Annotated in this window: 90 protein-coding genes (2 of these 90 cut by a window edge); 45 read left to right on the top strand and 45 right to left on the bottom strand. The window is 62.1% G+C overall.

The window, feature by feature from the left end:
• The 3 genes from H6678_11550 to H6678_11540 all read left to right on the top strand — a co-directional run.
• On the top strand, positions 1–28 hold the final stretch of the coding sequence (locus H6678_11550; protein ID MCB9474437.1) for a sodium:solute symporter family protein. The gene continues 1,355 nt to the left of window position 1, outside the view; 28 of the gene's 1,383 nt are visible here — the last part of the coding sequence; its start codon lies beyond the left edge, outside the window; the stop codon is at positions 26–28.
• Positions 29–658: 630 nt separating this feature from the next.
• Positions 659–838 (top strand): hypothetical protein, encoded by a 180-nt coding sequence (locus tag H6678_11545; protein MCB9474436.1) that lies wholly within the window; start codon positions 659–661, stop codon positions 836–838.
• Between the two features lie 279 nt (positions 839–1,117).
• Positions 1,118–2,362 carry a T9SS type A sorting domain-containing protein gene (locus H6678_11540; GenBank protein MCB9474435.1) on the top strand — a complete coding sequence of 415 codons (1,245 nt, stop codon included), beginning with the start codon at positions 1,118–1,120 and terminating at the stop codon, positions 2,360–2,362.
• Positions 2,363–2,616: 254 nt separating this feature from the next.
• On the opposite strand, the gene H6678_11535 is transcribed toward H6678_11540, so the two are convergent.
• Positions 2,617–7,116: a hypothetical protein gene (locus tag H6678_11535; protein MCB9474434.1), complete on the bottom strand. Its 4,500-nt coding sequence runs from the start codon at positions 7,114–7,116 to the stop codon at positions 2,617–2,619.
• 53 nt (positions 7,117–7,169) lie between these two features.
• Positions 7,170–11,807, bottom strand: coding sequence for a hypothetical protein (locus H6678_11530; GenBank protein ID MCB9474433.1), 4,638 nt, complete (start codon positions 11,805–11,807; stop codon positions 7,170–7,172).
• Positions 11,808–12,193: 386 nt separating this feature from the next.
• On the opposite strand from H6678_11530, the gene H6678_11525 reads away from it, so the two are divergent.
• Positions 12,194–13,267, top strand: coding sequence for a hypothetical protein (locus H6678_11525; protein ID MCB9474432.1), 1,074 nt, complete (start codon positions 12,194–12,196; stop codon positions 13,265–13,267).
• 6 nt (positions 13,268–13,273) lie between these two features.
• Positions 13,274–13,759, top strand: coding sequence for an 8-oxo-dGTP diphosphatase (locus H6678_11520; protein MCB9474431.1), 486 nt, complete (start codon positions 13,274–13,276; stop codon positions 13,757–13,759).
• 6 nt (positions 13,760–13,765) lie between these two features.
• Here the strand turns inward: H6678_11520 and H6678_11515 are convergent, their stop codons facing one another.
• From H6678_11515 to H6678_11505, 3 genes are all read right to left on the bottom strand, one after another.
• Entirely contained in the window at positions 13,766–14,356 is a 591-nt protein-coding gene (locus H6678_11515; protein ID MCB9474430.1) for a hypothetical protein, read from the bottom strand.
• On the bottom strand, positions 14,353–16,587 hold the full coding sequence (locus H6678_11510) for a TonB-dependent receptor (protein MCB9474429.1): 2,235 nt from the start codon (positions 16,585–16,587) through the stop codon (positions 14,353–14,355). The genes H6678_11515 and H6678_11510 overlap by 4 nt, the downstream gene beginning before the upstream one ends.
• A gap of 610 nt (positions 16,588–17,197) precedes the next feature.
• Positions 17,198–17,890, bottom strand: a complete 693-nt coding sequence (locus H6678_11505; GenBank protein ID MCB9474428.1) for a copper resistance protein NlpE N-terminal domain-containing protein — start codon at positions 17,888–17,890, stop codon at positions 17,198–17,200.
• Between the two features lie 233 nt (positions 17,891–18,123).
• Here H6678_11505 and H6678_11500 point away from each other — a divergent pair, with 233 nt between their 5' ends.
• The 5 genes from H6678_11500 to H6678_11480 all read left to right on the top strand — a co-directional run bounded on the left by H6678_11500 (position 18,124) and on the right by H6678_11480 (position 25,541).
• Positions 18,124–19,257, top strand: a complete 1,134-nt coding sequence (locus H6678_11500; GenBank protein MCB9474427.1) for a DNA polymerase III subunit delta' — start codon at positions 18,124–18,126, stop codon at positions 19,255–19,257.
• A gap of 74 nt (positions 19,258–19,331) precedes the next feature.
• Positions 19,332–20,504 carry a stage 0 sporulation protein gene (locus H6678_11495; GenBank protein MCB9474426.1) on the top strand — a complete coding sequence of 391 codons (1,173 nt, stop codon included), beginning with the start codon at positions 19,332–19,334 and terminating at the stop codon, positions 20,502–20,504.
• A 24-nt stretch (positions 20,505–20,528) separates the two neighbouring features.
• A complete protein-coding gene (gene metG / locus H6678_11490) occupies positions 20,529–22,460 on the top strand; it encodes a methionine--tRNA ligase (GenBank protein ID MCB9474425.1) in 1,932 nt (643 codons plus the stop codon).
• 34 nt (positions 22,461–22,494) lie between these two features.
• Entirely contained in the window at positions 22,495–25,209 is a 2,715-nt protein-coding gene (locus H6678_11485) for a response regulator (GenBank protein ID MCB9474424.1), read from the top strand.
• Between the two features lie 110 nt (positions 25,210–25,319).
• On the top strand, positions 25,320–25,541 hold the full coding sequence (locus H6678_11480) for a hypothetical protein (protein MCB9474423.1): 222 nt from the start codon (positions 25,320–25,322) through the stop codon (positions 25,539–25,541).
• Positions 25,542–25,599: 58 nt separating this feature from the next.
• Here H6678_11480 and lon read toward each other — a convergent pair whose 3' ends face one another.
• The 6 genes from lon to H6678_11450 all read right to left on the bottom strand — a co-directional run bounded on the left by lon (position 25,600) and on the right by H6678_11450 (position 32,615).
• On the bottom strand, positions 25,600–27,972 hold the full coding sequence (gene lon, locus H6678_11475; protein ID MCB9474422.1) for an endopeptidase La: 2,373 nt from the start codon (positions 27,970–27,972) through the stop codon (positions 25,600–25,602).
• Positions 27,969–28,415: an Hsp20/alpha crystallin family protein gene (locus H6678_11470; GenBank protein ID MCB9474421.1), complete on the bottom strand. Its 447-nt coding sequence runs from the start codon at positions 28,413–28,415 to the stop codon at positions 27,969–27,971. Before H6678_11470 ends, lon begins: the two co-directional genes overlap by 4 nt.
• 26 nt (positions 28,416–28,441) lie before the next feature.
• A complete protein-coding gene (locus tag H6678_11465) occupies positions 28,442–29,317 on the bottom strand; it encodes an HDOD domain-containing protein (protein MCB9474420.1) in 876 nt (291 codons plus the stop codon).
• Positions 29,318–29,335: 18 nt separating this feature from the next.
• Positions 29,336–29,788, bottom strand: a complete 453-nt coding sequence (locus H6678_11460) for a response regulator (GenBank protein ID MCB9474419.1) — start codon at positions 29,786–29,788, stop codon at positions 29,336–29,338.
• 11 nt (positions 29,789–29,799) lie between these two features.
• Positions 29,800–31,011: a response regulator gene (locus H6678_11455; GenBank protein MCB9474418.1), complete on the bottom strand. Its 1,212-nt coding sequence runs from the start codon at positions 31,009–31,011 to the stop codon at positions 29,800–29,802.
• Positions 31,012–31,217: 206 nt separating this feature from the next.
• A complete protein-coding gene (locus H6678_11450) occupies positions 31,218–32,615 on the bottom strand; it encodes a sigma-54-dependent Fis family transcriptional regulator (protein ID MCB9474417.1) in 1,398 nt (465 codons plus the stop codon).
• Between the two features lie 106 nt (positions 32,616–32,721).
• Here H6678_11450 and H6678_11445 point away from each other — a divergent pair, with 106 nt between their 5' ends.
• The gene (locus tag H6678_11445; protein ID MCB9474416.1) at positions 32,722–33,042 is read left to right on the top strand and encodes a hypothetical protein; all 321 of its coding nucleotides are present in this window, start codon (positions 32,722–32,724) and stop codon (positions 33,040–33,042) included.
• Between the two features lie 74 nt (positions 33,043–33,116).
• Here H6678_11445 and H6678_11440 read toward each other — a convergent pair whose 3' ends face one another.
• Positions 33,117–33,947, bottom strand: a complete 831-nt coding sequence (locus tag H6678_11440) for a J domain-containing protein (GenBank protein ID MCB9474415.1) — start codon at positions 33,945–33,947, stop codon at positions 33,117–33,119.
• A 324-nt stretch (positions 33,948–34,271) separates the two neighbouring features.
• Here H6678_11440 and H6678_11435 point away from each other — a divergent pair, with 324 nt between their 5' ends.
• Complete coding sequence (locus H6678_11435) at positions 34,272–34,565, top strand: hypothetical protein (protein MCB9474414.1); 294 nt, start codon at positions 34,272–34,274, stop codon at positions 34,563–34,565.
• 243 nt (positions 34,566–34,808) lie between these two features.
• Positions 34,809–36,245: a hypothetical protein gene (locus H6678_11430; protein MCB9474413.1), complete on the top strand. Its 1,437-nt coding sequence runs from the start codon at positions 34,809–34,811 to the stop codon at positions 36,243–36,245.
• Positions 36,246–36,530: 285 nt separating this feature from the next.
• Here H6678_11430 and H6678_11425 read toward each other — a convergent pair whose 3' ends face one another.
• The 10 genes from H6678_11425 to H6678_11380 all read right to left on the bottom strand — a co-directional run bounded on the left by H6678_11425 (position 36,531) and on the right by H6678_11380 (position 46,999).
• On the bottom strand, positions 36,531–38,006 hold the full coding sequence (locus H6678_11425) for an aminotransferase class III-fold pyridoxal phosphate-dependent enzyme (GenBank protein ID MCB9474412.1): 1,476 nt from the start codon (positions 38,004–38,006) through the stop codon (positions 36,531–36,533).
• A gap of 428 nt (positions 38,007–38,434) precedes the next feature.
• Positions 38,435–39,205: an NYN domain-containing protein gene (locus tag H6678_11420; protein ID MCB9474411.1), complete on the bottom strand. Its 771-nt coding sequence runs from the start codon at positions 39,203–39,205 to the stop codon at positions 38,435–38,437.
• Between the two features lie 43 nt (positions 39,206–39,248).
• Positions 39,249–40,409, bottom strand: a complete 1,161-nt coding sequence (locus tag H6678_11415) for an RluA family pseudouridine synthase (protein MCB9474410.1) — start codon at positions 40,407–40,409, stop codon at positions 39,249–39,251.
• Positions 40,390–40,917 (bottom strand): signal peptidase II, encoded by a 528-nt coding sequence (locus tag H6678_11410; GenBank protein ID MCB9474409.1) that lies wholly within the window; start codon positions 40,915–40,917, stop codon positions 40,390–40,392. Before H6678_11410 ends, H6678_11415 begins: the two co-directional genes overlap by 20 nt.
• Before the next feature lie 49 nt (positions 40,918–40,966).
• Entirely contained in the window at positions 40,967–41,335 is a 369-nt protein-coding gene (locus tag H6678_11405) for a TraR/DksA C4-type zinc finger protein (GenBank protein ID MCB9474408.1), read from the bottom strand.
• Entirely contained in the window at positions 41,335–44,481 is a 3,147-nt protein-coding gene (locus H6678_11400; GenBank protein MCB9474407.1) for an isoleucine--tRNA ligase, read from the bottom strand. The genes H6678_11405 and H6678_11400 overlap by 1 nt, the downstream gene beginning before the upstream one ends.
• A gap of 16 nt (positions 44,482–44,497) precedes the next feature.
• Positions 44,498–45,340 (bottom strand): purine-nucleoside phosphorylase, encoded by an 843-nt coding sequence (locus H6678_11395; protein ID MCB9474406.1) that lies wholly within the window; start codon positions 45,338–45,340, stop codon positions 44,498–44,500.
• Positions 45,327–45,944, bottom strand: a complete 618-nt coding sequence (locus H6678_11390; protein MCB9474405.1) for a DivIVA domain-containing protein — start codon at positions 45,942–45,944, stop codon at positions 45,327–45,329. Before H6678_11390 ends, H6678_11395 begins: the two co-directional genes overlap by 14 nt.
• Before the next feature lie 52 nt (positions 45,945–45,996).
• The gene (locus H6678_11385) at positions 45,997–46,266 is read right to left on the bottom strand and encodes a YggT family protein (protein ID MCB9474404.1); all 270 of its coding nucleotides are present in this window, start codon (positions 46,264–46,266) and stop codon (positions 45,997–45,999) included.
• Positions 46,267–46,300: 34 nt separating this feature from the next.
• Positions 46,301–46,999 (bottom strand): YggS family pyridoxal phosphate-dependent enzyme, encoded by a 699-nt coding sequence (locus H6678_11380; GenBank protein MCB9474403.1) that lies wholly within the window; start codon positions 46,997–46,999, stop codon positions 46,301–46,303.
• Positions 47,000–47,115: 116 nt separating this feature from the next.
• On the opposite strand from H6678_11380, the gene H6678_11375 reads away from it, so the two are divergent.
• Positions 47,116–47,802 (top strand): hypothetical protein, encoded by a 687-nt coding sequence (locus tag H6678_11375; protein MCB9474402.1) that lies wholly within the window; start codon positions 47,116–47,118, stop codon positions 47,800–47,802.
• 6 nt (positions 47,803–47,808) lie between these two features.
• Here the strand turns inward: H6678_11375 and H6678_11370 are convergent, their stop codons facing one another.
• Together H6678_11370 and H6678_11365 are read right to left on the bottom strand one after the other, a co-directional pair.
• A complete protein-coding gene (locus tag H6678_11370) occupies positions 47,809–49,245 on the bottom strand; it encodes an RsmB/NOP family class I SAM-dependent RNA methyltransferase (GenBank protein ID MCB9474401.1) in 1,437 nt (478 codons plus the stop codon).
• Complete coding sequence (locus tag H6678_11365; GenBank protein ID MCB9474400.1) at positions 49,242–50,021, bottom strand: SDR family NAD(P)-dependent oxidoreductase; 780 nt, start codon at positions 50,019–50,021, stop codon at positions 49,242–49,244. Before H6678_11365 ends, H6678_11370 begins: the two co-directional genes overlap by 4 nt.
• Before the next feature lie 395 nt (positions 50,022–50,416).
• Between H6678_11365 and H6678_11360 the strand changes: the two genes are divergently transcribed.
• From H6678_11360 to H6678_11340, 5 genes are all read left to right on the top strand, one after another.
• Positions 50,417–51,919 (top strand): carboxypeptidase M32, encoded by a 1,503-nt coding sequence (locus H6678_11360; GenBank protein ID MCB9474399.1) that lies wholly within the window; start codon positions 50,417–50,419, stop codon positions 51,917–51,919.
• A 147-nt stretch (positions 51,920–52,066) separates the two neighbouring features.
• Positions 52,067–53,134, top strand: a complete 1,068-nt coding sequence (locus H6678_11355; protein ID MCB9474398.1) for a branched-chain amino acid aminotransferase — start codon at positions 52,067–52,069, stop codon at positions 53,132–53,134.
• An 813-nt stretch (positions 53,135–53,947) separates the two neighbouring features.
• Positions 53,948–54,391 (top strand): hypothetical protein, encoded by a 444-nt coding sequence (locus tag H6678_11350; GenBank protein MCB9474397.1) that lies wholly within the window; start codon positions 53,948–53,950, stop codon positions 54,389–54,391.
• Positions 54,388–54,903, top strand: coding sequence for a hypothetical protein (locus H6678_11345; protein MCB9474396.1), 516 nt, complete (start codon positions 54,388–54,390; stop codon positions 54,901–54,903). The genes H6678_11350 and H6678_11345 overlap by 4 nt, the downstream gene beginning before the upstream one ends.
• The gene (locus H6678_11340; protein MCB9474395.1) at positions 54,900–59,000 is read left to right on the top strand and encodes a hypothetical protein; all 4,101 of its coding nucleotides are present in this window, start codon (positions 54,900–54,902) and stop codon (positions 58,998–59,000) included. Before H6678_11345 ends, H6678_11340 begins: the two co-directional genes overlap by 4 nt.
• Positions 59,001–59,451: 451 nt before the next feature.
• Here the strand turns inward: H6678_11340 and H6678_11335 are convergent, their stop codons facing one another.
• Positions 59,452–59,823, bottom strand: a complete 372-nt coding sequence (locus H6678_11335) for a helix-turn-helix transcriptional regulator (protein ID MCB9474394.1) — start codon at positions 59,821–59,823, stop codon at positions 59,452–59,454.
• A 248-nt stretch (positions 59,824–60,071) separates the two neighbouring features.
• On the opposite strand from H6678_11335, the gene H6678_11330 reads away from it, so the two are divergent.
• A complete protein-coding gene (locus H6678_11330) occupies positions 60,072–61,397 on the top strand; it encodes a phosphomannomutase/phosphoglucomutase (protein MCB9474393.1) in 1,326 nt (441 codons plus the stop codon).
• A gap of 354 nt (positions 61,398–61,751) precedes the next feature.
• On the opposite strand, the gene H6678_11325 is transcribed toward H6678_11330, so the two are convergent.
• The 8 genes from H6678_11325 to H6678_11290 form a co-directional block, all read right to left on the bottom strand.
• Positions 61,752–63,062 (bottom strand): hypothetical protein, encoded by a 1,311-nt coding sequence (locus H6678_11325; GenBank protein MCB9474392.1) that lies wholly within the window; start codon positions 63,060–63,062, stop codon positions 61,752–61,754.
• Between the two features lie 2 nt (positions 63,063–63,064).
• The gene (locus tag H6678_11320) at positions 63,065–64,297 is read right to left on the bottom strand and encodes a hypothetical protein (GenBank protein MCB9474391.1); all 1,233 of its coding nucleotides are present in this window, start codon (positions 64,295–64,297) and stop codon (positions 63,065–63,067) included.
• 75 nt (positions 64,298–64,372) lie between these two features.
• Positions 64,373–64,513: a hypothetical protein gene (locus H6678_11315; protein MCB9474390.1), complete on the bottom strand. Its 141-nt coding sequence runs from the start codon at positions 64,511–64,513 to the stop codon at positions 64,373–64,375.
• Between the two features lie 178 nt (positions 64,514–64,691).
• The gene (locus tag H6678_11310) at positions 64,692–66,107 is read right to left on the bottom strand and encodes a hypothetical protein (protein MCB9474389.1); all 1,416 of its coding nucleotides are present in this window, start codon (positions 66,105–66,107) and stop codon (positions 64,692–64,694) included.
• A 180-nt stretch (positions 66,108–66,287) separates the two neighbouring features.
• The gene (locus H6678_11305) at positions 66,288–66,938 is read right to left on the bottom strand and encodes a CoA pyrophosphatase (GenBank protein ID MCB9474388.1); all 651 of its coding nucleotides are present in this window, start codon (positions 66,936–66,938) and stop codon (positions 66,288–66,290) included.
• 2 nt (positions 66,939–66,940) lie between these two features.
• Complete coding sequence (locus H6678_11300; GenBank protein ID MCB9474387.1) at positions 66,941–69,148, bottom strand: bifunctional (p)ppGpp synthetase/guanosine-3',5'-bis(diphosphate) 3'-pyrophosphohydrolase; 2,208 nt, start codon at positions 69,146–69,148, stop codon at positions 66,941–66,943.
• Between the two features lie 2 nt (positions 69,149–69,150).
• Positions 69,151–70,629 (bottom strand): replicative DNA helicase, encoded by a 1,479-nt coding sequence (gene dnaB, locus H6678_11295; protein ID MCB9474386.1) that lies wholly within the window; start codon positions 70,627–70,629, stop codon positions 69,151–69,153.
• Between the two features lie 188 nt (positions 70,630–70,817).
• Positions 70,818–71,732, bottom strand: a complete 915-nt coding sequence (locus H6678_11290) for a uracil-DNA glycosylase (protein ID MCB9474385.1) — start codon at positions 71,730–71,732, stop codon at positions 70,818–70,820.
• A gap of 413 nt (positions 71,733–72,145) precedes the next feature.
• On the opposite strand from H6678_11290, the gene H6678_11285 reads away from it, so the two are divergent.
• The 12 genes from H6678_11285 to H6678_11230 all read left to right on the top strand — a co-directional run bounded on the left by H6678_11285 (position 72,146) and on the right by H6678_11230 (position 82,000).
• Positions 72,146–72,619: a hypothetical protein gene (locus H6678_11285; protein ID MCB9474384.1), complete on the top strand. Its 474-nt coding sequence runs from the start codon at positions 72,146–72,148 to the stop codon at positions 72,617–72,619.
• 36 nt (positions 72,620–72,655) lie between these two features.
• A complete protein-coding gene (locus H6678_11280; GenBank protein ID MCB9474383.1) occupies positions 72,656–73,357 on the top strand; it encodes an SDR family NAD(P)-dependent oxidoreductase in 702 nt (233 codons plus the stop codon).
• 118 nt (positions 73,358–73,475) lie between these two features.
• Positions 73,476–74,714 (top strand): DUF445 domain-containing protein, encoded by a 1,239-nt coding sequence (locus H6678_11275; protein ID MCB9474382.1) that lies wholly within the window; start codon positions 73,476–73,478, stop codon positions 74,712–74,714.
• Between the two features lie 37 nt (positions 74,715–74,751).
• Positions 74,752–75,345, top strand: a complete 594-nt coding sequence (locus tag H6678_11270) for a hypothetical protein (protein MCB9474381.1) — start codon at positions 74,752–74,754, stop codon at positions 75,343–75,345.
• A gap of 44 nt (positions 75,346–75,389) precedes the next feature.
• Positions 75,390–76,736: a DUF1446 domain-containing protein gene (locus H6678_11265; protein MCB9474380.1), complete on the top strand. Its 1,347-nt coding sequence runs from the start codon at positions 75,390–75,392 to the stop codon at positions 76,734–76,736.
• 3 nt (positions 76,737–76,739) lie between these two features.
• On the top strand, positions 76,740–77,081 hold the full coding sequence (locus H6678_11260; GenBank protein MCB9474379.1) for a hypothetical protein: 342 nt from the start codon (positions 76,740–76,742) through the stop codon (positions 77,079–77,081).
• 177 nt (positions 77,082–77,258) lie between these two features.
• Complete coding sequence (locus tag H6678_11255; protein MCB9474378.1) at positions 77,259–77,492, top strand: DUF4926 domain-containing protein; 234 nt, start codon at positions 77,259–77,261, stop codon at positions 77,490–77,492.
• A gap of 57 nt (positions 77,493–77,549) precedes the next feature.
• Positions 77,550–77,750, top strand: a complete 201-nt coding sequence (locus tag H6678_11250; GenBank protein ID MCB9474377.1) for a hypothetical protein — start codon at positions 77,550–77,552, stop codon at positions 77,748–77,750.
• A gap of 115 nt (positions 77,751–77,865) precedes the next feature.
• Positions 77,866–78,327: a VOC family protein gene (locus H6678_11245; GenBank protein ID MCB9474376.1), complete on the top strand. Its 462-nt coding sequence runs from the start codon at positions 77,866–77,868 to the stop codon at positions 78,325–78,327.
• 646 nt (positions 78,328–78,973) lie between these two features.
• Positions 78,974–80,704 carry a T9SS type A sorting domain-containing protein gene (locus tag H6678_11240; GenBank protein MCB9474375.1) on the top strand — a complete coding sequence of 577 codons (1,731 nt, stop codon included), beginning with the start codon at positions 78,974–78,976 and terminating at the stop codon, positions 80,702–80,704.
• Between the two features lie 294 nt (positions 80,705–80,998).
• Positions 80,999–81,529 carry a dihydrofolate reductase family protein gene (locus tag H6678_11235; protein MCB9474374.1) on the top strand — a complete coding sequence of 177 codons (531 nt, stop codon included), beginning with the start codon at positions 80,999–81,001 and terminating at the stop codon, positions 81,527–81,529.
• Positions 81,530–81,628: 99 nt separating this feature from the next.
• Positions 81,629–82,000 (top strand): hypothetical protein, encoded by a 372-nt coding sequence (locus tag H6678_11230; protein ID MCB9474373.1) that lies wholly within the window; start codon positions 81,629–81,631, stop codon positions 81,998–82,000.
• Positions 82,001–82,258: 258 nt separating this feature from the next.
• On the opposite strand, the gene H6678_11225 is transcribed toward H6678_11230, so the two are convergent.
• Both H6678_11225 and H6678_11220 read right to left on the bottom strand, forming a co-directional pair.
• On the bottom strand, positions 82,259–82,798 hold the full coding sequence (locus tag H6678_11225; protein MCB9474372.1) for a nucleotidyl transferase AbiEii/AbiGii toxin family protein: 540 nt from the start codon (positions 82,796–82,798) through the stop codon (positions 82,259–82,261).
• A 25-nt stretch (positions 82,799–82,823) separates the two neighbouring features.
• Positions 82,824–83,420, bottom strand: coding sequence for a type IV toxin-antitoxin system AbiEi family antitoxin domain-containing protein (locus H6678_11220; GenBank protein ID MCB9474371.1), 597 nt, complete (start codon positions 83,418–83,420; stop codon positions 82,824–82,826).
• A 229-nt stretch (positions 83,421–83,649) separates the two neighbouring features.
• Between H6678_11220 and H6678_11215 the strand changes: the two genes are divergently transcribed.
• The 3 genes from H6678_11215 (at position 83,650) to H6678_11205 (ending at position 86,913) form a co-directional block, all read left to right on the top strand.
• Positions 83,650–84,810 (top strand): ATP-binding protein, encoded by a 1,161-nt coding sequence (locus tag H6678_11215; protein ID MCB9474370.1) that lies wholly within the window; start codon positions 83,650–83,652, stop codon positions 84,808–84,810.
• Positions 84,811–85,867: 1,057 nt separating this feature from the next.
• Positions 85,868–86,440: a hypothetical protein gene (locus H6678_11210; GenBank protein ID MCB9474369.1), complete on the top strand. Its 573-nt coding sequence runs from the start codon at positions 85,868–85,870 to the stop codon at positions 86,438–86,440.
• Between the two features lie 275 nt (positions 86,441–86,715).
• Positions 86,716–86,913, top strand: coding sequence for a hypothetical protein (locus tag H6678_11205; protein ID MCB9474368.1), 198 nt, complete (start codon positions 86,716–86,718; stop codon positions 86,911–86,913).
• A 113-nt stretch (positions 86,914–87,026) separates the two neighbouring features.
• Here H6678_11205 and H6678_11200 read toward each other — a convergent pair whose 3' ends face one another.
• From H6678_11200 to H6678_11190, 3 genes are all read right to left on the bottom strand, one after another.
• Complete coding sequence (locus H6678_11200) at positions 87,027–90,146, bottom strand: DUF3427 domain-containing protein (protein ID MCB9474367.1); 3,120 nt, start codon at positions 90,144–90,146, stop codon at positions 87,027–87,029.
• Positions 90,147–90,254: 108 nt separating this feature from the next.
• Positions 90,255–90,653: a (deoxy)nucleoside triphosphate pyrophosphohydrolase gene (locus H6678_11195; GenBank protein ID MCB9474366.1), complete on the bottom strand. Its 399-nt coding sequence runs from the start codon at positions 90,651–90,653 to the stop codon at positions 90,255–90,257.
• A 262-nt stretch (positions 90,654–90,915) separates the two neighbouring features.
• The gene (locus H6678_11190) at positions 90,916–91,155 is read right to left on the bottom strand and encodes a hypothetical protein (GenBank protein ID MCB9474365.1); all 240 of its coding nucleotides are present in this window, start codon (positions 91,153–91,155) and stop codon (positions 90,916–90,918) included.
• A 117-nt stretch (positions 91,156–91,272) separates the two neighbouring features.
• Between H6678_11190 and H6678_11185 the strand changes: the two genes are divergently transcribed.
• Positions 91,273–92,460 (top strand): hypothetical protein, encoded by a 1,188-nt coding sequence (locus H6678_11185; protein ID MCB9474364.1) that lies wholly within the window; start codon positions 91,273–91,275, stop codon positions 92,458–92,460.
• Between the two features lie 182 nt (positions 92,461–92,642).
• Here the strand turns inward: H6678_11185 and H6678_11180 are convergent, their stop codons facing one another.
• The 4 genes from H6678_11180 to H6678_11165 all read right to left on the bottom strand — a co-directional run bounded on the left by H6678_11180 (position 92,643) and on the right by H6678_11165 (position 101,326).
• The gene (locus tag H6678_11180; protein ID MCB9474363.1) at positions 92,643–95,921 is read right to left on the bottom strand and encodes a hypothetical protein; all 3,279 of its coding nucleotides are present in this window, start codon (positions 95,919–95,921) and stop codon (positions 92,643–92,645) included.
• A 586-nt stretch (positions 95,922–96,507) separates the two neighbouring features.
• Entirely contained in the window at positions 96,508–99,801 is a 3,294-nt protein-coding gene (locus H6678_11175; GenBank protein MCB9474362.1) for a hypothetical protein, read from the bottom strand.
• Positions 99,798–100,286, bottom strand: coding sequence for a hypothetical protein (locus tag H6678_11170; protein ID MCB9474361.1), 489 nt, complete (start codon positions 100,284–100,286; stop codon positions 99,798–99,800). The genes H6678_11175 and H6678_11170 overlap by 4 nt, the downstream gene beginning before the upstream one ends.
• 416 nt (positions 100,287–100,702) lie before the next feature.
• Entirely contained in the window at positions 100,703–101,326 is a 624-nt protein-coding gene (locus H6678_11165; GenBank protein MCB9474360.1) for a hypothetical protein, read from the bottom strand.
• Positions 101,327–101,516: 190 nt separating this feature from the next.
• On the opposite strand from H6678_11165, the gene H6678_11160 reads away from it, so the two are divergent.
• From H6678_11160 to H6678_11145, 4 genes are read left to right on the top strand one after another with little or no spacing between them, the layout of a single operon-like run.
• Positions 101,517–102,116 (top strand): TetR/AcrR family transcriptional regulator, encoded by a 600-nt coding sequence (locus H6678_11160; GenBank protein MCB9474359.1) that lies wholly within the window; start codon positions 101,517–101,519, stop codon positions 102,114–102,116.
• The gene (locus tag H6678_11155; protein MCB9474358.1) at positions 102,113–103,477 is read left to right on the top strand and encodes a TolC family protein; all 1,365 of its coding nucleotides are present in this window, start codon (positions 102,113–102,115) and stop codon (positions 103,475–103,477) included. Before H6678_11160 ends, H6678_11155 begins: the two co-directional genes overlap by 4 nt.
• Positions 103,478–104,569: an efflux RND transporter periplasmic adaptor subunit gene (locus H6678_11150; protein MCB9474357.1), complete on the top strand. Its 1,092-nt coding sequence runs from the start codon at positions 103,478–103,480 to the stop codon at positions 104,567–104,569. It begins immediately after the preceding gene.
• Positions 104,566–107,730 carry an efflux RND transporter permease subunit gene (locus tag H6678_11145; protein ID MCB9474356.1) on the top strand — a complete coding sequence of 1,055 codons (3,165 nt, stop codon included), beginning with the start codon at positions 104,566–104,568 and terminating at the stop codon, positions 107,728–107,730. Before H6678_11150 ends, H6678_11145 begins: the two co-directional genes overlap by 4 nt.
• A gap of 89 nt (positions 107,731–107,819) precedes the next feature.
• Here H6678_11145 and H6678_11140 read toward each other — a convergent pair whose 3' ends face one another.
• Positions 107,820–108,317: a DinB family protein gene (locus tag H6678_11140; GenBank protein ID MCB9474355.1), complete on the bottom strand. Its 498-nt coding sequence runs from the start codon at positions 108,315–108,317 to the stop codon at positions 107,820–107,822.
• 19 nt (positions 108,318–108,336) lie between these two features.
• Entirely contained in the window at positions 108,337–109,242 is a 906-nt protein-coding gene (locus H6678_11135) for a T9SS type A sorting domain-containing protein (GenBank protein ID MCB9474354.1), read from the bottom strand.
• A 359-nt stretch (positions 109,243–109,601) separates the two neighbouring features.
• Here H6678_11135 and H6678_11130 point away from each other — a divergent pair, with 359 nt between their 5' ends.
• The 3 genes from H6678_11130 (at position 109,602) to H6678_11120 (ending at position 113,620) form a co-directional block, all read left to right on the top strand.
• The gene (locus H6678_11130; protein ID MCB9474353.1) at positions 109,602–111,050 is read left to right on the top strand and encodes a hypothetical protein; all 1,449 of its coding nucleotides are present in this window, start codon (positions 109,602–109,604) and stop codon (positions 111,048–111,050) included.
• On the top strand, positions 111,051–112,613 hold the full coding sequence (locus tag H6678_11125; GenBank protein MCB9474352.1) for a hypothetical protein: 1,563 nt from the start codon (positions 111,051–111,053) through the stop codon (positions 112,611–112,613).
• Positions 112,614–112,924: 311 nt separating this feature from the next.
• A complete protein-coding gene (locus H6678_11120; protein ID MCB9474351.1) occupies positions 112,925–113,620 on the top strand; it encodes a class I SAM-dependent methyltransferase in 696 nt (231 codons plus the stop codon).
• A gap of 27 nt (positions 113,621–113,647) precedes the next feature.
• Here the strand turns inward: H6678_11120 and H6678_11115 are convergent, their stop codons facing one another.
• The gene (locus H6678_11115) at positions 113,648–114,442 is read right to left on the bottom strand and encodes a TetR/AcrR family transcriptional regulator (GenBank protein MCB9474350.1); all 795 of its coding nucleotides are present in this window, start codon (positions 114,440–114,442) and stop codon (positions 113,648–113,650) included.
• A gap of 304 nt (positions 114,443–114,746) precedes the next feature.
• On the opposite strand from H6678_11115, the gene H6678_11110 reads away from it, so the two are divergent.
• Positions 114,747–115,046, top strand: a complete 300-nt coding sequence (locus H6678_11110) for a hypothetical protein (GenBank protein MCB9474349.1) — start codon at positions 114,747–114,749, stop codon at positions 115,044–115,046.
• Positions 115,047–115,149: 103 nt separating this feature from the next.
• Positions 115,150–115,343: the 5' end (the start) of a CCA tRNA nucleotidyltransferase gene (locus H6678_11105; GenBank protein MCB9474348.1), read on the top strand. Its footprint extends 1,189 nt past the window's final position; 194 of the gene's 1,383 nt are visible here — the first part of the coding sequence; the start codon lies at positions 115,150–115,152; its stop codon lies off the right edge, out of view.

Here is a 115,343-nt window from a genome sequence, read left to right as displayed (position 1 = left end):
CGGAGTGAACCGTCGTCGGACTGTCTGATCTGCAGGGAATGTGATGCACGCTGGATTCACGATGGACCTCCGGCTGTGGGATCCTGATCTCCCGGGGGACTTCGGAAGTGGGCGAAGTTGTTTTCCCTCCCACCACCCCCCACCCGCCCGGGGTGGACTCACGGGTTTGCTCCCGGTTCCCGTTTCCCACCTTGGACGCGCAATTGAACCGGGACGGTGTGTGATTCATCTGACACCATCTTGCTGGCCACCACTTCCCCTCCCACCACCCCCACCCACGCGGGGTGGACTCGCGGGTTCGCTCCCGGTTCCCGCTTTCCGCCATGGCCGACGAAGCCCATGGTCTCCTCGCAGGATGTGCCTGACAATAGGATCCGATTCATCCGAACCCCTCCCCCACCGGCGGGACAGGGGCCAATCCGTCAACTCCACGACTCAACCCGCAGATTGAGCCGATGATCTCGCAGCCGCGACTCCCGCATGGACCACCTGTCGGCTCCTCCACCGCTGGGGCGCCGGGAAGAAACTTCATGCCCTGTACTTCCTGCTTGCATACAGTAACGACAATTTCTTCTTTCATGCGGGTCCGCGACCGCGGCATCCTGTCACTTTTTCATCAAGCAAACCGCATGACATCCCACAATTCTGGAGACTGCCCATGAACCGATGGATCACGGTCGCACTGGCGACCATGGCAGTGGGAGCCCCCGTCTGGGCGACACACGCTGTGGGCACCACGCCCCCGGATTTCAACTGCGTCGATACGGACGGCAACGCGACCACCCTCTACGAACAGCGGGGCAAGGTCGTGCTGATCAACTTCGGCGCCACGTGGTGACCCTCCTGCAATACGGAGTTTCCGCATCTTCAAAACGATTTTCACGCCTTCTACGACCCCAACTCATTCGTCCTGCTTCACATTGACACAGACAATGAACCCGCCCAGGCCCTGATCGACCACTGGGGCCAGTATGGACCCGAATTTTCGATTCTGACCAATTGCGGCAGCCTCTTCGGCAGCTGGGGCGAAGGGTATATTCCCCATTCGATCATCCTCGATCCCACCGGTGTGGTGCAAGGCAACTGGGTGGGCTGGTCCGATGCTTTCGGAACCCAGATGCACTCGACCGTTGAAGCCTTCATGAACCCGGCAGGCATCTACTACGACTCCCACGAGCTCCTGAGTGACAGCGGGGGCGACGGCCTGCTCAACCCGGGCGAAAGCGCCACGCTGGACGTCACTCTGGTGAATCACGGACCGGCGGCCCTCAACAGCATCAGTGCCACTCTGAGTTCAACCAGCCCCTTCGTGGACATCACGGTTGCCGATTCCTCATTCCCCCCACTGGACCAGGAAGCGGTCGGCACGTCCCTGACTCCCTTCGCGATCAACCTGGATGCAGCGGCCCCCGCCGCGATGGATCTTGAGTTCCAGATCAACATCACGGCTGATGGCAACACGGTGTCCTTCCCATTCTCGCTCTCGGTGGGGTCCCGTACTGAGTATCTCAATGACTCATGTGAGGTCGAAGGCGAGTGGACCCACGCCCCCAGTACGGGCTGGGCCGACTCCTGGCATCTGAGCAGCGAGGATTCCCAGAGCGGCTCGCATGCCTGGAAAGCGGGTTCCACATCCACGGGAACCTATGCCAACCATGCCGACAGCCGTCTGGTGACACCACCGGTTGAGCTTGAGGACTGGAGCCGCCTGAGCTTCGTGCACCGGATGGATGCGGAAACCTCTTCCGCCTTCCCGGACAGTGCCTACGATGGTGGCATCGTTGAAATCAGTACCAACGGTGTAGACTGGACCCAGCTTGCGCCACTCTCGGGTGGATACAATGCCTGGTTCCGCGCCCAGTCTGGAGGCGGCGCACCAGCCTCGCACAATTTCCAGGGCGGAACACCTTGTTTCTCCGGTCTGTTCGGCTGGCAGCCCTGCGAAATCGATCTGAGCGACTGGAATGGCCAGACCGTGCAGTTCGGCTTCCGCTTCGGCAGTGACAACGGTGGAGCACGCGAAGGCTGGTACATCGACGACCTGGTTCTGCAAGGTGTGATCGAGGAAACGGGCATCCAGATTCCGCCGGCACGACCGGTGGCAATGGAGCTGTCCGCCGCCCCCAATCCCTTCAACCCGGGAACACGCATCCACTTCCGGCTGAGCGAAAGCGCCCGCACGCGGCTCTCCGTCTACAATCTGTCGGGCCGCCTGGTGGAGCGTCTGCTGAACGACCAGCCGCTCGCGGCCGGTGAGCACGATCTGGAATGGAACGCCGGCGCACTGGCGACGGGCGTTTACCTGCTGAGACTGGAAACACCCCAGGGTGCGCTCACCAGCAAGTTGTTCCTGCTGAAGTAAGCCGGATACCACCTACACGAGAAAGCCGGTGTGCCCTGCAGGGCATGCCGGCTTTTCCTTGGGCAGACCGAGCCCTGACTCCTGCTGGCCGCCGAATCCCGTGACCATCCGTGTGACAGGTGCCAGGGCACAGCCGCACGCCTGCAGGGAACCGACAAGGCTGCGGCCACAAGAACAATTGGAACCAGTCTGCCGGATACAACAAGGGGCCGCTGCGAACACAGCGGCCCCTTGGCATGTCAATGGATGATCGCTCAGCGAATCGCGGTCACCAGATAGAACTTGCGTGGCGTGCCGCCGACAGCGTCCACCCAGAATGGATCCACCACCTGGGCGACGAAGGGGCCAGTGATGGCCCAGGGATCGGTGCCGGAATAGATCCGGTAACCGATGGCATCGGGTACGGGACTCCAGGACAGCACGGCCGTATTCGCTCCGTACACGATGTGCAGATCGGTGACTCCGTCCAGAGTGGGAGGCAGCTGGCCGCTGAGGCGCACCTCGTCGACGTACCAACCTTCGCGGTTGGTTCCCGTGTCACTCACGAAACCGAAGCGCAACTGCACCTGGCCCACGCCATCCGGCACATCCAGCGCATACTGTGTCCAATCGGCTGAACCACTGATCATCAGTCTCGGGAAGTCCAGAGGCACCACGCTGCGTTCGCGCAAGGCGTGGGTATAGGCGGGGGTGAGCACGGCATCCTGCCAGAGGCCACCGTCAAGACTGAACTCCACCACACCGCCGTCGTAGCAGCTGTCAGGGTAGAGGCCCGACGTTTCGCCATCGATCCAGGACCAGAAACTGAGCTGCAGATTGCTGGCACCGGCAGGAATCGCGATCGGCGAGCTGGTCAACCATCCGGCACCGGATGCGGAGTAATCGGCCGTGCCTGCCCCGCCGAACTTCATGCTGCTGCTGCCGGCATGGCTGCGGGCCGATTCGAGATGCCACTCGTCACCACCACCACCGAAGGCCTCATGGCTGAAACTGGACGTGCCTTCGAAGGGCTCTTCGAAAATGATGTCGTACACATTCAGGGTCCAGGTGGGCGAGGTGGCCACGTTGGCATTGTCCGACACATCCGTGGCGGTCAGGTAATAATGAATGACCGACCCGCTGAGCTGTGCCGGAATGAATCCCGACCAGGTATCGCCCGAGAGGTTGCCCATGGACTCACCACTGAAACCATTGCCCGCATCCCAGTGGATGGTCGCGTTGGCCACGCCGTGATTGTCGGTGATGCTTGCGGAAATCGGAATCGGTTGACCGCTGTAGCTCACGGCGGGCGGCACATGGATGATCACCGGCGGCGCCAGATCCTCGTCGCTGTAGGACCCCAGATCCGTGGTGAACTTGAGCGCCTTGGCATCGTTGATGCCCGCGATGCTGGCGGGATGCAGGTTGAAATTGGACACGGTCAGACCATCGGTGCTGTTGCCGTTCTTGATGCCGATGGTGCAATAGGGGAAGTCGTAGCTGTGGCTCTGGGTATTGATGAAATCCAGGTACTGGTAGACGAATTCTCCATCACCGGTGGCCGTGGGATGAAAGGCCGGATCGAAGAGAATCAGCTGGAAGGTATTGCGGGCACCGTTGTCGTTGTTGAAACGCATGTTGTACCACTCCACCACATATTTGTGCTCGGCGGGGAAGTACTGGCTGTAGACCGTGGCACCGCTGCCCAGCAGCATGTCGTCCCACATCACGGCCAGCATGTTGTCCGGCCCCAGACCCGTGGGCAGGTAGTGGTTGCGGTAGTCGGTCTCCACGTGGGCGTTCTCGCCAAAGGCCGCGAAGCCATTGGAGCACACGGCCAGGTAGGTATGGTCCACTCCGTAGTAGCGGAAGCTGAAGGGCAGGGTCAGGCGCACCGCATCGTCCTGCTCGTCGCCGAAGTCATTGATCGCCAGGGCGGTCCCACTGCCACCCTCTTCGGGGGCCAGGGGAATCCAGTTGAAGATCGGAGACTCGGTGTTGGAATCGGTGTCCTCGTAGACCCGATAGCCGTAGGAATCCGGTCCGGTCGGTGACTCGGCGGTCGCCACACCCACGGGCACGGTCAGGGGAATCGAGCCCTGGATCACGCCGTTGGCCGTCCAGCCCAGACTCAACTGAGCCAGGTAGCCCCCGAAGGCGCCATTGTCGGCCTGGATCTCGAACTGCACGGTCTGGGTGCCGCCCACGGGCAGGCTGCCGCCCGTATCAGTCGCCTGCGTGACACTCACGAAGGGGTCGGCACTGCTCAGTGTGTAGGCCATGCCGCTGGCGGGCAGATTGCCCATGTTGCCCAGATCCACGGACATGCTGGCACTCTGGCCGGGGCCGATCTGACTGCCACCGGGAAGGAAGCTGAGTCCCGTATTCATCAGGAAGGGAGCACTGACGGGCACTTCCACCACATCGCTGAAAGAGCCCTGGCCGCTGCTGATCGTCAGCTGAAGCGGCACAATGGTGCCATCGGCCAGATCGGCATTCAGTTGCAGCACGCAACCACTGGAAGCGGCCGCGCTGGAGCCGGCATTCACCGAGGGCCAGCTGATGGTGTTGTCGCTCAGGGTACCGTATGCCCCATCGACGCTCACGACGGCACTCAGTCCGGTGAGGGTCGTGGCATTGCCCGTGTTCTGCAGCACGGGCAGCAGATTCAGGGATTCCCCGGGGGTGGCAAGCCCATCGCCAGGGATGCCCGGATCGGACACCTCGGCCCAGGCCGCGGAGGTGCCCACGCTCAGATCGCTCTGATAGACCAGATGGTTGGCCTTGCTCACGGTCAGACGGGGTGTTCCGGCACCCATGCCCGCCAGCGGCACAAGCGCCTGCCCATTGCTGTCGGTGAGCACGCGGGACTGGAAGGAGCCGTTGGGAAGAGTCACGCAGACCACCGCGTCCGCGAGCACATGCCCCTCGGACAGGACCGTTACGGGCAGATGGCTCTGTCCGCTGGCCAGCACGCTGCTGTGAGTCACCGTCAAGGGGTCGGGCTGGCCCAGCCAGAGGTAGAGGCCCGGATCGCCCATCAGGTTGGCCCAGTTGGCGAAGTTCTCGGGATTGCTGTCGCCGGGAGGCATGGTCAGGTAGAGGGTGACCTTGCCCATGAACAGCGATACACCCACTTCGGGGAACGCATACTCCAGAGCACCGTTCCAGAACCCGCCCACGATGGCGTTGTTGTAGGCGGTATGAGTGTTGGCCGTGGAAAAGCCCAGCGCGCAGACACCGCCCTTGGGGCTGGGCACACTGCCATTGCGCAGGAAGGCTTCCGTGGTGGCATAGCCATTGTTGAAGTCACCGGTGGCGCAGGTGAAGATCACCGACACGGTCGGGTGTCCCACGTTGCTGAAATGGCTGTCGACCCAGGTGGCACTCACGCCGTTCATTCCAATCCAGCCACGGTAGTTGTAGAAGTTGATTCCCGAATTGTAGACCTGCTCGACCCAGGTGGAATTGGTGCTGGGATACCAGGAACTGTCGATGCTGGTGAAACCCTGGGCAATCTGGGCCTGGGCAATGCTGCGGCTGAGCTGGATCATGCTGTTGGCATCATAACCGGTGGCCAGGGCCGAACGGGACAACCATTCCGTGTTGTTGGCCTGCCCGCCGGGATTGCGCTCGTAGAGCAGCACCTTGTTCATCACGTTGGCCAGCTGTGTGCTGTTGCTCACGGAAATGCGCCCCACGGCGATGTCGCCCAGGATGTCATTTCCTTCGAGCTTGGCGTAGTAGTGATCCTGTTCACCACTGTAGGTATCGCCCGCGCCTCCGGGCAACTGGTAGGCATCCGCGGTTCCCGTGTCGCCGATCAGCAGGAGGTAATCGGGAGTATCGGCCCAGTTCTGATAGGCGTTCTGGGTATAGGCCAGAATGTCGCTGTTGCTCCAGCCACCGATTTCCGACTCACCGGCGATGTATACCTTGTGACCCTTCTCGCGCTTCCAGTTCACGAATTGGATGAAATAGGGATCGTTGGTGATCGTCGTATTGCGGGCGATGATCAGATAGGTCCCGGGCTCGGGGGTCTGGTCAAAGATCTCGCGCTGATTCTGATTGCTGTTCGAGGACGCGTTGACCATCAGATTCTCGATCGTGCGACTGAAAGGCGAGTCCGCGCGGGCGATCCGGTAGTCGCGCGTGTTCACAGGGTTGCTGCCCTCGAAGACGGGCCGCACGCTCATGCTTCGCACGATCCGAAGCCGCTGCCCGCCATCGACGACCCGAACCGGGAACACGGTCAGCTTGACCACGCGATGATTGCGTACCAGCGCTGGCTCACCGTGCACGAATCCTTCAGCAGGGAAGCTGGGCTGCGCCTGCCAGGAATCATCCTGCAGGAAGGGCATCGGCAGTTCGCGCGAGGTGTCCACCACCCGGTCCTGCTGAGGGTAAAGCGGCTGATCCAGTTCCAGGTATTCCACATCCTCTTCGATCAGCTCGAAGCGCACGTCGCTGCGATCGGGAATCTCGACCAAACGGCTCCAGCTGGGCAGCTCGGGGAGTCCGGGACGGTCCACCAGACCGCAGCCGTCCATGGTCGCATGCAGGAAGCTCTGCCCGTTCTCGCGCAGAGGCTGCAGCGAGAGCGCGGGAAACTCGATGCGGATCTCGCCGCCCAGCACGCCATCCTGCTGGGGGCTGGAATTCACCAGACGAGCGCTGGGACCCGTCGTCATGTGAGTGACCGAGGAAGCCTGTGCTCCCCCCGCCATCAGGCCGCCCACCAGGGCTGTGCCCAGAATCGTCTGCCAAAGTCTCATCGGGGGATCTCCGGAAAGAGGTGAGCCGGCCACACGACCGGCTCACCCGTGATTCACTTGCTGGTTGATTCGGTTCGAAGCACGCGAATGGGGGCATGCTCGGGCATGACCTGGCGCGCGGGGTCGTTGATCACGGTGGTGACGCGGAAGTACTTGTGCAATCCGATCAGCACCTGAATGCTCGTCTGGGTGGTTGTGCCCACCGCATCGCTGAAGGTGCCGTAGGGATTGTCATCCTGGAACACCGCGTAGCTGTCGCCGTTGGTGGCGGTCCAGCTCAGGGTCAGCCAGGGCAGCGAGTACTGGATGTGCAGGTCCGTCACGGGCTCCGGAACCGGAGGCGGCACGAAGGCGGTGCCCGTGGTCACCCAGAGCGACTGGCCATTGACCAGGACTTCGGCGTTGGTCTCGTAACCACCATTGTACAGGTACTGGATGCCATCGTTGCGGCCCGAGTTCTGCATGCCCACCGTGCAGCCGGACGGAGTATCCACCACCTGATACTGCAGGTGGAAGGGAGTGTCTCCGGTGACCGTGGGATAGCTCTCATGATTGTAGAACACGATCTGGAAGCTCTCCGGACCACCACCGCTGAAGTGCGGCACGCCGATCCAGGACACCACCAGGCGGTCATTCTCCACGTCATCGTAATAGCGCACATTGCCGCCGTTGTTCGGGTTCAGGTCGTCCCAGAAGGCGCAGATCATGTCGCTGGTTCCGCCGTTGCTGGCAAGTCCCGTGTTGCTGTATGCCGTGTAGGTGGACCCACCCAGATTCACGAAGCCATTGCTGCAGATGCTCATCTGGGTGAAGGAGTTTCCATAGTACACGATCGGGAAGGGCAGGGTGATCACACTGGCGGCATCGTCGCCCAGAGTCAGCAGCGTCCCGATTCCACTGATGTCGACCCAGGCAAAATCGTGAGACTCACCCGCGTCGTCAATGTCGTAGATCCGGTAACCGTAGGCGTCCGGACCACTTGGCGGATTGCCTTCGACCACGGTATAGCTGTACGTGGAACTGGTGGTGGAATTGCCGTTGTCGGAGCTGTCCACCGCGTAGACATAATACCAGACCATGGTCCCGAGCGAGTATGCGGGAATCGCGGCATCCCACAGGTTTCCATTCGGGTTCATCGCCACCGGAGTGAAGTTGACGCCGTTGGTGCTGTAGTACAGGGTCGCGGAGAGCACGCCGGACTGGTCGGTGATGGTTGCATGGATCACGGGCGACACCCCGGGCTCGACCACGGCCGGACTGGAAACCAGCAGCACGGGTGCCTGGGTGTCGGAATCATCGAAGGCCCCCACTTCCGTGGTGAAGAGGATCGCGCGACCGGCTTCGAAACTTTCGATGGTGGCGGCTTCGATGTTGAAGTTGGTCAGGTTCAGACCCACACTCGATGTCTGGTCCTTGATGCCCACGGAGCAGTAGTCAAAGTCCGAGTTGCCGGACTGGATGTTGTTCCAGACGGCGTACTGCATCTTGAAAGGCGCGTCACCCGTGGGAGTGGCATGGAACGCCGGGTCATACATCACCAACTGGAAGGTGTTGGTTCCTCCGCTGGGATTGTGCGTCATCTGGTACCATTCCACCACGTAGGCGTGTTGCGCGGGGATGTACTGGACATACACGCCATTCGTGCCGCTGCTCTTGTGGTCGTCCCAGTTGACACCGATCATCGCGTCGGGCCCCAGTCCACTGGGGAAGAAGTGATTGCGGAAGTCGGTCTGGTTCTCGCCATTCTCATCAAAAGTCACGAAGCCATTGGAGCACACGGCCATCTGGGTATAGCTCTGTCCGTAGTAAGTGAAAGCAAAGGGCAGGGTCACCAGCTGGGCGGCATCAAGTTCGTTGCCCGTATCGCCCAGATTGATGAACGTGCCGTTTCCACCTGCCGGAGTCGCGATCTCGATCCACTGATACTCAGGGGCGAGGCTGTGGAAGTCCGTATTCTCGATGGCACGATAACCCCAGGCATCGGGGCCTGTGGGGCTGGCGCTGCCCGACGATCCCACGGTGACACTGACCATGGTCTGCCCGCTCAGCCCGCCTCCGCTCCACGTCAGTGGCAGCGAGGCCTGATGACCACGCAGACTGTGCAGGTCTGCCGACAGCTGGAAGGTGGCCACGCCGGAACCTCCCGCGTTGGCACTGAATCCATTGAAGACACCGGACGTCACGCTCACGAAGGGATCCCCGGCGGACGCAAGACTCAGGTTCAGGGAACTGGCATCCAGAGTGCCCAGATTGCCAAGTGTCAGACTCAGCGAGGCCGTGGTGCCCGGCTGCAGCAGTGTACCGCCCGGGCTGAAGGTCAGCGAGGAGGCCTCCAGGCGCGGGGCATTCACGGTCAGGAATTCGGTTTCGGTCCAACTGGTCAGAGTCGTGGAGTTGAACTGGAAGGTCAGCGGCACCTGTGTGCCGTCGGCCAGATCACCGGCCAGGGTGACCTGCAGGGCATTGCTAGCGCCGGCGGTTCCACCCGCGGCGATCGTGGGCCAGGCAGAAGAATTGTCGTTCACCGTGCCGTAGGCGGGATCCATGCTCAGGGTGCAGCTCAGGCCCGCAATGGCCGTGGCTCCGGGATTGCTCACCGTGGGCAGAAAGCTCACGCTTTCGCCGGGGGCAGCCAGGCCATCACCCGTGACTCCCAAGGTCGTCACACCGGCGAAGTTGTTCTGGCTGACCACAGTCAGAGTCTGGCGGTCGGGCAGGTGACGGCTGCGGCTCGCGGTCAGTTTCAGGGCCCCGGCGCTGGCACCCGAAGCATCCAGCAGCACATGGCCGCTGGCATCGGTCGTTCCACGCTGGAATACATTGCCGGACTGGTACAGACACACGGCGATGCCCTCGGCGGGAGTTCCGTTCGACAGAACCAGGAAGTCCTGGACGCCGGAACCCAGCGGAATCGTCGTACCGCCTGCGGCCAGCTGGACACTAAGGATCTCGGGGATTCCCACCCAGATGTCCATGCCGGGGTCACCCATCAGGTTGGCACGGCGCGAGAAGGCATCGGCGCTGGCGTCGCCGTTGGGCATGTTCATCACCAGAGTCTGCTTGCCGAAGAACATCGCGGGGCCGATCTGGTCCAGCCCGTGATCCAGCACGGCGCTCCAGAATCCGCCGACCAGCACATTGTTGTATGCGGTGTGGGTCAGGCTGGTGGCCAGTCCCATTGACGCCACGGCTCCCCGGGGTTCGGCCACGCTGCCCTTGACCAGCAGCGCTTCCGTCGTGGAGTAGCCCCCATTGAAGTCGCCCGTGGAACAGGTGAACACGGCCGCGACCGGCGTGCGATAGGCATTGAGGAAATTGGAATTGTTGTCCACGAACGAGGCACTCACCCCGTTCATTCCGATCCATCCTCTGTAATTGTACAGGCCGATACCCGAGCCGAACTGGCCACTGACCCAGCTCCCCTGGGAATCGGAGGTGCCCCCGTAGCGGGTCGCGATGCCCGCGGGGTCCATTCCATCGGAAATCATGTCGTCAATGATCGACTGCGACAGCTGGCGCATGCTCAGGGCATCGTAGCCCACAGCAAGGGCCGCCCGGTCCAACCATTCCATGCCGGCGTCCGCGGTCTGCGGTGCGGTCTCGTAGACCAGCACCTTGTTGGCCACGGCCTGCAGCTGGGAGACGTTGTTCACCGAGAAACGGCCCACGGCCACATCACCCAGGTTGTCGTTGCCCTCGATCATGGCGTAGTAATGATCCTGGGTACCGTCGGAGCTTGTATCACCGCAGGGCAGATAATAGTCACTGCTGCTGGTCGCACTGGGATCGCCGATCAGGAGCACGTAGTCCGGGGGTGTGCTGCTGTTGAAGTAGGCGTTGCTGATGTCGTTGCGGATGGTGCTGGAATTCCAGGAACCGCCCATGTCCGCGGCCGTGACCACATTCACCACATGCCCTTTTTCGCGCTTCCAGTTCAGCAGGTTCTGCAGAACGGCATTGTTCGCGACGGCATTGGTGCGCGCGTAGACGCGATAGGTCCCCGGCAGAGTGCGGATGTCGAAGATGTCGCGCAGACTCTCTTCGCCGGGGCGGGCAATGACCGTGCTCGCCAGAACCTGATTGAGCACCGAGGTGTCCACGGGCAACTGGACCAGGCGCGGATTGCGCGGATCCAGATCGGTGAATGTGACACGCACGGTCAATTCATCCAGCACACGAGTCCGGTTGAGCACCGGGTCGGTCTGCACGGGATGCACGGTCAGCTGGGCCAGCCGGTTGTTGCGCAGCAGGACGGGCGCGCCAAGCTCCACGATGTGTTCCGGATACCAGCCGGGTGTGGCATAGCACTGCGTGTCCTGACTCCAGGCCAGCGGCAGATCGCCCGGGCCGAACTCACGCTCCTGCTCGGGAACCACGGTTCCCTCCAGTTCGCTCCAGCTCTGCGAGACGATGTCCGCCTGCAAGCCGCCCAGATCCGTGAGCCGGATCCACTCGTGCCAGGCGGGCACGGATGGAGCACCCTCGATGCCGATCGGGTTGACCTGCGAACCTGCGTTGACCTGCAACCACTCCTGACCATGAAGAGTCAGCGGGGTGATTTCCATTCCGGAGACAGTCCAGCTCAGCAGCAGGTCACCAGCTTCCACGCGCATGTCCGGGGCTCCACTGGCACCGGCCGAAATGGCCAAAGCAAGCAAAGCGCCCAGGACAGAAGTCTTGGACACAGTCATGGGTAAGATCTTTCCTTAAGAGGTGGTTGGGGGCCAGTGCTCAGAGAGGAGGCGGCAGGCTTCCACTCCCCGCGCGTCCGATTGAGGCGACTTCCGGACCTCGCCGCCCTTGTCAGACTCTGGAGTTGGGCGTGAAGCTAGCCAAGGGAATACTGACAAACCAGTCAAAATGCACCCCAACACATTTTTTTTGTTTCACCCACAGTACGCATCTGATTGTTTTCACAGGCTTTGCAAAACAAGATCCTCCTGGCGACCGGGGTTTCGCCATGCTGATCGGCAAGCGTGGGTGCAAGCCGCCGATAAAGGGGGAGGCCCCCAAGGCGCCGGGGTACGCTGAAAACGCTACCTTGGCGCCCAATTCATCAGGGAGGAATGCAGGGCGGATGGCACTCAATTTTCATGCAACCGGACAGGAACTGACCCTCGAGGAAACTGCCCAGCGCCGATTTCTGGTGGGCGGATTGCCCGAAAACGAGGAAGCCCGTGCCGGCGATATGGAACTGAGCCCCTGGCGTCCCAGTGGCACTCCCGCGCGCCTCAAGGCCGGCACCTGCACCGAGATCGCGCTCAACCTGATCCTCTTCGACGGTCCTCCGGCCGTGGGCGCCGTCCAGGCTCGCAGGCTGGATGTGGACAGCGTGCTGGCGGCCTTCGCCCTGCTGCATCCGGCGATCGCCAGCAAGTACCGCGAACGCATGATCGAAGTGGCCGAAATGGGGCTCTTCCAGTCCTGGGGCGGCGACGGCGCCAGCACCGTCTACCAGCGCCTGCAGGAAATCTTTCGCAACGCACGCAACTGCGGCGAAGACGAAGCCCACACCTTCGAGAGCTGTTTCCGCCACCTGCCCGCGATTCTGGAAAGCGAGCCCTTCAGCGCGGACCTGCGCCCGGACACACATTCGCTGGGACTGTTGCAGTCGGGTCAGATCGAACGTCAGTTGATCCACCGGCGTTTCGTCAGTTATCTGCTGCCGCGCCGTCTGCACAAGGGCGTGTACTACAAGGCTCTGCGCATTTCACCACCGGACGCCTGCCTGGACGATCCGGCCCTGCTCTCCTGCCGGGCCCGCAATCGACTGGATGGAGAACGCGTGCAATTGATCAGTGTGGAAGCCCGCGAGGGCTGGTACCACGACCTGCTCTACCCTGCCTACATGTGGTCCGATCCTGTGGGACGCTGGCGCGCTCCGGGCTTTCGCCCCTCGGCACGCCCGCGTGCCTGGTTTCTGGATCACAGCCCGCTGAGCCAGATCGTCAATCGCCTGATCGAGCGCGAGAAGAACGAAGGCTGGTGGAATCTGGCGCAGGAAGTCCATCCCTTCGAGCGTACCGTGGGACGACGCTTTCCAGTGATTCTGGGATTCGAGGACGGACGCGGAAACCCCTCGCCTTCGGCCATTCCCCCGCACGAACTGGCCGACCGCCTGTGTCGCGCTTTCGGCCCCGAGAACAGCTGAGACTGCATGCCACCCATCGAAGCCACCCTCTGTTACCTGGAGCACGACGGCCAGGTCCTGATGCTGCATCGCAATTCGCGAGCGGACGATGTGCACTACGGCAAGTACAATGGTCTGGGCGGAAAACTGGATCCCGGTGAAAGCCCGCTGGACTGCGTGCTGCGCGAGCTGCACGAGGAATGCGGTCTGCGACCGGGGCGCATCCGCTTCAGTGGACACATCGCCTTTCCAGCTTTCGACGGCACGCGCGACTGGTCCGTGTTCCTATACAGGGCCTTCGAGCCTCAGGGAACACTGTCCGCCGACCCTGCGGAGGGAGCCCTGGAATGGGTCCCCCGCGAGCAGCTGCTCGAGCTGCCGCTCTGGGAAGGCGACCGCCACTTCCTGCCCTGGGTGCTGGCCGACCGTCGTTTCATGGCCCGATTCGTCTACGAAGCCGGTGTCTACCGCAGCCATGAGGTGCATTTCATCGACGAGGACCTGGCCCTCTGAATTCCTTCATTCCTTGCTGTCCAGTTCGCCCAGACTCATCCTGCGCACGACATGACACTCTCCGTCCAGCAGAGCCAGCGGCAGAGTCTCGCTGAGTCCCAGCAGGGTCATCACCCCCTCGGCCACGGACCAGGCTGCGCCTTCTCCGGGCTTCGGTGACACCGTGGGAACCATGGGATCGACCAGCACCATCACACGCAGACCCGACCCTTGATCCAGGCCCAGCCGGGATTCCAGATCCGCGGACTCCAACAGCGGATCACCGTGTCGCGCGACGAGCACGGGCGACCCCTGTCCGCTGCAGACGGCCTGTACGGTGCCCTCGGCATCTTTGGCCATCACCGAATGCAGGGCCCGGGAGTAGAAGGTCTCGGGGTCGGTTTCGAATTCCTTGAGACACAATTCATTGCAGAAGTAGACCGGCGTGTCGTCCATCATGCTCCACACGGCGGGAGTCTCCGGGGGGTGGGGAGTCGAGCCGGTACAGATGGTGCAGAGGGCGCGCTCGGGTACGTCCACTTCCACCAGGCCGGCATGCGCGGTGGCGCCAGCAAGCACGGCAAGTGCCAGCAGGTTCAGTCGAAGTGCGTGAGTCATGAGTCACTTCCTTTCTGGTAGGTCCATTGCACTCGGGCCAGAATCGTGCGCCCCAGCATGGGGCCGTAGATCAGGGCGGCGTCCACGGTCTGGCCCGTGGCTGTCGTCACCAGCGGGGCGTCGGGCTGGACCCAGTCCGTCAGGTTCTCGACGCGCAAGCCGAAGGTCCAGTTGGCCAGGGACTTCTGCAGATCCAGATCCAGCAGGTGATAGGTCGGTGTATAGGTCTTGCCGCGGCCTTCGGGCAACACCTGAGGACCCGTCGAGCGCAAGGTCAGCGAGGCCTCCACGGCCTGCTCTGCCCAGAGACGCTTGAGCTGGGCCCGTGCGGTCCAGAAGGGATTGAGGTGCTCGTCGTGCCACTGGTTCAGGGCCATGTCTCCCGCATGGGCCGGTTCCGTATACCGGTAACGCACGCGCGACCAGGTGCCGCCCGCGTCCAGGCGCCAGCGCCCCACAAGCAACAGTTCTGCGCGCAGTTCAAGCCCCTGACTGAACGCGTCGTCCGCGTTGGCGTAACGCGTGATGCCCAGAACCTCGTCCCAGCTGAGCACCACCTTGTCGCTGAAATCGGTGCGGAACAGCGTGCCATCCAGCGTCAGGCGTGACTCAAGGTCGCCGGTGGACCAGCGCAGACCCGCGCTCAGATTGCGACTGCGTTCAGGGCGCAGGCGCGACGGGACATCGATCCCATCAAAACCGGCGTGAGCCGCCTTGTCCAGACTGAAGAGTGTCACGGGCCGATAACCGCTGCCTGCCGCGAGGCGCACCTGCCAGTCGCGCACAGGTTCCCAGCGCAGGGCCAGACGGGGAATGCCCACCAGCTCGCCACCGATGTGCTTCTCGGTACGCAGCGAACTCTCCAGACCAACCTGTGGCCCCGGGGTCCAGACGTGATGCAGCAGCATGGATGGCACACGCACGAGGCGGTCCGTTGGGCTGGCCAGTTCAAGATTGTCCTGGTAATCGTCCTGCAGATACTCCAGCGCAAGCTCGGTACTCTGGGCCGGGGACCAGGTCCTCAGCCAGCCCGCTCGCAGGTTCAGCCGTCGCTGGAGGGCATCGTAGTTGGTGGGGCCGTACCAGGAATCCTGGCGGTGCACGGCCAGGCCCGCATCCAGCCGGATGTCACCGGCACTCGTCACGCGCTTGCCCGACAGGGTGGTTTCGAATCGGCGAGTCAGGATTTCGCGTCCGTAGATCAGTTCGCTGCCCCGGTCGGCGCGCGTCCAGCGTGTGTCACCGGCCACCCGGCGTTCCGCGAGGGCCTGCACGGCCGCCCGCGCCCCCCAGCCGCTTTCATCGCGGCTCAACCGAAAGGCCAACCTGCCGCGTCCGATCGAGGGCGTGTCGCTCAGGCCGTCGTTGTTGCGGTCGAGCAGATCGGGTTCGGCGTAGTACGCGGCATCCACCTGGGCACTGGCACGTCCCACGGGTCGAACCAGAGAGGATTCGAAGAGGTGGCGCTGGGTGTCGCCCCCCTGAATTCCAATGCTGAGAGTCGAACGGGTCTGGGTCTGGGCACTGACCAGATTGAGCGAGCCGGCCATGGCACCGGAACCGGCACCGGCCGAGGAGACTCCCTTGCTCAGTTCAACCTGCTGCAGGCCCGCTACGCCGATGCCATCCAGCCCATAGATTCCGCCCAGGCCGCCGTACAGGCTGAGTCCATCGACGCGGATTTCCGTGTACGAGGGGTCCAGTCCCTGCAGACCCACGCCCGCCGCGCCGCAGAGGGCGCAGGGACGGGTGTCCACTCCGGTGCGCGAGGCGAGCGAACTCAGCAGGCCGCCGTCGGTCGAGGCACGTGTCAACTCCTGCTGTTCCACCACCTCCACCCGCGCGGTCCGGGACGACTGCAGGCCATCCGCGGTGCGTCCCGTGACCACCAGCGCGTCCAGTTCCACCGCAGCGGGTTCGAGCTGCAGGTCCAGGTCCAGATTCTCATCCTCGTCGAGAGCCAGTGGCAGTCGACGAGAGGTGTAACCCAGGCAACTCACCTCAAGAATGAAGCGTCCGGCGGGAATTCCGCTGATCAGATAACTGCCGTCCACGGCGCTGGCGGCTCCCATCGAGCGTGACACCAGGACCAGATTGACCCCGCTGAGGGGTTGTCCATCCGCGCTCCGGACATGGCCCTGGATGCGGGCGGCCCATCCCGGGATGGTGGCCGCCAGGATGGCGGCAAGCAGCAGGACCTGCCGAGGCAGGCCTGTTGGTATGAGGTTCATGAGAGATTCCTTCCGGCTTGATGCTTGGGGCCGTCTGCGCTGAGACTGCGAGACGGAGTTCAGGCTCTACAAGGGAAGGATGGATCGGGGGGGCTGCTTGAGAGTGGCGCGGAATCCGGCCGGAATCCACAGTGTCCGGCTGGCCAGCTGAGAATTCGTGCTGGCCGGAAACAGGCGGGGCATTTTCGGTCCGGGATGGACCAGATTCGTTGACGGGCTGCCGCAAGGGCATCCGCATTGGCAGGCGTTCGCGGACGCTCGGTCGCCGCACCCGTCGGGAGACTGTGCGACCGTGTCGGGGGAGGAGTCCTGTTCGGCCGCGACCCGCTCGTCCGCACCACAACACGAGTCGACCGCCATGGAGGCCGAGGCCGGATTGCCAGTGGCTTCGGCCGCGGGCTTGCAGCAGCACGAGCCCGGGCTTGTACCGCATCCGTCGGGACCGCAGGCCAGCGCACTGCCCACTCCGGCCAGCAACCAGCCGCAGAGCAGTGCGAAGATCCAGAGTGCGCGTCTCGTATGATGAGGCTGATGCGGCATGACTGAAAGTGACATCCTCGTTTTCAGAGTGCAAGCCCGGACTTGCCGGGTGACTCTTGCCAAACCTGGCTCATTCTTCCCCTCCAGGGCAGTCCTCATCTTCCTCGAGGGACATGAACCGGTCGATGTACAGCACGAATCTCGACTCTCCACCAGGACTGGCGGCCTGACCCAGGCGTGCCGAAATCATCGCCAGTCGCGGTCCGCTGGAATGCGCTTCCAGCACGTGCCAGGCTCGATCCAGAGCCGGGGAGTCCCCGCCGGGGATCACCGAGAAACGTCTCCCACTGAAACACTCACGAATGGACAATGTTTCCAGTTCGTGGTCCAGAAACCCTGCCAGTTGGGTGCGGGGCTCCAGCGGTTCCAGTTCCTTGTGCAGAACCAGTGTGGCCGCTGTGGAGTCATCGTACGTCGTGGGGCCCCGATTGAGTTTCCTCAAGGACAGCATCTCCGGACCGGCCTGCCAGTCGGGCAGGGGCTCGCTGGATGCCAGTCGCAGCCGCCCACCGTCGCTCAGCTCCCACCTGCCCAGCAGGTAGTCGGGCACCTGGTCGTCTTCGCTGTTCTCAAGCCGCAGTCGCTCCAGGTAGAACACCGAATCCGGCCAGAGGGTCAACGTGGTCACGATCCCTGCGCAATCGGCACAGGGAAGGGTGGCGACCCAGCTGGCGGGCAATTGGGGCCTTGGCGGTGTCGGCTCCGGCGGGGCCTGACACCCGCAGAGTGCCAGCAACAGCAGGAGTCGTCTGGTAGCGCGCATCTGGACTCCTGGATTCCCGACCGGACTCTTGCCGACCTGCACTGGTTCACCCGTGTGAGCGGCTGAAAGTACCGGTCGCCCGGCGTTGCCGCCAGCAAGGAATGAGCCCGCCAAGGATTTGCAGCTCAAGCCGACGGGCTGGCGGCCCAATGCTGCGAAAGTGCCACATTCACGGGCCGTTCCCGGACGGAAGAACCAAGGTCAACGATCATTCTTTGGATTGACGAACTCGCATGGCTTTTGACGCCTTGATTGGCCAGCCCCAGTTGAAGACCCTGCTGGAACGAGCATGGCGCAACGATCGCCTCGCCTCGGCCTGGCTGTTCCATGGCGAAGAGGACCTGGGCGCCAGTACCGCAGCCCTGGAACTGGCCCGTCTGCTGTTCTGCGAGCAGGGCAAGGATCTGGCCCCCTGCGGGCGCTGTGCGGGCTGCCTGAAGATGGCCGTGCTGGATCATCCCGATCTGCATCTGCTGTTCGCTCTGCCCGTGGTCAGTGGCAGTCGAAATGACGACAATCCCATGGATGCCTTCCAGAACGAAGTGGTTGCCGAACGCCTGACACTGGCGGCCAACTTCTGGCACCAGCCCGAGGTCAAGGGTGCGAACCAGATTCACATTGGCCAATCGCGCTACCTGAAACGCTGGGCCAGCCTGCGCAGCTTCCAGGGCAACTACCGGGTGGTGATCGTCTTTCGTGCCCATGAAATGGGAGTGCAGGCCCAGAATGCGCTGCTGAAGCTGCTTGAGGAACCACCGGAACGCATGGTGCTGATTCTTTGCGCCGACCGGCCCGACAGCATGTTGCCCACCATCGTCAGCCGTTGTCAGCAGGTGCGCCTGATGCCGATGGCCGAAGAGGAGCTGGCCCGCGAGCTGGCCACGCGTGACGCGGCCCAGGGCCGCAGCGGCGCCGAACTTGCCGACCTGGCCCGACGCAGTGATGGTCTGCCCGGACGCGCGCTGCGCATGCTGCAGAACCCGGAACCGGAACTGCCCCTGGCCGACTTCCTGCGTGACGTGATGCGCAAGGACCTGGGGCCGGTGATGAAGATGCTGGCCAGACTGGAAGCCGCGCGCGACCGTGATGCGGTGGCCGGGCTGATCCGGGGCACCCAGGGCTGGCTCCAGGATCAGCGCCTGCTGGCGCTGGCCGGCGAGGGGGCCGCGGATCTGGTGCATCACCGCAACGAACTGGACGCCCTGACCGCCTTCGCCTCACGTCTTGAAGTGCGCGAAGAGGAAGAACTGAACGAGGAGCTCGAGAAGATTCTCGCCCTGCTCGATCGCAATGTGTACCTGTACAGCATCCTGATCACGTTCGTGCAGGCTCTGCGCAACCATATCGTCCCCCGAGTACCGGCCTGAGCGGACACGCGGGACAGGACCGGCCCCCGCGGGCTGCCGTCCAAACCGGCCGGAATCGGCCAGGAGACAATTCAATGGGCGCTTACATAGAAGTGCAGTTCAAGGGAAACCGGCGTCTGAGCTACACCAATCCCATGGACTTCCCCGTGAAACTCGGGGATGACGTGATCGTTGAGGCGGAAAAGGGCGAGGACATCGGCCGCGTGGTGCAGATCACGGATACGGACCGCATCAGCGACGAGGAAGAACGCCACAGCGTGCGTCCCGTGTTGCGCAAGGCTGGTCCCCACGACTACCAGCGCCAGCAGCGCAACGCCGAGCGCGAACCGATTGCCGAGGAAGCCTGCCGGGCGCTGATCCGCGAACACCGTCTGCGGATGAAACTGGTGAACGTGGAGTACCAGCTGGACGGCAAGAAGGTCACCTTCTTCTTCACGGCCGAGGGACGCATCGATTTCCGCAATCTGGTCAAGGATCTGGCCGGCCAGCTGCGGACACGCATCGACCTGCGCCAGATTGGCGCACGCGACGAAGCCAAGAAGTTCGGTGGGTATGGCCCCTGCGGTCAGCGCCAGTGCTGCAGTGCCTTCCTGCCGCGATTCGACCCCGTGACCACATCCATGGCCAAGACCCAGAACCTGCCACTGAACCCGATCAAGCTCTCGGGCAACTGTGGACGGCTGAAGTGCTGCCTGCGTTACGAGCTGGACTTCTACAAGAGCCAGTTCGATCGGTTCCCTTCGGTCGAAACCGCGGTGGAAACCCTGCGCGGGCTGGCGCTGGTGGACAAGATCGACATCTTCCGCGAAGAGGTGACCATTCGTTACTCCGATGGTGACATGGACATCGTGAGCCACGAGCAGCTGATGAAATTCATGGCCATCAAGCCCGGCGAGATGAACTGCAAATCCAGTTGCGGCTCCTGCGGGGCCGGCGATGTGGACAAGTTCGAAAAGGAAGTGCGGCGCCGCGTCGAAGAGAACACCGGTCGCAAGCCGATGAGCCAGGACGTGGATCACGTGGCCCAGGCCGCTGCCGACGCCCCCGCGCCCGAGAATCGCCGAGTGCGCGAACAACCCCGGCGGGAATCCGGCGAGCGCCGGGAGGCTTCCGCCGATGGCTCTTCCCCGGACGCGTCCGGTACCGACTCGCCCGAAGGCAGCAACCGTCGCCGACGCGGTGGTCGACGCGGAGGCAAAGGACGGCGCGCGGACGAGCAGGGACCGCAGGGCCCGCCCGAGGCATAGGCTTCTCCAGAACACGGAATCATCATGAACCGCTTCTACATCACCACCCCGATCTACTATGTGAACTCGGACCTGCATCTGGGACACGCCTACACCACGGTCCTGGCCGATGTCTTTTCGCGCTACCACCGCCTGATGGGACACGAGACGCATTTTCTGACGGGAACCGACGAACACGGCCAGAAAGTGCTCGAGGCCTCCAACCGCCTCGGTGTCAGCCCACGCGAACACTGCGACGAGATGTCGGCGCGCTTCAAGGCTCTCTGGAGCCGGCTGAACGTGCGCCAGGACCGCTTCATCCGCACCACCGACGCGGACCATGTAGCCCTGGTGACCCGCTGTCTGCAGCAACTGCATGATCAGGGCCACCTGTACACCCAGGACTACGAAGGCTGGTACGACGTCAAGAGCGAACGGTTCTTCACCGAGAAGGATCTGGTGGACGGCCGCAGCCCCGATGGCAACGAGGTGGTGAAGCTGCGCGAGAAGAACTGGTTCTTCCGCATGTCCGCATTCCAGCAGTGGCTCGTGGATCACATCCAGGCCAATCCGGAATTCATCCAGCCCGAACAGCGTCGCAACGAGGTGCTGGGTTTTCTGCGTCAGCCTCTGCAGGACCTGTGCATCAGTCGTCCCAAGAGCCGCATGGACTGGGGAATCGAACTGCCCTTCGACCGGGAGTACGTGTGTTATGTCTGGGTCGATGCGCTGCTGAACTACGTCACCGGCAGCGGCCCCGAGTCCCGCAGCGAGGTGGCCGGCGAATGGTGGCCGGCCAGCACACACCTGATCGGCAAGGACATTCTCACCACCCACTGCGTGTATTGGCCCACCCTGCTGCGCGCCCTGGGACTGGAGCAGCCTCGCTCGCTGCTGATCCACGGCTGGTGGCTGGTGGACAACCAGAAGATGTCCAAGTCCGAAGGCAACGTGGTGAATCCGCTGAGCCTGATCGATCACATCGGGGTGGACGCCTTCCGTTTCTTCCTGATCCGCGAAATGGCACCCTGGAACGACACCAGCTTCAGTTTCGAAAGCATCGTCAAGCGCCTGAACACCGATCTGGCCAACGATCTGGGCAATCTGCTCTCCCGCGTGACAAACCTTGCCGCCAAGTCGCTGGAGGGGCGTCTGCCCGCCGCCAGTGGCCAGAGCACCGGGCTGCGTGACTTCTTCACCAGCCGTGTGTCCCATTGGCCCAGACAGGTTGAGAGCAACAATCTCCACGGTCTGCTGGAAGACGTGTTCGTGATGATCCGCGAGGCCAACCGCCAGATGGAACTGCACGCGCCCTGGAAAGTCCTGCGCAGCGACCCGGCCTCCGCCGCGGCCATGCTCGCCGACACGGCGGAAACACTGCGGCTGGCGGCCCTGCTGCTGGAACCGGTGATGCCCGGACTCTCCCGCGAAATCCTGGCCCGTCTGGGTGTGGAAACCGAGCCGGCGGTCGAGCTGCTGGACTGGCGCGAGGATCGCCCCTTCACGGTGAGCCACGGGGATCCCGTGTTCCCCCGAATCGACACCGATGCCTTCCTGGCCGCGCTGGGTGTCGCCCCCGCGCCCGCCGTGCCTGCGGTACCCGCCAAGCCCGGGAAACCCGCCAAGCCGGCGGCTGCGGAAGCGGCGGAAGAGGACGGGCTGATCACATTCGAACACTTCGGCAAGGCACAACTGCTTGCCGCGCGCATTCTCGAAGCCGACCGCGTGGAAGGAGCCGACCGCCTGCTGCGCCTGAAAATCGACACGGGCAGTGACACGCGCCAGATCGTCGCGGGAATCGCCCTGTTCTACACGCCCGACGAGCTGGTGGGGCGGATGATCTGCGTGGTGGCCAATCTCAAGCCGGCCGTGATCCGGGGCATCGAAAGCCGGGGCATGCTGCTGGCGGCCAAATCCCCGGGATCCCTCGTGCTGGTGAATCCTGGCGATGTGCCACCGGGCGCTTCCATCGGCTGAACTGACGACGCATACGAGCACAAGGCAGGTCTTCATGGCCCTGGAGTTGAACCAGCTCCTGCACAACAACTTCATGCAGCGCTTCAGAGGGCGGCTGCTGCTGTGCCCAATGCTGCCGCCCGGAGCGGGCCCCGATCGTCTGGCCAACGACGCCTGGCGTGAAAGCACCGGTCTGTCGGAATCGGAACTGGCCGAGCTTCCGCTGGATCAACTGGTCAAGCCCATCCCCAGCGAGGACGGCGAGTGCCGGTTGTCCGTGCGTGTCGCGGGCAACAAGTGGACCCAGCTGGTCTGTCAGGTCCGCTGTTACCAGGACTGGCGCGAAATCATTCTGCCCTACCGTGCCGATGGCAGCCTGGGCCCTTCGGAGCTGGCCGCACGCCTGGGCGCGATCCTGCGCATCACCACAGAACTGCGCAAGCATGGCAACGACGAAGCGATCATCGAGGAAATCGGTCGCGCCTGCCAGCAGATCACGCGCTCCAATCGAACCACGATCTTCATCGTCAATGGCGATGGCTCGCTGAGCCCGATCTTCACCGATGACATCGAATACGGTGACACGATCATGGCCATGCGGGTTCCCGCGGGCACCGGTCTGACCGGTCATGTGATCCAGCATGGTCGTGCTCTCATCGAGAATGACGTGCTTCATTCCCCCCTGACCCTGCAGATTCCCGGCACCCCGGTGATGGATGAGGCACTGCTGAGTGTGCCACTTGTCAGTGGGGAACGCGTCCTGGGGGCGCTGACCCTCACCCGGGATGCAAGTCAGCCTTTCAGTCAGGTGGACCTGGAAATCATGAGCATCATGGCCAGCCAGGTCACCGACATCCTGGCCGAACAGGAGCTGATTGAGAAGCTGGCGGCCAGCGAAGCCAAGTTCCGCAGCCTGGTCGAAAACGCGGAAGTTGGCCTGTTCCGGCTGGATCTCGATGGTCGCCTGCTCGAGATCAATCCCTGGGCCCATCGACTGCTCAGCATTCCCGCGGACGAGGTTCCCCAGCTGCAGGACATCTGGGGCAGTGAGGACGCACACCATCGCTTCATGCAACGGCTTCGCGAAGAGACACACGTGAGCAGTTTCGAGTGCCGCTCCCTGAGCCGAGATGGGCGACTGCTGGAGCTGCAGTTCAGTGGGCGGCTGTTCCGGGATCTGGGCACCATCGAAGGTGTGATGCACGACCTGACCCGGCAGAAGCGCCACGAGCAGGAAAGCCGCGACCGGCTCGGTTTCCTCGAAAACTTCATCAGCCAGAGCCCCCAGGCGCTGCTGGTGGTCAAACCCGACGGCAGTCTGGAGCACGTGAATCGCAGTTTCGAGAAGCTCTTCGGCCTCGAACGTCGTACGCTCATGCTGGACAGCGCCGGCATGTCCCCGGCCGACCGGCTGTGTTCGCTGATCCCCGGACTGGTGGAACACTGGACGGCCGCGCTGGGTGGACAGACCCACACGGTGGACGCGCAAAGCGTCGAGATCCGCCTTGACAAGGGCCCCAGCCGCGAGCTGCATCTTGCATTCACCGTGTTCCCGATCCACAACCAGATCGGAAACCTGACCGAAGTGGTCTTCCTGTTCCAGGACATCACACGCCGTTTCGAGCTGCAGCGCCAACTGGTGCGCGCCCAGAAGCTGGAATCGATCGGCAGCCTGGCGGGTGGTTTCGCTCACGACTTCAAGAACATCCTGGCCAGCATTCTGGGCAATGCCCAGTTCATCAAGCAGCGTTTTGCCGAGGACCCTGAGCTGCAGCGCATCGGTGATACCATCGAACGCGCCACGGGCAAGGCCGACAATCTGACCCGCCAGTTGCTGGGCATGTCCCGCGAGGGCACCGAACAACGGCGCAGGATGAATCTGAACACACTTGTGGAAGATACGCTCCAGCTGCTGGGACGAGGCGTTCCCAAGCGAATCCACCTGCACACCGAACTGGCTTCCGACCTGCCCATGGTGATGGCCGACAGCGAACAGCTCGAGCAGGTACTGCTGAATCTGGTGCTGAACTCGGCGGATGCGATCGCGGAAGAGGGCCAGATCCACATTTCCACACGGGTTCGACGGCTGGACCCGGACGCCGCTGCCGATGACAAACCGGGCAAGCACTTCGTGGAACTGGAAGTTCGTGATACGGGTTGCGGAATCCCGACCGACCTGCAGGTCAAGATCTTTGACCCTTTCTTCACCACCAAGTCCGACGGCAAGGGTACGGGACTGGGGCTCGCCATGGTCGATGGCATCGTGCGTGCGCACGGTGGCCGGGTCGAACTCGCCAGCCGCCCCAATGTGGGCACGCGCTTCAGGATCCTGCTTCCCGTGTGTGAGAATCCGTCGGAATCGGCTCAATCCGACCGCGAGATCCACGGCGGCCTTCTCCCGGGCACCGAGCACATTCTGGTGGTGGATGACGAGGATGTGATCCGCGACATGATTCTCCGGATCCTCGAGAATCTGGGTTACAAGGCCGTGGCCTGCAGTACGGGTCACGATGCCCTGGAGTACTTCTCCACACACCGCGACGAGGTGGACCTGGTCATTCTGGACATGATGATGCCGGAAATGAGTGGACTGGAAGTCCACGAACGCCTGGTCGCACTCAAACCTTCCGTGCGGATTCTGGTCTGCTCCGGTTACAGCGACCAGGACAGCAGCGCTCTGCTGAACATGCCCGCGATCCATGGATTCCTGCAGAAGCCCTTCTCGATCAGCGCCTTCTCCCAGAACCTGCGCCGCATCCTGGACGCCTGAGCCCCGGCGTCGTGACCATTCCCAACCAAGCTGCAACCCCGACCGAAAACCGGGCATTCTGCACCCGATTTTCCACGCCATTTCTGGCGATTCAGCTTTGAATCCAGCAGGTGTCCGACGAGGTAGCGGACGAGGTGGTGGACGAGGTAGCGGACGAAGTGGTGGACGCGGTGGTGGACGAGGTAGCGGACGAGGTGGTGGACGAGGTAGCGGACGAGGTGGTGGACGAGGCGGTGGACGAGGTGACGGTCGATGGAACCGTCGTGGCGTGGGAAGAGGTGTCGGTCGTTGGAACCGTCGTGGCGTGGGAGATCTTGACCGTCACCCCATGAGAGCAAACCGGGGAACCATCATGGCTCCCCGGTTCGAACGTGTGATGCAAGAAAGGAGTCAGTTCACGAGTGCCGCGTGGACCTGTTCCGGGTTGCCTGCCAGGGCCATTGCCAGAACCTCGTCGATGTGATCCACCAGAATGATGTCCAGATTCTCGCGCACTTCGGCGGGAATCTCGGCCAGATCCTTGCCATTGTCGCGGGGGGCCAGAATGGTCTTGACTCCCGCACGGTGAGCGGCCATCACCTTTTCGCGCAGGCCTCCGATGGCCAGCACACGCCCTCGCAGGCTGACTTCGCCGGTCATCGCAAGGTCGTGCCGGACGGGGCAGCCGGTCATCAGCGAAACCAGGCTGGTGACGATCGTGATCCCGGCGCTGGGTCCATCCTTGGGCGTGGCACCCTCGGGGAAGTGGATGTGCACATCCTTCTCGGTGAAGAGACTGGAGGCGATGCCAAGATCCGCCGCGTTGGCACGGATGTACGACAGGGCCAGCTCGGCGCTCTCGCGCATCACTTCACCCAGGCTTCCGGTCAGTTTCAGCACACCCTTTCCGGGCATCAGCGTGCTCTCGATGAACAGAATCGCGCCGCCAACCGGCGACCAGGCCAGACCTGTGGACACACCCACTTCGGGGATCCGGTTGGCCACTTCGGGGATCACCCGGTCGGGCCCGAGGATTTCGCGGGCCTTGGCCGAATTGATCCGGGCTTTCACGTCCTCGCCTTCGGCCACCTTGCGCGCGATCTTGCGGCAGACCGATCCGATCCGCTGTTCAAGCTTGCGCACACCGGCCTCGCGCGTGTACTCTTCCACGATCGTGCGCAGGCCATCCAGCTGGAAGTTGGCGTGCTTGCGATTGATCCCGCAGCCCGTGATCTGCCGGGGCACCAGATACTGGCGCGCGATCTCCAGCTTCTCATTCATCAGGTAGCCGGGCAGATGGATCACCTCCATGCGGTCGCGCAGCGGCCCGGGTACACGGTCCAGTTCGTTGGCCGTGGCAATGAACATCACCTGCGACAGGTCGATGGTCAGGTTCAGGTAATGGTCCTGGAACTTGTCATTCTGGGCGGGATCCAGCACTTCCAGCATGGCCGAGGCCGGGTCACCCTTGACGTCCGAGGACATCTTGTCGATCTCGTCCAGCATGAACACGGGATTCATCGTGCCCACTTCGCGCAGTTTCTGCACGATGCGTCCCGGCAGCGAGCCCACATAGGTGCGCCGGTGTCCGCGAATCTCGCTCTCGTCGTGCACTCCACCCAGGGCGATGCGAATGAACTTGCGTCCAAGGGCGCGAGCGATCGACTGGCCCAGGCTGGTCTTGCCCACTCCGGGAGGGCCCGCGAAACACAGAATCGGGCCGTGGCTGCTCTCGGTGAGCTTGCGCACCGCCAGGAATTCGAGGATGCGCTCCTTCACCTTCTCCAGACCGTAATGATCACTGTCCAGCACGCGCGCGGCGCGTTTGAGATCGGTGTTTTCCTTCTGCGACGCCCCCCAGGGCATGTTGCAGAGCCAGTCCAGATACGTGCGTGACACGGTGAACTCGCTGGAGCTGGGGCTCATCCGGCCCAGTCGCTTCAATTCACGCTCGGCCGCCTGGAACACGTGCTCGGGCAGGTGCCCCTTGGCGATCAACTGACGCAGCTCTTCCAGTTCCACGGCCGCATCATCATCGTCGCCCAGTTCCTTGCGAATGACTTTCATCTGCTCACGGAGGTAGTGCTCCTTCTGGCTCTCCTCCATGTTGCGATTCATCTCGTCCTGGATCTTGCGCGAGAGCTCGGTAAGCTTGAGCTCCTTGTGAATCAATTCCAGTACCGTCTTGAGACGCGCGGAGTTGCTGGTCTCCTCCAGCACCTTCTGGCGGTCTTCGACGCTGAAATTGAGATTGGCGCACACCAGATCGCCCAGCTGACCGGGGTCGGTCACGCTGTGGATCGACTGTTTCAGATCATCGGAGATCCAGGAATTCTGGCTGGAGTAGTCGTCAAAACTGCGCAGCAATTCCTTGCGATAGCTCTCGGTGCGCAGGGACTGCCGCTTGTCCTCTTCCACCGCCTCCAGGCGCACGCGCACCCAGGGACTGCGTCCGGCAATGCCCTTGAACACGACACGGCGAATGCCCTGCAGCAACAGTCCCATGCTGCCATCGGGTACCGAGAACATCTTCAGCACCTGCACGGCGGTGCCGGTGGGGAAGAGTCGATTGCCGTCCTCGCCGTCCTCCTTCTTGAGGAACACGGCCATCATCCGGTTTCCGCCCAGCACATTGTGCACCATCTTGATCTGGCGGGCATCATTGATCACATAAGGAAAGATCACCCCGGGAAAGATCACCGCATCGGTCACGGCCAGCAGCGGCAGATCGGAAGGCAGCGGTCCGGGAACATCTTCAACGATCTCGTTCAACTCCTGGCTCATGCCTCTTCCTTTCCCAGATTCAGCGGCACGGGGATTCCCGCAGTGCGAGCGATGTGGATCACAAGGAAACCCTCGCTGTAGTTGGCATCAATGTCATCGGTATCGATGCCTCCCGGAAGTCGGATCCGACGCTCGAATGCGCCGTAGCTCAGTTCCATGTTGACATAGCGCTCGATCTCGGAGTTCACTGGGCAGCGCCTGGTTCCTGTGATCCACAGTTCGTCGGCGGACAGACCCAGCTTGATGTCGCTGCGGCGGATCCCGGCCAGTTCCATGATGATCGAGAAATGCTTCTCGCTCACCACCACATCCGCGGGTGGGATGAACTCGTTCGTCGGCCCCCCGGGTGTCGTACGACCATTCAGCAGTTCCTGGAAGCCCTGCTTGAGTTCGGATTGGCTTTCGCCCAGTTCCTCGATGCGCTTGCGATCGAACACGTACATGATTCCTCCAACCGGAGTGTTGCGCGCTAGTGGCCAAGTACGGCCAGCATGTCCCTGATCTCGTCACCCGCCTTGGCCGCACTCTCGAGGATCTTGAGCGGATCCAGTTCGCGCCCCGTGAGTGCCTGCATGTCTTTCCAACTGATCGTTTCCTCACTCCAGAACTGCTTTTCGGCCTGCAGTTCGGGATCCACCTCCTGATGGCTCAGCACGTCGGCGAAGGCCACCACACCCACCAGCTCGCGGTGGATGAGCGCCTCGTTGAAGCGGTGATGCGACCGGATCGTTTCACAGATCTCCGGAGGCAGGTTCCAGCGCTCGGCCAACCAGGCACCCACTTCGCAATGATCGGCTCCCAGAAGTTCCTCTTCCACTTCCCAGGCCGAACAGCCTCGACTTTCTGCAAGTTGCAGGCAGGCGGCGTACTCACGGGGGAAGACCTGGTCCAGCACGACCTTGCCGATGTCGTGCAACAGCCCCGCAGTATAGGCCGCGCCTTCGTTGTTCAGGTTGAGCACCTTGTCCAGCAGATTGGCCAGCACGGCACAGGACACCGAGTGCATCCAGAACTGCTCGCGACGGTGGGTCATGTTGGACCCGCTGCTGGCCAGGGAACTGAAGACGGACACGGTGGCCACCATCTTGTAGACTTCCTGTTCGCCAAGCAGCACAAGGGCATGGGTGACATCCCGCACCTGGCAGGGAAGTCCGTAATAGGCAGAGTTCGCCAGGCGCAGGAAACGGGCCGCCAGGCTGGGATCCCGCACGATGATGTCGGCAAGATCCGTCGCGTTGTGATCCACAGAACCCAGGCGCGACATCAGTTCCGAGAGGACCTGGGAAATGGTCGGCAGGTTGTCCACCGTCCGGAGGCGTGCGAACAGCTCATCCCGTGCAAGCATCACGGAGGTCCCCCCAGGTTAGCTGGCCAGTTTTGCCATCACATGGCTCATGACCGAGCTCAGGTCGAATGGCTTTTCCAGAAAGTCCGAGGCCTTCAGAAAGCGGGACCCGCCGGGAATCGTATCCGCCCCATGCCCGGACATGACCAGAACCGGCATGTCCGGCCACTGGTTCTTCACCTGCATCAGCAGCTGGAACCCATTCATGCGCGGCATCAGCACATCCGTGATCATCAGGGCGGGCTGATCGGTGCGGATGGAGTCCAGTGCGGCCAGCCCGTCCTCGGCCTGACTGGTCTGAAAGCCGAATTGCTTCAGCACGTCGGCCAGCATCTGGCGCACGGCGCTGTCATCGTCCACGATCAGGATTCGCTGAGGGACCGCCTCGGCTGGGGTAGCCGACTCCACTTCCAGCACTTCCTGTTGCGCGTCATTGGCTTCAGTAGGGCGTTCACGTTCATCTGACATCATTTTTGTTTCTCTCAGCTCGCGACACGGTTCAGCTTGGCACGAACCATCGCTTCCACGGTCGCCAGTTCGAAGGGCTTCTCCAGAAACTCGGCATCGTGAATCGAGTACGAGGCCATGTCCTTGGCCGCCGAATTATAGCCAGTGATCAGAATCACGGGCAGATCCGGCCAGTTGTTGCGCACTTCCATGAACAGCTGGAAGCCGTTCATGCGGGGCATGTAGATGTCCGAGATCAGCAGATCCGGCCGTTCATTCCGGATCTGATCCAGAGCGTCACGGCCATCTTCCGCTTCCATGGTCTCATAGCCGAAATGCTTGAGAAACTCGATCATCATGCTGCGCACGGCATTGTCATCATCGACCACCAGAATCCTCTTGGGACGTGGTGGCTCGGGGGGTACTTCCACCGGCTCGGTCGGAGGTTCCGGCGCGGCTTCCTGAGCAACATCCAGAAGCAGGGCCGTGATCTTGCGAAATCCCGCCTTGTCCTCAGGATACTCGATCACGCGTGTCACGAAATCCTGGGCGCGTGCCGTCCAGGCGATGCTCGCTTCCGGAGGCACGATGAAGTAGATGCGGGTCTTTGAGAAGTGGCGCGCTACGTTGCCGATGGTGGTCAGATTGGCACCCAGGCCTCGCGGGTCAATCAGGACCAGATCCGGCGTGTTGTCCAGAAAGGCTCGGCAGAGCGCGTCCACCTCGATGGCGTCATCCACGTCCACCGGATGACCCTGCAGTTGCTCATGAAAGGTGTGGCTGCGGGTGCGATCATTCAGGAACAGCAGCATGCGCAGCTTCTTGCTGCTGTCGGGGACCTTGACGCCCTCACCGGCTCCCAGCAATTGCTTGAGCAGCTTCTGAAGCTCGGACGGCGGTGTATCCGCGGGCAGGCAATGCGTCACACCAAGTCCCTTGACAAGGGCACATTCCTCACGCCATTCATGCTCTTCCCGCTCTCTGTGGGCGCTGTAGCAGATTGCCCCAAGTGTTGCCAGGGGTTTTCCGCTGCCAAGGATCACAGGCAGGATATCAAGCATCCCGTCCTTCTGGTTTCCCAGATCCAGCAGACAGATGTCCGGTGTATCACCCCAGAGTGCCGAGAGCGCGCGGGCTGGAGTATCGATGACGGTGACGAATGTGATGCCTGATTCGCGCAGCAGCATTCTTGCCTGATTGGCCAGGTTCTTGTTCTGCGTGACGATCAGGACTTTTTCAGTTCGCATGGTCAGTAAGTTTCCTGTCCAGATTTCCACGACCACAGTTGGTGCGATCGAGCCGGCACGCCGCTTCACGGTGAAGGACGCAGGTGTCGCTGTGGGTATCGGAGGATGGCGGGGAGGAATGAAGCCTGACCCAATTGACCGAATGCAAGGAAAATGAGCGCCGGGTCGCGGCAGGGCGTGGTGGCGGTCAGACTGCGGCGGGCATTCTATTGACGGAACAATGCAGGATCGATGCCGTGCTTGCGGAACTTCTGCAGCAGGTTCTTGCGGGCGATGTCCAGCCGACGGGCACAGGACGAGACGTTTCCGGCCTCCTCGCGGATCGCCAGCGCCAGCAGCTCCCGCTCGACCAGATCGCGAGCTTCGTTGAGAGTGAGAGTCCGCAGCCGCACACCAAGGGACTGAGGAGGATTCAGGGGAGAATCTCCAAAGCCAGCGGGCAGGGAATCGGGGGTGAGCTCCGGCCCCGCTCCGGAGACCAGCAGGCGCTCGATCAGGTTTTCCAGCTCGCGGATGTTTCCCGGCCAGTCGTGTTCCTTGAGACGTGCAAGAAACGCAGTGGTGGTTCGCGCGGGTGCGCAGTTCCGGCGAGTCGAGATGCGGTCGATCAGCCCGTCCACCAGCTCTTCCAGATCCTCAAGACGCTCCCTCAGAGGCGGAAGGTGAATCTCGATCACGTTCAATCTGAAGAACAGGTCCGTGCGGAACCGCCCCGCGGCCACTTCCTGCCGCAGATCACGGTTGGTGGAGCTGATCAGGCGAAAATCCACCTTCTGCACCCGGTTGGAGCCCAGGGCTTCGAATTCCCGCTCCTGCAGCACGCGCAATAGCTTGGATTGCAGGCCCAGTCGCATCTCCCCGATCTCGTCCAGCAGGATCGTGCCCCCGTTGGCATCGGCGAAGCGGCCGTGTCGCTCATGGGTAGCCCCCGTGAACGCGCCCGGCACATGGCCGAACAGTTCACTTTCGATCAGCGAGTCGGGCAGCGCGGCCAGATTGACCTTCACCAGCGGCGCGTGCCGTCTGGAACTGAAATGATGGATCAGTTCGGCCAGCAATTCCTTGCCGGTGCCGGTTTCACCCGTGATCAGCACCGAAGCGCCCGAATCGGCAATGCGTCGGATCGTGAGCTGATAGATCGACTGCATGCGCGCGTTGCGGGAGGCAGGTTCCACCCGACGCGAATGATTGAGCATCTGGCGCAACAGTTCGCCGCCATGGCGAGTGAGCTGGCGTTCCTCGGAGAGGGACTCCAGTTCCTTCTGCAGTTGGCGGTAATCGATGGGTTTCTGGATGTAGCCGTGCGCCCCCAGACGGATCGCTTCGATGGCGCTCTCGATGGTGCCGTACCCGGTGAACAGCATCACGCGCATGGCCGGATGGCTGCGCACCAGCTCGCGCAGCAGGCTCATGCCGTCCATGCGCGGCATCTGGATGTCGGACAGCACCACATCCGCCGGGTCGTCTTCAAGCAGGCTCAGCGCTTCCACGCCGTCCGCTGCGATCCGGCAGCGATGGCCCCAGCTCTGGATCAGGTCCAGCAGGATCTCGCGGATGTCGGCTTCGTCATCCACCACAAGGATGTTCAGCGGGTCAGTGGCCATGCTGAAGATTCCCCTGTCTGTCGGCGATAGTCTGTGTGGCGGTGAGCCGGAATGACTTCCGGCGCGACAGCCGCTCCAGTCCCTGGGTCATGCTCCGGAGTACGTCTTGAAGGTGCGCATCTTCGCCTGGAATCCTTATCGCTTCCATTGTTATGGCGAGCCTCTGCTGGATGAGGCGGGCCGACCGACGGGCGAGACCTGCATCTACATTGCGGATGTGTTTCCGGGATGGATGCTGCCCGGACTGATGGCGCACGAATGGACCGAACTGCACACCGGCAGCCATCGGCTGGGTGTCCTCAGCGAGCTGCTGCTGTACAACCTGCTCTGGCCCGTCTATCACCACCACTACCTCCGGATCGTGCGAGAGTATCCACTCTCGATGCGCATTTTCGAAGGGTCCGAGTCGGTTGGGTCCGAGGGGTGAAACCCGTTCCAGGACACATGCTGCAGACTTCCTGATGCCTCGCAGTGAACCGGCGATCCCCGATTCGGTTCCTCTCACTCCAGTCCCAGACTCCTGAGCAACTTGTCGGCCAGCTTGCGGGATGCACTGTCCAGAATCGCCGGCACGGTCAATTGCAGGTGGCAGACCAGGTCGCCTTCGCCGCGTTCGTGGCGGATTCCCATGCCCTTCAGCCTGATCGTCCGGCCATCCTGACTGCCCGCCGGCACCTGGATCTGCAGTCTGCGCCCGTCGGGATGCAGGAAGGACAGGGGCCCGCCCAATCCCGCACTGAGCGTGTTCCAGGGACAGATCAGATGCAGGTCTCCCTGCTCCAGCCAGCATCCGTTGGGCAGTTCCGCTTCCAGAACCACGGTCAGCCGACCGCTGGCACCGCCATGCCTGCCCGGGTAGCCCTGGCCGGGAAAGGTCAGTTCAAGCCCCGGCCAGACCTGCTCGGGCAGCTTGATGTTCAGCCGCTTGCCCAGATGCTCCAGGTTGAGAGTGATCTGCCCGCCGGCACGGAGTTGCTTGAGCGTGAGCGGCAGACGCCGCACCAGGTCACGCCCGCGCAGAGGTCGGGTTTCGGGTTGAGGAGGAGGTGGGGACGCCCCCTCGGGCGGGACTCCGCTGCCGGGGGTTTTCCAGGTCGCCCCCCGACGCTGCAGCCGGTAGCGTCGATCGTAGGCTGAACGGCGGTCCGGATCGGAGAGCACTTGGTAGGCTTCATTGAGAGCAGCGAAGCGCCTTGCGGCAAATTCATCCCCCTGATTGCGGTCGGGATGGTGCTTTTTGGCGAGTCGGCGCCACGAAGCCTTGATTTCGGCGATGGTCGCCAAAGGTTCCAGACCTAGCAGCTGATAATAGTCAACGAATTCGGCGCTCATTGGACGTCCTGCAGGGTGGAATGACCTATCCAGGGACGGCTATCGGCTGGTTCACGGGGCCAATCCATGGGGAAAATTTTGCATCCAACTGATTTTCAATTGGTTACAAGCGTTTTCACCGCAAAGCTGTTACGCGAAGGTAACACCCCACTTGGGCGATTCCGAGCTGACCTGTCATTCCTTGGCACCAGGCCGGTTTGACAAAATGAGCAAACCGTGCATTTTCAACGGGCTGCTCAGCGAAACTTCTGAACTCAGGAACTCCAAGGCTCTTTGGCCTCCACTTTGCACTACATGATGCAAGGCAAACAGAAGGAGGAAAAAATGTCCGCTGTCTCTTCCAATCAGGTCGTCGACACCCTACGCAAATTCAAGATGCACAAGCGCGACCTGGAGCTGCGCCTGGACGCCGTTCACGAAGAGCGCGATGACTTGCGCCATCTGGTGAGCCTGCCCATGAATCCGCGCTGCCGGCAGATCCCCTTGAAGGATTCCGAGAAGGACTGCCGTCTGGTGGAAATCTTCGACCGGGTGGACGATGGGCGCTACTTCCAGAAGGAAATGGCCGAAATGGTGTCGGAACGCATCCTTTCCCGCCTCTGGAATATCAACTTCTGAGCGTTTTCCGCTGAAGCGCCCTCCCCCCTTGGTGCGCTTCGGTTTTGCGCATTGGTCGCAATCGTTCGGGCCGGCGTCATGCCGGCTCGAACTCTCTCGGTGACATCTGCCTTGGATCGATGGCGGACCGATCACCACTGCGCCGGACCCATTGCCTGCCCGCGGCCCCTTTTTTCCTACTTTCGGCGGTCGGCACCCCCGCCGGTGCCTGAAATTGACCCTCCAGCAACGACAGGAAACATCATGGTCCACCCGTTCATCCAGGCCGGTCTGGCACTCTGCCTCGCCGCTGCGGCCTGCGCCCAGTCCACGGACGATCTGACCGCCGAAGTCACCGGCACACGCCTCAACACTCAGGTGGGATTGGGAGCCGTGTCCATTGACGGGCAGATCTGGCAGCAGATCAGTGTGCGCCCCGAATTCTCGATCGGGAAAATCGGTGTCGCGCTGGATCTGACCCTCTACTTCGACGCCGAAGGCAGCATCCGCAAGGAAGATTGGGACGAACCCGCCGACCTGCTGGACAAGATCTACTACGTGCGCTGGGGCCACAAGGGTGATCCACTGTATGTCAAGGGCGGCAGTCTGGATGACGTGACCATGGGATACGGCATTCTGGTGAAGGCTTACAGCAACGCGGTCGAGTATCCCAGCGTGCGGCGGACGGGCATCGAGTTCGATGTCTCACCGGGCAAACTCCAGATCGAAGGCCTGCTGGCCAACATCCGCGAGCTCAACGGCCCCGGCCTCTTCGCCCTGCGCGCCAGTCATCCCGTGTTCGGCAAGTTGCGCGCGGGCGCGACTCTGGCCATGGACGGCAATCTCTACGCGGGTCTGCGTGACGCCGACGGAGACAATGTGCCCGACGCTCTGGATCGCTACAGTGACTTCAACGACGCCAGCCAGCAGGCGGGCTGGCGCACCCTTCACGACCTGAACCCTGACCTGGTCAACGGCCTGGCCGATTACCCGGGTGACGACTGGGTGCTGGGCCCGCTGGCAGACTATTCCAGTGCCGAGGAAACCGTGACCGGCATCGGCGCCGACCTGGGATACGAGCTGCTGCCCAATCTGGATGTATACATCCAGTGGGCCAAGTTCATCGACTTCGGCAACGGCGTGGCCCCGGGCGTCCGCTGGCAGCCGCTGCACTGGCTGAGCGCCGGCCTGGAGTACCGTGACTATGGCGACCAGTTCATTGGCGAATTCTTCGACCGCAGCTACGACCTGGAGCGCACGGTCTTCGACGGTGACAGCGTGCTCACCAAGCGCGAAGCCCTGCGCACGGCCGTGGCGATGAGTGGCTACTACGCCGACGCGCGTGCCAACGTCTTCAATCTGGCCACCGTGTTCGCCGCCTACACCAGCATGAAACCCAAGACCGACACCAGCGTGGACGACCAGAACAGCCTGCGCGCCGCCGCGGCCCTCAACATGGCCAAGGTGCCCAAGCTGAGCGAGCTGAGCGCCTACTACCAGCAGACCCGGGTCAAGCGCCTCTTCGACCTCAAGACTCCCTCCGCCCTCCACGGCATCCGCCTGGGGTACGAAATGGCGCCAGGCGTGAACCTTGTGATGCACTGGCGCACCAGCTATGTCGACATCAACGGCGATGGACGGATCAAGGGCGACGACGAGACCGTCAAGACCTTCCTGATCGAGACCGTATTCCAGCTCTAGTCAATGCGTGGTCACGCACATCACGGCCAGTCGGAACCATCCGGCTGGCCGTTTCTGCGTTGTGCTGTCATGGGAACTTGATGGTTCTGCGGGGTTGTTCGCGGTGTCGGACGAGAGGGCTGCCGCGGTGGTGGGCGGAATGGCGGTCGACGTGAAGGACAAGGGAGTGATCCGGATCAGGGTCCCGGAGGTCAGGGGTGCGACGGCCCTTGCAGCGGTCGCCGTCACCGAACACGAGAATGGGCACCCGGGGGTGCCCATTCGGAGTTCAAGGCGTCACACCAATTACCCGGCAAGACGCTTCCTGAGGATCTCGCGCACGCCCTGGACGATCAGGGTGATCTGCTCGGACGTGATCGCGAAATGGGGCGTGAAGCGCAGGCCGTTGTGGCCGCCGTGGATCATGTGAATCCCGTGGCGGCGCAGATCTTCTTCCACACCACCGGCACCGTTGACGGGAAGCCGCGCCGGGTCCAGTTCGATGTTGACCATCAGGCCGGTGCCCAGCACGCCCTTCACGGCGGAGCCGAATTCGCTGGCCAGCTGCTCGAGGCCTTGCTTCAACTGCGTACCGCGCGCGACGATGTTGCTGCGCAGCTCGTCGGTCATCGATTCCAGCACGGCGCAGCCGACTTCCAGCCCGCGGGGACAGGTGGTCATGGTGTTGCCGTAGACGCCGGTCACATACAGCTCGGCCGCCCGCGCATTGAGCGCCAGCACGGACAGTGGGTACTGCCCTGCGTTCAGTGCCTTGGAAAAGGTTTCCAGATCGGGGGCTTCGTGCCTGGCGAATCCGGGATAGTCCACGATGCTCAGGTGGCCCGTGGCACGGAAGCCGGCCTGGATCGAGTCACACATCAGCAAGGCGCCGTGCTCGCGGGTCAGGCGCCTGGCCAGGCCGTAGAATTCAGGGGTGAGCGCCAGTCCGGGCTCGCCCTCGCCCATCACCGGCTCGATGAAGAAGCCCTCGTAGAACACGCCATCGGCCGCGGCGCGGGCGAAGACTTCCTCAAGCTGGGCCAGATTGTTCGGCTCCACCAGAGTCAGCTGGTCGCGGTCACGGAACGAGGCCAGCGTGCGCTTGTAGGTGCCCAGTGTGGATCCGGAGATGCGCGCCGCTGGATCGGTGCGGCCATGGAAGCCGCCTGCCAGACTGAGGTAGCGGATGATGTGTCCCGCGTGCGGTGCGCCCGACTGGGTCTGGCGGAAGGCGTGCAGGTCCGTGATGCGTGCCGACATGGTCACCGACTCGGAACCGCTGTTCAGGCAGATGAAACGGCTGTAGGGACAACCCGGGCCCGTGTGTCCGATTTCCGCTTTCAGCAGAGCGGAGAAGCGGGCCTGGCTGTGGCTGGGAGTCATCACGTTGGCCATGACCCAGGGTCTGGCCAGAGCGGCCAGCACGGATTCCGGCGCGTGTCCCAGGCCCAGCATGCCGTAGCCACCGGAATCATGCAACACGGCGCCATGCTGGCTGACGATCCAGGGGCCACACGCACCCGCGGGGACGTAGGGGCTGCGGGCCGCATCTCCGTAGAAGTTCAGGTAGTCGGCCTGGAGCTGCGCACACAGGGAATCTTCGGACAAGCCGGCAGATCTTTGGGCGCTCATGGCCAGCACTTCGGCATGCGCCCGGGCGATGGCGATTCCAAGGTCCTTGTCGGAGGCCAGGAAGGGGTCAAGGACGGCATCGGACAGACCCACGGTGCCATGGGGTCCGGCCAGTCGACGGATGTCAGCGAGCTGTTCACGTACGGTCATTGGTGTCTTGCCTTTCGTGCTGTGTGCGCCATGCGTCTGGCCTTTGAGTACCAGCTGGCGAGGGGGGGACCCGTTCCTGGCAGATGCGCCCGGGAGGGCAGATCTCCATCAATGGGTGACGAGGAACATGGGGAAAAAACGTCGCAGTCCAAAACCTGCACCGGTGAATACAAGTCCTTCATGATCAATGCCTTGTGATTCATGACCCGTTCGATGACCGTCACGGTGGCGGTCGAGGTAGAGGACAAGGTCGTGGGCGAGGTGACGGTCGAAGCGATCGTCGATCCAAGGGACGCGGCAAGGGTCGATGGGACCGTCATGAAGACGGTTCCGTCGACCCACACGATGATCCACACCGACCCCCCGGAGACACGCCTCCCCCCGCAGGCCAGGCCGGCGGGGGGAGGCGTCATTTCCGGGGAGCTGGATCACAGGCCCTTGAGCTTGGTGATGACCCAGGTGCCGCCCCGCGCGCGGTCGCGGTTGGCCTCGAGCACGTCGAACTTCATCGCGTCTTCCAGCAGCTCGCCGAAATTGGCGTAGTTCCAGCTGGATTCGTTGAAGGAAGGATTCTTGCGCTTGATCGTGTCCTTCACCAGTGAGGCGTAAAGAATCTCGTGACCCTCGCGGATCAGCGCGTTCACGGCCTGAACCACGGCACGGAAGGCCGCGGCCTTTTCCTTGGGGACCTTGGGCGCGCCCGCCTGGCGTTCCGGCTCCTTCTCCGGCTCGCTCAGGTCTTCGTAATACAGAAACTCGTCGCAGTTTTCCACCAGCAGCATCGAGGTGCTGTCCTTCATGCCAATGCCCACGACCAGCTTGTTGTTCTCGCGCAGTTTGCTGACGAGAGGGCTGAAATCGCTGTCACCCGAAATGATGGCGAAGGTGTTGATGTGAGGGTTGGTGTGGCACAGATCCAGAGCGTCCACCACCAGACGGATGTCGGCGCTGTTCTTGCCCGTGACGCTGCGCTTGGGAATGTCGATCAGTTCGATGTTGTGCGAGTGCAGGGCCGCCTTGTAGCGGTCGTAATACTTCCAGTCGGCGTAGGCCTTCTTGGCGATGATCCGGCCCTTTTCCAGCAAACGGTCGAGCACCAGGCGGATCTCGAATCCGTTCTTGCGGGATTCTCTCAGGCCGATGGCGATGTTGTCGAAGTCGATGAACAAGGCCAGGTTGCGTTCGTTGGGTGTATCCATTGTGTGTCCTGTCGTGGTTGGCTGCGGGCGTGTGGCCCCAGCATCAGTGTGAGTGTCGACTCTCCGACGCAGGCGCCACGGGGGGCAACCAGTCGAAGACCGACTCGGTCAGGGGCAGGGGGGCGCGACCGCCCAGAGCCTGCTCTCCCGCGATGATCGCCCGCATGTCCGCGGGCAGTTCCGCCTCGAATTCCATCCGCTGGCCCGTGATGGGGTGAATGAAACCCATTCTCCAGCTGTGCAGTGCCTGGCGATCCAGGATGGCCAGATAACGACGTGCCCGCTGCACTCGGTCGCCCGTGAACCCGGCACGCTTCTCGTTGCGCCCGCCGTATACCGCATCGCCGAAAACCGGATGCCCCAGATGTTCCATGTGAACCCGGATCTGGTGGGTGCGGCCCGTTTCCAGCTTGAGTTCCAGCAACGAGAGGAATTCATAGCGGGCGGCCGTACGGTAATAGGTACGAGCGCTGCGGCCCCGGCCCTGGTGCACGATCGCCATCCGCAGGCGATCACGCAGGTCGCGCCCGATTTCCGCGTCCACCTGGCCGCTCAGCGCCCGGGGACTGGTCCAGACGATGGCGCGGTAGAGCCGGTGGATGGTGCGATCGTGAAACATGCGCGACAGCGCCTGAATCGCCGGTGTGGATTTGCCCACCACCATCAGGCCGGTGGTTCCGCGATCCAGGCGGTGCACGATGCCGGGCCGGAACTCCTCATCGGCTTCCTGGGGCAGCCCGGCGATGTAGCCCATCAGTGCATTCACCAACGTGCCGCTGTAACACCCGCGACTGGGATGCACCACCATCTCGGCGCTCTTGTCAATCACCAGCAGGTGCTCATCCTCGTGAATGATGTTCAGGGGAATTCGTTCGGCGCGTACCACCGGACGTGGTTTGCGGGGCACCTGCAGCTGGACCCGCTGTCCGGGAAGCACCTTGATCGACGGCTTGGGAACCGCCTCGCCATCCACGAGCACCGACCCGACTTCGATCAGTTGCTGCACGCGCGAGCGTGAGACAAAGCGGATCTGACGGGACAGAAATCGATCGATGCGCTCGGGACTCTGGTTCTGGCCGATCAAGATGTCCAGATCCTGCAGCTCGACCTCATCCTCATCACCCGTGATGCCGGGTTCCGCGTCGCTGTCCTCATCCAGCTCGGAGATGAACTCCACCAGGGAGCTACGCTTGCGGGGACTCATCCGGGGTTCCTGCGGGCACTGGCTGATCGTCCAGGTGTCCCGTGAGTGAGAGGGCGATGATCAGCAGCATGCCCACGAAAATGAAACTGTCGGCCACGTTGAAGACCCACCAGCGCTCGAGCTGCAGACCGGCCCAGTCGATGGGGCCGAAGGAGATGGCCGGCAGATTCAGGTCGGGAATGTCCACATCCACCATGTCCGTGACCCCGCCGAAGAGCGCGCGGTCGATCAGATTGCCCACTGCGCCGCCGATCACCCAGGGCAGGATCGCGGCCAGCCGCCGCGAGGCGGGTTGCACCGTATCACGCATGAGAATGCGCAGCCAGAAAGCCAGGGCGATCACCGCCACGATCGAGAACACGGTGAGCACGCTCATGGGCAACACATCCATGCCCATCACGGCCGCACGGTTCTCAACATGGGTCAGCCGGACAAGATTGCCCAGAAGGGGGCGGGACTCACCCAGGGCCATGCCGTTTCGTGTGGCCAGCTTGGTCAGCTGGTCCACGATCACGCAGCCTGCGATGATGACGGATGCCTTGACGCCGGTGATGATGCTATTCCTTGTGATCGATGCAGGTCTTGGCGGTGGGCACAACCTTGAGTCGCCCCTCGCCAATTGGCGCACCACAGATCATGCAGAGCCCGTAGGTGCCGTTCTCGACACGCTCGAGAGCCGCCTCGATGGTCTTGATGAACTTCCCCTGACGATGGGCGAACATCATCATCTTCTCGCGTTCCTGGGCATCGGTTCCCTGGTCGGCCATGTGCAGCGAGTACGTGCTGTTCTCACCGGACGAACTGGACAGTCCACTCTCCAGTTCCTTGCGGCTGTATTCCAGCTCTTCCTTGGCGTCGTGAAGTTTCTGCTGCAGGATCTTGCGCCACTGCTCCAGCTCCTTCTTTCCCAGTGCCTTGTGTTCCATCAGTCCTCCCCGGCCGATCGCTCCAGTCCGATGGCCGCTTCTTCCTCGTTCAATGTGACGGGTTTCAATGCCCCGTTTGCGGAAACCATGTCCAGGGACACTGCCAGTGTCTCCCGGCAGATGTACTCACGATGTGCCTCGGCGGCGGCCAGAACCGCGGGACTTCCCGCCAGTTGCAGACGAATCCGGTCGGTCACATCCAGCTCGCTCTCCTTGCGCAGGGTCTGGATCCGATTCACCAATTCGCGCGCCAGACCTTCCTGCAGCAGATCCTCGTCCAGCTCCGTGTCCAGTGCCACGGTGAAGCCCTGCTCGGTGATCACGATCAGTCCCTCGCGCTCCTCGCGCTGGATCGCGATACCCTCGAGACCCACCGCCACGCCCAGCACATCAATCGTGCCGCCCGCCTCCAGGGTTTCGATTTCACTCATGCCCCAGTCGGCGATGATCGCGGCCGCCTCGGGCATGCGCTTGGCGAAGAATCGCCCCAGCTCGCGATAGTTGGCCTTGACTGACAGGTGCACCAGGTCTTCCTCGCGGCGACTGATTTCCACCTGCCGCACATTCAGCTCTTCGCGGATCAGGCCTTCCATGCGGTGCACGAAGGCATCATCGCTCTCGCGCCCCACCACCAGCAGCATCTTGCGCAGGGGCTGGCGGGTCTTGATGTTGTGTCGCGAGCGCAGGCTGCGGCCCAGATTGACCGCGTGAGTGACCAGACTCATCTCGCTCTCAAGCACCTCGTCGCGCTGTTCGTGTGACACGTCCGGCCAACGACAGAGATGCACGGATTCGGGAAGCCCGGGCTCGGCGCGCCGGATCAGTCGCTGATACACGGTCTCGGTGACGAAGGGCAGGAACGGTGCCAGGATCAGCGTCAGGTCCCGGATGCAGCGGTAGAGAGTACTGAATGCGGCCTGTTTGTCGGCACCATCCTCGCTCTTCCAGAACCGGGTACGGCTGCGACGGATGTACCAGTTGCTGAGATCCTCGATGTAGGCCAGCAGGGCCGTGCTGGCCGTGTAGACATCATACCCCTCGAGGGCCTGCTCCACCTGTCCGATCACACGCACGCTGGCGCTGCGGATCCAGCGATCCAGCTCGGAAAGCTGGCCGGGCTGGCCGTCAAAGGTCCAGTCCTCGATGTTGGCGTAGGTCACGAAGAAGCTGTAGATGTTCCAGTAGGGAATCACGATGTCGCGCACCGCGTCCCGCACCAGGTCATCGCTGTAGCGCTTCTGACCCCAGGGGTGGCTGTTGTAGAATGTCCAGCGCACCGCGTCGGCCCCGAAACGCTCGAAGAGCTCGCCCGGGTCCACCACGTTGCCCAGGGTCTTGGACATCTTGCGACCGTCCTTGTCCGCGATCAGACCCGTGCAGATCACATTGCGAAAACTGCTGCGGCCGGTGAGAATCGTGGACAGCGCCAGCAAGGTGTAGAACCAGCCGCGGGTCTGATCCAGTCCCTCGCAGATGAAGTCCGCCGGGTACTGGTTCTCGAACAGGGCTTCGCTGCCGGGTTTGGCCGGATAGCCGAATTGCCCCCAGGGCATCAGGCCCGCATTGAACCAGCAATCCAGCAGATAGGGTTCGCGCGTCATGCGTGCGCTGCAGTCGGGGCAGCTCACCTCAACGTAGTCGATCCAGGGCGCGTGCAGGTCCAGCTCCTGATCCATCGGCTGTGACACATACTGCTGCAGTTCGGCCTTGCTGGCCACGCAGAGTTGCTTGCCGCAGGCACAGCTCCAGATGGGCATCGGGCTGCCCCAGTAGCGGTCCCGGCTCACGCCCCAGTCGATGTTGTTTTCAAGCCAGTTGCCGAAGCGCCCGTCCTTGATGTAACCGGGGTACCAGTTGATTTCGGCGTTGGCCGCCAGCAGTTGCTCGCGAACGGCGGAGGTGCGGATGAACCAGCTGGTGCGTGCGAAGTACATCAGCGGATTCTCGCACTTGTAGCAGTGCGGATAACTGTGGGTGTGCTTGTGCTTGTGCTGCAGCAGACCGCGGGACTGCAGGTCCTTGAGGATCTCAAGATCCAGGCCATCAGCCTTGAAATAGCGTCCCGTATACGGACCACAGCCCTCGATGAAGTGACCGGTTTCGTCCACATGCTGGATGCGGGGCAGATTGTCCCGCTTGATCATCCGGTAATCGTCTTCACCATACAGCGCCAGATGCACGATGCCGGTGCCGTCTTCGGCGGTCACGAAATCACCCATCAGAGCGTGATGGGGCACACGGCCCTCGGTGTCGGGTCCCGCGAAGAAATCCCAGAGGGGCGTGTAGGCCATGCCGTCCAGCTCGCGTCCCTTGACGGTCTTCACCAGACGGAAGGCATGCCCGTCGAGCACACTCTCCACCAGCTCGCGGGCCAGGATCAGAGTATCGCCGTCGACCTCGACGAACACATAGTCCAGCTCGGGATTGAGCGCCAGCGCCGTGTTGCCGATCAGCGTCCAGGGCGTGGTCGTCCAGGCCAGGAAATAGGTTCGCTCAAGCCCGACCACGGGAAAACGAGCGGTCAGGGTCAGGTCCATCACATCCTGGTAGCCCTGGGCCACCTCGAAACTGGAGAGCGTGGTGCCGCAACGCGCACAGTAGGGCATGATCCGGAAGTCACGGTACAGCAGGCCCTTGTCCCAGATCTGGCGGATCACCCACCAATCGCTCTGGATGTAGTCGTTGGTCAGGGTGGCGTAGGGGTCGCTGAGGTCCAGGAAACGCCCGATGCGGCGGATGCTCTGCTCCCAGTCGCCCTTGAATCGGAACACGGTGGAGCGACAGTACTCCATGAACTTCTCGACGCCGTAGGCCGGGATCTGGCTCTTGTCCTCGATGCCCAGCTCGCGTTCGGCCTTCAGCTCCACCGGCAGGCCGTGGGTATCCCAGCCGGCCTTGCGCAGCACACGGAAGCCCTGCATGGTCTTGTAGCGCGGCCAGAGATCCTTGAGCGAACTCTGCAGCATGTGCCCGATGTGCGGCTTGCCGTTGGTGCCGGGAGGGCCGTCGTAGAAGACCCAGTCCGGCCCTTCGCTGCGCTGTTCGATCGATTTCTCGAAGATGCGCTCCGCGGACCACCAGTCCAGGATCTGGTTTTCAAGGGCGGGAAAATCTGCCTGGCCCTCGGCGGGGATATAGCGACTCACAGATGTCTCACATTCTTCAGGTTCGTGCTGGCAGTGCTTCCACCAGTGCGGCCAACAGTCGGGTCATGCCCGGTTCGGCCTTGCCGGCGATGGCCAGGATCTCGTCCAGGGCCACTTCCTTGAGCGCCTCGGGAAAACACTCGTCCGTGATCACGGACATCCCGAAGACCCGCATGTTCATGTGTCGGGCCACGATGCACTCGGGCACCGTGCTCATGCCCACCACGTCGGCTCCGATCGTACGCAGGAAACGGTACTCGGCCCGGGTTTCAAGGTTTGGGCCGGCCACCGCCACGTAAACGCCCTTCTGGACCGGCACCTTGTGTTCCAGCGCCAGTGCCGAGGCCAGCTCGATCAGCTCGCGATCGTAGGGCGCACTCATGTCGGGAAAACGCACGCCCAGCTCGTCCAGGTTCGGCCCGATCAGGGGATTGTCGCCCAGCAGGTTGATGTGGTCTTCCATGATCATCAACTCGCCGGCGCGGTACTGCGGATTCACGCAACCGCAGGCATTGGAGGCCAGCAGGGTATCGATGCCCAGCCGGTGCATCACGCGCACCGGGAAGGTCAACTGCTGCATGCTGTAACCTTCGTAGTAATGGAAGCGTCCCTGCATGACCAGGACGCGGCGCCCGCGCAGCGTTCCGGCGAGCAGTCGTCCGTGGTGGCTTTCCACGGTGGACAGCGGAAAGTGGGGGATGCTGGCGTAGTCCATCTCCGCATCGATGTGCAGTTGGCCTACCAGACCGCCCAACCCAGTGCCCAGAATGATGCCCGCAGCGAAGGGGGCCGCGCCCGTGATCGAGCGGATATGTGCGGTGGCCTCGTCGATGCGGGCCATCTGCTCAGACGTGGTCATGCGAACTCCGCTCTGGATCGGCTTTCAGCTCGTTTTCCCTGACCGTACCACCCGTGGATGGCATTGCCGGGGTTTCCTCGATGGCCGGGGCAGGGTCGGCCAGGGCCGCCGGTGCCACACGGTCGACCTTGCGTTCCAGCGGGCGCTCTTCGACCCGCACTGCCGCCAGAACCTCCAGCAGGTCGATCTGACCTTTCAGCAGGGCGCGCAAGCGCGTCACGAAGGAAGTGCGCTGTTCTTCCAGCATGTGCAGGTCGCTGCGCAGACTGGACAGGCGTTCCCGGGCATCGGCGCTGATGCGCGACGCATCCAGTTCGGCCTGTTTGAGAATCAGTTCCGCCTCGCGCTGGGCGTGTTCGCGGGTTTCCTGACTGGAATTCTGTACCGCGATCAGCGTGTCACGCAACCCGTTCTCCATGGACCGGTAATTGAGCAACTGCTGCTCCAGGTCCTCGATGCGGGCGCGGGATTCCGCCAGTTCGCCCTCGCGCTGGCCGGTCTGCTCGGCCACCGTATCCAGAAATGCCTGCACTTCTTCGGGGTCGAGTCCGCGCATCACCTTGCGGAAGGAGAAGTTTCGAATGTCGTTGGCGTTCAGTCTCACGCTGCCTCCCGGGAGTCCAAAGGGTCTGCCTGGTTTTCGGTTGTCGCGCCCGCTAGAGAATCCAGATCAGCACGCGACGGGTGATCAGTACCAGGAAGATGGCCCACATCGGGGTCAGGTCGATTCCCAGCTGATCCAGTGCGGGAGTGTAACTGGAGACGAACTTCCGGATGGCACCGAAGAGGGGCTCGGTGGCGCGGTAGATCAGTTCCACGAACCGGTTTTCAGGGCCAAGGTTCATCCAGTGACACACCACCGCCGCGATGATGATCAGGACGTAGGCCTGTGCTGCATTGTGCACGAACATTTCGATGAACGACATGCCCCCTCCCGGCATTTCCCGATGCTGCCACCGGTTATGAATACAGCAGGCTGCCGATGCGCAGCAGACTGGCTCCCTCCTCGACCGCGATCTCGAAATCGCCACTCATGCCCATCGACAGCTCGGGCAGGGGCCGCCCCAGGCGATCCTGCAGTCGGTCCCGCAGAGTTCGCAGCAGACGAAAACTGCTGCGCACCGTGGACTCGTCGGCCTCGGCCGCCATGCCCATCAGGCCCAGAACCCGGATGCCTTCGGCTTCGAACCGGGTGACGGACAGCCCATCCAGCTCCTGGGCAGTGAAGCCGCCCTTGGAGGCTTCGCCCGAAATGTTCACCTGCAGCAGGACATTCTGGCCAAGCTGCTGTTCCTGACAATGGCGGGACAGACTTTCCAGCAGGGAAAGGCTGTCCACGCTGTGGATCAACTGGAATCGCCCCATCACGCGGGACAGTTTGTTGCGCTGCAGATGCCCGATGAAGTGCCAGGCTTCCGGCGAGATCCCGGGGGCCTGTTCCTGAAACCACTCCAGCTTGCTCAGGGCGACCTGGACCCGGTTCTCGGCAAAGATCCGGATACCCGCTGAGCGCAACTCAACCATCTCCGGGGCGTCGAGGTACTTGGTGACACCAATCACCTGTACCGTCTGGCTGCGGCCCGAACGTTGCAGGGCCTGGGCGATCCGCTGGTCGATTTCCGCCAGTCTGGCACTGACATCACTGGCGGCAGCACGCATTCCAAAGCCCCGTTTCAATAAACTTTTTAATATATGATGATTCCTGTGAAAGTCGGCCCCGACACTTTTGGCCGAGCAGCACCCGTCACTCATCAAAATCAACGAACCGGAGCGGCATGCCTTCGCACATCCTTGTCACTCTCCTGCTCAAGGAAGCGTTCGCGGTCTGGCGGGAAGAGCCCTGGCGCTTTCTGCTCTTCGGGGTCTTCATCACCGGTCTGAACCTGCTCTGCAGTCTGGCCAGCATCCCTGGCGTGATGATCTTCACCGCGCTCCAGGGCCCGCTGTTCGCCGGTCTGGCGCTCGCCACCGTCTCGGTGGAAGCGGGACAGCGACCGGGGACCGCCGAGTTCCTGGGAGGATCCCGCATGATGGGCCCACTGATGCTGCTGTCATTGTTGACCGGCCTGATCAGTCTGGCGGGTTACATGCTGCTGGTGATTCCCGGACTGCTGATTTCAACGATCTGGTTCTGCGTGGTGCCCTGGATGATCCTGCGGGGCGAGACCCTGAGCGAATCATTGAAAGGCAGCCAGGCTCTGGTGATGCCGGCCTTTCTGGCCGTCTTCGTGCTGGAAGTGCTGCTCGCCGCCGTGGATGCACTTGTGAGCCTGCCCCTGCTGCAACGCGTCCTGTCGGAAGAAGGATCCAGCCTGGAAACCCTGATGCCGGTTCTGCTGGCCAATTGCCTGCTGGTCCCGTTCTCGGGAATTCTGGCAACCCTGGTATTTCTGCAGCAAACAGGTACCCAGCTTCGCAATCGGCAGACCCCTGGCGCGGATTCCGCAGGCAGAAACGCCTGATAGCGATCAGTCGGCAGCCTCATCCTTGCGCAGAACCGCCACGAAGGTGCCGTCGTGGTCCCCAACTTCGGGGTCGAAGCGAATCGCGCCCTGACTCTCCCCGCGCCCATCCAGCGGATCCTGCAGACTGACCGGCTTGAACTCGGGGAAACGCTGCCTGAACAGCGCCACCACTTCCTCGTTCTCGCAGGGCAGCAGACTGCAGGTGGCGTAAACCAGGCGACCACCCGGTTTCACCCGGGGTGCGGCCAGGTTCAGCAAACGGGATTGCAGTTCCCGCAGCTCGTCCAGCTGGATTCCTTCGCGGCGCCAGAGATCCGGGTTGCGGCGCAAGGTGCCGCTGTTGGAACATGGCGCATCCACGAGCACGCCGTCGAAGGCGGGGCCCTTGGGCGGACGGTCGCCCGTCCAGAGATGTACTTCCAGATTGTGCCGACCCGCCAGGGCCAGTCGGCGACGCAACTCCTTCAGCCGCTGTTCATGGGTATCGGTGGCAATCACGACTCCCTTGCCGCCCATTGAATCACAGAGCTGCAGGGTCTTGCCGCCCGCACCCGCGCACATGTCCCACCAGCGCTCGCCGGGCAGGGCTCCGCAGAGCAGCCCGATGGCCTGGCTGGCCGGATCCTGAATCACGAAATCGCCGCGCTGGTAGGATTCCATGTAATAGAGATCCGCCTCGCTGCGCACCGCCCAGCAGCCCTTGAGATCTGGGTGCATGCGCAGTACTTCCACGTGGGCTTCCAGCCCGGCACGCAGGGCATGCACATCCACGCGGGAGCGGATCCAGAGTCCCGGCGGCATCAGCAGCGCTTCGGCCAGTGCGTGCCGATCGCGATCGGTGGGCAGAGCTTCCGTGATCCACGCGGGCAACAGAGATTCCGCCCGGATGCCCCGCAACTCCATCAGCTGCAGACCCAGCCAGTCCAGACGACGGCTCACGGGAGGCAGGGTCCACGAGTTCCATTCGGGCTGGGTCAGTCCGCGGGGCTTGTGCCCGGGAAGGGGCAACCCTTCCATCGCGGCGCACCAGCAGAGCCTTTCGCTGAATTCCATGTCGGCGGGCATCACGCCCGACCAGCGGAACCAGGCCTGCGACAGGCGCAGCAGGCGACGTCGCTGATCGGGGGGCAGCGAGTGCTCCTGGAAAATGCGCGAGAGGGTGCGGTCCGAGCGGTGTCCGGCACGCACGGCCGCATCCACGGCCTTCAATTGATGCAACACGAAGGCCGAGGTTCCGGCTTCGGGAGCCGGAGGCGGACCGGGCTTGCGGCTGCCATCACGCCGTGATGTGCCCTTGCGGGAGCCGCGATCCGCGGGGCGTGAGCCGGAGCGCCCATCACTGCGTCCTGCGGGCCGACCCGGACGATCGGGGCGGGAGGGGCGATCGGGCCTGTCGGATCCTGGGGGCCGCCGGCCCGATCCGGGAGGAGTGGAATTCATGAGCGCCAGTCTCCCCGATGAATCGTGTGAGCCGACCCCTGGCAGGTGGGGTACATCACCATTTCCGCGATCTGGACGTGTGCGGGCCGGTCGAGAGCCCAGACCGCCGCTTCGGCCACATCCCGCGGAGTCAGTGGCTGAACATTCTGGTACACGGCAGCGGCGCGCTGGTCGTCGCCCCGGAAGCGAACCAGGGAAAAGTCGGTCTGCACCATGCCGGGATCAATGGTGCTGACCCGCACGGGAGTGTCGGCCAGTTCGATCTGCAGGGTGCGGGTCAGGCTGAGCACGGCCGCCTTGGTGGCACAGTAGATGCTGCCGCCCTTGTAGGCCTGGCGCCCCGCGATGGACCCCAGATTCAGCACGTGCCCCTGCCCGGCCTCCAGCATGCCGGGCACCAGGGCGCGGCACATGGTGAGCACGGCACGCACGTTGGTATCGAACACCGTGTCACTCTCCTCCGGGTTCGTGTCCTGCAGTGCATCAAAACCCAGAGCCAGCCCGGCATTGTTCACCAGCACGGTCAGGGGGCGGAATTCCACAGGCAGTCCAGCGAGGGCGGCAAGCGTGGCGTCACGATCGCGCAGGTCCACGACCATCGGGAGCACGCGACAGGCGTGCCGGGACTCCAGCTCCCCGACGAGTGCCTCCAGGGGTTCGCGCCGTCGCCCCGACAGAACCAGTCGGGCCACCCGGGGCGCCAGCTGTCGGGCGATTTCCATACCGATGCCGGAACTGGCGCCGGTGATCAAGGCATTCTGTGAATTCAGGCTCATGGCCTCTCCAGGATGAGACGGGGACGGGTCCGGGTCGGAATCGAGACAGGAAAGAACGGCTCTCCGACCTCAGGAAACAAGCGGGTGGTAACCGGGGGGCCAGACTCCGCAACAGGGACAGGGCAAGCGCCAGGGCGCATCGAGTGGCCTTCGCTTGGGGAATCGGGCCGGATTTATTTACTAATTCGGCCTGTGGAAGTCTGCCATCCGAACTTCGGCAGCCGGTCGACCACCCCGCAGATCCTGCTTTGCCGACCCGAGGGTCAGCCGTTTGCAGCCCGGACTGGCTGCTGCCCTGCCGACGTCGCTCCTGCCGGAAGCCCTCGTCAGCCAGGACCGATCCTCCCGGATCCCCTGATCCCGTTCCGGCAGCCATCCAGCACAGGAGTTCTTCCATGTCATCCGCACTCGAGCGCCTGAAGGAAAAGTTGACGACGGTCATCGATCTGAACGGTGCCTGCGCCGTCCTTGGATGGGACCAGCACACCTACATGCCCAAGGGCGGCATCACGGCCAGGGCACGTCAGCTGACCACTCTGTCCCGCCTGTCCCATGAAGCGTTCACCGCTCCCGAGATCGGCACTCTGCTGGCCGAAGCGGAAAGTCAGGCCGGCCAGGCCCCCGAAGACGAGAACGCCGCCATGCTGCGTGCCATCCGGCGCAACTACGATCAGTCGGTCAAGCTGCCGGCCGCCTTCGTGCAGGAAATGTCCGACGCCACCTCCATGTCCTTTGACGCCTGGGCACGCTGCAAGCCCGCGGATGATTTCGAAGGCTTTCGCCCCCACCTCGAGAAGATGGTCGAGCTGTCGCGGCGCGAAGCGGAGTATCTGGGCTATCCCGAGCAGCCCTATGACGCCTTGTTGAACAAGTACGAGCCGGGCATGCTCACCTCGCAGGTGGCCAGCATCTTCGCTGAGGTACGCGACGAGCTGCTGCCGTTCTGCCAGCGTCTCTTCGCCCGGGTGGACCAGGTCGAAGACGGCTTCTTCTTCACCCATTGGGACCGCGATCGCCAGTGGCAGCTGACGATGCAGGTACTGGAAGAAATCGGTTACGATTTCAACCGCGGCCGCCAGGATGAGAGCCCGCACCCCTTCACCACCGACTTCGGCATTCCCGATGTGCGAGTGACCACGCGGATCCACACCGACCAGTTCAAGGCCGGTCTCTACGGCACGATCCATGAGGGCGGCCACGCGCTGTACGAGCAGAATGTGGACCCGCGCTACGACCGCACCATGCTTGCCGGCGGCACCAGCCTGGGCATCCACGAGAGCCAGAGCCGCCTCTGGGAAAACCTGATCGGTCGCAGCCGCGATTTCTGCAATTATTGGTATCCCGTGGTCAAGGCCCTGTTTCCCAAGAACATGGAAGGTGTGTCGAAGGAGCAGTACTACCGCGCGATCAACAGGGTCGAACCCAGCCTGATCCGCATCGAGGCCGACGAGGTCACCTACAGCCTGCACATCTTTCTGCGCTTCGAGCTGGAACTGGAATTGATCTCGGGCACTTTGAAGGTCAAGGATCTGCCGGCCGCCTGGGACGAACGGATGGAAAAGTATCTGGGCATCCGGCCCGACCGGGTCAGCCGGGGCTGCATGCAGGACATGCACTGGTCCGACGCCAGTTTCGGTTACTTTCCCACCTACGCGCTGGGCAACCTGTATGGCGTGAGCATTCTCAACACCCTGCGCGAGCAGCAGCCCGCGATCCTCGACGGAGTGGCGCAAGGCCAGTTTCTGCCTCTTCGCGACTGGTTGACGGATCAAGTCTACCGCCACGGAAGCCGTTATACGGCCAGCGAGCTGATCCAGCGCATCACCGGGCGCGCCCTCGAGGCGGCACCCTTCGTGAGTTATATCAAATCGAAGTATTCGGGCATCTACGATCTATAAGGCCGGTCATTTCGCCACGAATGGCGTGGTTCCGGCCGAATCCGTCCGGGAGAACCCCGGTCCGTCCGCGAGGACGGAAGCTCACAATCACCGCATCCGGCACGTTCCCCGGAACAAGTCCGGAGCTTCAGGAATCCAGGAGGCATGATGGACCCCTTCCCCGTACACCGCAACCCCGCCAGCAGGATGGGCTCCATCGACTTCAACAACCTGCGTTTCGGCTGTTACTTCTCCGACCACGTGTTTCAGATGACCTATTCCAACAAAGCCTGGCACACACCGGAAATCGTGCCCTACGGTCCGCTGAATCTGGAACCCTCGAATCTGACGCTGCATTACGGCCAGGCGATCTTCGAAGGACTGAAGGCCTATCGCCACGCCAACGATGTGATCTCGATCTTCCGCCCCGATCGGTACATGGATCGCATGGTCAACAGTTGCCGCCGCCTGTGCATTCCCGATCCGCCCAAGGACATCGTGCTGGAAGGCCTGAAGCAGGTCGTGGAGCTGGACAAGGAATTCGTGCCTCACGAGCACGGACACAGCCTCTACCTGCGTCCCTTCGTGTTCGCCACCGACAATGCGCTCGGTGTGCAGGAGAGCAAGACCTACAAGCTGATGATCATCACCAGCCCGGTGGCCGCCTACTATCCCGAAGGCATCAAGCCCGTCAAGCTGGATGTGCCGCCCGAATACATCCGCGCGGCCGCCGGTGGCACGGGTACCGCCAAGACCCCGGCCAACTACGCCGCCAGCCTGCTGCCCGCCAAGAAAGCGCGCGAAGCGGGGTACACCCAGGTCCTCTGGCTGGATGCCCAGGAGCATCGCTACATCGAGGAAGTGGGCACGATGAACATCTTCTTCGTGATCGGCGACGAAGTGATCACGCCACCCCTGACCTCGGGCACGATTCTGGGTGGCATCACCCGCATGACCGTGCTGGAGCTGCTGCGCGAATGGAACTACAAGGTCAGCGAACGCCGTCTCACGATTGACGATGTCCTGGCCGCCCAGGCCGCCGGTGAACTGAAGGAAGTCTTCGGCACGGGCACCGCGGCCGTGATCAGCCCGGTGGGCGAGATCCATTACAAGAACGAGACCCTCACCATCAACAATTTCAGCATCGGCCCCATCGGGCAGCGCCTGTACGATGAGATCGACGGCATCCAGTACGGTCTGCGCGAAGATCGCCACGGTTGGAACCTGCTGCTCTAGTCAGCACGACCCAGCGGAATCACCAGGGGGAAGGCAGTGCTGCCTTCCCCTTTTCGCTCGTGCCCCGGTCGCCCGGTCCGGGGAAGGAAACGCGATCGGGGAGTTGTCCCGATCTTTGCAGGGCGCAGTAAATCCCGTTTTCGACACGGCGCATACGGTTCCCTGCCCGGGTCTCCGGTGGTGGACACGAGCGCCCGCGAAGAAGCTGGCCGAACCAATGATTTCGCATTGCCGATCTTTGTTTCTTCATGGCGAATCTTTTGTTTCACCGTGATTTGAGACCAAGGCCCGATTTTTCAAGGATCCGCCCAGCCGCTTCCATGTCCTCGCCGGACACGGAGAGGCTGCCGTTGCCAAAGGCACTTCTGCTGCAGTCTTCGCGGACCCGGCATCCCCATCACGGGGATCGCCCGCAATGCGGCGAAATCCTTCTGACCGATCCTGTACAGACAGCTTGCCAGTTACTGAACAGCATGAACACCGAAGGAGATGGCAAGCCAGAAAATCGGCTGCCACAGGCGCGGGGAGAACCAGAGAGCACGAGGGATTTTCGTGAGTGGAAATCCAGGTCTGTAACCCAGATCACATCTCGCGCGACAAGGGCTTCCAAGATTGTGCCGTCGCCAGGAATCAGTCGATTCTTCCTCGTCACCATCACCGGGTCACGCCGATCGGTGAATACCGAGGTCCGGGAGTCTCCAGGGCCACCGGAACGACCTCATCAAATGGCTCCGAGCAATGCAATTCGAATGACATAAAGGGGGGTGCCCGCAGGCATCGGCTGCACCCCGGTTCACAAAGAAGGAGAGTGACATGAAGCGACACATTCTGGGAGCACTTGCTTTCAGCCTGTTGTTGGGAACCCTGGCTCACGCGGATGTGGACAAGGCTCCCACCGTGGAAGGTCTGCGGGCACAGGCCTTGCAGATCCCACTGACCGAGACGGCCGAAACGGCGCTGAACGACTTGTACACCGAACGTGACACATGGACCACCAGTTTCGACTGGGGCACCCGTGAAGATCTGGTGGCTCGTCAGCAGGCTTTTCAGGCGGGCATGAAAGGCTTTGAGGTCCGGGGTCACGAGATCATGCGTGACATGTACCAGAGCCTGGGTTACACCGAGCTGGCGCAGAAGGAGCAGGACGCGATCTCCTGGAAGGAGACCCCGGCCAGCGAGCGAGCCCGCGTGTTGACCGAGCGCAACGGCATTGCCGAAGAGGTTCAGACCCCCGAAGCCAGTGAGGTGGCCAAATGAAGAAGCAATTGCTTTCCGGCGCCCTGCTGGTACTGGTCCTCGCCAGCCTGAATCTGGCGATGGCCGAAACGGAAAATGACACCCGCGACGAGAATCAGACATACCGCCGCACCGAAGACACCACTCCACGCACCACTCCCGGGGTGGCAACGGTTGAGGCCGCAGAGGGACTGCGCTCCGCCCCGACCATGCCCAATCCTGAGATGGAAAGCCTGCGCGAAGGATTCAGCCAGCGTCGTGACGCTCTGCTGAACCAGCTGCAGGGCCTGAACGGATCCGAGGCCCTTGAGGTCGAGCGCAGTCTGGAAAACCTGACCAAGGAGCAGAACATCGCCGAACTGACCCTGCTGATCGGGCAGGCCGATGCCAAGGGCAACACGGAGTATTCCTCCCGCCTGCGCGAAGCACTGGCAGCGGAAACCGCTCCCGTGCCGGCCGCCCGCAACACGGAACCCGTGTTGAGTCACGAGCAGAAACTGCAGGCCCTGAAGGCCGGGGAGAGCCGCAAATGAAACGAGCACTGATTCTTGCCCTGCTGAGCGCGGCCACCGCACCCAGCGTCTTCGCCCTGCACAACATGAACCTGGAGCAGAAGAACGCCTTCCTGCCCCGTGACCAGTACCTGGATCTGGTGACACCCGACAAGGTGAACACCCAGCACGTGGTGGTCCAGTTCATCGAGGACACGCGTGTGCGCCTCGTCGATGGCCGCCTGGTCTCGCTGGAAGGTCTGAACCTGGACAAGTTCAACAACTTCCTGGCCAACCATCCGGAAATCCGCATCCGGCGCAACATCACCAGCAAGACCGTGGAGGAAGTGGACGCCTGGATCGCGCGCGGCGAAGAGCTGAGCGGCGTGGACCTGGTGGACATGAACAACTTCTACACCCTCGAGATCCACGCCACCAATCAGGACCCCAAGGGCCTGCTGGAAGAGCTGCTGAGCGACTCGATGGTCGAGACCTGCTACTACCACCCGCTGGTACAGCTGGCGACCTGCAATGCGGACGTGGCCCCGACCACCGGCAACTACTTCAGCCAGCAGGACTATCTGGACCCAGCTCCCGGTGGAGTGGACATGAACTATGCCTGGAATTTCAGCAGCTACGGCAACGGCTCCTCCGGCAACTGGATCATGGACATCGAGAACGACTGGTGCAGCAACCACGAGGACATGAACGATACGTTCTCGATCACCAACTGGGACGGCAGCAACAACGACGCCGATGGTGACCACGGCACCGCCGTGATGGGCATTGTGGGGGCGTGCAACAACGGCTTCGGCGTGACCGGCATGGTGCACGACAACACCATGCGCGCCTGGAGCTGGTCGGGCAATGGCGATCCCTATCCCGATGTCTCCGATTCGATCGCGGGCGTGGAAGGCCCGATGATCACGGGTGACACCTACCTGATCGAGATTCACGCCCCCGGCCCCTCCCAGGGCACGACCTGCACCTGCAACTGCGGGCAGTTCGAGTACATCGCCATGGAGTACTGGTCGGCCAACTTCAACGCCATTGCCGCGAACACGGCCAATGGCCTGTACTGCGCCCAGGCGGCCGGCAACGGCAGCATGAATCTGGACAGCGCCGTCTACGGCGGTGCCTTCAATCGCAATGTACGCGACAGCGGCGCCGTAATCGTGGGAGCCGCCACCGACGACGCCACCCACGACCCCACCTGCTGGACCAACCATGGTACCCGCATTGACCTGTACGGCTGGGGGCAGAACGTGGAGACCCTCGGTTATGGCGACCGCTTCGATGGCGTTGGCGGAAACTGTGCCCAGGAATACACGGCCGGCTTCAGTGGCACGTCCAGTGCCACCCCGATCGTGGCCGGCACGATGGCCAGTCTGGCGCTGATTCATCGTTATGGTGATGCAGCCGCCTGGATGTCGCCCACCACCCTGCGCAGTCGTCTGCAGATCAACGGCACGCCCCAGGCCACGGATTTCACCCGTGAGCTGAATGTGATGCCCAACCTCAAGGGCGTGCTGGCCCCTGATCTGGAGCCCTACCCGGCCGGTTGGGATGACGACATCGTGGCCAAGATCTCCACGGCCGCTCCCGATGGCGAGATTCCCGCGAGCGCGCTGGTGCCCGCTCCGGCCACCAGCTACATCGACTGGAAGTGGATCAATTCCAGCTACTACAGCACAGCCGCCACGGCACGTTCAGCGTACTATCTGGATGATGTGCTGAAGGCTTCCGGGACATACACCAATCTGCCGCCCAACACCTTCACCTTCGTGCGCGAGTACGCCACAGCGGTACGGGGCGGACGCCACCTCCTGAGCCAGCGCTGCGACGATCTGAGCGTTCTGGACGAAGGTGACGAGACCGACAACAACAGCTATGCCGCCTACGTATGGGAAGGCACAACCCTGGCCGAGGATACTCCCACCAGCTTCACGCGCGCTCCCAAGAGCACTCCCACGAACTACTCCTATTTCTCGTGTGACGGGTACTACAATGGGGGCAGCAACTACGGTTTCTGGGATGTCTGGGCCGTGTGCGCCAACGACGGCAGCAGCAATTACGACATCCGCATGCACGCGGAAGTTCCCACCGCCACGACCGGATTCGGTGCCAACGTGGCCTACAGTGCCCTGTCCACGTCCATCGACTTCGTGGGCACCAACGCCAACGGCGGCAGCGATGGCGACCGGGTGGGCGTGCTCAACCCCTCCGACAGCAGTTCGGGATATACCATCGAAGGGGATGGCTCCACATATCTGGGTACGCCCACGGCCACTCCGGTGCTGGATGCCAGCGGCAACCTGGATGTCAACGAGCTGGTGGATGTGTACGAGGTGCATCTCACCAGCGGCTCGCCCGTGCAGTTCATCCTGAATGTCTGCAGTGGCAACGCCGATGTGGTGATGACGATCTTCCGCCCCAGCCAGCAGTACTTCACCCGCAGCGCGGCCACGGCCACGATCAACGCCAACGGCCAGGGGCTGGGCGAGGAGACCCTGTTCACTCCCACGGAAACCGGCTATCACGCCGTGGTCATTTCCAAGAACACCCTGGCCGATCTCAGCCGCAACGCGAGCTACGAACTGATCTGGGGCGATGCCAGCATCGGCGACCTGACCCACGGTGTTTACAGCAACTGGGATGACGACATCGTCGTGCGCGTGGGCGGAAGCATCGGCGTCGAACCCTCGACGATCAACCCGGGCAACATGGTCGTGGACGCCGGTTACACCAACATCAGCTCCAGCGGCACCTTCCAGGGCGGCTCGAACACCTCGTTCACCCTGAATGGGCCCACCGTGTACACGACGGGCAACTTCATCCCCTTCTCGCCCCTGCTGACATCCTTCACCAGCAACAACCCGCTGGGACCCGTGATCGGCGGGCGCTACGAGATCGGCGTGCACCTTGACACCAACTCCGAGGTCACCGAGATCAGCGAAGTCAGCTCGTGCCTGAACGACAACAACCACGCCTGGGAACGCTACGTCGTGGTGCCGCAGCCGCTGACCAGCCAGAGTCCGCAGACCATCGCGGCGGCTCCGAACTATCGTGACACGACTGCTCCCTCGACACCCGGTGGAAACTTCATGCAGCACGGCTTCTCGGTGGATCCGACGAGCTGGAGCTTCATCGCGGCCACTGTGACCGATGTGGGTGCGGGAGAAGGACTCAACATCCACGCCTACGACTACCATGCCACGGGCGTCAGCACTCCCCTGCTGGATCCCGTGAGCAACAGCATCGGTGCCGACAACCAGGTGGTGTACGTGGGTGTGAATGGCCTGAGCGCACTTGGCGTCAAGGACGTGGGCATCAACAACCACCAGACCTGGCAGAGCGAGCCCAGCACCAGCACCTACCGGGTGAACTACTGTGACCGCATCGCGACGCTGGCTCCCACGGGCACCAACGGCCCGTACGACATGAATTCAGGTTTCCTGGTCCACTCCTACTCGATCTACATGTACTCGGGAAGCACCTACGACGTCATCATGGACATCATGAGTGGCACCGCTGACCTTGGCCTGGCCGTGTATCCTGCGGGTCTGCAGTACACCGACATGGGTGACGCGGTGCTGACGCTCAACAGTGGTGGCGGTGGAGTGGATGAGAGTGGCAGTTTCGTGGCCTCCACCACGGGTTGGTATGGCATTGCCGTGTACAAGACAAGCAGTGCGGATCTGAATCTTTCGGCCCAGTACCGCCTGCGCTTCAACGCGCCGGGCGCCCCGATGCCGATCACCGATCTGCAGATCGTTCCCGACGAGCTGGACACCACGGACGGTACCATCTACTTCCACTACACCTTCACGCCGGTAACCCAGGACGTGAATGGCAGCCCGATCGCGGTGGATCATTACGACCTGTACTACGCATTCGACCCCTACGCCAGTTTCCCGGCCGGTTGGACTTATTACAGCAGCTATGCCGGCAGCCCGACTCCGTCGATTCCCCACGCCACCCTGGAAAAGATCCTGCTCCGCATGGTGGCCGTGGATACCGATGGCTTCGTGATCACCAGCGATGCGGGTACCACGGGCAAGACTCTGCGTTCGGAAGAGTTGCGCAGCCTGAGCCGCAAGGCTGAAGTCGGCGCACCCATCGGAGCCCCGATTCGCTGAACGTCCTGCATCGAGTCAATCCAAGCGGCCCGCCATCTGGCGGGCCGCTTTCGTAGTGGCTGTGCACGGACCCGCACAAGCTGGCGTTTGACTCAGCAGGACTGCCCGGAGATGTGTGTTTCCACGTCCCACGGACAGGTCAGCAGGCGCCGACCGGGAAAATTGTGTCCAACAAGCAGCATTCGGAAACTCGCCCCGGCGACAGCCTGCAAGGATCGAACAACCAGCCCCCCGGTCCTCAGGGATCGGGGTTTTTCGTGTCATGTGATCGGACGGGAGCGGGAGTGGAAATGACGGGGATTCAGGCAGCCAGAGGCGCAGGAGAGGGCAGAAGGGTGCATTCGCCCCCAATTCCGTGACACGCGCGCTTCGTCTGAAACGTGACGCCGTGCCGGGGCAGACGGTGGGTCAGGACATGTATACGCTCGGCAGACCGCCGGGCTCGCCGATCTCAGGTGAAGGAGTCCGGGGATCCCTTTTCACTGAGGCGACTGACCTGCTCCGAAATGCGCACGAGATCTTCGATGGGCATGGCACCCAGCTCGCGCACAAGTTTCTTGATCACGACGCGCTTCACCGCATTCTTGCGCAGCAGACCGGGCAGGTCTTCGGCAAGCAATTGGTCTGCGCTGATCGAGAGATGCAGCAGATCGGAAAACAGGTCGGCAATGGTCTCAATGCTCTGGCGGTAGGGCTTGCGCCCCCCGAGCCACATGGACACCGTGGCCTTGGAGACCCCGCAGATCTTGGCCACATGGGCCTTGGTGATCCCCAGGTTCTTGAAGACGTAGTTCAGGTTGTCCACGAAAACGGTCGTTTCCATTCGTGCATTCCAGAAGTTGACAGGGTGACGATGTTCATTTGGTTGAACGAAACGCAAACTAAATTTTTTGTCCAAGGAATCCACAGCTTGATGGCATGACTGGAAAAGGATTGCGGCGCTGCGTCTCCCGATTGGCCGGAATCCTCCCCGGAGCAACTGAGATTCCCACAGGGCCAGAGGCCGCCGCCGAATCCTATCTTGGCAGCCGTTGTGAACTTCACACATCGAACCAGTACAAGGAAACTCTCATGTCCATCTTCAAGGCGTACGATATCCGCGGACTGGTGCCGCAGGAACTGAACGAGGATCTGGCCTGGCGCATCGGCCGCGCCGCTGCGGAATTCTTTGGCGCCCAGCGCTTCCTGGTGGGCAGCGACGACCGCAGCAGCCGCGACATGCTGTTCAACGCCCTCACCCGCGGTCTGCGCGACCAGGGAGTGGATGTGGTGGACATCGGCAAGGTGAGCACTCCCATTCTGTATTACACCCTGGCCGATCGCAACTTCGATGCGGGCGTGATGATCACGGCATCCCACAATCCTGGTGGATACAACGGTTTCAAGTTCTGCCGCAAGGACGCCCAACCGGTTCCTCAGGAAATGCTGAACAAGATCCGTGATCTGGTCGAACGCAACAGTTTCCGTTCGCTGGGCTACCGGGGCACGATTTCCAGCCATGACCCTTTCCCGGCCTACAAGACCTTCATCTCGAAGACCTCGCATCTGGAACGGCGTTACAAGGTGGTGGTGGACACGGGCAATGCGGTCTGCGGGCTGTTCCTGGCCGACCTGTACAAGGACACACCCCTCGATATCGTGCCGATGTACTTCGAATCGGACCCCACCTTCCCGAACCATGAGCCCAATCCCCTGGAAGACAAGAACACGGCCGACCTGAGGAAGCGTGTGGTCGCCGAGAAGGCCGATCTGGGCGTCGCGCTGGATGGCGATGGTGACCGCATCATGTTCATCGACGAAAACGGTATCCAGTTGGCCGGCGACATCACCACCCTGCTGATCGCCCTGGGGCTGCAGGAATCCGGTGCCGGCAACTTCGATGTGGTCGTGGATTGTCGCTCCAGCCGCGCCGTGGAGGAAATCCTCAAGGAACACGGATTGACCTGCACCAGATCGCGCGTGGGTCACACCTTCATCAAGGGCCTGATGCGCAAGAACGACAGTCTCTGCGGCGGCGAACTGTCGGGCCACTATTACTTCAAGGCCAACTCCTTCACGGAGAACACGGACCTGGCCCTGTTCACCATCCTGCGCATGCTGGACAAGCGCAACTGCCGCCTGTCCGAACTGGTGGCCCCCATGCTGCGTTATGTGCAGAGCGGCGAGATCAACAGCCACGTGGATTCGGTGGACTCCACTCTGGAACGCATCCGCAGCCAATTCGCCGATGGCCGCCAGAGCCAGATCGACGGCCTGACCGTGGAGTACGACAGCTGGTGGTTCAACGTGCGCCCCTCGAACACCGAACCCCTGCTTCGCCTGAATCTGGAAGCCGCCAACACCGCCGAAATGGAACTCCACCGCGACCGCGTCCTCGCCGTGATCCAGAACGCCTGAGCAAAATGGTCGCCCGGAATGGGTGACATGCAACGCTGAAACCCTGGTTTGCAGACGTCGAGTCAACGCCGTGGCTGCCAGCCGGGCCCGAAGAAGCCACCCGAACCATGATTGCACCAGAGGCTTCCCGCGGAATCCGGGTCACGCCGCATCGGGCATTGTCCATCGGTGACGTCGGAGCACATCGGGACGTGTGGGTTTCCCGTTCCGGGTGCCCCGGATTGCGCTGGGGCGTGTGTTGGATGTCATGGTCCTAGGGGGCTTCATCGGGCATGGCTGGCAGCTGCGTCGAGTAGATCCCGACCGTCGCATACATCGCATGGGTCGATTTGGTCAGCCTCGCAACGCATCGCCTTACGGTTTGTGATACGGCAGGGGCATGGGGTCGGCGTGGCAGAGGACGCAACTTGCGGGGCCGGGAACAGGCATCGGGTCCTTGCCAGCGGAAAGAACGTGCAGGCTGCCGGGGCCATGGCAGGCTTCGCACTGAACCTGCAGACGCTCGGGCGTACGCTCGCGATCCAGGAAACCACCGGGTTCCAGCCAGCCGGTCACGAAGCGGCGTTGGCTGTCGAGGGTGATCCGCCCCGGGGCACGCAAGAGTTCGGCGTATACGCGAGCATGGCGCTCGGCGGACCACTGCTCCACCAGCCCGGCATGACATGGACGACAGGATTCCGTCCCGAGCACCTCGGGCTGCTCCGCCTTCACCGGAGGCATGCCGTGCAGCACACGCTGGGCATCCAGATCACGCTGGAGCTGAATCCGGGCCCGCCGGGCACGTTGCTCCCGGTCTTCGGCGATCATCGCGGCAATCGCATCATCGGGCCGTGTCTGCGGCAGGATCTCGATCTGGCGTGAGTCCACCAGAGTCCAATGTCCACGATTCGCCTCTTCAAGCTGAAGCCAACCCAGACTGCGTCCGCGGTCCATGGTGGAAAACACCAGGCTGCCCGCCTCCGTGACCCGTGCGCTGTCCATGGCACTGGCTGTGCCGCCCAGCAGAATCACATCCCAGTCGGCGAATTCCTGCGGCGACGAAAACACCCGATCGGGATCACAGAACGCCACCAGCAGGTGCAGTGAGGCATCTGGCCAGCCGCGGCGCGGCACCGGCAGAGTCCGGGGTGCGAAGGCACGGTTGAGCGCCCAGTCCGCATCGTGCCAGCTGGCCAGCTCGATGGACTCGGCTGGAGCACCGGGCAACTCCAGCTTCAGCGGCGACTCCGTGGCAGCTCTCCACAGATCCGGGGCTCCCCGTTGCCAGTGCTCTCGATTCGCCGAGGACTGCGCGTTCTCGATCGGGCCCTGCAGCAACAGGTCATACCGCATGCGGGACAGCGCCTGCGAGATCAGGCGGGCATCCAGATCGGCGGTGCTGTCCTTGCGCTGACTGTGCAGGTTACCCAAGTCCAGCACCAGCGGTCGCTCCGGGATCAGCGAGCGCAGGCTGTCCAGCACCGTCGCACGCCGCTCCAGCCCTCCCAGAGGGTGTCGCGAGCAGCCGCAGTCCCCAACTCGCCCCTTGGTGTCCGAGCTGAACAGCAGGTCCACCCTCAGGGGTGCGGACACGCCCGCCACGGAGCACACCAGCAGCACGACGCAGAGAAAAATGGGCGGCGTTCCAAATGGAACGCCGCCCGCATGCATGCGCGATCGTCGCACGATCAGTGCCCGCCAGCCTGTGGCCGTGGCCGCACTTTGGGTTCGGTCTGCGGACGCACGGGCACCGCATTCTGAGGAATCTTCATGTCCTCGATGTTGTGCACGTGCTTCAGGCCTTCGGTCAGATCGAAGTCCGGCTGGCTCTCGGCCGAATGGCACTGTACGCAACTGTTGCCCGGGTTGGGGTTCAGGGTTTCAAGAGCCTTGCCCTCGGTACGCACGTGCTCGCTGCCGCGACCGTGGCAGGACTCGCACTGCACGTTCATCAGCAGTGGTGTGTCCAGGCGATTGAGATAGCCCGACTTCTCGAGGTAGCCGGTCACGTAGCGCGGCAGTTTCTCCTCGTTGTCACTTTCGCGGGCCCGGATCAGCTCGCTGAAGGCGCGCGCATGCGGAGTGGACTTCCAGGCGCTGTAGATTTCGGTGTGGCAGGTCCGGCATTCGGACTCGCCCACGTAGTGGTTGGGGTCGTCCTGACCGGGAAGGCTGGCCGGGTCGATGCCCAGCGTGTGCAGCTTCTCGATGCGGCGCTTCTCGATCTGGGCACGCTTGGCTTCTTCGGCTTCCCGCTTGAAGTCTTCCATCTTCTGGGCAACCACGGGATCCGAGGGGAAATTGTGATCCAGCACCACCATGCCGTAGCTGGTTCTGGTGATGTTCTTCTGACGGTTCAATTCGAGTTCGAACACACCGATGTGGCGACCACGGTCTCCCGGGCAACCGATCACGGTCTGCCCCACGGTCTTCTCGGTGAACATCGGGTTGGCATTGCCGCCCAGCACGATCACGTCGACCATGGGCACCCGCTCGACCAGTTTCTCGACGGTGCGGTTGTCGGTGTGCGCCACCAGCACCAGCACGTCCACCTTGGAACGCAGCTTCTTGGCCGTGGCTTCGAGATTGTCGACCACTTCCGTGGAGTCCACGTTGTTGAAACGGTACTCCTTGTCAAGGAAGGAGAACACGCCGACCTTGACGCCGTCCACCTTCTTGATCAGCCAGGGCTTGACATCCTTGGGGCGACGCGCATCGACGATGTCGGTGCCCACCCACTGGAAGTCGCTGAAACGGATCATCTTCTGCAGGGAACTGTCGGGGATGTCCAGATCCTTGGCACCCAGAATGCCCACATCGTACTTCTGGTCATCCATGTTCTCGAGGATGAACTTCACCTCGCGCTCGGGCTCGTCGCCCCGCTTGAGAGAGTAGATGTTTCCGGCATCCAGCAGCAGCATGTCGGAACCGAAGTGAGTACGCAGACTGTCGACAGCATGGGAACGCCTGGCAAGACCGCCAAGCTTCTTGCTGTGTCAGCCACAGTCCTCGATGTAGCCCTTGCAGTCGGCGGTGAAGACCAGGCCCAGTCGGTAGGAATCCTTCGCGGGCTCGCACCCGGAATTGATCCAGCCGAAGGCCAGCAGAGCGATGAGAATCGCGAACAGGTTTTTCATGAGTGCGTCCCAATTACAATCAAAGCGCCGGCTGTCCGGAATGGAGCCGGCAGGCTGCGAACCCATTTCTGGCTTCCGGGGTTCCCGTCAAGCCGAATCGGCAGGCAACCGCGCAAGATAGAGCAGGGCTCCCGCAAAGCAAAGCTGGAACTCGTGCCCGGAAAATTGCCATCGCCACTCAGCGAACGGCAGCACCCTTCAGCAATCCGCTCGGGCGGGGTTTCTGGGTCTGCTGCACCTGGGTCGTGTCATGCACCTGACTCAGGGCCCGCTTCAGGTCAAAACCCTTGGCATGTTCACCCGAGTGGCAGGTCGCGCAACTCTCACTGGCATTCTTCAGAGTCTCGAGTGCCTTGCCTTCACTCTGGACATGCGCACTGCCTGCACCATGACAGGCTTCGCACTGAACGTTGATCAGTGAGGGAGTGTCAATGCGGGAAACGAATCCGCGGGGCTCGAGGAAACCGGTGGTGGCCCGGCGCTCCTTCTCGGGAATGTCCATCTGCTTGTCACGGTAGAGCTGGGCGTAGGCCTGGGCGTGGGGCGTCATGCGCCAGGCCGCCGCGATGGTGGCATGGCAATCGCGGCAGCTGGATTCTCCCAGGTAGCTCAGACCCTCCGCCGGAGACGCGTGGGTGGCCGGATCGATGCCCATGCTGGCCAGGCGTTCCAGGCGCAGAGCGTCGATTCTGGCGAGTTTCGCCTCTTCGCGCACGTTCTTGAGAGAATCCATCCGGGCGGCGGCCCAGGGTTCACGCGGGTAATCCTGCACGATCTCGATCACGGAATAGCGGCTCTGGGCAATCTTGCGCTGACGATCGAGGGTGAGATCGAAGGACGCCACATGCCGCCCGCGATCACCGGCCGCACCGACCAGGGTCGTGCCGATCACCTTCTCGCGCTTCATCGGGTTGGCCAGCCCACCCAGGACCACCACGTCCACCATGGGCACCCGCTGTGCCAGAGCATCCAGCTGATCTTCGGTGGTATAGGCCACCAGCACCAGCAGGTCCACTTTCTTGCGAAGCTGGGCCGCCATGCTTTCCAGATTGTTCTTGAGACTGGCGGCATTCACGCCATTGGCACGACTGTCCGGGTCCAGCCAACTGAAGAGACCCACCTTGACACCGTCGACCTTCTTGATCACGAAATCCTGAACGCCCACCGGGCGCAGGGAGTCGGCCACATCGGTGCCCACCCAGGGATGCCGGGCATGAGTGACCATGCGGCTGAGCCCGTCGCCTTCCAGCGTCAGGTCCTTGGCACCCAGTACTGTCAGGTCATAGCCCTGATGGTCCAGCAGTTCCACCAGGAACTCGCCATCGGCATCGGTGTCCGCATCGACCTTGGTGCCATGCAGGTTGCCCGTGTCGAACACCAGCACATTGCCGTCCATTGACTTGCGCAGACTGTCCACCGCCGCGCCCCGGCGGGCCATGCCGCCCAGACGTTTGCTGTGACAACCGCAGTCTTCGATGTAACCCTTGGTATCGGACGTGAACACCAGTCCAACGCGGAATGAATCCCTGCTCTGGCATGAAGCGAAAATCAGGGAAAGGCCCAGCAGGGCCGGAAGAACAAATGGAACTCGCATGCGATGATTCCTTGCAAGGTTTCGATGGTCTTTGTGCGCCAACCTGACTGCATCGGCAGCAACGGGTCGAGAATTGAGTGAGCGAAAAACGTGAGTTCAATCGGAAATCACAAGCCACAACCGGGCGTCGTCGCATCTGGCCCGGTTGGCGGTCCGGATTCGCGTGATGCATGCAGGATCTCAGGAAAAGCTGTGATACTGGCGAAGAATCTGCAGAAGGTTGTGTGTGATCCGCGAACTCAGCCCCCAGAGCGGGCCGCATGGAGTCGGAAAGACCCACTGACCTTCACGCTTCCAGGGCTCCCCCGGTGCTCTCAGCGTCACGGGGCGACACTCGGCCTCCAGCCGGGCCAGGCCCATCCAGAACAGACTCTCGTTCTCGTCACTGACGATGCGGGGCTGGGCCTCCGGGTCCAGCATGCCCAGCACGGGTGTGACCACATGCTGCGACGCGGACGTGTACTGGTCGTCCAGCAGTCCCAGTACACGCACGCGCTCGGCGGGAATCGCGACTTCTTCCAGGGTCTCCCGCAGGGCTGCCTGGACCAGTCCTCCGTCAGCGGGCTCGACCCGTCCTCCGGGAAAGCCGATCTGCCCGGGGTGGTGCGTCAGAGTCCGGCTGCGTACCACATACAACAGTCGCAGATCGTTTCCGTGATCCGCGGCGAGGCAGACCAGCACGGCCGACTGGCGCGCCCCTGTCGCTGCACCCGTTCCCCGGTGGGCGGGCTTGTCGTCCACGAAATCCAGTACCCGGCGACTGCGGCGGGCCAGGAATTCCTCGAACCCGTCCAGGAGAGCGTGCCTGTCCCCCGGTGCGGCGTGATCCATGCTTACCAGTCCGCGCTCTGGTCGTGGCGATCGACGCGGATCACCTTGGGAATGGCCTTGAGCTTGTTGATGATCGACTGCAACTGGCTCAGATTCTTGACTTCGATCACGATGCGGCCAATGGCCAGTTCTTCCTGGCGCTTCATCGTGAACTGGGAAATGTTCACGTCCAGCTTGGCCAGGGTGTCGGAAATGTCGTGGATCAGGCTTTTGCGATCGGTTGCCACCACCATCAACCGGCTGTTGAAGGTGTCGTTGCGCTCGCTGTCCCATTCCACGTCCACCTGACGCTCGCTCTTGCCCACCATCTGGCTCACGTTGGCACAGTTGGCGCGGTGGATCTTGACCCCCTGACCGGTGGCCACGAACCCCACGATCTCATCGCCGGGCAAGGGCTGGCAGCAGCGCCCGAACTGTACCACCATGTTCTGCAGCCCACTGATGCGCACGGCGCTGCGGCGCGGCTTGCGCTTGTCGCTGCGGCGGAACAGCCGACGCAGCAGAGTCTGCTGCACGGCATCGGCGTCTTCCGGAATGACCTTGCGCATCACGGTGGGCATGGTCACATCGCCCGCGCCCAGTGCGGCGTAGAGCTGGTCCACGGCCTTGTAACCCATGCTCTGGGCCAGGTCGGTGGCATTGACTTCCTTGGCCACCAGCTGATTGCGCTCAAGCTCGCGACGGAACATCTCCTCGCCCAGATCACGGCTTTCGTGCCAACGGCGCTCCTTGAGCCAGCGCCTGATCTTGGAACGCGCCCGATTGGTGGTGGCGATGCGCAGCCAGTCCTGGGAGGGGCGCTGGGTCTTGGAGGTCAAGATCTCGACGATCGAGCCGCTGGTCAGTTCCGTGTCCAGCGGCACCATCCGCCGGTCCACGCGTGCGCCCGAGCAGTTCAGGCCCACATTGGTGTGCACGGCAAAGGCGAAGTCGATGGGTGTGGCGCCCTTGGGCAGCTTGTAGAGGTCACCCTTGGGCGAGAACACGAAGATGTCGTCCTGGTAGAGGTTGATCTTGAACCCTTCCAGGAACTCATCGGAGCTGGCCTCCGGTGCGTTCTCGTCCAGCACCTGCTTGATCCAGGTGAAGAATTCGTTGAGCTGGCGATCGCGGTCGCCGCCTTCCTTGTAGATCCAGTGCGCGGCCAGACCGAACTCGGCCACCCGGTTCATTTCCTCAGTGCGGATCTGGATCTCCAGCGTGCGCCCGCCGGGGCCCACCACCTTGGTGTGCAGGCTCTGGTAGCCATTGGACTTGGGCGTGGCCACGTAATCCGAGAAACGGTCGGCGATGGGATTGTAGATGTTGTGTACGGTGCCCAGCGCGAAGTAGCAGTCTTCAAGGCGTTCCACGATGATCCGGATCGCGAAGAGGTCCAGAATTTCCTCGAAGGTCTTGTGGCGCTGGTGGATCTTGTTCCAGATCGAATAGAAGTGTTTGGGGCGTCCGAAGATCCGGTGCGCGACCCCGTAGGACACCAGCTTCTCGCGCAGCGGGCGGATGGCCAGCTCGATCACCTCCTCACGCTGCTCGCGCTTGAGGTCGATCTTCTCCACCAGCTCATTGTAGAACTCGGGCTCCAGCACTTTCAGACACAGATCTTCCAGTTCCCACTTGATGGATCCCATGCCGAAGCGGTGGGCCAGCGGGGCGTACACATCCAGGGTCTCCCGCGCGATGCGATCCGACTTCTCCGTGGAGAGGTGGTCAATGGTGCGCATGTTGTGCAGGCGGTCGGCGAACTTCACGAAGATCACGCGGATGTCACGCGACATCGAGAGCAGCATCTTGCGATAGTTCACGCTCTGGCGATGCTCGGTGGACGCGAACTTGAGTCCGCCGATCTTTGTGACACCATCCACGATCACGGCCACGTGCTCGCCGAACTCCGAGACGATGTCGGTCAGCTCCACGCTCTCGCAGTCTTCCACCGTATCGTGCAGCAGCCCGGCGATCAGGGTGTCCTGGTCCATCCGCTGGCGCACAAGAATCCGCAGCACCTCGATCGGGTGACCGATGTAGGGCTCGCCCGAGCGCCGCACCTGGCCATCATGGGCCTTGTACGCGAACTCGAAGGCCCGCAGCACCTCGGCCGGATCGAAGCTGGGTCCGCTTTCGGGTGGGGAGCTGACGATCTCCTCGACCGCGCGGCGATAGTCCGCGTGTGACGTTCCGGGAAATTCCGGCGGCATGTGGGGGGTGTCGGCCATGCTCAGAAGGGGCGATCGTCGTCCGGCAGTCCGCCGGGCAGGGCCGAACCGCCGGGGCGGCTGTAGACTTCGGGCATGCTGCGCGGTGCACGTTCCATGCCCGGGGGAGGAGTGGACCAGGGATCCGAATCGCGGAAGCGTCCGGTTTCCTTCTCGAAGTGCAGGCGTACCACACCGGTGGGGCCATTGCGGTGCTTGCTGAGGTGAATCTCGGCACGCCCTTCCACCGAGTTGCCCTCGGCGTCGGTCTGCATGTAGACCTCGGGTCGATAGACGAAGAACACCAGGTCCGCGTCCTGCTCGATGGCTCCCGAGTCACGCAAGTCGGAGAGCATGGGCACCTTGTCGCCACCACGCTGTTCCACCTGACGGCTGAGCTGCGACAGCGCGATCACGGGAATCTCCAGTTCCTTGGCCAGCCCCTTGAGCGCCTTGGAGACGGCCGCCACACCCAACTGGTGATTCTCGGAACTGGGCAGGGTCATCAACTGCAGGTAATCCACCACCAGCAGGTCCATCTTGTAACGGCTGGAGAGTCGCCGGGCCTTGCTGCGCAGCTCGGCCATGGTGATGCCCGGGGTCTCGTCGATGTGGATCCTGTACTCGGACAGTTCGTTCACCGCCTGTGAGACGCGGCTGGTTTCGTCCCCATGATTGAAGGACTTGGTGCGCAGGCGCTGGCCGGACACACCCGAAACCACGCTGATCATGCGGTAGGCCAGCTGCTCGGCACTCATTTCCAGACTGAAGAACCCCACCGACGCCCCCTTGCGGGCCGCATTGAGCGTAAGGTTGAGCGCGAAGGCGGTCTTGCCCATCGAGGGGCGCGCCGCCAGGATCACCAGGTCGGTACGCTGCAGGCCACTGGTCATCTTGTTCAGATCGATGAAGCCCGTGTCCACTCCCAGCAGGCCATCGCTGCGCTCCATCGTCTCGAGCCGCTCCATGGTCTGATTCATGAGCTGGCTCATGGAGATCATGTCCTGGGTGCGCTGCTGATGGCTGATGCGGAAGAAGGCGCTCTCGGCACTGTTGAGCAGTTCGTCGGGGTCGGCGGCCGGGCTGAAGGCGTCGCGCACCAGGCCGGTGGAGGCACCGATGATGTGCCGCAGCAGAGCGCGGCGATGCACGATGTCGGCGTGATACTCCACGTTGCCCGCGCTGTCCACGGCCATGGACAGTTCCTGGAGCTTGGCAATGCCCCCGGCTTCGGCCAGCAGGTCCTGCTTGCGCCGTTCGCGCTGACCCATCAGTTCCAGGCGCTCGCGCACGCTGATCAGATCGACCGGAATGTTGGCGTTGGCCAGCTCGAGGATCGCGCCGTAGATCAGGCGGTGAGGCAGCAGGTAGAAATCTTCGGGAGTGTGCAGGCGCTCGGTGACGCGGTCGACGGCGTCGGCATCGATGAACATCGCGCCCAGTACGGCCACTTCCGCTTCCGGGCTGTGGGGGGGGATGCGTTCGGCTGCCAGATCCATCAAGTGCCTGCTTCCACTATCTAAGGGACCCGGTTCGCGATCCACGGCCCTCGGCTTTGCCTGGGGGGATGAATCTCTTGCCGGGTCCGGTCAAAAACGGGTGCCCAGTCTACCAATTCCCCTCCCGGAGTGCCACGCGGGAATGCCCCGGGAAAATTGCGCCGCAGCTTTGGCGGGATTCTCTCGCCGCTTCAGGCCGGTGGCGTGAGGCTGCCGGGACGCCCTCCCGCCGCCAGCAGGAGCTCGCGCGCCTTCTGGACATCTTCCCAGCAACCCCGCTTCCAGTGAGGATTGCGCAGCAGGGCCGCCGGATGGTAGGTCACCACCAAAGGCACTCCGCGGAACTGGTGGATCTGCTTGCGCATTTCGCCCAGGGTGCGCTCCACTCCCAGCAGGGTCTTGCCCGCGATGCGCCCCACGGCCAGCAGCACCTTGGGTTGCAGCAGGGCCAGTTGCTGCAGCAGGAATGGCGAGCAGTTGGCCACTTCCTCCGGCTGGGGATCGCGGTTGTTGGGCGGACGGCACTTGAGGATGTTGCAGATGTACACGTCGGTGCGGTCATAGCCAATGGCGGCCAGGATCTTGTCCAGCAGTTGCCCGGCGGCGCCCACGAAGGGGTCGCCCAGGCGGTCCTCATCGGCCCCGGGGGCTTCGCCGATGATCACCAGCTCGGCCCCGGGATTGCCCACACCGAAGACCAGATTCTGGCGAGCGTTCGCGATGCCACAGATCCGGCAGTCGGCAAAGGAAGCCCGCAGCTCGTCCAGGCTGGCGTGGGTCGGGGTCAGCTCCCGGAGTGGCGGGCCGTCGGCGAGGCTGCCCGGAGGAACGATGTCGCCAGCCGGGCTGGCCGGAGCTGTCTGCGGAGTCACGGCCGGCCGGGCGGATGCCGGACTGGATGCGCGCGGTGCAGTCTTCGCTTCCGGGCTCGCCCCGGGCCGAATGCTGGCGACTGGCGGCGCGGATGTCTGCGCCGAGGCTTGCGACAAGAACTTGATCCGGCGCAGATCGGGGGGCTGCAGCAGACGGCGATCCAGCCCGGCGGGCAGGTCCAGCTCGCCAAAGTCCTGCTGGTCGCGCACCCATTCCAGCAGGGCGCGGCGCATATCGATGGTGCTCATGGCAGGAAATCCGTTCAGGTCTGTGGAAACGGCTCCAATCTAGGAGTTTGTCGGACTTGTGGGTGGCACACCCCAGAATTCAACACATCCACCGGCTGTTGCCCGCCCAGCCCCGAAGGGGCATTCCACAATCATAGCCCGTGGGGAATCCACGGGTGGACTCTGGCATGGCGCTGGGCCCGGAACCTCGCTGTCTGGATGCGCCCAGGCCGGGAATGGGGCATCACACTTCACGGCCTGTCTGGAAACCATGGGTGGGCTTGGCAGCGCGCAAGACCTGGAACCTTGCTGGTCGGATGGGCGCAGAAGAATTTCCCTCCCGGCCGCTCCGGCGTTGACACTGGGCTGTGTTTTCTCCACCCTTCAGGCCCCCGTTTCTTCCAAGCACAGGAGGCGCCATGTCGGACACTCCCACCAAGGAACAGCTTCAGCAGATCCATCGAGGTTTTGCCGCCCAGTGTTTCAATGCCTGCTGGGACCTGATCGACAAGCACGATCGCAGCGCCCAGGACGATGAAACCATGCGCCGCCTCGCGGAGGTCTCGCTCTGGCACTGGACCCAGGTCACGGATCACACGGCTCTTCAGATGTCCGTGGGCTACTGGCAGCTCTCGCGCGTGTACGCCATCAGCGGACTGTGCGAACGGGCGCTGGACTATGCCGAGCACTGCATGGCGGTCAGCTCCGCCGCCGAGCTGGCAGCCTTCTACCGAGCCTACGCCTGGGAAGCCCGGGCTCGTGCGCTGGCCACCTGCGGCCAGCACGAAGAAGCCGCCAGCGCGATCCGCAACGCGCGTGACCTGGCCGCCGAGGTCGAGGACGCCGAATCCCGCGCGATGCTCGAGAAGGACCTGGACAGCATTTCCGCCTGAACCGGCACAGTCATCATCCAAGGTGTGAGACAGACCATGCACTCTCTGAACATCCTGGTCACGGGTGGAACCCGCGGAATCGGCAAGGACTGCGTGCGTCAGCTGGCGCACGCCGGGCACCGGGTGCTCTTCACCGCGCGCGACGAGACAGCCGGAGCGCAGACGGTGAGCGACATGGCGGCCCTGGGCCTCGAGTGCGGCTTCGTGCTGCACGAGCAGCGCGATCTGCTTCGGGCCACCAGCGTGATCCAGGAAACGGAATCCCGCCTGGGCCAGCTGGATGTGCTGGTGAACAACGCGGGAGTGCTGCTGGATCGTGACCAGGCCCTGGGTGAAGTGTCCCTGGACGACTTCCGCAGCACTCTGGACGTGAACCTGTCTGGAGTGCTGGCGCTTTGCCAGGCCGCGCTGCCCGGGATGCGGGCGCGCAATTTCGGCCGCATCGTCAACGTCAGTTCGGGCTACGGCCAACAGGCCGCGCTGACCGCTGGGCTGGGCGCCTACAAGCTTTCCAAGCTGGCGCTGAATGGCCTGACCCGGATCCTGGCCGATGAATGCCGCGGAACCAACATTCTGATCAACGCGGTCTCCCCCGGCTGGGTACGCACCGACATGGGCGGCCCCAACGCCAACCGCAGCGTGGAAGAAGGCGCGGCCAGCGTGGTCTGGGCGGCTCTGCTGCCCGACTCGGGCCCCAGCGGAGGTTTCTTTCGCGACGGCATGGCCATCGACTTCTGATCCGCAGCGGAATGCCTGCATGCTGCAACCGGCGGCAATGGGTGCATGACTCCCGACGCACTGCCGGAATCGCTACCATTTCCGCGTCCCTGTCATCCCCCGTCATCCGGAGATGCCCATGAGCGTTCATCGTGCACGCCATCTGGCCGCACTCAGTCTGGCCGCCGCCGGAGCCGGCGCACTGGCCTGCCTGCCCTTCCGTCACCACCCCCTGGGAGCCGCTGGTTTTGCCCTCTTCGAGGCGGGCATGGTGGGCGGCGCCGCCGACTGGTTCGCGGTGACCGCCCTCTTCCGTCACCCACTGGGCCAGCGCTGGGTGCCGCACACCTCGATCATCGCCCGCAACCGGGACAGGATCATCGACAATCTGGTGCGGTTGGTGGACGAGCGACTGCTGAACCGCGACAGCCTGCAACAGGCCCTGCTCACGGTGCCTTTGCTCGAACGCCTGCTGGAAAGCCTGGACCGCGATCCCCTGCTGGATTCGCTGACCGATTTCCTGCTGACCCAGGCCCAGCAGCAACTGGACCAGCTGGATGACCGCAGGCTGGCGGCTCTGCTTGAACCCGCGCTGATCCGCGAGCTGGAATCCCGGAATGGCCAGAGTCTCTGGCACGGCCTGCGGACGTCTCTGCTGGCCGATCCCCGCCTCGAAGAACTGGTCGCGGGTGCCCTGGGCGCTGCCGGCAGTCTGGCCCACAGCGAGAGCGCGCGCACGGCCGTGCATGGCATGCTGGAACAGCTGGTGGAAGGCATGATCGGCGGCAACCCGCTGCTGGGCATGGCCCGGGGCTTTCTCAACCTGGACCGGATGACCGAGCTGGTGATCCAGGGTCTGAACGAACGACTGCAACGGGCGGCCCGGGACGCGCAGGATCCCCTGCGAGTCTCGCTGCGCGAGGCGCTGGCCGCCGACTCCCCCGCACCACTGGTCAGTGGCGGCATGGAGCGTGTGCGCCTGGGCCTGCTGGAGTCCACGGACTCGCTGGTGCAGGCGGTGGCCCCCGGGCTGCGCAAGGGACTGCTGGAGTGGCTGAACCAGCCCGAACGCCATGCACAGTTGCGCGCCCTGCTGGCCCGCGAACTGGAACGCATCGAAAACGATGCCCGGCTGCGCGAGCAGTTGGAACTCTGGCTGCGCACACGCCTGCTGGGCCTGGCCGAGCGCCATCATCACCGGATCGGCGAGCTGGTGCGCGCCAACCTGTCACCACTCAGCGGCCAGGATCTGGCGGACGAACTGGAAGAACGCGTGGGCAGCGACCTGCAGTGGATCCGGGTCAACGGGGCCGTGGTGGGCGGGCTGGTGGGGCTGGGCCTGCATCTGCTGCTTTCCATTCCCGGCTTCAGCAGTTAAGTTGGCGCCAATCGCGACAAGTCACGGAAAGACATTGATGCACTCCCTTTTCCGCTCGATTCACCGCCCGCTGCCATACGCTCTGACCATGCTGCTCTCCGCGGGACTGGTTGGCTGTGTACACAGGTCCTCCACGACGGAGCCGTCTGTCGATGCCGTATTGTCCAAGCCCCTGTATCAGCAGGAGCTGGAACACGACAACTGGAAAGTCCGCGTGGAAGTGCCCGCCGGCGAGGACGTGGCGGAGGGAAACTGGCAACTGACCGTGTGGCACGCCTTTCTGATGGTCACTCCCTGGCAGCAACTGGCGCCCAGACCGGGCATGGCCCTGCAGTGCTGGCTGGACGAAATGGACGGCGACCCCGAACCCGAGCTGGCGATCTGGAGTGGCCCCGTGTCACGCCAGACTCCCGGAGTGCTTCAGCTGTGGGATCTGCAGAGCGGCAAGCTCTATCCGCGCCCTGTCCCACCATTTCCCAGGATTCCCGAAGCGGCCGTGGCAGCCACGGAGAGCCTGGCCTGGGACGGCGAGGCTTTCGTGCGCACGGCCGTGAGTCCGGCAGGTACACAGCGCTTCCGCTGGAGCCTGAAGGCCGCGGACTGGGAAGCGATTCCCCACTCCAAGAACTGATCACATTCACCGGGCGACCGCGCCGGGCAAGCAAAGGCATCATCATGCGAACAGTACGGGTAGCCAACGGTCAGGGATTCTGGGGCGATTCGGTGGATGCACCGGTCCAGCTGATCCAGCGCGGCGGCATCGACTATCTCACCATGGACTACCTGGCCGAGGTCACGCTGTCGATCATGCAGCGCCAGAAGCTGAAGGACCCCAACACGGGCTTCGCGCGCGATTTCGTGGAACTGATCGAACGTGTGCTGCCCGACCTGCTGGCCAAGAAGATCAAGCTGGTCTCCAATGCCGGCGGCGTGAACGCCCCCGCCTGCAGCGCCGCCCTCAAGGCCACCGCGAAGAAGATGGGCCTGGAGATCCGCATTGGCACCATCGAGGGCGACGACATCCTGCACCGGCTGGACGAGCTGATGGCCGCGGGCGCACCGCTGGCCAACATGGAAACCGGCGAGCCGCTGAGCGTGATCCGTGACCGTGTGACCGCCGCCAATGTCTACATCGACAGTTTCTGCATCGCCGAGGCGCTGGGCAAGGGTGCCCAGATCGTACTGGCGGGCCGCGTGTCCGACCCCGGGCTGGCGCTGGGTCCGCTGATTCACGAATTCGGCTGGAAGAAGGACGCCTGGGATCTGCTGGCGGCCGGCACCGTGGCCGGACACATCACCGAGTGCGGGGCCCAGTGCAGCGGCGGCAACTACAGCCGCTGGTGGGAAGTGCCCGATTACGCCGGCATCGGCTACCCCGTGGTGGAAGTCAGCGAGAACGGCGAGATGGTGGTGACCAAACAGGCGGGCACCGGTGGCCTGGTGAACCAGTGGAGCGTGACCGAGCAGCTGGTGTACGAAATGGGCGACCCCAAGCATTACATCTCGCCGGACACGATGGTGGACTTCACCAGTCTCAGGCTCAAGGACGAAGGCAACGACCGCGTGCGTGTCACGGGCGCCCGTGGTGCCCCCGCCACCGACAGTTACAAGGTTTCGATCAGCTATCTGGCGGGCTGGAAGGCCAGCGGACAGCTGACGGTCTGCGGCCCGCGCGCCATCGAGAAAGCGCGCATGATCGGCGAGATCATCTGGAAGCGCCTCGAGAGCGCCGGCTGTGTCTACGAGGATACCCTGACCGAGCTGGTGGGCATCGACAGCTGCCACCCCGGCATCGCGCCCGTCCCGGCCGACCCGCCCGAAGTGGTGCTGCGCCTCAGCTGCCGCGACAGCGACCGCGCCAAGGTGGAACGCTTCGGCAAGGAGCTGGCCCCCGTGATCACCAATGGCCCCAGCGGCATCACCGGATTCGCCGGCGGCCGCCCGCGCGCCCAGGAGATCGTCGCCTTCTGGCCGGCCCTGGTACCCAAGCACCTGATCTCAACCCGTGTCACCGTGGAGTAGAGCATGACCATCACCCTCGCCCGCATCGCCCACGCCCGTTCCGGTGACAAGGGCCCCCACAGCAACGTGGGCATCCTCTTCCGCAGCCCCGAGGTCTACAACTGGGCCGTGGGTGTGCTCACCCCCGAGCGGATCAAGGCCCATTTCTCCCGCATCGCCCTGGGCGAGATCACACGCTACGAACTGCCCAACCTGATGGCGCTCAACTTCATTCTGGGCGAGAGCCTGGGCGGCGGCGGCAGCATGTCCCTCAAGAACGACGCCCAGGGCAAGACCCACGGCCAGGCCCTGCTGCGCATGGAAGTGGACTTCCCCGACGAGCTGGCGCACTGTCTGCTGGATTGATGGAGATGCGTCGCGCACTCATTTCCACTTGGCCTCAGCCACAGACCGTTGTTTCCAGCCGGGCCCGATAAGCCCTACAACCCGTTGAATCTTTCGAGATGTTATCGGGCGCAATCGGGTCGCCCAGAATGGGACTTCCAGAGAGTGGACGATTGAAGATCGATGCATCTGCCAAAGATGAGATTCCAAGAACTGCAGACAGTCGTACTCAACCGGGACCTTCCTGAGCATGGACTTCGCAAAGGTGACCTCGGCGCAGTCGTGCAAGTGTATGAACCGGATGGCCTTGAAGTTGAGTTCGTCAGCGCATCCGGCAAGACGGAAGCGTTGGTGACGCTCAAGGAAGCCGATGTTCGCGCGGTAGCCGATGGCGACCTCATATCCGTGCGACAACTCATTCGTTCGGCCTGAGAACACCCGTTTCTGACCACGCCATCAGGTACGCAGTCCAGGGCCATGTTCAAACCAATGTCCTCTGTTGCTCTCGGCCAGTCCACACGCTACGAACTGCCCAACCTGTTGGCGCTCAACTTCATCCTGGGCGAGAGCCTTGGCGGCGGCGGCAGCATGTCCCTCAAGAACGACGCCCAGGGCAAGGCCCACGGCCAGGCCCTGCTGCGCATGGAAGTCGACTTCCCCGACGAGCTGGCGCACTGCCTGCTGGATTGACCTATCGAACGTTCAGCCAGCGCCGCATCCACGAGGAGGAGGCGTCACACAGGGAAGTCCTTGCGCCTGGTGGCTGCGTTCCTCGTTTGCCCCGATCTTGAGTATGGAGCCTGCGATGGCCAAGGTGACACCGTTCCTGATGTTCAACGATCAGCTCGAAGCGGCCATGGAGTTCTACACCGCCACCTTCCCGGACTCCTGCATCAGAACCGTCGCCCGCACGCGCGAGGACGGCCCGGTCACCGCCGCCGAGTTCGTGGTCGGGGGTCAGGTCTTCATGTGCTACAATGGCGGCACGTACTTCAACTTCTCCGAAGGTGTTTCCTTTCATGTGGACTGCGCCGACCAGACGGAAGTGGACGAGTACTGGGACAAGCTGCTCAAGGCCGGCGCGACCCCTTCCGCGTGCGGCTGGATCAAGGACCCCTTCGGCCTCTCCTGGCAGATTGTGCCCCGACGATTCACGGAACTCATCGCCGACCGGAACCCCAGAAAGGTGAAGGCCGTGATGGATGCCTTGCTGACCATGGTGAAACTGGGCGCGGCGGCCCTGGAGCGTGCCTACGACCAGAACTGATGGTCCGCTGCCCGCGCCGTCGGTTCGTTCCGGATCCCCGCCGTGATGCAATTGCGCCTGCAGAGGACCTGGAGCACAAGATCAGGGACAGGGCCACAGCCACGCTCGGCGGTACAGGGTCGCGGGCTTCCCGGAGGAATTGGCGCACGGCCTGCCGGTAAGACCCGTACCGCGCCCTTCGCGATCACGCAAACCGCCGCACCCTGCGTTCCAGGATCTCCGGGCGCACAGTCGGCGGTTTGCCATGAAATGTGATCGCCTGGCTGTTGTCTTGATTCTTGCATCCGTTTCGCGGTAGAGCTACGTTGACGACCCCGCGACAAGAAAACCTCTCCCGATCAGACCTCAAGTTGAGCGCTGCCCCGTCGCCGGAGAAACCATGGCGCGGATCAAGGGCGGCTTGAATCGACTGATTGTTGATTTCTTGAAGAAGGAGAGCCTTTTGATGCCCCCCCGAAACTCTACACCCCCACTCCGTCGTGCCCACCATCCGAATCCACGACAGGAAAACCCGCTGGAATCGAGTCCGCACGACCCGATCCTGGACCGGCCGACAACGCACGCCACTCCGGCAGTTGAACCGCGAACGATCCGGCGCCGATTCCATGCTTCGTCCAGGTTGATTCCGGCACTGCTGGCAATCGGATTGTCGGCTTCGAACCTGCCGGCGTGCCCCACCGAGCTAAGCAGCCTGGAAATCAACTACGCGGCCTGCATTCACCGTGACGGCAACCTCCTGTTCCTGGGTTCATCGATCGATGGCCTGATGGTTGTGGACATCACCGATCCGGTAAACCCCGTGATCCTTGATTCGGTGGGCATGCGAAGTCCCCAGTCGATCGATACGCACGCAGGCCTGGCCTATGTGAGCAACCTCTGGACTGGGTTGTCGATCGTGGACTACAGCAATCCCCATGAACTGGCAACGCTCAGCACGACGGAACTGCCCTATTGGCATTGCGGCCAGGTATCCTATCGGCATGGATTCGTGTACATCGTGGTCGACACTGAAGGTGTCGCCATCCTGGACGTCGCCGATCCCTACGCCCCGCAGTTTGCCCACCTGGTTCCGGAATCACCCAACATCACGGATGCCACGGTTCACGAGGACCATCTGTATGTGCTGGATGCGGGCATCCACCTGTACTCGCTCACCGATCCGGACGGCCCGATTCAACTTGACAACGAACCCTACCCCATCTGCGGCAGCAGCATCGAGGGAGGCACCGACCTGCTTTGCAGCTACAATTTCTGGGGACAGGTCTGCATGTCGCTCATCCAGGATCCGGTGCATCCTGTCCCGTACGCCGGCTTCGAGATTTCCAGCCGGGTGCAGGATGTCTCCTTCGGTCACGAGCTGTTCGCGGCCGTCTCCGACGACCAGTGGGAACTGGTTCCGCTGGGTGTTGCCGAGGAGACCCGGACCGGCGCACGGATCCCGATGGACCATGGCCGGTCCATCCTGCTCGACGACGGGTTGCTCTTCGTGACGGATCTTCACGCTCTGCATGTCTACGATGTGTCATGCGACTTGGCCCCCTTGGCCTGGTTCGCAATCTCGCCCTCGTCGTTCGAATACGGCGACACCTGCACGCTCGACGCCGGTTCAAGTTCGGACCTTGAATCGGCGGACTCGTTGATCCAGGTCCGCTGGGACCTGGACAATGATGGTGTCCACGATACGGAGTGGTCGACTGAACGGGTGCTGACAACGCGGTTCGACACCATCGGCGATACGCTGGCAACGCTGCAGGTGAGGTCTGCGAACGGGGCCACGAGCACATGCACACGGAGACTTCCCGTGGGGGCCAATCCTGCCATCGAGCTGGTGATCACGCCGGAGGAAGGTACTACCGCCACCACCTTCACCTTTGATGCCAGCGGAACGATGGATCCGGACGATCCCGAACGGGAGCTGAGATTCTACTGGTACTTCAACTACCCGGAGGGCCCGGATGGCCCCGACTCCCTGGATGTGGTGACGCACCGGTTCACCGAGCCGGGCGACTACCCCCTTCGCCTCCGGGTATTCGACGCGGAGAATCGCTACTCGAGCGTTACGGACACGATCCATGTGGAACCGCTGACAGTCACCCGGCCTGTGGCGACACCCCCCGGAGAATTCGCGCTCGGGGCCTTTCCGAACCCTTTCAATCCCCGTACGATGCTCGAAGCGGTGATCGACCAGCCGGGCCGGGCAACCCTTGATGTGTACGACCTGCAGGGGCGATGGGTCCGTCGCTGCCTGGACGAACGGCTGACTGCCGGCACCTACATGGTTCCCTTCGACGCGGGATCCCTGGCCACGGGGCTGTACTTCGGTGTGCTGAACCTGGACGGCAGAACCGAGGTCACACGACTGCTGCTGCTGAAGTAGTGCGGAGTGGTTCGAGCACAACCATTCCAGCCGACGGCAATGCCGTGCCCATGGGCAGACCGGCAAGCCGTTGCGGTACTATCGTGCACGCCGGATCCGCTCCCTGTGGCCGTTGCGGGCTCTTCGTGAGCAGGGGATGACCGCGGGGAGCCGGCCCGATTCCGAACGGACTGCCGAGCAATGCGGCGACTCGCGCTCACGCCGACCGCCGCACTCCGTGTTCCGGGGCGAACCCGGCAGACGGTGCGCCAGTTACGGAGCATCCATCGTGACATACAGGAAAAGGAGCCCTCCATGGCCAATCCCGTGTTCGGAATGAACCAGTCCCTCGATGGCTATGTGGACCACACGGCCTTCGGGCCCAGCCCCGAGCTCTTCCAGCATTTCATCGAGGAGGCGCAGCGGACGGCGGGCAGTGTGTACGGTCGCCGGATGTACGGTATCATTCGCTACTGGGACGACGATCAACCTGGCTGGGAAGAGGCGGAACACGCGTACGCGGCGGCGTGGCGGAAACAGCCGAAATGGGTTGTCTCGCGCACGCTGGCAACGGTCGGCCCCAACGCCACGCTCGTGACGGGGGACCTGGCGAGCGCGATCCGGGTGCTGAAGGCCGAGCAGGACGGGGAGCTCGAGATTGCCGGCCCAAACCTGGCAAGAAGCCTGACGGAGCTGGGCCTGATCGACGAGTATCGCATCTACCTGCACCCGGTGGTGCTGGGTCAGGGCACGCCCTATTTCGCCGGACCCCGGCCACCGCAGCGCCTGCTGGCCCATGAGCGGATCGCCGAGGATGTGATCCGGTTGACCTACGCTCCAGCCTGAATCTGTCTTCTTCAGGACCGTGTCGGGGCGAACCTGCCCCGCAACCCGATGTCGGTTTCCTTGCGCCATTCCAGCCCGTCAACCAGACCCAGAGCAAGCATGCAGCACGATCGATTCATCCGCGGCGCACTGTGGGCCACCGTCGTGCTCAATGCAATGGGCGTCCTGGTGTTCATCCCGCTTGCCTTCGGCAGACCTTCTCCGCTGATGCCCCTGGTGGTGCCACGATTCTTTGCGGCGCAGTTTGGCTTCATCATCGCGCTTTTCGGCGGTGTCTATGCCTGGCTTGCCCTGCAGCCCCGGATCAACCGGGCGCTGCTGCTGGTGGGCGGACTGGGAAAACTGGGATTCTTCGCGCTGACACTGGTCTACGCGCTGGCAGGGGATGTGCCGGCAGGCATGGCCCTGAACGCGCTGCCGGATCTGGTGTTCGCCGTCATTTTCCTTGGGTGGGCACGGACGCCCCGCTGAGTGAAGCGCGTGAAGACTTCACCCGTAAGCGCATGGCCGCGCATTGCGGCGTGGGTTGAGAGCGACGTCTCCATGCGATCCGCGCCCCAATGGAGATCAGGAATCTTGATCTGAATGGAGCGAAGGGCTCGTTTGAAGGCGTCCTGGAAAGCGTCCCGGAGCTCTGAGACAACATCAGCCAGATCGATTGGAGCGAGTCGGTTGCGGTTCAGGAAGGCTTTCCACTGACTGAGCTTCTGGGGATCCTGGGCAAAGGCGTCACTCAGACCCAGTGGCGTACTTGAGGGGATTGACGTCCCGCGACGAGTGAATGTTGCATGGAGCGCCCGTGGCAGATCCGCGTCGTTCAAACGCTCTTCGAGTACAAAGCGCACGCAGATCGAAGTAGTCCTTCATTCGACTGTTGATCATTCCCAGACTTGTCATGGCCTCCAGTTTTTCGGCAACCACCGTCTCCCTCGGATAGGCTTTCAGCCGGGGACCAGGCAGATCATCCAGCAGCGTTGGATACATCACATCCTCCGGGCCGGGCGTTACCGCATCCCCGAATCCGATGTCGAGCTGGATCGGGCAGCGTGTTCTCCCCAGCAATCCTGTGAGACGGATTCGCAATCCCCCTTGGCGGATTTCTTCCCGGATCGCCAGGGCCGCAATCGATTCTGGATCGTAGACCATGCCATCCTCAGCCGTCTGCAGGCAAATCGTGCGAATGGTCTGGACTGCTTCGGCTACACTCGACGGCCCGAAACCCAGAAAATCGGCATCGGCCGTGGCCCGATGTGGGACATCGAACCACAAGTCGAAGAGGCGGGCAGATTGCGTGTCATTCCACCATCTCCAGATAGGGTCGCATGACTTCGCCGACCCGATTGATCTGCGCGTACTCCCACAGATCCTGCGTGCTGGCCATCCGCTTGCGGCGCGCGTCCTTGAGCGCTTCCATGGCCACATCCAGCCCCACCTTGCTGCGGTACTTGAAGCAGTCCGCAATGGTCTTGGCTATACATGTGACACGAAAGTGTGATCCGTTGATCTCAAGCTCCTCCACACCGGCCACCAGAGATTCCTGCGAGAAGCGGATCGCGCGAATGGGTGGATGATCCAGCCGAGGAACGTGGCCCTTGTTGCCCAGGGCGATCCATACCTCGAACGGCGACTGCGTGGTCAGGCCATGCAGACGCAGAGCTGTCAGCAGACAGAACACGGCACGCGGCGAGCGGTTGGCGACAATCCGCAGGCTCCAGTTCTCATCGATCCGGGCAGCAGGCAGGGCATAGAGCCCACGTGAAGCCCGCATCAGCAGACCCGCACGCACCCAACGCGTTATCTGACTGCGCGATGCGCCGACAGCCAGTTCACTGGATCGGGCCACGCCAGACCGTTGCAGCAGGGCCATAATGGGATCAGGGAGTTGCTTCATGGCGCGAATGTGCCAAAGTCTTGGCACTTGTCAACAACTACCGATCATTTGGAACAGGATAGTGCCATGCCAAGGAACCTTCAATGAGTCCCACCCGTGGTTTCACCACGGGTTATGATGCATGTTGCCCCATTCGGGACTGGGCAAGGAAGGCAGAGTACTGATGAGCTGACGTGTGCTGTTCGATTTTTTCCTTGAAATTCTAACGTTATCTGTTAATATTTCAAGCATGAAATCAATTGATCGCCTTCAGGAGCGCCAGCGCCTGCAACATCTGTTGGCCCAATTCCCGATTGTGGCCATCCTTGGCGCAAGGCAGGTGGGCAAGACAACCCTCGCACGCCAACTGGCGGACGGCAGTCCCGTGCATTGGTTCGATCTGGAAGACCCAGCGGACCTGGCCCGCCTGGCGGATCCCGGCCTGGCACTCTCAGGCCTCACCGGCCTGGTGGTACTGGACGAAGTGCAGCGCCAGCCGGAACTCTTTCCCTTGCTGCGTGTGCTGGCGGACCGCCCCGCAGTTCCTGCCCGTTTTCTGCTGCTGGGCAGCGCCTCACCGGAGCTGCTGAAACAAGGCAGCGAGAGCTTGGCCGGCCGCATTGTCTGGCACGGGCTGGGCGGCTTTGCGCTGGACGAGATCGCCCAGGAGGAACAGCAAGGCCTCTGGCTACGGGGCGGCTTTCCTCGTTCCTTCCTGGCTGCAAGTGATGCCCTGTCCTTCGAATGGCGCGAGCAGTTTCTGCGCACCTTCCTCGAGCGCGACCTGCCCCAACTGGGCATCAGCACGCCGTCCCCCGTGATGCGCCGCTTCTGGACCATGCTGGCCCACTGGCACGGCCAGATCTGGAACGCCGCCGAATTCTCCCGCGCCTTCGGCATCAGCAATGTCGCCGTCGGCCGCTACCTGGATTCCCTTTGCAGCGCCTTGGTTGTGCGCCAACTCCAACCCTGGCACGAGAACATCTCCAAACGCCAGGTCAAGTCCCCCAAAGTGTACTTGAGTGACAGCGGTCTGCTTCACGCACTGCTTGGACTGAGTACACAGGACGCGCTGGAGAGCCATCCGAAAGTCGGTGCGTCCTGGGAAGGATTCGTGATCGATGCACTGATCCGCCGCCTGGGTGTCCACCGCGAGGAATGCTGGTTCTGGGCCACCCACGCCGGCGCCGAACTGGACCTGCTGGTGATCCGCGGCAACCGCCGCCTGGGTTTCGAGATCAAGCGCACAACCACGCCTCGCACCACACGCTCCATGCATGCAGCGCTGGACTCGCTGAAACTGGACTCGCTGACGGTGATCCATGCGGGCGACCACAGCTTTCCGCTGGCGGAAGGAATCGAAGCGGTGGCCTTTGCGCGCAATCTGGAGGATCTGATTCCGTTGGCCTGAAGCAAGGCCCCAGGTGATCTGGAGTTGTCCTTCGTCATGCGAATCTCCCTGATGCGAACTGGAATCATGGTGTTCATGTCACATGGATTCCACAAGGAACGTTTCACCCCCAAGTACAACGACTGACCTGTATCAAGCCCATGCCCCCGCAGTCGTGCTTTATTCCGTCCCACTGAACTTGCGACCAATTCCCTGCCGGCAACCAAGCTGGCCATGCCATGCGACAGCCCCTTCCTTTCCGGAGGTATCCGTGCGATTCGACACGTGCATCCTTTTACTGTCCGGAATTCTGCTGGCATTCCTGCGCCCGGCCCGGGCAGCGGGCGAGGAAGTTTGTCCCTGGTTGGAGATATCCCCTTCCACAGCAGCCAATGGCATGGGCAATCTGACCTCACCCTACTCCGAGGACCCATTGGCGATCTGGTTCCTTCCCGGGGTTTCCGGCATCGGGCCGGCTGCGTCACAAGCGACTCTGGTGGAGTACAGCGGCTACAGTCCCAGAACGGATTGGGTGCCTGAATTCGATGAACTTGGCGAGACATTCGGTTCCTGGGCAGTGCGTGTCCGTACTCCATTGAATGCGGCACTGGATGCTGTGTCCAGAAAAGCACACAGTCTCAGCCGGCGGTCGAAAGTGCCCATGACGCTATCGTTGGGAGTAATCCACCATCGCTTGTCACATTCTTCCTGGACAGAAATATTCCATGATGGAAACACGGTATCCCTGGTCCGTGCAAAAGACGATTATGCCACCTCGTTCCGAATGGAATTGGGTTGGCAACTGAAACAGTGGCAGTTCGGTGCCGGACTGGGATATGATCACGTGACCAGCAACATCGGTCCAATCACGATCGCGAGTCAGAACCTCGATCACGTCACCGGAAGGATCAGCACATTCGACTGGGGACTGGCAGCCGAAAGAAAAATCATTGACCGTGTCCCATTGCAAGCCTTGCCCGGCTCTCCGTTGCTGCTGGATCTGGGAATGGCCGGAAGCTGGGCTCGCAACTTCATTGGAGGCGAGCTAGCGTATGTGCCGGAATCCTCTGGGGATCCAATGCCCCGCATGGATCGTCTGGCTCTGGCCTCACGATTTCGTGTGATCCATGGTGGCTCGGGCAGGACCGCCGATCTGGAACTGCTGCGTCTGCATGTTGCCGCCGAGCACTCCGCCACCCTGATACACAAATATCTTGCCAGCGTGACGATCAATGGCATCCCGGACACGGATCCGGGGGGGTACGCCACAAGCCGGGAGAGCACGGATGCGCCGGACACCTATGCCTACGCCCTGGATTACAGACTGTTCAACAAGGACATCTTCAGCAAGGACGACACGACCAATCGCAACTGGGGCGCGGAACTGAGCCTGCTCGACATGGTCACGCTGCGCAAGGGCAGACACGAAGACCAGGCATGGAACTCTCACGAAAGCACCCAAGGCTGGGGCCTTGACAGCAATGGCCTGTTCCGCCTGATCGAGCGGGTTCTTCCGGGATCACACGATACGCCCGTCCTCGACTGGATGCTTGAGAGTGTGCGCGTGCGCTACGACCACGCCAGATGGGAATCCGACACACCCGGCAATGGCACACGATTCAGGCAACTGACGATGGCCATCTCCTTCTGACACCAGATCCGGCATTCTATACTGCATCGTCCGATGGCATGGCAAAAGGACCCCTTATCTTTCAGCTGGGCCCGACAAGCCACACACACCAGGTCCCGGATCGAACCGCCAGTCTGTCGATGGACCGGACCGCAAGTACCCGGTAGGAATACGGAAATGGTGTTCCAGCACACGGCCGTGAAGGAAGCCGGTTTCAAACTGAAGGAGAGTGAACTGCTGGTCCAGGGACTGAAAGCCCCGGGAGCCCGGCATGTCCTGGCCCAAAGGCAGATTCAATGAATACGTCGGTCCGCCCGACCGACACGGTCACCATCCACCATGACCCGCTGGATTTCAGTCGCGGGCTGGTCCACATCAGCAATATCCAGCCAGCTCTGCGCACGGGCACCTTTACCAACTGCCGTGCGAAGACGCCCACCACCTCGTCGCCCAAGAGCGTCACTTCAGCGACGAGCGCGTTGTGGTCATCCTGAATGCCGGATGCCACAAAGCCCGGATACTCCATTCGGACCGCGCTTGGTCGATTTCAATGGCTTAGCTGGATTCCTTCGCAATGGCAACACTACACACAGCCTGCTCAGCATGGCTAAGCAATCGCCGTCCGGAGCAAATGCACAAGATCTCCCGGTAATGGGTGCTCAAGTTTCCATGTGATTGCAACGGGCCGGTCTGATTCATGTTTTACATAGGTCACATGGCCAGCAAAGAAGAAGGGCAAGGTGCGCCCATTCAGGTCACGTTTCTCACGCCGAATAAACAAGGCGATGCGAGTCCCATTGCTGGCGTGATTCAGATATCGCTGCCCCGTCTTACTGGAAACTGATGTTGTGGACTGCGATTCCCAATGAAATAGCCACTCGCTGATTGCGTAGTCCTTGTACATGGTTGAGTCGCTGAAGTCCTGCGCCGTTTTCTTAAGTGTTACAAAGAGCACATCCGTATTCTCTTTGGGAATCCAGAGTACTCCTTCACGCATCGACTTTACATCGCTCACAGATGCGTACCCATACGCGGACAACACTTCATCACGGCTGTAGCGACAATGGATCATTAATGGAATCTGTGGCGAGTCTTCTATTGCAATTGGGATATGATTTCTCCGCTCTTCTAGCAGGTCTGCCACTTGCACCAGCTCATCCACAAGAGCAGGATATTCGAGAACCCTCTTGACTGCTTGCTCTACCGAGTCAAACTCCTTCGCGGTTTTGCCCGATGGCACACTGGGGCTCAGGATGACGACTAGAATCATGTTCAAGAGCCGCAACTCTCTCTCGGAGCAGCTGTTCAACACGTCCGGAGACCCATAGCGCTGTAGTGTATTCATGCTTTGCAGACGCTCAGGGTCGTCTATGTGGAGTAGCCTGCCAATTCCACGGCCAAGTCGCTTCTCAAAATCCTCATTCTTGAAAGCTGGTTCTAGACCGGCTTGTCGGCGTAGCAGAGTCCAATAACTTTTGTTATGGTATACATCCTCTAGCTCTAGACCTGTCTGCTGCAAGTACTCCTTCAAACTCACGTTGCCCAGATGGCGTAGCTCTTCTACTTTCTTGCTAGACGTTAGCGGAAGCGCGTTGCGAATATTGTCCAGCACAAGATCTCTTGACACTTGGTCAAGGTTTAGGGAGCAGCCTGTGGGTAGGTATGGAAAGCCGTTCTCAACTGCTGACACAAGTTCGGTTCGCGAGCACCCCAATAACGCCCTGTAGCGCAGGTCAAAGCGAAACTCAGTTCGTTGATGGCCGATGAAATCCAAAACGGTTAAGACGTTTTTTCCTGGAGCATGCCTCAAGCCACGACCTAGCTGCTGAAGAAACACGGTTGCGCTCTCCGTAGGACGCATCATGATTAACGTGTCGATTTGTGGAATGTCCACGCCTTCGTTGAACAAGTCGACCGTGAAGATGGCCTGCAGTTTCCCCGACTCTAACTCACGAAGTGCGTTTTCCCTGTCAGCTTTGGAAGTACTGGCGACGACCGCTATCGAGTTAATTCCCGCTGCATTGAATCGATTGGCCATGAACTGCGCGTGGAGAATGCTCACACAGTATCCGAGAGCTCTCATGGACTTGACATCCGTCACTTTGCGCGTGACTTCGTGGATGACCATCGAGGACCAAAAGTCATTGCCCGTGTAGGTGTTCGTGAGTTGAGTGGGATCGTATCCAATGCCTCGAGTCCAAGTGACCATGCGTAGATCTGTGTGGTCATGAATTCCGAAGTAGTTGAATGGAACCAGTAGCTCCTGTTCAAGAGCGTCCCAGAGCCTCAATTCAGCCGAGAAGCGGTCATTGAACCAGTGCAGAATGCTAAGACCATCCGTGCGCTCAGGAGTTGCTGTCAACCCCAGCAAGTGTTTCGGTTTCACGTACTCCAGAAGCTGCGCATAGCTAGATGCAGCGGCATGATGGAACTCATCAATGATCACCACATCAAAGTACTCGGGACCTAAACTCTCTAAGCTGGTCCGGCTAAGGGTTTGGATGGATGCGAAGACGTGTTCCCATTGACTGGGCTGTGTCCCATTCATCCAGATCTCCCCAAAAGTCCAGTCCTTTAGGACATGGCGGAACGTACGGATGCTCTGTTCAAGAATCTCCTTCCGATGGGCCACAAACAGAAGTCGAAGCGAGCGTGATGTATGGAGCAATCGTTGGAAGTCTAACGCGGCAATGACTGTCTTACCTGTTCCCGTGGCCGCCACCACGAGGCAGTGTGGATAGCCTCGTTCGCGATCTAGCTCAAGCTTCTCCAAGATCTGCCGCTGAAATGGGTACGGGTGTACATCCAACCCCGTGTCAATTGGGGAATCAGAAGTCGGTTTTGCAATTGCTTGGATGAACTGCTCTCGATTGAACGGTTCAAAGCTCTCATTGGCCCAGTACGATTCAAATGTGGCTTGGTACTTTTCGATTACTTCGGGATTCAAGTATTGCGAAAGTCGAACATTCCACTCCTTTCCTGTGACTTGGGCTGAGAACGTGAGATTTGATGAACCAATGTATACGGTGCTGTGTCCCGTCTTGCGTAAGAACAACCATGCCTTTGCGTGCAATCGAGTCGAGTTGATATCGTAGGACACCTTAATCTTAGCACCAATCCGTTCAAGCTCCTCCAATGCGCGAAGCTCTGTACTTCGAGTGTAAGTGGTCGTCAGTACTCGCAGTTCTTTATCTGCCCGCACATGGTTTTCAAGCATGGGCATCAAGTCTCGAATGCCAGACCATCGAATGAAAGCACATAACAGGTCGACTCGGTCCGCAGATCCAATCTCCGACCGGATCTCATAAGTGAGCGCCTTTTCGCCTCGTGAGTTCGTGTGCAGCACGGTGTCAATCAACGGTGTGCTGGGTCTAGGAATCTTGATGACCTGGTTCCCTGGTGCCACAGATTGAATGGCTATCAAGCGTTGGATGGGATAGTGCAGCTTGTCCTCGTCTGACAAGCCTCGTGTGCTGACCTCCTTGAGCAAGTCAAAGAGCTTTCTTGAAATCTCCTCGCCTACCTCAATTCTGTGTTTGGCTGGCACTGACTCAAGGACTTGCTCAATCCACTTTTGAATGACCTGCGAGATTCGGGCAGGCGCTGAGTCGGGGTCAATTGAGGCAAAGCCGGCCTCATACTTTGCAGGATTCAGCTCACGAACCTGTGAGGCAAGCGCAGCGTTCATCAGGACATCATAGAGACCTGGCTTCACGTCATCGTTCATTTATGTTCTCGGAATCATCTATTGGTTTGCTGTGGGATCGGTCGCCTGAAATGCGCTGAACGTGGAACTGGATGTTTGTGCCTTCGACTGTCTGGTCCGGCCAACTTGCTACGCCAGAAGTCTCAAACGTTCGATTTCGGCCACAATAGGAAGGTCCGCGGGCGCCCAATCGACGATTTGAATCTCATCGTGTGATAGCCACCGAGTCGCCAGATGCTCTGCGGGTTGGATCTTGCCTTCCACTATCGTTGCCAAGTAGGCATGCATGACAAGCAAGAAACTCTGATAGGGGTGGCGCACGGTCATCAGTCTGGATCCAACGGTGATCGTAACTGAAAACTCTTCCCAGATTTCACGTATCAGAGCTGCTTCGTGAGACTCGCCGGATTCGATCTTCCCGCCAGGAAACTCCCACTTCAGTGCAGCTTCCCCTGCATCAGGTCGTTGTGCGCTAAACACGGTGCCATTTTGAACAATGACTGCCGCAACAACGTGGATGGTTTGCATCAAAGCTCACCTGTTGAAACAACTTGATTCGGTTTGCCGCACTCGGATTGCACATGATACAATTCAGATGGTCAGAATCCAGGACTCCACAATCCCTTGATTGAAAACAGTCTCGATTCCCTGAACTGGATAGGCAGAGATCGAGTGATGTTACCGGATTGGATAGTACTCCCAATCCGTTGTAAAAGACGTATCGCTGACTGGCAACTTTCCGAGTCACGGTGTAACTACAAACGGCTTGCACACCGATCGTATTATCGACTCATGGGGCAGTTGGAGTTAAGACGGTCGGGATCAAGATGTGCGGATCGCCGTTAACCGTGCTCATCGGCAGCGGCTCCCCCGGCTGGCTGTCGGCCACCACCTGTCCGTCCACATCCGTTGCGGTCACGCGCAGGAAGCCTTGTGTGAGGATGCCCACGTTCTCGTAGTGCAGGGTCTGGGGCGGGCCAGGCACGTCGATGCCGGCGGGGTTGCGGCAGCCAGCAGCCATACCATGCAAGAATGGCTTCGTCCGATCGGTTGTTTCGCTTGTGCGAGCAGACTTCCATTGGCATACTGCGGCGCATCCCGCGGGATCCGGTGAACGCGGGCCTCACACCCCCACCCTGGAGGACCAATGCCCCCCCTTTCCGTGCTTGCCCTGCTCTGCCTGCTGCTGCCGAGGACGGCCCGAGCAGAGCTGACTCCCATTCTGCTTGGTTCGCTCAGTGCTCCCTCGAACAACGTACAGATGGCCGTGAATGACACACATTTCGCGATGGCCACGGATGACTCGGTCCGAGTGTATACAAACGAGTCGGGTGGGGCACTGACCTGGCAATACGGGCTCCCGGCGAGCTATGCACGATATGTTGGACTTTTTGACGACTGGATGGCAGTGGTGGATTTCCCGGATCAAGGCTCGGTTCGCATCCGCATGCATGACGTGTGGAGTGGCGCCGTGACCGATTCGTTGCGATTGGCCAGCGACCTCATCAGTTGGGCGGTCTCCTGCAATGACCGATTGACCGTGTGCTCGAACTATGGAGATCTGCGAATCTACCAGGTAGTGGGTGAGGGACAGCTTGACCTGCTGGCCACGCTTGAGGATCTGGACTTGCCCCCGTTCGGTCTGGGCATCGCTGGACCGGAGCTGATTGCCTTCTACAGCTCAGTATATGGTCCAGTGGTACTGGACGTCAGCGATCCGCAGAATCCGGTTTCGCTCTTGGGTGTGCAGGTATACGACTACATCGACGCCATGGGATTTGGGGAGCACGGTCTTTATGTGTCCGGGCTTGCGGAATCCCCGCCCAGCATCGGGGTGAAACTGCTGGTCCGCTCGGGCACCGTGTATGAGTTCCACTCAAGTCATCCTTGGTCCAGCACCGCGGGAACCATTCTTGCCGAAGGAGATCTGGTGGTGGTGCCGGGCGTAGTCTTTACGCCGATACAGTTTCACGCAGGCGTGTTTCGTGTGGCCGAGGACGGCACCTTGTCCCAGGAGGCAATCGTCAACAATGGTGGTACGATTGACAACATGTTGCTGCATCAAGGGATTCTGTACCTGCGGGACCGCACCCATTCAAGTCTGCAGCTGTACGCGCTGTTCGGTGCCCCCCGGTTGGAGTATCACCTGCTCCCGAACCAGAAACTGGAATTGAGCTGGCAGCCGGTTCCCGGCGCCCACCACTACTGCATCTACCAACGGATGTCTCTGGACCAGCCGAGGGTCCAGATTGATCAGACCTTGGACACCCGGGTGCGCCTGCCTCGCTGCATCGGGCAACGCCTGTATGACGTGGTGGCGGTGAGCACTCCATGATCCCCGTACCCGCCGACGCCGGCCAATCAATCCCCGATTGGGCTTGCCACTGACATGAAACCGTGGGGCTCTGCGGCCGCAGCATTCCAGTCAAGCACCCCGCAGTGTCACACCTGTCCTGTGACATGTCTGCCATGATACAAGACCGGGGCTGCTCCGTTCCAATGCTGGCAAGCCGAGCTTCAGCGCTTCGATCCCGGGGTCCGCTCCTCGAAAAGGCTTGCATCGCCTTTACCCGTACTCACCGGCAGCGGCTCCCCCGGCTGACTGTCGGCGACCACCTGCCCGTCCACATCCGTTGCGGTCACGCGCAGGAAGCCCTGGGAGAGGATGCCGACGTTCTCGTAGTGCAGGGTCTGGGGCGGGCCGGGCACGTCGATGCCGGCGGGGTTGCTCATGGGCCAGGTGTCGTCGTACCAGAGGCGGTAGCTCTCGATCGTCAGGGGCTGGCCGTTGATGTCGGTGGTCACGGGGGTCCAGTCGACCAGCACGGTGGCGTGGCCGGGGCTGAAGTCCAGCGGGGTCATCACCAGGTTCAGGGGGGCGGCGGGGGCGGCGCCGGGCAGGGTCATCACGGCGTACACCAGTTCGGGCGAATTGATCATGGAATGGGCGACGCGCACCGTGCCGCGGTGGATGCCGCCAGGAGTGCTTGCGGGCGTGACGGTGAATGTGATCGGAGCGGATGAGCTGAACAAGGGAATGCTGCCACTGGCGGGGCTGACGGAGAGCCAGCCAAGTGATTCGGAATTGGTGTAGCTCAGCGAGGCCGCGGGCGATTTTGAATAGCTGAACACCACCGGAATCGGCTGGTGCAGCGGAGTGGTGCCAATGCGCAGGGTCTGGCGGGCGCGTTTGGTGGCCCAGGCCACGATGTTCTCAATGCTCTCGCCCAGGCTGCAGTCGAAGTTGAGCAGGCTGTGCTCCATGGGGGCGCCGTAGACCAGCAGTCCCAGCTCCTCGTTCAGCAGCATGCAGCTGGCGCCGCCGCAGTCCGAACTGGCCAGGCTGGTCCAGCCCGCACCGGGAGCTGCAAGGGTATGGCGCACGGCCGCGTTGCCCTGGGCGTCGGGGGCCACGCCGCCGACCAGCAGATGGTCAATCGGGTGCGCCGTGTTGCAGGGGCTCCAGCTGGCCTGCACTCCGCCGGCCACGGTGAAGTCCGCGGTGGCGGTGCCGAATGCGGTGCCCAGTACCAGCACACCGCCTCGCAGGTTGTAGCCGTTCAGGCGGGCCATGTTGCCCTGAATGCTGTTGTGCGAGGCCTCGCTGCCGGGGGAAGGCACAATCACCGCGCCGAAGGCATCCAGGTCCACCCAGCTCAGACTCGTGGTGGTGTACAGAGTATACGGCACATTCATGGCGCTCAGTTGGTCGGTCCATTCGGTGGAGCCATATGGCGCGCCATCCTGGAACACGGCCACCTGCACGGGTGTGGGCGCGCTGATGGTCAGGCGGTTGCCCGTCTGGACGAACTTCAGCTCCCAGCTGCAGGACTGGGCCAGTTCCTGAGAGCCGTCCTTGGCCACCACGAAAGCATACCAGCCGGCCTCGGGCAGGTCCGTGTTGGCCAGCAGGGTCATGCTCTCGGCGGGCGTGTTGGCGGTCTGGCTGGTTTTCAGGTAGCCATTGCGCGCATGGGTCGGGCTGATGGGGGAATAGAGGTACAGGTCCAGGTCGACACCGTCGTCGCTGCTGAGGGTGACCGTCCAGCCCTGGGCGATTTCGCTGCTGCTGAAGTACACCTCCACCAGATCGAGGATCTCGTTGGCGGCAATGCTGCCGCAGATGCGGGTGCCGTCTCCCTGCTGCACCGCGCGTGAGTCGCGCTCGGCAATGCGAAAGCTGGCGCTCTCGCCATCGTAATTGACCACGCCCGCCTGCCAGTTGCCCGCGGGCGCGCTGTGGTGATTCACCAGCACCCAGTCCGGCTCGCCACTGCCGTAGCTGGAAACCTGCCAGGTGCTGGAGAAGCCGACGGCGCTGCCCGTGTAGTTGTTGTGCAGGTGCAGGTCGTAGTCGGCGCTGGTGGACAGCGGCTGGATCGCCACCGCGGACCAGCCCTCCGTGCCCGAGAATTGAAAGCCATCGCTGTTGGGCCAGGTGAAGAGGTTGCTCATCTTCTCCGGTGGCGTGTTGCGCTGCACGCTTTGGCCCGCCGCCAGCGGGTAGGGGCTCCAGACCCATTGCACGCTGCGCAGGTTGTCGATCTCGTTCTGCTCGCAGATCGCGTCGTGGTAGTCCACCACGCTCTGCAGCGCGTGTCGCCCGCCGCGCACGGGCCAGGGTCCCACGTTGTTGAGATACTGCTGCCCTTCCCAGGTGCCTTCCGGCAGGTAGTAGAAGCTGATCCATTCGTTGTCCAGAAAGATGCGCCCATAGGCTCCCGGGTTGTGCGAGTCGCTGCTGGACTGGCGCACGGCCTGATTCAGCCAGGTGCCGGACACATTGCCCGGCAGAGTCGCGCTCACGATGCAGGAGGCGGGCGAGGCACTGGCGTTGTCGCGCGGCACCAGTGCATTGCTCCAGCCGAATGGCGTGCTGAAATCGAAGTCAGGAGCATTGAAGCCGATCTCGCCCCAGCGCGATGTATTGACCAGGGTCGAGAGCATGCGGGCCTTCTGCCCCGGTGTGAAGTTGGTGCGGCAGGTCTTGAGGCTGTAGCTCATCAGGTTGGTGGGGTCGGGCGCGAAGGGGCGGTTGGCCAGACCGCAGAAGCGTGTCTCGTTGCCGGTGTAGACACAGTCCTGATTGACATTCTCGGCTCCCAGGCCCGGATCCGCGGGCGTGTCGCAGACCAGGTCGCCGGCCACGGCGCAGTTGCTGCCGTTGGGACACTCCTCACCTTCGCCCGTTGAATGGGTGTGCAACAGATCAAAGTAGTGGCCGATCTCGTGGGGAAAAGTCGAGGGGTTGTCGGGCACCCCGACGCATTGCATGTCGAAGGAGATGCCATGCACGGTGCTCCAGCTGAATGAGGACACGCCACAGTAGCCCTCGTCATGATTCACGAAGTAACAATCGATCATGTCGGGCTGGTTGGCAATGCTGCGCAGCAGGTTGCGCTCGGCATCGCTGTCGATGCTGTAATACGCATCGCTGTTGATGGTGTCCTGATGGGCCACCAGAAAGCAGATGCCCGTGCCCGCGAAGGCATCCTCCAGATCCAGCATGGCCTGATCCAGCTGGCTTTGCAGAATGCCGCCAGTGCCCGCCGTCGTGCGCACCACATGAAAGGCCAGGTAGACCAGATAACTGCCCGTCACCCGGTCCGGGTCAATGGAATCGTAGACCCCACTGGCCTGCAGGGCGCGCAGTTGCTGCAGGTCCCACTCGCTCAGCTCGCTCGGGCATTCCACCGCAGTGCCCGGTGCCACCATGCCGGGCATGGGAGTGTCGGCCAGCACCCGGCTGGCGCAGGGCAGAATCAGGAACAGGACGAGGGACCACAGGGCGTTCATGTTGGAGTTCCTTCAATGGAGTGACGAACTGTGGCAGGCGGATCGACAACGCCGAGAGTGTGGTCAGGTGGCCGGATGCTCCAGCCCGACGCCGCCTGGACGGCTGCTCATGATCAAGGTCCCTGAGGTGTCCGCTGTACTGTTGAGCGTTTCGCTACGGCAAACTCCGTGCCCGGAGCCCATGCGGTACGCGCTCTTTCGTAACACAGATATCAATGGCAATTGGCCAGTTTCCGAAGCCGGTTCTGGCCAGGTTGGCCTCAACTGGCAGCCGGTTCCACCTTGGGGACTGTCCGGACAGTTCACCCCTGGACAACCGCCCGTTGCGAGTGTGCAATTCCTGCACAGCAAGCCCTGGAATCAGGCTGGCACGCATGTTCGCCCTGTCCGTGGTGAGATTTACAGGATGAAACTCCACAATCCCACGGTCGGGCCACCCGACTGTTCAGGTGTCCGGTTTGAACAGGCCAATTGTGGTCCCGCATTCTGACGAACCGGGAGAATCGGTGCTCAGGCCCGCCCGAAAAGAGATCGCCCCGGCTTGCACCGGGGCGATCGTTCAAGGTCTCGAATGCTGGGTCAGCACTTACTTGGAGGTGCTGGCCTGCGGCACACCCAGCAGCAGCGGGTTGCCGGGAACGGCATTCAGCGGCAGGGGCGCGTCGGGCTGGCTGTCGCCCACGACCAGACCATCGAGATCGATGGCGGCCACACGCAGGAAGCCCATGTCCAGCATGCCCACATTCGCGTAGAACAGGTTGATGTTCGTCGTAGCGACATCGATGTAGTTGGACGAGCCGAAGAGGAAGTCATCATCGTAGTAGAGACGATAGGCTTCCACCGTGATCGCCTGGCCATTGATGTCCTGGGTCACGGGCGTCCAGCTGGCGTTGACCGTGGCGTGCCCGGGGCTGAAATCCAATGGAACCATGGTCAGGTTGATGGGCACGGCGGGCTTGCGAGTCACCAGATTCATGTAGGCGTACACGAGTTCCGTCGAGTTGTACAGAGTATTGCCCACAGTGACCGCTCCCCTGTAGATGCCGGCGGCGTTGCCACCCGGAATCATCGTGAAGGTGATTGGGTCGCCACCGTCCAGCACGGGAATCGTGCCGCTGAGCGGATTGACAGTCAGCCAGCTCAGCGATTCGGTGTTGGTGTAAGTCACGGATGTGAGAATGCTCTTGTTGTAATTGAGCACCACGGCAGCCGACCCCTGAATGGGAGTGCGTGTCACGCGAATCGTCTGCTTGGCCCGCTTGTAGGCCCACTGCACGATGTTCTCGATGCTCTCGCCCAGAGTGCAGTCGTAGTTGGCCACGCTGTGTTCCATGGGCGCACCGTAGATCAGCAGTCCGTCGGCGTCGTTCAGCAGCATGCAGCTCTGGTTGGTGCCGCAATCGGTCCAGGCCAGGTTGGTCCATCCGGCTCCGGGGGCGGTCAGCACATGGTGCACGGCCGAACTGCCGGGAGCATCCGCGCCCACACCGGTGACCAGAATGTGGCTGGAAGGATGCGCCACCGCACAGGTTTCCCAGTTCGCCAGCACGCCGCCCGCGGTGTAGAAGCCGTCGGTGTTGATGGAGGTAGCCGTGCCCTGGATCAGCACACCGCCCCGGTCGTTGTAAGCATCCAGCAGGGCGAGATTGGCCTGGATGTTGTCGTGGGCTGCAATGGTCACGGGCGTGGGAATGATCACCACACCATAGGCATCCAGGTTGGTGCTGGCGATGTCGGCCGTGGGGATGACGGTATGGGGATAACCAAAGGCCGTCAACTGCGTCAGCCATTCGGCGGACCCGTAGGGGTTGGCATCCTGGATCACGGCCACCTGCACCGTGCTGGTGGGGTTGATGGTCAGCTTGTTGCTGTTGTTGGTGAATTTCACCTCGTAGGTGGACTGCAGGGTCAGGTCGGCCAGTTCGTCCTTGGCGATCACGAAGGAGTACCAACCAGAGGCAGCCAGGTCCGTATTCGCGGTCAGGGTCAGCACCTCATCGGAGGTTCCGTTGGTCTGGCTGTTCTCGAGGTACTGGTTGCGACCGTAGAAGCTGCCTGCGGCATCATAGATGTACAGATCCAGATCCGCCGCATCATCGCTGCTGAGTGTCACGGTCCAGGTGTCCGCGATGTCATCGGTGCTGAAGTAGACCTCGAAGATGTCCATGATCCGGTTGGAGGGCAGGGTGCCGCAGATCCGGGTTCCATCGGTCTTGCTCAGGGTGCGTGAGTTGATCCGGTTCGTGCGCACGTCGGCGGTTTCGCCGTCGTAGTTGATGATGCCGGCCTGATAGGTACCGCCATAACCCGCCTGGTTGTGGTTGACGATGACCCAGTCATTCTGCCCACTGCCGTAGGTTGAAGTCGCCAGGGTGGTGGCGAATCCGGCGGTGCTGCCCGTGTAATCGTTGTGCAGGTACACGTCGAAGTCAGCGGTCGTGGTCAGAGGCTGGATCGCCACCGCGGACCACCAGCTGTTTCCCGTCAACTGGAAGCCGTCGCAGTTGGGGTAGGTCCAGGTGGTGGTCATCTTCTCGGGAGGAGTGCTGCGCTGCAGGCTCTGGTCGTCGCCAAGGACATAGGGGCTCCAGACCCACTGGGTGTTGCGCGTGTTGTCCGACTCGTTGGATTCGCAGACTTCGTCGAAGTAATCCACCGTGGAATGCAGGGCATGGCGTCCGCCGCGCACCGTGATGGGTCCCACATTGTTCCAGTACTGCGTTCCGCTCCAGGTACCGCCACCGTAGCTGTACCAGATCGTGTAGACATTGTCCAGGAACGCACGGCCGTAGACACCCGGATTGTGGGAGCTGCTGTTGGCCTGACGCATGGCCTGGTTGTAATAGGTGGTATTGCTGTTGCCGGGCAGGGTGCTGGTGACCAGGCAGGAAGCACTGCTGCCACCGGTTGTGTTGCGCGGCACCACCGCATTGCTCCAGCCCGTGGGGGTCGAGAAATCGAAGTCGGGCGAGTAGAAGCCCACCTCGCCCCAACGCGGAGCCGAGGTCAGCGTCGCCAGCATGCGGCTGCGCTGCCCGGGAGTGAAGTTGGTGCGGCAGGTCTTGCGGCTGTAGCTCATCAGGTTGGTGGGATCGGGGTTGTAACTGCGGATGGCGAAGTCACAGAAGATGATTTCCGAACCGGTGTACACGCAGCTGGTGTTCACATTGCTGGTGCTCAGCTCGGGGTCGGCCGGGGTGTCGCAGACCAGATCGCCCGCGGATCCACAGTTGCTGCCCGTGGGGCACTCGTTGCCGTAGGCCGGTTCGTGGGTGTGCAGCAGGTTGAAGTAGTGGCCCACTTCGTGGGGGAAGGTCGAGGGATTGCTGGCCACGCCCACGCAGCCGTTGTCGAAGGTGATGCCCTGCTCCGTGGACCAGGTGAAGGACGACACGCCGCAATAGCCACCATCGTAGTTCACGAAGTAGCAATCCAGCATGTTGGCCTGGTTGTTGATGCCCTTCAGCACCGCGCGCTCGGCATCGTTGTCGATGTTGTAGTACGTGGTGTTGTCAATGTAATCGGTGTAGGCCACCGTGAAGCAGATGCCCGTGCCGACAAAGGCGTCGGCCAGGTCGATCAGGGCCTGATCCAACTGGCTCTGGGCAATCCCGCCCGTACCGGAGGAGGTACGCACGATGTGGAAGGCGAGATACACCAGATAGGTGCCCACTTCGCGGGAGGGGTCTTCGTTGTCGTAGATGCCGGTGGCTTCCAGCTCACGCAACTGCTCCACGTCCCACTGGGTCAGCGCACTGGAGCAGCCTTCACGCACTTCGCGATCGGGGTGCACACCAGGTTCCATGGTATCGGCCTGAGCCGTGAGTCCGCAGCCAAGCGCCAGAACGCCGGCCAGCATCAGGGAATGAGAGAATTTCATTGGGCGCCCCCGTCCGTCGTGCTGGTGGTGGGCACACTGACCGCAGCCTTGGGGGCCGTGGATTCGGTGCCGCCAATGGCCTGCTTCTGCTCAAGGGTCAGAGGCACACGACCGGCCGCTTCACGGTCCTGATTGGGGGTCAGGCGCCTTTGCAGCTCGGCTTCCGCTTCGGCGGCTTCTTCCAGCCGGCCCTGATTGCGGTAGTCGGTTGCCAGCAGCTCCAGGCGCTGCAGGTCACTCTGACGCTTCAGATCGATGATCTGCAACTGGAGTGCCTCGTCATCTTCCCCCATGCCCATCCGGGCTTCAAGGGTGGCAATGCTTTCGGCGGTCCGCTGCTGGAGTTGCCAGGCAGCATTGGCCGGTACCTCCCCGCGCACGATGGGGCCTTCTGCGGGTCCGCTGGTGACCAGTGCTGGACCCTGGTCGGCCATTGCGGCTCCTGAAAGGAGCAGGCAGGCCGCCAGCGTCAATAGATTCTTCATTGTTCCTCCTGGAAATGGATGGCTCTGCCCTGAAGGGCCCAAGTCATGGTTATTGAATCGGGATTGTTTGCTGAATGTTGTGCAGGCTCGCTCGGCAAATGCCGTGCCTGACCAATTCGATCGAACCGAATCTCCACTCAATCAGGTCAATGGCGAGGTTTTGGCTTTGGGAATGGGAATACCCGGGGCAGGATCCGGTGAGTTATTGCTGATAAATTTTGGCGAGGCGGTAGAAGATTGGCAGCGCTGTACAAAACCTGAACAGTTGGCGGAGCGGGATCAAAGCAGAAAATGGCCAGGAATCGTACCAGAGTGAGCCCTGACGCATTGGGGCACGAATGGCGCGGCTATGAGGCAAAGTATGGCGGCGAGATGCCAAGCGCGGCATCCCGCCCTACAGATCCAGAACGACTGGTTCAGCGCAGTTCCTTGCGGATGCGCTGTTTCAGGCTGCGGCCTTCGGGGTCCTTCCGGTGGTGTTTCAGGTAGCGCTTGATCCAGCGTTGTGCCTCCTGCTTGTTGCCGAGCTTGAAGTGGGCCACCGCAAGACTGTACTCCACCTTTTCCTCGCGGGCCATGCGGGAGTCCAGTTCCACCAATCGCTCCCCCGTGGTGACCACGCCCGGCGCGAAGCCCACCTTCTCGTAGGCCGTCAGGAGGCTGTGAAATGCCTCCCATTCGATCTCAGGGTCCTGGCCGGCATGCTTGTAGGCGTTGACGCAGCGGTCATAGGCGTAACGTTCGCCGAAATTGCTGAGCCAGGCCATCAGGTCACCCAGCAGCAACCAGTCGCGCCCTTTCAGCGGGCCAAGAGTGGGGCGGGCATCCGCCCAGTCGTAGATCTCGCTGACCCGCAGATCCAGCTGGGTGCGGGCCAGGCTGTCAAGCGGGGAGCGGTCGATCCGGTCCTTGGCCTGCATCAGAAAACTGATGCTCTGTTCCAGACTGTCGGCCAGACTGCGTTCCGCCGCCAAGGCGGGGGAGGTGACCTGAAGGCAGAGCAAGGGCAGAATCAAGGCCAGCAACGTGCGTGGAGTCATTGTGTGGATCCTTCCGGGTTGAGCGCCAAATATAGCCATCGCCCGCACGAATGGCGCGAGTGCCGGGCAGTTCACCTGCCCGGGAAATGTCTCGCCCCCTTGACTAATTCCTGCGGAATGCCGACTCTTGGACCCGGTGACCGAATTGAACATTTCGGTCATCTTGCCCATTCAGTCAGAAAGGTCATACATGAACAGTCCAGATCGTCGGGAACTGATTCTGGAAGCCGCCGCGGGGTGCTTCAGCCACTTCGGCTACCGCCGGACCGTGGTGGACGACATCGCCCGGGAGGTCGGCATTGCCAAGGGCAGCATCTACCTGCACTTCAAGAGCAAGGAAGAGCTGTTCATCGCCTTGCTGGACCATGAACGCGAAAAGGTGAGCGAGCGTTTCGAGGAGATCATCTCGCTGGATATCAGCTGCAGCGAACGCCTGCGCCGCATCGTGGTGGAGTTCAATGCGATCCTCGACCGCCACCCGGTACTGGCCCGCTTCATGACCGCTCCCGCCAGTCTGGAACTGCCCCCGGAACTCCTGCACCGCGAATGCCACGACAAGGGCATTTTCGACCAGCACATCCCGCGCATCCTGGAGAACGGGATCCGCGGCGGAGAGTTCCGCGCCGATCTGGACGTGCTGGCCGTCTTTCCCATCATCATTTCTTTGTTTCACATCAACGTGCACAACAGGGATCACAAGTGGGTGGACATGCCACCCGAGAAGTTCATGGAAGCCATGCTGGGCACGATTTTCCAGGGCATCCTCAACAAGGAAGGAAGCGTTCGATGAATACACTGCCACGGCACGCTCTCTGGATCGTGCTGCTGCTGGGATTCCTGGCGCCCCGGGTCAAATCCGCGGAGCGCTTTGACCTGCCACCCGGCGAGGCCATCCAGTACATGCTGGAACACAACCGCGACTACCAGAAGCAACTTGCCGACCGCGAGGACGCGCGCCAGAATGTGCGCCAGACCTCGGGCGAGGCTCTGCCCAGCCTGACGTCGGAGCTGAGCTGGACCCGCATCGGCAACATCTCGGAATTCAGTTTCGACCCCGATGGCAGCGGGCCCGAGAGCGCGGCCGTGCTCAAGGCCGCCGCGGCAGACAACTACGCCGGCAAGCTCAGCCTGCAGCAACCGCTGTTCAATGCCGCCGTGTTCCAGGCCATTGGCGTGTCACGCAGCTACAGCCGCGTGGCCGAGCAGGGGCTCAACGCAGCCCGCCAGACCCTGGTGCAGAGTTTCCTCGAGCAGTACGCCCAGGTGATCCTGCTGCGCGACCTGGTGGACCTGAATCAGCAGATCGTGGAACAGACCAAGGCCCATTTCGACGAAGCGACCCTGCTGGACCAGATGGGCAGCCTCAGCCGTTACGACCTGCTGCGCAGTGAAGTGGAATACCTGAATTCGATTCCCGCCCTGCGAGAGGCCGAAAAGAACCTGAGCACGGCCGAAAACGCCTTGCGCATCACGCTGGGTCTCGACCCCGAGGCCGAGCTGGTGCTGCACAAGTTCAACGTCGTCGTGGATCTGGCTACCGATCCTCAGTCGCTGGAAGAGATGGCCGCCCGCAATCGGCCCGAGATCCTGCTGGCCGAGAATGCGGTGGAAGGCTATCGCCGGGGTGTGAATGTCTACCGTGCGGACCAGTGGCCCGTGCTGAATGCCTTTGCCAATGCCGAACGCAGCAATGTCTGGGACCTGTTCAGCCAGAACGACAGCTGGCAGAACAGCTGGAATGCGGGCGTCAGTCTGTCGGTGCCCTTGTTCAGCGGCTTCCGCAAGGATGCCCAGGTGCAGAAAGGCAAGCTGTCCCTCTTGCGCGCCCGCGCGGATCTGGCACTGACTCGCGACCAGGTGCGCCTGCAGACCCGCGCCGCGATGGATGAACTGCAACGCAGCCAGGCCGACCTGACCGCGTGGCAGCGCAATGTGGAAGCCGCCGAAGAAGGCCTGCGAATCGCCAGCCTGCGCAATGAAAGCGGCAGTGGAAGTGGTCTGGAGCTGCGTGATGCACGCACGGCCCGCAAGCTGGCCGGCGTGAACCTGGCCACGGCTGAGTACAAATTGCGCGTGGCTCAGGTGAACCTGCTGCACGCCGTTGGAGATATCGACAGGATCCGGATCGACATCGCTGAAGGGGATGAATAGATGCGTCACAAGACAATCACGGGCCGTGTGGCCCACTGGATGCTGGTTGCCGCCCTGGGCTCCGGCCTGATCTTCACCGGGTGCTCGGGCGACACACAGGCCGAGGCCGAAGGAACCAGCACCAGCACGGCTCCCGGCAAGGAAGTGACCGTGAACGTGAGCGTGCAGACTCTGGGAACCCGGGATTTCGCCTCGCACCTCAGTCTGGTCGGCGAGGTGCAAAGCGAGTACAATGCTCTGCTGTCCGCCGCCAGCAATGGTCGCCTGACCCGCGTGATCCACGACCGTGGCGCCCAGGTGGCCAAGGGCGATACTCTGCTGGAAATCGACAGCCGACAGGCTCGCAGCAGCTGGAACATGGCCCAGGCCGCGCTGGAGAGCGCACAGCTGGACTTCGACACGGCCAAGCGTCAGTACGATCAGGGGCTGGGCGTGAGCGAAACCGACTTCCGCAAGATCGGCAACGCTCTGCGCATCGCCGAGGCTCAGGCCAGCGAAGCCTCCGTGTACCTCGAGAACTGCTTCGTGATCGCTCCCTTCGCGGGTGTGGTGGACGACCGGCAGGTCAAGCTGGGCGAACTGGTCGCTCCCGGTCAGCCCCTGTTGCGCCTGGTGGACAACGAGCACCTCAAGGTGCGCGTGGGTGTGCCCGAGAACCAGGCCGGTTTCATGCGCCGGGGCCACGAAGCCGACATCCGGGTGACCGAAGCCGGTCTCTCCACCAGCGGAACCGTCAGCTGGATCGCCTCGGTGATCGATACCCGCGACCGCACACTGCCCATGGAAATCCAGCTGAGGAGCGGCGCGGGCCTCAAGCCCGGCATGCTCTGCGAAGTGAGCGTGTTCCGCAATTCGCACGCCAACAGCATCGTGATTCCCTTGTCCATCGTGCAGCAGGCCCAGGACCACCTCTTCGTGTATGTCGAGGAAAATGGCCGCGCGGTCAAACGCATCATCGACACGGCCGACCGCGATGGCGACATGGTGCGCATTTCCTCCGGCCTGCAGCCCGGTGAGCCACTGATCGTCAAGGGCTTCCGCGATGTGGTGGACGGCCAGAGCGTGCGCGTCGTTGAAAGGACCGAGGGATGAAGATCAGCAACTTCGCTCTGGGCAACATGCCCGCGGTTTACGTGCTGATCCTGATTTCGATTCTCACGGGAACCCTGAGCTACATCAATCTGCCGCGCGAAGCCTCGCCGGACATCCAGATTCCCTTCGTGATCGTGACCACCGTGTATCCGGGCACCAGCCCCCAGGACATGGAAAGCCTGATCACCAACAAGCTCGAGCAGGAGCTTGTGGACATTGACAACATCAAGGAGATGAAGTCCTTCTCGCAGGAAAGCGTGTCCAACATCACCCTGGAGTTCGACCCCGAGGAGGATGTGGACGATGTGATCAACAAGGTGCGCGAGAAGGTGGATCTGGCCACGCCCGAGCTGCCCGATGACGCCGAGGACCCCATCATCACCGAGCTGAACTTCGGCGCCTTCCCAATCCTGCTGGTGAATGTGTCCGGCGAGTACGATCAGGTGCGCCTCAAGCAGGTGGCCGAGGACATCCAGGACCGGCTGGAAGACATCGACGGCGTGCTGGAAGTGGGCATCTCCGGTGGCCTCGAGCGCGAAGTGCAGGTGAATGTGAACCCGGACCAGCTGCGCCACTACCGGCTGGGTCTGGAAGATGTGCAGAACGCGATCCGCAACGAGAACATCAGCATTCCCGGCGGCAAGCTGGACATTGGCCCCTACAGTTACCTGCTGCGTGTACCCGGCGAGATCAAGGACCCCTTGCAGGTGCGCGATTTCGTGGTCAAGGCCGACGAACACAACCCGATCTACATTCGCGATGTGGCCGAGGTGGTCTACGGTTTCAAGGATGCCGCCAGTCTGGCGCGCATGCGCGGGCACAACTGCATCACGCTGGCGGTGAGCAAGCGCAGTGGCGAGAACATCATCCACATCGTGGACAGTGCCAAGGCGGTGGTCGAGGAGATGCTGCCCACCCTGCCCGCCACCACGACGGTGTCCTACACCAGCGATCAGTCCAAGGACATCGCGATGATGGTGGGCGAACTGGAGAACGGCATCCTCACCGGGCTGATCCTGGTGGTGGGTGTGCTCTTTCTGTTCATGGGTTTCCGCACCAGTCTCTTCGTGGCGGTGGCCATTCCGCTGTCAATGCTGATCTCCTTCTTCGTGCTGGACCTGATGGGGTACACCCTGAACATGGTGGTGCTCTTCAGCCTGATTCTGGCGCTGGGCATGCTGGTGGACAACGCGATCGTGATCGTGGAAAACATCTACCGCTACCGGGAAGAAGGCTACGGGCCCTACGCGGCTGCGCACAAGGGTGTCACCGAAGTGTCGATGGCGGTGGCCTCGTCCACCCTGACCACACTGGCCGCCTTTTTCCCGCTGGTGTTCTGGCCGGGAATCATGGGCGAGTTCATGAGCTACCTGCCCATCACCCTGATCGTGACACTGTCGGCCTCGCTTTTCGTGGGCCTGGTGATGAACCCTGTGCTCTGCGCCACCCTGATGCGGCTGAACAAGAAATCCGGTTCTCGCGAGGCCTACCTCAACAGTCCCTTCCTTCAGTTGTACCGCCGTTCACTTGAGTGGGCCCTGCGTCACCGCTTTGCCGTGGTGAGTCTGGCCTTCTTGGCCCTGTTTGCAAACATCGCGATCTACGCCACCTTCGGGGCCGGTGTGGAGTTCTTTCCCGACATCGACCCCAAGAAGGTCTTCGTGGACTACGAAATGCCTTCCGGTACACGGCTGGACAATACGGACGCCCTTGTGCGCGAGCTGGAGCAGCATCTGGGCGAGTACCGGAACATCGAAACCTACGTGGCCCAGGTGGGCGTGGCTCTGGGTGAATTCGATACCGGTGCCGGAGAAGCCGGGCCGCCCGAAAAGGCGCGCATCAGCATTGACATGGTGGACCGTGATTTCCGGGTGGAATCCACCTATGCCACCATGGAAAGCCTGCGCGTGGCCGTGGCCAATGTGTCCGGTGCCAAGGTGATCGTGCAGAAGATGGAAGAAGGGCCGCCCACGGGCAAGCCGATCAACATCGAGATCAAGGGCAAGGACTTCCAGGAGCTGGGCCGGATTGCCGAGGACATCCGCCGCAAGGTGGAAACCGTGTCCGGCGTGGTGAACCTGCAGAACGATTTCGACGAGGGACGGCCCGAGATCATGGTCACGGTCAACCGCGAGAAGGCCGCGATGATGGGTGTGAACACCGCGATGATCGGCAGCAATGTCCGTACGGCAATGAATGGCAGCGAAACCAGCACCTTCCGTGACGGCGAGGATGAGTACGACATCACCGTGCGCCTGGACAAGGCCCATCGCCAGAGCGTGGAAGACATTGCCGACCTGCAGCTGCTGGACGAAGGCGATCTGGTTCCCCTGTCCTCACTGGCCACCGTGTCACTCACCAACGGCATTGGCGGCATCAGCCACATCGACCGCGACCGCGTGGTCACCGTGTTCGCGGATGTCACGGGTCGCAACGCGAACGAGGTTCTGGCGGAAGTCAAGGAGCTGCTCAAGGACTTTGACATGCCCAATGGCTACCGACTCAGTTTCACGGGCGAGAGCAAGGACCAGGAAGAAGCTCAGGATTTCCTTGGCGGTGCCTTCCTGACCGCGATTCTCAGCGTGGGTCTTGTGCTGGTGCTGCAGTTCCGCAGCGTGATCACCCCGATCGTGATCCTGTTCTGCGTGCTGCTGTCGCTGATTGGTGTGTTCTTCGGGCTTACCGTGACCCAGATGCCCTTCGGCATCATCATGACCGGTGTGGGTGTGATCAGTCTGGCGGGCGTGGTGGTCAACAATGCCATCGTGCTGCTGGATTACACCCAGCAGTTGCGTGCCAAGGGCATTGCGCGCCACGATGCGCTGGTCCAGGCCGGCATGACCCGTCTGCGGCCCGTGTTGCTGACCGCCACGACCACCGTGCTGGGCCTGGTGCCCATGGCCACGGGCGTCAGCTTCGACTTCCGCAACCTGGAACTGGTGATCGGCAGCGACAGCGCCCAGTGGTGGGGCTCCATGGCCACCGCCGTGATCTTCGGTCTGTTCGTGGCCACCGCGCTGACCCTGATGGTGGTGCCGGCGTTGTTCACCATTCTCGAAGACCTGAGCGAATGGTTCCAGAAACTCTTCGGTGGGTTCGTCAACCAGGAAGCCGCCGGTGGCGTGGTGCCCCTGCCTTCCACGGATGGCAGCACCGACTGAACTGGACCACAGTGCCAACTGAAACGCCGGTGATCTCTGGATCACCGGCGTTTTCTTTGCAGAAGTTCATGCATCCTGTCCGATCGGTGTCACACCCACATGCGCTCGATGCCGGCACTGCGGCGGGCATCGGCCAGCTGGCCGCGGTGCATGTACCAGTGGTCGGCCAGGTACTGCAGACAACGGCGTCGGGTCCCGAAGAACTCGTCGTAGCCCGCGGGGACGCTTGCCCCTGGCTGGTCCAGATCGTCTTCACCGAGTGTGTCAAGCAGTGCCAGAGTGCCGGCTCGCTGCTCCCAGCAGGTGGCGAGCACCTGATCGAAGGGCGGATAGTCCTTTGGGTCCACCGAGATCAGGTCGCCATCGAAGAGCGTGTCCCAGTGGGCGAGTGGATTCGGCTGGGCAGACATGAACACATGAACGACCAGGGCCTCGATGTAGGCCAGATGCCCCAGCACCCAGAGGGTGTGACCACCTCCCTGGGCGGTGGGGGGCACCATGCAATGCTCGCGCATCTCCTCGATGCGGGCAAGCACCCGTGTGGTGCTGTTGTTCAGATTGGTGCGGATCAGCTCGATCGATTGCATGCTCGCATCCGGCTGACTGCTAGCGCAACAGTGTGATTCGCCGCGTTTCCCGCCAGTCGGGACTTTCCAGGCTCAGCAGGTAGATCCCCGAAGCCAGCCCGTCGGCGGCCAGCGGCAACTCGTGCGGGCCTGCGCCCAGAACCCCGCGATGCAGCAGGCGCACCGCCTGACCATTCAGATTGTACAGCACCAGACTCAGCGATTCTTCGCGGGCAAGATCCAGTCGGACCAGTGCGCGTGGGTTGAATGGATTGGGGTACACCGATTCGAGGCGATGAGTGAGCGGGCGTGTGCCCGGGAACTCGTCCACAGCCACGGTCAGACCTTCGAGAACCGCATCCCCATTGGACACCGAGATCAGAAAGGTGTTGTTGTCCAGATCAATCGCCAGGGCACCGAAGGTGAGCGCCATCCGTGTGTCACTGCGTTCGGTGATTTCCAGCCCCGTAGGCACGCCCGTGAATTTGTGCTGGGCGGAAATCAGCCCGATGATGCCGGCAATGTCCACACTGTCGATGTTGGTGGGTATGGCCAGGCTGTCGGCGTGATACAGATAGAACAGCACGCCGTTGATCCCCTGGGAACTGCCCGATCCCACCTCAAAACCGTTCGGTGCGGTGAGATACATGCCAAGCGCGTCGAGCGTGGAATCAGGATTGACCACCACCCCGGCCCAGAAGAGGGTCTCGGTACCGACACTGTCGGGCAGCAGGATGCCGCCCACGCCCTGCAGGTCCGTGGGCTCGAAAGTGCTGGTATCGATGGCGCCCACCGCGTTGAAATCCCCATTGAACGAACCGAATGGGAACTGGGCGTAGTGGGCGCTGGCACTGCCCTGCAGGAAGAAGGAGCTCTGCTGGGCCAGCACCTGTCCGGCGCACAACCAGACCATGCAAAGCAGAATGAAGATCGAACGGTGTCTCATGTGTGGTTCCGGATTGGGAATGGGGTGGTCGAATTGAGTCGGCATCGTTGAATCGCCGAGGGGGGAGTGAGGGAATTTTCAGCCTATTCACCAAGCAAAAGGGCGGGGCTCGGGAGTGTAGCCTCGAGCGGGGCAATGGGTCGCGCTTGCCGCCCGGGTGGAAAAGTCTGCCCCTTCGGCGCTTGATCGACGCGGCCGATTCCGGAACTCTGCAGCTTCCGAACTCTCCAAGTCCTTGAAATTGAACCCTTTGAACCTGACCAGGCTCCAGATCGCCCGCGCATCAGGGATGGCACGGCCTTTGCCAAAACCCCATGAGGCCTGAGCCGGCCAATCAATCCGAATGGGGAGTAAGTCTCATGCGTTCGTGCGCTCCGTTGTTGCTGCTGGGAATCGCGGCCGTTCTGCCGGCCCGGGAACGCCTGCTCAATGACCCCGTGTTCCTCAACGATCTGCACGGGCAGCGCTGGGAGTTCATCGCCCAGAGCAGCCAGTTCGCCCTATCCGAGACCCACACGCGCATGGAAGGTGCGGCCGGCCTGACCTACGGTCTCAGCGACCATCTGCACTTCGGATTTGGCTTTCCCTTCATCAGCGAAACCATCGGCAGCCAGGCCAAGGCGGGCCAGGGCGATCTGGAAGCCTCACTTTGCTGGAAGTCCGCGGTGCCGGGCAAGTCCAACATGAGCTGGGGAGCACGCCAGACCCTGCTCTTTCCCACGGGCTTTCGCGAGGACCTGGAAGGCTTTTCCGCCTTCTCCAACCAGAACACCCGCAGCGAGACTCTGCTGCTGCTCGAACTGGACCAGACACGCTTCACCATGGACGGACACGTGGGATTTTCCACCGACGACCGCCGCACCAACACTCACAGCGTCTGGGGTGTGGGAGTCCGTGGCCGATTGTGGAAAGAGTGGGTGATGCTGGAAATGGAGCTGGGGCAGGAGCTGGACCTGGGCGACAAGCTCTATGATTACCAGTTCTATGGAGGATTGCGCAGCAATCTGCCCTTCGGGCTGACCTTCAAGGCCGGCGCCGAACAGCGCCTGGTGGACAACCTCGATCACTTCGGGGTGTATGCCGGCCTGACCTGGCATCTGCAGCACCGTGATCCGGTCACGATCCGCTCGCGCAACCTGCGTGAATCGATCCGCCACACCCTGGAACTGCGCAACCAGAATCCTGGCTACAGCGTGGAACCGGGCAACGAACTTGCCCCGACTCCACAGGCCAGCAGTTGGGATTTCGAACCGGTCCGTCTGGTGATCCTGCCTTTTGCCGATCCGGCCGGAATGCCCGTGTCGGATGTCCTCTGGGACACCTGCCTCAATCGCTTCGACACCGACAGTTCCCTGGCTGTGATCCCCCGCCTGCTGGTGGACCAGACGCGCGAGCGTCTGGGCCTGCCCCTGAATCTGCAGCTGAATGCCGAGCAGCAGCGCCAACTGGGCGCCAGCCTGGGTGCGGATTTCGTGGTCAGCGGAAGAATCCTGTCCAGCGAACCTGCGCGGCGCACGGGCCTTGATCTGGCGCCCCTGCTCAGCCGGACACGCCTGAGTTCCAGTCTGGAGGCCCAGATCCTGATGCTGGAAGTGGGCAGCGGTGCTCTGCACTACAAAGGGGTCATCAGTGCGGAAGCGCGTACCGAGCCCAGCCTGCGTCTGTTCAACGTGAAACAGGCTCACCGCGATGCCCTGCTGCTGGCTCCGGCCCGCAGTCGGCTGCTGACCAGCACGCTGGAGCAATGGACCCAGCAAGCGCTGGACGAACTCTTCTACGAATACAGTGTTCAAATGGTGGTGCGCTAGATGGACCGTCACTCCCTGCCCTGGCAGCACCTGCTGAGAATGCGCCTTGCGGGCCTGGTGGGCTGCCTTTGCCTGTTGGCCCTTGCCCTCTCCTGTGCCCGGCTTCCTAGCCAGGACACGAACCAGGCCCCGGAAATTCTGGCCATCACCGCGACTCCGAGCACGCTGAATGCGGCCAGCGAGATTCTCTTCAGCGCCCAGACCCGCGATCTGGACGGAGACAGCCTGACCGCCAGCTGGCAGATCAACCGCGGCAGTTTTCTGGCCCAGTACCCGGACAGCGCCCGTTGGCTGAGTCCCGATTCCACAACCTATGCTCGGCTGATCTATACGATCGAAGACAGCCACGGCAACCTGGCCGCCGACACTCTGTACTTCTGGGTTGAAAATCGCACGCCCCATTTCACTGAGCTGGGGCAGGACAGTCCGATCGCGCTCAATGGCAACACGCTGAAATTGTGGGCCCATGCGGTGGACCCGGACAGCCAGTCCGTCGTGCTGGCCTGGAACTCGCCCTGGGGAACGCTCTCCTCCACCATGGGAGACACCGTGCGCTGGACGGCGCCGGACACCACGCTGAACGCCTGGATCGCGGTGTCCGCAACGGACAGCTGGGGCAACTCCGCGAGCGACACCCTGGAAGTCCGCGTGTACTCGGAAATCGGCTGCGTCTGGATTCTGGACGCGGGCGCCGGGCGTGTGGTGAAACTGAGTGCCGAAGGCGATCCGCTGCTCGAGATTCCCGGCCTGAATGAGCCCGGCGACATCGGACTGGATTCGGAAAACCGCCGTCTATGGGTCAGCGAGTTGAATCCACCGGCGCTCAAGGCCTTCGACCTGCAGGGCACCCAACTGCTCGATCTGGCGGAGACCTTCGGTCGCCCCTCGCGTATCCAGGTCTGGCCGCGGACCGGCAGCGTGTATGTGATGGATGAAGACAGCGCCCGCATTTCGGAAGTACGTTTCAATGGAGAACCGGGCGAGCGCGTCCTGGATGGTCTGGACCGCCCCGGCGCCATGGCGATTCACCAGCGCACCGGCATGCTCTGGATTGCCGACGCGGGCAGCAACCAGGTCTGGCAGGTCCCGGAAACCTATTCGGGGGCCGTCTCGGCAGCCGACAGCCTGACCGGAGTCCGGGCACACAACGGCTTCCTGTATCCCTACGACCTGAGCGTGGAGGACAGTACGGGCGCCTGCTGGGTCGTGGACAAGAACGCCGCCAGACTCTACCGTTTTCTGGCGGACGGTCTGGACAGCCTGACGGTCAGCGGGTTCGACAATCCGGTAGCGGTCTCGGCCGGACATTCCGAAGGACTGGCCTGGGTGCTGGACCGCGGACTGAACGGGCGCGCGATCCGGCTGTTCTTCGATCTTCAGCAGACCCAGCACGACAACATTCGGTATCCCAAGGCCCTGGCTGCCAACCGTCTGGACGCTTCCTGCTGGGTGCTGGATGCCGAGCGCAATCAGGTTCTCAAGATCAATTCCCTGGGGGCACTGGCCGGAAGCTGGAGCGATTTCACCTTTCCCACCCGACTGGTGATCAACATGGGCTACTGAGAACCACAGGGCATCCAGGGCATTCTCGTCCCGGTCGATGGCATGGGAGCCCTGAATCCCGCGGGCTGCCGATGTCCATCCGGGCACACGATTTCAGCGGGTTCGATTCTGTACCGACCAGTATAGTCTTCAAATAACAACAGCTTCCAACACAACTCCACCAAGCACTCAGGGCTGGCGCAGAGATGTGGCCTGACAGCCCGATTCTGGATTCCCCCGGGCACCGACCCGATAGAGTTGCGAAGTCGCTGGTGTCGTGTCCGGAATAGTGATATGATCAGCGGTCATGCCCCCACATGGAAAGTCCTGACATGAACCTGAAAAAAGAGCTCAGCAATGCGCTCACTCTGCGCCCGCTTCGGAAGTACCTCGATCACAAACGCCGGCGCACTGTCTTCTACGACGCGTTCTCACGCTTTCGCGAGAATCCCGGCGCGGGAGTTGCCGACCACACTCTGCTGCGCAAACTGATCTACGGCTGGGACAATGAGAGCTGGTCCGCCTGGACTGAGTATCTCAGCGCCTGCCTGAAAGCCTGCGAGGACGTTGACGGTCCGGTACTGGAATGCGGTTCGGGGCTCTCCAGTCTGCTGATGGGAGTGGTGCTTCAGGATCGTGGTGGGCACCTGCATTCGCTGGAGCATCACCCGGAGTGGGCCCTGCGCCAGCGCCGCTTCCTGGATCGCTTCGACATCCGCAGCGTGACCGTGCACGACTCACCCATCAAACCCTATGGTGACTATGATTGGTACGGCCCGGCCATGGACCAGCTGCCCTCCGGGTTCGCCATGGTGATCTGTGATGGCCCTCCGGGCGTGACCAAAGGCGGACGCTTCGGCATGCTGCCCGTCATGCGCGACCGCCTCGCGTCGGGTTGCAGGATCTTCGTGGATGATGCCGCCCGCCCGGACGAGCGCAGCATGCTGGACCGCTGGAGTCAGTCGGAAGGCCGCGAGTACTCGATATACGGGGACGAGAAGCCCTATGGAGTATTGCAGCTGGCTTGAGGGAGACGGTGTCGCAGGGCAAGTCCGTCAGCGCTGCAGGATACCGTAGAAGAACAGGTTCATCAGTTCATCGGCCATCTCACGCGCGCTGCGCAGTTCATCCGGCTTCTGGAAGGCCAGGGTATAGACCCCGACCGCTTCGAAGAGGATGGAGGCCAACTGGTTCAGGTCGTAGCGGGCAAAATCCCCTCGCCGCACTCCTCGCCCCAACAGCGCCGCCAGGCGCTGATGAAAGCGCTCCCACCCATCGCGCGTGGCATTCTGCATGTCGCCGACATCTCCCGGACGCGGCTGGTCGCGGTATTGACGCAACATCAGGAAGAAGTCGGTGTTCTTGCGAAAGTAGATCAGCAGGAGCAGGACAATGGCACGCAGGTTGTCGCCCATGCTGCGCTCGGCATGGGATTCCTTGTCCAGGATTCCGCGCATGTCGGCCAGACCTTCTTCAAGAATCGTGAAGTAGAGGTGGTCCTTGTTGCGGAAGTACTGATACAGGGTGGGTTTGGAAAACTCGGTCAGCCGGGCAACTTCGTCCAGCGTGGTTCCGGTATAGCCATTGGCGGCAAAGAGCCGGCGGGCGGTCAGCAGGATCTCGCGTCGGCGCATCAGGCGCTCGCGTTCTCTGCGGCCCAGCGGAATCTCCTTGAGCGGAGCGTCTTCCTCCGGTTCCGCGATGTCTCCCCGCTCGATCCGGGGGTTCAGCAGGGCCGTTCCAAGATTCAGAAGTGAGCTGGACGGACGGAATTCTTCGTCCGCCTGGTATCTCAGCGGAATGGGACGCTCAGTGGATGCATCGTCTACCCGCGGGTAGCTGTCGCTCATTTTTGGCTTTCCCTGAGGATCTTGAGGGGGTGATTGGCTGTCTTGAAGCGCTGAAACTAACTCTTAGTCGATTGAAAACAAATGCCCTACCGGCTGGTAGCGTTTGAAACCGGCAGGCAGCAAACGGCAACCCGGAACCGGGAGAACGGCACGCCGCCAGAGCCGCGAAGACGCGACATCCGCGGGAAGGCCCATCCCGGGCAATTGTCGACCGTGGAATTTTCCTTGAAAAATCCGGTGCGGATCGCTTGAGTAGTTTTCCATTTCGCCGATGTATCAGTCAGCAGGACCGGGGAGGCCCGCATTGAACTTTCAGATCGAGACGAGCATGTACTGGACAGCCCTGATCATCAGCCTGTTGCTTGCGATCCCAGCCACCAGTTTCCTGATGGCACGGCGGACCCTCGCCTTGCGCAGCAAACGCCGCCGGAACCTGGAAAACGAACTGAACAAGCTCGAACTCTATCTGGAGCGCCAGCGCGAAATTGAGCAGCTGCGCGCCGATGATCCCGAGCGCATCCTCCATCGCGAAAGCGAGACTTTTCTGGTCGCCTGCTATTCCCTGATCACCCAGGACGATTCGTCCACCCGGTCCGGCAACTGACCCCGACCGGACTCGCCTTGCACACACCGCCCCACTCCCCGGTTTGAGCCTGCGGCCCACATCCCTATTTTCCGGCCAGATCCCGCCAGCAGAAAGCCGGTCCATGCCCCGTCCCCAAGAGTTCGCTCCTTCCAGGCTCTACCACCCGGCCTGCCGCATCATCGATCGTTTGCGTCAGGCGGGCCACCAGGCCTACATCGCCGGAGGCGCGGTCCGGGACCATCTGCTGGGGCGCACCCAGTCCGACCTGGATATCGCCACCTCCGCCACTCCACCCCAGGTGCGTGCCCTCTTCCG

It is taken from the genome of Candidatus Delongbacteria bacterium, assembly GCA_020634015.1.
Classification (GTDB): Bacteria; CAIWAD01; CAIWAD01; order CAIWAD01; family CAIWAD01; genus JACKCN01.
This window is presented reverse-complemented; position numbering and strand designations above follow the sequence as displayed.

Excerpts from the sequence above, each read along its gene's own strand:
- H6678_11545 (MCB9474436.1), top strand. The coding sequence starts at position 659 with ATGAACCGATGGATCACGGTCGCACTGGCGACCATGGCAGTGGGAGCC.
- H6678_11540 (MCB9474435.1), top strand. The coding sequence starts at position 1,118 with ATGCACTCGACCGTTGAAGCCTTCATGAACCCGGCAGGCATCTACTAC.
- H6678_11535 (MCB9474434.1), bottom strand. The coding sequence starts at position 7,116 with ATGAGACTTTGGCAGACGATTCTGGGCACAGCCCTGGTGGGCGGCCTG.
- H6678_11530 (MCB9474433.1), bottom strand. The coding sequence starts at position 11,807 with ATGACTGTGTCCAAGACTTCTGTCCTGGGCGCTTTGCTTGCTTTGGCC.
- H6678_11525 (MCB9474432.1), top strand. The coding sequence starts at position 12,194 with ATGGCACTCAATTTTCATGCAACCGGACAGGAACTGACCCTCGAGGAA.
- H6678_11520 (MCB9474431.1), top strand. The coding sequence starts at position 13,274 with ATGCCACCCATCGAAGCCACCCTCTGTTACCTGGAGCACGACGGCCAG.
- H6678_11515 (MCB9474430.1), bottom strand. The coding sequence starts at position 14,356 with ATGACTCACGCACTTCGACTGAACCTGCTGGCACTTGCCGTGCTTGCT.
- H6678_11510 (MCB9474429.1), bottom strand. The coding sequence starts at position 16,587 with ATGAACCTCATACCAACAGGCCTGCCTCGGCAGGTCCTGCTGCTTGCC.
- H6678_11505 (MCB9474428.1), bottom strand. The coding sequence starts at position 17,890 with ATGCGCGCTACCAGACGACTCCTGCTGTTGCTGGCACTCTGCGGGTGT.
- H6678_11500 (MCB9474427.1), top strand. The coding sequence starts at position 18,124 with ATGGCTTTTGACGCCTTGATTGGCCAGCCCCAGTTGAAGACCCTGCTG.
- H6678_11495 (MCB9474426.1), top strand. The coding sequence starts at position 19,332 with ATGGGCGCTTACATAGAAGTGCAGTTCAAGGGAAACCGGCGTCTGAGC.
- metG (MCB9474425.1), top strand. The coding sequence starts at position 20,529 with ATGAACCGCTTCTACATCACCACCCCGATCTACTATGTGAACTCGGAC.
- H6678_11485 (MCB9474424.1), top strand. The coding sequence starts at position 22,495 with ATGGCCCTGGAGTTGAACCAGCTCCTGCACAACAACTTCATGCAGCGC.
- lon (MCB9474422.1), bottom strand. The coding sequence starts at position 27,972 with ATGAGCCAGGAGTTGAACGAGATCGTTGAAGATGTTCCCGGACCGCTG.
- H6678_11470 (MCB9474421.1), bottom strand. The coding sequence starts at position 28,415 with ATGTACGTGTTCGATCGCAAGCGCATCGAGGAACTGGGCGAAAGCCAA.
- H6678_11465 (MCB9474420.1), bottom strand. The coding sequence starts at position 29,317 with ATGCTTGCACGGGATGAGCTGTTCGCACGCCTCCGGACGGTGGACAAC.
- H6678_11460 (MCB9474419.1), bottom strand. The coding sequence starts at position 29,788 with ATGATGTCAGATGAACGTGAACGCCCTACTGAAGCCAATGACGCGCAA.
- H6678_11455 (MCB9474418.1), bottom strand. The coding sequence starts at position 31,011 with ATGCGAACTGAAAAAGTCCTGATCGTCACGCAGAACAAGAACCTGGCC.
- H6678_11450 (MCB9474417.1), bottom strand. The coding sequence starts at position 32,615 with ATGGCCACTGACCCGCTGAACATCCTTGTGGTGGATGACGAAGCCGAC.
- H6678_11440 (MCB9474415.1), bottom strand. The coding sequence starts at position 33,947 with ATGAGCGCCGAATTCGTTGACTATTATCAGCTGCTAGGTCTGGAACCT.
- H6678_11435 (MCB9474414.1), top strand. The coding sequence starts at position 34,272 with ATGTCCGCTGTCTCTTCCAATCAGGTCGTCGACACCCTACGCAAATTC.
- H6678_11430 (MCB9474413.1), top strand. The coding sequence starts at position 34,809 with ATGGTCCACCCGTTCATCCAGGCCGGTCTGGCACTCTGCCTCGCCGCT.
- H6678_11425 (MCB9474412.1), bottom strand. The coding sequence starts at position 38,006 with ATGACCGTACGTGAACAGCTCGCTGACATCCGTCGACTGGCCGGACCC.
- H6678_11420 (MCB9474411.1), bottom strand. The coding sequence starts at position 39,205 with ATGGATACACCCAACGAACGCAACCTGGCCTTGTTCATCGACTTCGAC.
- H6678_11415 (MCB9474410.1), bottom strand. The coding sequence starts at position 40,409 with ATGAGTCCCCGCAAGCGTAGCTCCCTGGTGGAGTTCATCTCCGAGCTG.
- H6678_11405 (MCB9474408.1), bottom strand. The coding sequence starts at position 41,335 with ATGGAACACAAGGCACTGGGAAAGAAGGAGCTGGAGCAGTGGCGCAAG.
- H6678_11395 (MCB9474406.1), bottom strand. The coding sequence starts at position 45,340 with ATGACCACGTCTGAGCAGATGGCCCGCATCGACGAGGCCACCGCACAT.
- H6678_11385 (MCB9474404.1), bottom strand. The coding sequence starts at position 46,266 with ATGTCGTTCATCGAAATGTTCGTGCACAATGCAGCACAGGCCTACGTC.
- H6678_11380 (MCB9474403.1), bottom strand. The coding sequence starts at position 46,999 with ATGCGTGCTGCCGCCAGTGATGTCAGTGCCAGACTGGCGGAAATCGAC.
- H6678_11375 (MCB9474402.1), top strand. The coding sequence starts at position 47,116 with ATGCCTTCGCACATCCTTGTCACTCTCCTGCTCAAGGAAGCGTTCGCG.
- H6678_11370 (MCB9474401.1), bottom strand. The coding sequence starts at position 49,245 with ATGAATTCCACTCCTCCCGGATCGGGCCGGCGGCCCCCAGGATCCGAC.
- H6678_11365 (MCB9474400.1), bottom strand. The coding sequence starts at position 50,021 with ATGAGCCTGAATTCACAGAATGCCTTGATCACCGGCGCCAGTTCCGGC.
- H6678_11360 (MCB9474399.1), top strand. The coding sequence starts at position 50,417 with ATGTCATCCGCACTCGAGCGCCTGAAGGAAAAGTTGACGACGGTCATC.
- H6678_11355 (MCB9474398.1), top strand. The coding sequence starts at position 52,067 with ATGGACCCCTTCCCCGTACACCGCAACCCCGCCAGCAGGATGGGCTCC.
- H6678_11350 (MCB9474397.1), top strand. The coding sequence starts at position 53,948 with ATGAAGCGACACATTCTGGGAGCACTTGCTTTCAGCCTGTTGTTGGGA.
- H6678_11345 (MCB9474396.1), top strand. The coding sequence starts at position 54,388 with ATGAAGAAGCAATTGCTTTCCGGCGCCCTGCTGGTACTGGTCCTCGCC.
- H6678_11340 (MCB9474395.1), top strand. The coding sequence starts at position 54,900 with ATGAAACGAGCACTGATTCTTGCCCTGCTGAGCGCGGCCACCGCACCC.
- H6678_11335 (MCB9474394.1), bottom strand. The coding sequence starts at position 59,823 with ATGGAAACGACCGTTTTCGTGGACAACCTGAACTACGTCTTCAAGAAC.
- H6678_11330 (MCB9474393.1), top strand. The coding sequence starts at position 60,072 with ATGTCCATCTTCAAGGCGTACGATATCCGCGGACTGGTGCCGCAGGAA.
- H6678_11320 (MCB9474391.1), bottom strand. The coding sequence starts at position 64,297 with ATGCTGCTGCTGGATGCCGGAAACATCTACTCTCTCAAGCGGGGCGAC.
- H6678_11315 (MCB9474390.1), bottom strand. The coding sequence starts at position 64,513 with ATGAAAAACCTGTTCGCGATTCTCATCGCTCTGCTGGCCTTCGGCTGG.
- H6678_11310 (MCB9474389.1), bottom strand. The coding sequence starts at position 66,107 with ATGCGAGTTCCATTTGTTCTTCCGGCCCTGCTGGGCCTTTCCCTGATT.
- H6678_11305 (MCB9474388.1), bottom strand. The coding sequence starts at position 66,938 with ATGGATCACGCCGCACCGGGGGACAGGCACGCTCTCCTGGACGGGTTC.
- H6678_11300 (MCB9474387.1), bottom strand. The coding sequence starts at position 69,148 with ATGGCCGACACCCCCCACATGCCGCCGGAATTTCCCGGAACGTCACAC.
- H6678_11290 (MCB9474385.1), bottom strand. The coding sequence starts at position 71,732 with ATGCGCCGCGCCCTGCTGGAATGGGTGCGCGACCAGCAGGACTTTGGC.
- H6678_11285 (MCB9474384.1), top strand. The coding sequence starts at position 72,146 with ATGTCGGACACTCCCACCAAGGAACAGCTTCAGCAGATCCATCGAGGT.
- H6678_11280 (MCB9474383.1), top strand. The coding sequence starts at position 72,656 with ATGCACTCTCTGAACATCCTGGTCACGGGTGGAACCCGCGGAATCGGC.
- H6678_11275 (MCB9474382.1), top strand. The coding sequence starts at position 73,476 with ATGAGCGTTCATCGTGCACGCCATCTGGCCGCACTCAGTCTGGCCGCC.
- H6678_11270 (MCB9474381.1), top strand. The coding sequence starts at position 74,752 with ATGCACTCCCTTTTCCGCTCGATTCACCGCCCGCTGCCATACGCTCTG.
- H6678_11265 (MCB9474380.1), top strand. The coding sequence starts at position 75,390 with ATGCGAACAGTACGGGTAGCCAACGGTCAGGGATTCTGGGGCGATTCG.
- H6678_11260 (MCB9474379.1), top strand. The coding sequence starts at position 76,740 with ATGACCATCACCCTCGCCCGCATCGCCCACGCCCGTTCCGGTGACAAG.
- H6678_11255 (MCB9474378.1), top strand. The coding sequence starts at position 77,259 with ATGAGATTCCAAGAACTGCAGACAGTCGTACTCAACCGGGACCTTCCT.
- H6678_11250 (MCB9474377.1), top strand. The coding sequence starts at position 77,550 with ATGTCCTCTGTTGCTCTCGGCCAGTCCACACGCTACGAACTGCCCAAC.
- H6678_11245 (MCB9474376.1), top strand. The coding sequence starts at position 77,866 with ATGGCCAAGGTGACACCGTTCCTGATGTTCAACGATCAGCTCGAAGCG.
- H6678_11235 (MCB9474374.1), top strand. The coding sequence starts at position 80,999 with ATGGCCAATCCCGTGTTCGGAATGAACCAGTCCCTCGATGGCTATGTG.
- H6678_11230 (MCB9474373.1), top strand. The coding sequence starts at position 81,629 with ATGCAGCACGATCGATTCATCCGCGGCGCACTGTGGGCCACCGTCGTG.
- H6678_11220 (MCB9474371.1), bottom strand. The coding sequence starts at position 83,420 with ATGAAGCAACTCCCTGATCCCATTATGGCCCTGCTGCAACGGTCTGGC.
- H6678_11215 (MCB9474370.1), top strand. The coding sequence starts at position 83,650 with ATGAAATCAATTGATCGCCTTCAGGAGCGCCAGCGCCTGCAACATCTG.
- H6678_11210 (MCB9474369.1), top strand. The coding sequence starts at position 85,868 with ATGCCCCGCATGGATCGTCTGGCTCTGGCCTCACGATTTCGTGTGATC.
- H6678_11205 (MCB9474368.1), top strand. The coding sequence starts at position 86,716 with ATGAATACGTCGGTCCGCCCGACCGACACGGTCACCATCCACCATGAC.
- H6678_11200 (MCB9474367.1), bottom strand. The coding sequence starts at position 90,146 with ATGAACGATGACGTGAAGCCAGGTCTCTATGATGTCCTGATGAACGCT.
- H6678_11195 (MCB9474366.1), bottom strand. The coding sequence starts at position 90,653 with ATGCAAACCATCCACGTTGTTGCGGCAGTCATTGTTCAAAATGGCACC.
- H6678_11185 (MCB9474364.1), top strand. The coding sequence starts at position 91,273 with ATGCCCCCCCTTTCCGTGCTTGCCCTGCTCTGCCTGCTGCTGCCGAGG.
- H6678_11180 (MCB9474363.1), bottom strand. The coding sequence starts at position 95,921 with ATGAACGCCCTGTGGTCCCTCGTCCTGTTCCTGATTCTGCCCTGCGCC.
- H6678_11175 (MCB9474362.1), bottom strand. The coding sequence starts at position 99,801 with ATGAAATTCTCTCATTCCCTGATGCTGGCCGGCGTTCTGGCGCTTGGC.
- H6678_11170 (MCB9474361.1), bottom strand. The coding sequence starts at position 100,286 with ATGAAGAATCTATTGACGCTGGCGGCCTGCCTGCTCCTTTCAGGAGCC.
- H6678_11165 (MCB9474360.1), bottom strand. The coding sequence starts at position 101,326 with ATGACTCCACGCACGTTGCTGGCCTTGATTCTGCCCTTGCTCTGCCTT.
- H6678_11160 (MCB9474359.1), top strand. The coding sequence starts at position 101,517 with ATGAACAGTCCAGATCGTCGGGAACTGATTCTGGAAGCCGCCGCGGGG.
- H6678_11155 (MCB9474358.1), top strand. The coding sequence starts at position 102,113 with ATGAATACACTGCCACGGCACGCTCTCTGGATCGTGCTGCTGCTGGGA.
- H6678_11150 (MCB9474357.1), top strand. The coding sequence starts at position 103,478 with ATGCGTCACAAGACAATCACGGGCCGTGTGGCCCACTGGATGCTGGTT.
- H6678_11145 (MCB9474356.1), top strand. The coding sequence starts at position 104,566 with ATGAAGATCAGCAACTTCGCTCTGGGCAACATGCCCGCGGTTTACGTG.
- H6678_11140 (MCB9474355.1), bottom strand. The coding sequence starts at position 108,317 with ATGCAATCGATCGAGCTGATCCGCACCAATCTGAACAACAGCACCACA.
- H6678_11135 (MCB9474354.1), bottom strand. The coding sequence starts at position 109,242 with ATGAGACACCGTTCGATCTTCATTCTGCTTTGCATGGTCTGGTTGTGC.
- H6678_11130 (MCB9474353.1), top strand. The coding sequence starts at position 109,602 with ATGCGTTCGTGCGCTCCGTTGTTGCTGCTGGGAATCGCGGCCGTTCTG.
- H6678_11125 (MCB9474352.1), top strand. The coding sequence starts at position 111,051 with ATGGACCGTCACTCCCTGCCCTGGCAGCACCTGCTGAGAATGCGCCTT.
- H6678_11120 (MCB9474351.1), top strand. The coding sequence starts at position 112,925 with ATGAACCTGAAAAAAGAGCTCAGCAATGCGCTCACTCTGCGCCCGCTT.
- H6678_11115 (MCB9474350.1), bottom strand. The coding sequence starts at position 114,442 with ATGAGCGACAGCTACCCGCGGGTAGACGATGCATCCACTGAGCGTCCC.